Below are 115,343 nucleotides of genomic sequence, written 5' to 3' on the forward strand. Positions count from 1 at the left end.
CTTTGAAAATGTAATTCCTGATTTACAAACACGCTTGAACGTAAACTAATTCTATTATTGTCTTTAACGAATTATGAAAGCTTTTTATAAGGTTAGTATTGTAGCCGTTTTGTCGTGCCTTAGTGTTTTTGCCTATGGTCAGCAATTTAATGAATCTGATTTTGGTAAATTTTACATAAGGCTAGGTGTAAGTCTTCCCCAAGGTCATTTTAAAAATGCCTTTGATCCTACAATTCCACTTTATGAGAATATCGATCAAAATGGAGGTATGTCGGCTGAAACAGGTTTCAACATTGAGTTTGGAAAGTACTATTTCCTGCATGAAGATCCAATTCAGGAGTTGTTTAAGGTTGGCTTGGATGCTACTTTTTTTTCCTTTAATTATCTCCCTATCGCGTGGCCTGTAGAGGTGGGGGATGACAATTATAACCTCCTTACCTTTTCTGCGAAACTTGGTCCGGTGGTATCTTTTAACGTTGCAGAAAATTTGTATGCTGATTTCTTTGTTAAAGCAGCACCTACTTTTATAGCTTCTTCTTCTGATATTCTCTATACAAAAGGAGAAGAAGACGGATATGAAAGTATATCTCTTTTTAATGAATCGTCCAGTGCTTTTGCAATCAGAAGTGATATTGGCATAAATTTGCGATATAGCAAAGGCAGCCTTACGTTAAGCTATGAATCAGGAAAAGTGAAAACCAATAGTTGGTATTATAATGGCGAAGATATAGATTATCAAGGAAAGATGCCTATGGGGATTTTTCAGGCAAAGTTAGGTTTCCAAGTTTTTTAATATAAAATATGATCGCAAAAATTTATGTGAAATCAATACCCTTTAAAGATTGCATGAAAATTACGTCCCTTTGAACTCAATCTAAAAGGAATGAGCCCGATATTATCGGGCTCATCGCATATAAGTATAATGAATTGTTTGGCTTTGGCCACAGAATCAATACTTTAAAAATTATTTTTTAAAGTTGTTTCTCTTAGAAATGGAATTGGATTCCGATGCTAGGAGAAAAGAAGTCGGTTCCGATTGAGAATGCTTCTGAGCCTTCTCCTTTAATTTTATCCCCATCTGCGTTTTCCAAAGTATAGTGGTTGTAAGATGCACCGTTTAATGTAAATTCAATTCCTATTTTCTTGCTTGGGTAGTATGCAAATCCAGGAGATAGAGCTACTCCGATAGAAGTAGATGATCCTGTTTTGTCACCAACTTCTAAGTCTGCATCAGTCGATTTTGTAGTTCCAAATGCCATTGGCACAGAAAGTTGTCCGAAGAACTGAAATTTATCAGCAACAGGAATGTAGTAACGACCGAAAGGTGAAATTACGAAAGCTTCACTTTTGCCGAAATTTCCTGGAGTTGATGATTTTGCTGATTGATATCCTATGCCGGTACCCACTGCTATGTTGTTATCAACGAAATAACCAACATTAGGAACAATTGAGAAACTGTGTGATGCTTTTGCGTTATCTGCATCTGATTTAGAAGTGCTGTAATGAACATTTCCACCTACAATAAACTGACCTTTGTCTGTTTGTGCTTGAGATGTAAAAACAATACCTCCTAATAGTGCAATTGATAAGAAAATCTTTTTCATTTTGTGTTGTTGTTAAATATGTTTTTAAAATTGTAATTATTTCGGCAATACATTTTGCCTTTTTGTTTGAACAAATATCCTGCTAAATGGGAGGGTATACAAGGGTGGATTATCGGTTAGATTGGTCAATATGTCCGATTGCCATAAGTTGAGAATTAAATGACAATTCGCTATTTAAAAAGAATAGGCCTAACTTTCTTATTAAAAGCAAGTTAGGCCTATTCTTAAATTAAAGTCATTTTTTGGCTTAAAAGTCCAATTTGAAGCGGGCTCTTACTCCCCATTCAGAAACTCCTGGATTGTCCAGGTAAGAGAATCTTTTTACCAGATCTACACGGAAAAGTTTGAAGATATTTGCGATACCCACACTGCCTTCTATATAAGGCTCTCTATTAAGTGTATATGAGATTGGCACACCGTTTTCATCCAATGGGAATTGAAATAAATTATTATTCGTATTATAGTTAGGATTATTCTCGTCTCTTAAACTACCCCATAGTGATTTGAAACTAAATACTTCTCTAAGTTTTAGTTTTTTAACTAATGGAATTTTGTTGAATAAAAAGCCATTCATATAGTACTGTACATCGATAGCGGCATATCGATCACTCATAAATTCCATGAAATTCATTAAGTTATATGAATTTAGTTGATATGCATACGTTTGGTTCGCACGGTGTATAGTTAATAAAGGGAACGGAATGTTATTTCCAAAAATGTAGCCTCCTTCCGTAGTGACATCTGCATAACCCAATTGCGATAAGTATACACGTTTGAAGATACTTGCACTTAATTTATGGTAATTATGCTCACCATCCAAAAATCCTTTCAAACCCATATCGTAATTCAATGTAAAGATTGGGTATTTATTAAAGATAGGGGTGCGGTAAAGTTTTCCCTGATAGTATTGCTCATTTGGAGCATACCGCACCTGGAAGTTTAATTCACTTGTGTTTAGCGATTCAACATTAACCGGATCTCCGGCAGTATTTAATCGCTGATACTTTAAGATTCCAGCAGGGCTTTGTTTCCATTTGGTAAAGCCTGCATTGAAAGATAGATGGTTTTCAAACTCCCGAACGTATTCCAGACGATAGATATCGTTATAGAGCCAACGCTGGTTGTCGCCACGTTTAAAGGACAGTAAGAAGTTATCTTCCTGAACGAATCGCAATTCTTGTCCGGGTATTTTTGTATCTCGTTGAAAGCTTGCTCTTAAATAGTTGCCCGGAAATTTATAGATCGACCTTTTGTTGAATGAATAGGTACCGCTTAAAAAGTATTTCCATTTTTCATCTTTAAAACCATAGGCTGCATATGTTTCTGCATAAAAGCGTTTGTTGAATTCTGGGGTAGTTCTTCCACCTAGTCGTAATCTGAATCCTTCTACGGGATTAAAGCTATAAAAAGTATTTGCTGGTCCCATTTCAAATTTTCCGAAATTTTTATACCCTGCAATAATCAACGTGCTGATATCCATAAATCTTTTGAAAGACTTGATGGTTTGAAGGGTGTCTACATTTCTATAAATAGTAACTTCATCGGCATTTAATGGAATTGGACGGATATCTTCCCAGTAAGCATCATCCTTCTTTTCTTCTGTATTGTATACTAATACTTCACCCGGGCCTGAGTAAACACTATCGGGTTGTGGTTTGTTGAAAATATAGTTTTCGTAGTCAACCGTACGCTGCCCAAAGATTCCTCCACCTTTTTCTGTGATAGCAAATTCCATTGCAAGCGTACTTTTGCTTAGGAAGTAACGACCGTCTTCTTTATTTTTATCGAATTCGAGGTTGGCCTCCAGGCCGCGCATAAAGTTAAGGTTGATATCATTATTAACAGTTAGATAAGCACCTTCTACCGCATAATTGCCTTCCAATGTGATGTATAATTTCCCTTCAAATAGCAGATCCGATTTATTTCGTGGAATGAAACTTAGTTCTACGAGCCATGGGTCATTGGTCTTAATCGTATCGGTAATAAAGAACTTATAGAAGGTAGGCGAATTATTTGCTATCGGACTTAATAACAGGTTGGTCGCAATAGAAATATTGTTATCGTAGATGTTTATATCTTCGTATAGACGGTTGAAGTAAGCAGACAGTCCATCGTTATCAATAAATCTGGGGTCAAACTGAGCTTTCTTATTAGCTAATACATATTGTTTTTTCTTTTCCGGGTCACCTCTATAGTATACATTCGATACTTTCTCTTCCATATAGGCAGGAAGTGTGATGCTTCCTCCCATTTCGGTTGAGTCCTGTTCGTTGAAAAGAAACTGGTAGTTATTAAAGATCTTTTTGTTCTTAAACTTTTCGCTTAAATTACTTAAGGCAAAGGTTATTTTTTCGTATTGTTCGAACTGAACATATTCATGAGCTCCCATTTGGTTCTCGTCTTTATGTTCGATTACTTTTTTGATTAGTTCAACAGCCGGATTATCACGGTTACGATATCTTCCTCTTTTTCCGGTAATTACTACTTCGTCAAGCATATCTTCATTAACATCCATTTGAATATTAATGGTTTGATCTATGCCTGGTTTGAGGTCAACTTCGACAGGAAGATATCCAATGAAGTTGAATTTTAATTTAGTTTGCCCTCCGGATAGTTTAATTGTATATCGCCCGTCGTCATCAGCTGAAGTTCCTATAGTTGAACCGGGAACTGTTATTGTAACGTAAGGAAGTGTTTCACCTGTTACGAGATCTGTTATGACACCTCGTACGCTTGTGCTTTGTCCGAATACGAAACCAGTTTGGAAAAGAACGAACCAGATGAAAGTAGTGAATTTTATTATGGACTTTGTCATTGCATGTTTATGCTTAACCTTGCTTAAAAATTTTGCAAGTATATTGATTTATTATCATATGGGGATTGAAAGAAGTGGAATCTCACTTTGAGATGCCATAACCCGAGTTTTACTTTTGTGGATAAGTGATTGCCAAAAGCCATATCGCTGTGGAACCATAATCAGTAAATCAGCCTGAGTGTGCTTTATCTCTTCTTTTATCGCTTCAATTATCATTTCTGACTGAATGTTTTTATAGGAGTAGGAGATTCCTTCTAAACCTTCACTTATTTGAGACGATTTCGCGAGTTCTGTTACATTATTTTCAAGTTTTCTTATGTTATTCTGAACGTGAAATACTTGAACCTCAGCGTTCGAGAGTTTTGCATACTCTTTAATTGTATTCAAGATGTGAACATTTACCCCTCTCAATACATCACAGGCGTATAATATTTTCTTGATGACCTTAAATTTAACACCCATTGGTATTGCAAGTACAGGAAACTTCTGTTTCATAATTGCAGCTGTTGTCGAGTTGCCGAAAAGTTCCTGCTCTAAAGAATAGGCTGCAGTACCCATAATGACCATTTCTGCATCGTATTTTTGAAATAGATTCTCTAATTCGTCATTTAGTTCTAAGAAGCTTGAATCAAAGTCGACTTCTATTGCGTATTTTTCAGAAAGTTCTACCGCTCTCTTCTTTAACATTAAACTATTGTTATCAAGAAGTTCTTTGAATGCCGTTGCCGGTAATCGAGCGTTGGACGCATGCAAAGGAATGCTAAATGAATTAAATAAAACAATGTTTGTCTGCGCATATTGTGCAGCTGCTCCAGCAAATTCCACTGCATTTTCTGCTTCTTTTGAAAAATCTGTCGCAACAATTAAAGTTTTCATAGATATAAATTAATGTAACATGTCTTTATGGTCTTCAGGATTGTAATTTGCCTGAAGCTCGGCAAGTTTTTTCTTGCCATATGCAATTCTGGTTATTACTACGAACAGAACCGGTACTACGAATATTGCTAATATGGTGGCTACAGTCATACCAGAAGCTACTGTCCAACCGATAGTTTGACGTGAAATTGCACTGGCACCTGATGAGAAGATTAAAGGAATAACACCTAGTATGAATGCAAGAGATGTCATTACAATAGGTCTTAGCCTAAGTTTTACAGCTTCAATGGTTGCCGCAATTATTTCCATTCCCATATCAACACGCTCTTTGGCAAACTCAACGATTAGGATCGCATTTTTTGCTGAGAGTCCAATCAGAGTAATTAGGCCCACTTGCGCATAAATGTTATTATCGAGATAGGGTAGGAACGTGAGTGCAAGTATAGCTCCAAATAGTCCCAATGGAACACTTAATAAAATAGAGAACGGTACCGACCAGCTTTCATAGAGAGCAACCAATAATAAAAATACTACTACAATAATCAACGTAAAGATACTTGCAGTGGCATCTCCAGATTCTTTTTCCTGGTTACTCAGACCAGAGAAAGTATAGCTATAGCCCTCAGGTAATACTTGTGCGGCTGTTTCTTCTAAAGCCGTTAGGGCATCGCCACTACTGTAGCCAGTCATCGCCGAGCCACCTACTTGTATGGACCTGAATAAGTTAAAGTGATTGATAATAGCCGGATTTTCTTCTTTGTTATAAGAAACCATGGTATTTAAAGGTACTTGGGTACCTGCCATATTCGGAACATACAAGTTGTTTAAACTTTCAATAGAACTTCTGTAATTTGTATCGGCTTGTGCTACAACCCTAAAGTTACGTCCGTATCTGGTAAAGTCATTGATATAGCTACTTCCAAAATTAGAAGCGATGGTGCTATAGACACTACCGATCGATACACCCATTTTCTTAACCTGATCGCGGTTAACGCTTACCTTATAACTAGGTGTTCTGGGATTGAATAGTGTGTAAGCCATACCAAGTTCAGGTCTCTGGTTGGCAGCTCCAAGGAACTGTCCTACAACCCCAGAAAAGTTATTAATATCTCCTGCTTGGTGTTCTTGAATTTCAAGTGTGAAACCACCGCTTATACCCAATCCAGGAATGGGTGGAGGTTGTACAGCCTGAACGGTTCCGTCTTTATCGTTTGCGAATTCCTGTGAGACGTTAGCTATTATGTCTGTAACTCCTCTTTCTCTTTCCTCCCATGGTTTTAACTGAACGAAGAAGGTTGCTGCGTTTGATACAAATGCACCACTTAATAGATTGATGCCCGTAATGGAGGTTACACTGGCTATTTCTGAGTTCTTTTCCCGAATGGTTTCAGATACACGATCAACAAAGTCTTGTGTACGAACAGTTGATGAGTTTTCAGGAAGTGAAGCTCCAATTATAAAAATACCTGCATCTTCAGAAGGAATGAATCCGGAAGGTTTTGCTGAAAACAAAGCAAGCGTTCCTACATAGATACAGATTAAAAATACAATTACTAATGGAGATCTTTTTAAACACCATCTTACATTTTCTGAATATTTAGAGGTAATTCTGGCAAACCAGGCGTTGAATTTATAGAATACTCCGCTTAATCCCTTTGATTCTTTATTTAAGCTGGTTGGTTTTAATAAAAGAGCACAAAGTGCAGGTGTTAAAGATAGAGCCACAAATGCAGAGATCAATACTGAGATTGCGATTGTGATTGCAAACTGCTGATATAACTGGCCTACCATTCCAGGGATAAATCCTACCGGTATAAATACTGCTGCCAATATTAGTGCAATAGCGATTACAGGCGCAGAGATGTCTTTCATGGCTTTTTTAGTTGCCTTTTTTGGTGAGAATCCTTGATCAATGTAATGCTGGACGGCCTCCACGACGACGATGGCATCATCAACCACGATACCAATTGCGAGCACGAAACCGAACATGGTTAAAACGTTTATTGAGAAGCCCAGTAAGGTAAAGAAGATAAACGTACCAATAATAGATACCGGAATAGCTAAGACCGGAATCAGTGTTGCCCTCCAACTTTGAAGGAAGATAAATACCACCAGGGTAACCAAAAGAATGGCTTCAATCAAGGTCTTAACAACCGAGTTGATGGAAGCATTTACGACCGATACAGTTTCGTAACCAATTACATAATCTATATCATTTGGAAATGAAGCTTTTAATTCGTCAAGTGCTTTGTAAATACCATCGGCAGTTTGAACGGCATTACCTCCCGGGGTTTGATAGATACCCATCATCGCAGATGTTTTTCCGTTTACTTTTGCACTGATATTATAAGCGAATTGACCTAGTTCTACACGGGCAATGTCTTTTAAATAAACGGCTGATCCATTCGGATTAGTTTTTACGATGATATCTCTGAATTCTTCTTCTGTTGTTAGGGCACCATCTAAGATTACTGAATATTCAAAAGTTTGGTTGCTTTGTTGTGGAGCACCACCTACACTACCGCCTGGTATACGTGTGTTTTGTTCTTGTACGGCTGCTGTTACCTGAGCTGGTGTGATTCCCAAACTTGCCATTTTGGTTGCATCCATCCAGATACGCATACTAAAAGGCTGTCCGAATGCCATTACGTCTCCAACTCCGGGAACACGAAGCATCGCATCTTTTACGTATATATTAACATAGTTTGCCAGGAATTGCTCGTCGTAGGTTCCATTTGGAGAAATCAAACCCAACACCATGAGCATATCTGTATTAGCTTTCTTTGTTGTAACACCTAAACGTCTTACAGGCTCAGGAAGGGAAGGTTCCGCTATTCCTACTCTGTTTTGAACATCCAATGCTGCAATATCGATATCGGTTCCTACTTCGAACGTTACTGTAATGGTTGAACGACCGTCAGCAGTACTTGAGGAACTGATGTATTTCATCCCCGGTGTACCGTTAATCTGACTTTCTATTGGTGTAGTAACTGTTTGCTCTACGGTTTGTGCGTCAGCACCTGTATAGGTTGCTGATACTGTTACTGTTGGAGGTGCGATGGTAGGGTATTGGCTGATTGGTAGACCTGTTAAAACAATGGTACCAACCAAGACAATTAGTATAGAGATAACGATGGCCATGGCCGGTCGTCTGATAAAAATTTCTGATATCATATCCTTTGTGAATTAAATAAGTTCTAGTTTGTTGTTTCAGCAGCGGTATCAGGTGTAACTTGAATGGTTGCACCAGGACGAAGTTTCATGGTTCCTTCAGAAACAATTACTTCACCTTCTTTTAAACCGTCTGTAACTACAATTTGGTCTTGAACTGTACTTCCTGTTTGTATAATTCGCTGAGCCACTTTACTACTGTCACCAACTACGAATACGGAGTAATTTCCTAATTGTTCGGTTACAGCTTTATGTGGTATGATTAATTGAGGGACACTTGATTTGTTTAAAACTTTTACATTGCAGGTCATGCCTGATACTAAAACGCCTGCAGGATTTGGATAGCTAATCCTTACTTTTATAGTTCCTGTTCCTGGGTCAACAGCTCTGTCGATTGCTACAATGCTTCCATTTAATGAATATTGAATTCCATTTTGCTCAATGCTGAAAATGGAATCGCTGATGCTTTGAGAAGGATTCTTCTGTAAGTCAAGGAATCTTTGTATATCTTTTTGATTAACGGAAATATCAACTGCCATTGGATCGTTTGTTGATACGGTGTTTAATAAAGTAGAACCCGGACTAACCAATGCACCTAGTTTAACCTGCGAAATACCAATTGTTCCTGTTAGAGGAGATGTAATTACCGAACGGTTCAAATTAGCCTGTGCTGTTGCGAGATTGGCTTGAGCAGCTGCTACTTGTGAAGAAGCATTTGCTAAATCTGTTAAGGCATAATCTACGCGTTGTGTGGCAATTGCTTCTTTTTCTGCCAAGGCTGTATAGCGTTGTGCATCTTTTTCTGCTTTTGTTTTATTAGCTTGAGCAACTTCTAAATTGGCTTTGGCCGAGTTGTAAGCTGCTATATAATTGGTACGATCAATCTCATATAGTTTTTGACCCTTTGTTACTTTCTGTCCGTCACTTACATAAATAGCAGTAATGTAACCACCCACTTCCGCACGAAGCTCAACCTCATTGAGAGCAACAACAACTCCCGGATATGTGTCGGTTGTTGTAATATTTTTCTTTTCAACGGTATAGGTAGAGACGGCTGTTGGAGGTGGGGCAGTTTGTTGTGCCTGTTGTTCTGTACCTCCGCAAGCAGCAAGAAGTATAGAACCTGTTAATATTGTTAAACCTGATTTTATTGAGTCGAAATTCATTGCTATTTGTTATTGATTTAAGGAAATGGTGCCTAATGCTTGTTGTACGTCTAGTTTAGCTGAAAGTAAACTGTAGAGTGTATTGAGATAATTGAGCTGGGCCGTTCTAAGGTCGGTTTCGGAAGTCATGAGATCTAAATATGCTTTTATACCTTCATCGTATTGTAATTTGATCGTATTGTAGACCTCTTCTGAAATCTCAACATTTTCTTTTGCTGTTCTCCAGTCATTTAAGTTTGCTTTATAGGAAGCCATCGCTTGTTCATATTGACTGTTGATTTGATTTTTGGTATTGATTAAATCCAAGTCGATACGGTCTTCGAGAAGTTGCGACTTTTTAATTTCTTGAATTCGTTTTGTTCCTTGAAAAATCGGGATGGATAATCGTAAACCAACGATAGATCCAGGGTAAGATTGATCGTATAGGTTTCCAAAATCGTTATTGTTAAAGGCCCAATTATAATTAATAAAGCCTGATAGACTTGGTAAGAACTGGAGTTTGCTATAGCTGGTATTAATTTGTTGAAGCTGTCTTTGAGTTTGAAGCTCGCGGAATTCGACGCGATTTTGATAGTTTAATATAGCGCTTGTGTCAAGCAATACGCTTTGTTCCATCTCTTCTCCGTTAAAGGATAGGCTTAAGTCCTTTTCTGCATTATAACCAATCAAAGCTTTTAAATAAGCATACTTATATTTCAATAGCTCTTCTGTTCTTCTCAAGTCAGCTTTAGAATTACTTAAGCTGATTTGAGCACGTTGAAAATCAGTTTTATCAACTAAACCAACTTCATATTGTGCTTTAGCATCTTGAAACTGTTTCTCTAAGCGATTAATATTTTCTGAAATGATTTTTAGCTGTTCCTGACTTGTTAGAATATCGTAATATGCTTTGCTTACATCAACAATTGTATTGATACCTTGTCTTTCAGTATTTAAATCATATTGCTGACGATAGTATTTAACTGATTTAGAGGCTTGTATTAATCCCGCATCCAAGATTTTCTGATCTGCTTGCAAAGTGATATTAGATGAGTTTTTAGAACCCATACTTATATAGGAGGTCTCTCCTCCGATAGTAAGCGGACTAACTTGTTGTTTTAAAGTGTGATTAAGGTCGGCATTTGCAGTAATTTGTGGTAACCAACCAGAAAGTGCGGAATTGATGTCTCTTTCTCCAATTTCTTCATCGATTAAAGCCTGTTTAATTTCAGGCTTGTTTTTTAAGGCATATTCAACAAGTTGTGGTAGTGTTGCATTTTGAAGTGTGGGATCATTGACTTGCTGAGCTTGGGAAAAGTTGGGTAAGAAAATGGCTATCAGACCAATATAAAGGAAGATTCTTTTACAATTTTTCATCAATATGATTTGTTTCTTTAGATGTAATGAGCGAATTAAAATAATTAAAAAGCTCTCTGTTTTCTATTGCTAAAAATAAAGCGCAAAGAAAGCGATAAATCAAAATCTAAAAAAGGCTTGCTTGTCGGTTGTTTTGGTCTAAATGGCGTATTTTACTTAAAAGTAGTTTCAGGTGACATAAAGGAATTGTGACAGACTTTGGTGAGGTACTATATTGACCAATTTAAACGAATAATCAACCTTTTGTGAGGAAAGTTTTCAGATATTATTATCGAAATAATAATATATACACGAGTTATTTGCAATAATTATTTTGTAAAAGTAGATAAAATTAATAATTTGTCAAAAAAAATCGAGCAAATGTTGTATTTCTTTTTTCCATATTAATGGAATAAATGGCCAATTTGTTGGAACTTATTTTGTGAATGCAGTGTAATTTTCTATTTGAAGTGCTCATTTATATCAATATTGAAGAAGATTAAACTATTTTTGCAGGATTAAATCGTGGTCTAATTGCGATATGTAATTAGGTGATAGATAGATTGTTTTTATTATTGAAAAGTAAATAGTTGATGGGAGTGGATAGTATTAGTAAGGTTTCGAGTCAAATATATCAGAAAGCGGACCTAGACCATAGTAAGGTTAAGTTTGGACATACCGTTTTGAATGGTTTTTCGGTTATTGAAGAATTTAATGTCTGTAAGCGAGCTGACTTTGGATGTAATTTTCGCGCAGATTTTATGTCTATTTTTATAGTAACCGGGGGGCAGGGAGTGATTAGCCTTAATATGGAAGACATACAAATTAAAGAGAATAGTTTGATTCATATAGCTCCTAATATGTTGTTAGGTCCTTTACCTGAAAATCAATCGCTATCTATTTCTGGACTTAGCTTTACAACTGATTTTATTGCAGAGATTGGTTTGCCAGAAGGTACTTCTGAGATATTTAGCTATTTTTCTTCTAAATTCTTTCCAGTTTGGAACTTGATACCTGAAGATGCAGTGCTTGTTAAGCGACAAATCAGGTTATTGGTTGAGCATATTAAGGAATATGCTATTCATCCTTATGGGAAAGAAATACTCATTCATGGTTTCTATATTTTTATGTTTGAGATAGGTGCTTTAGCACGGAAGTATACACAGATGACCCGTTTAAATTTCTCTCGTCAAGAAAGTTTGGTTATCAAATTCAGCAACCTTGCACAACAGCAGTTTAGAGAAGTTCGTACGGTTAAAACCTATGCAGATCAATTAAATATCTCTGCCAAATACTTAACAGAGGTAGTAAAAGAATATTCCGGAAAAAATGCTAGTGAAATTATAAATGATCTTGTTATATTGGAGGCGAAGTTTTTATTGAGTAAGTCTCAATTAAGTATTGGTGAAATAGCTGAAAGGCTAAACTTTAGTGATCAATCCTTTTTTGGGAAGTATTTTAAGAGACAAACGGGACTTTCTCCCAAAGCTTTTCGAGAAGCTGATTATAAATAATATGATGAAGTATACAAGACTGTTTTCAATTTTATTTTTACTTAGTATTTTATGGCTTCCTGCATTTTCCCAACAGGATAGCATTCCGGTAACCACCATTGTTGAAAAGGTTAATAAACAGATAACAGATATTCCTTTAGAGAAAGTGTATCTCCACATGGATAAACCCTATTATGCTGTTGGTGATACTATTTGGTTTAAGGCTTATCTTACATCTGTTCAGAATGTTCCATCAGAGTTAAGTAAAATTGTTTATGTAGATGTTCTAAGCAGTAAGGATTCAATTGTTGAAAGTATTAAGATTCCAGTAATAAACGGTGTTGCGCCTGGAAGCATTCCAATTTCCGTTGATTCGTATAAACAAGGAAATTATCATGTTAGGGCTTATACGAGATGGATGCTAAACTTTAGTTCGAAGTATTTCTATTCAAAAAATCTGCTCATTGGAAATGCAATAAATAAAGACATCAGTACAAATATAACTTTTAATAGTACTTCTACAGATAAGAATGTAAAGGTAACTGCTCAGGTTTTATTTCAAAACGAAAACAATATGCCTTTAAGTAACCAAAGAGTAAACTGGGAAGTTATAGTTGATTATGAACGAATTGCCAGGGGAAGAGGAGATACAGATGCGAATGGTTTATTGAATATTGATTTTAGCAGTTCGAAAGATGTTGATTTAAGGAGTGGCGAACTCTTGGCAACAATTGATATAGGAAAGGCGAAGCCTATTAATGTCAGCTTTCCTTTGAATAAGGCTGCGTCAGAAAATGATCTTCAGTTTTTCCCTGAAGGGGGAGATTTAGTTGCTGGCCTACCTTCGGTGGTTGCTTTTAAAGCTTTGCGTTCAGATGGTTTGGGTGTTGAGCTAAAGGGTACTGTTGTAGATGCTGAAGGTACTATTGTGTCAGAAATAACTTCACAACATCTGGGTATGGGTAAGTTCTCATTTACTCCAGAAAGTAATAAGATATATTTTGCAAATGTTGAATTTGCGGATGGAAGTAAAGGGACTTTTAAATTGCCAGGTGTAAAATCGGAAGGAATCACTGTTTCTGTCGATAACAGCGATTTGAATAATCTGAAGTTTGTTATGCGTGCTAATGCTCCTTATGTTGAGAAAAACTTTAATTCAGGTTTCTATGTCATAGGTCGCAATGGCGGTGTTGTTTATTATGCGGCTCAGAGTGTTTTGCGCAATCAAGAATATATAGCATCTATTCCTAAGAAAAATTTTCCAACAGGTATTGCCCAATTAAGTATTTTATCGTCTTCAGGAAATATTCTTAGCGAACGTATTGTTTTTATTAAACAGGCCGATTCTCTTAAGATGGATTTAACATCTGATCTTCCAAAATATACCCAAAGACAGAAGGTTCAAATGAAATTGAATGCAAGTTCGGGAGGGGAACCTTCTTTAGGAAGTTTCTCTGTGGCTGTTATTGATGAAAGTAAGGTGCCGGTTAATGAAGATAAGGAGACAACCATATTAAGTAGTTTGCTTTTAACTTCTGATATTGAGGGTTATATAGAAGAACCTAATTATTATTTTTATCAAGTAGATAGTAAGAAGTTATCTGATCTGGATCTTTTAATGTTGACACAGGGTTATCGCAGGTATACGTATAAAGATATATTAGCTAATAAGCCACCAGCAATCTCTTATTTGCCCGAAAGAAGTTTAGCGGTATCTGGAACGATCAGAAGAAAGGATGGCATGCCTTTGGCGAATGGACGTTTACTATTGCAAATCCCTGAAAGATCATTTTATAAGGATGGTAAAACGGATGATAAAGGACGCTTTAGTTTTACTGACCTTGCATTTCAAGATTCAGTTGAAGTGGTTATAAATGCTCGCAATAATCTGAATTCTGAGAATTTAATGATTATGACCGATGGAGAGCCTTTTCCTGAACCGGATATAAGTGCCAGTGCACCAGATGAAGTTATAAATATTGACAATGCCTTGAAAACATATCTTCAGAATAGTAAGCTGGAAAATAGTTCTGGCTTTTTGTTAAGAGAAGTTGAAATTGAGGTGAGAGCTCCGAAAGCTCCGAGTCATGCAGATTATGGTGCGCTTTCTGGTTTGAGCATGCAGGCAGATTACCTTTATAAAGGTGATCAACTTGCTGGTTGTAATAACTTAATAAGTTGTTTGACGGGAAGTATGGGACTGACGTATGTGGATAGAATACTGTATTTAAGTCGTTCTTATAATACAGGTAATCGACTGCCAATAGAGATTTATGCTAATGGTTTGCAAGTAGACGTTAATTATCTTATGGGAATACAGGTGGAGGGAATTGAATCTATTGAAGTGTTTAATGATGATGGGGTAAGCGGAATTAATGCTAGAAACAGAACAAAAGGAGTATTAGTAATTAATATGAAAGAGGTTAAGAAGACGAAAGTAAGTGCACAGGATATTGCTGATCTTTTTGCTCCAACCAACGTAATGACCTTTATGCCTAATGGATACAGTGCTGAAAGGCAGTTTTATGTGCCGAAATATAGTGGCCCTCAAACTACTATGCAATCCAAAGATAATAGAACCACTGTATATTGGAATCCATACCTCTTAACGGATGAGAAAGGAGATTTGAATTTTGAATACTTTAATTCTGATGGTAAGGGAACCTTTAGAGTGGTAGTTGAAGGTATTGATGCAAACGGCCATATTGGAAGATCTGTATATCGCTATCAGGTTCAATAAGTAAGAGAAGAGAATAATAAAAGTCCCAAAATTGGAATAATCTATTCTAATTTTGGGACTTTTTAAATTAAAGTATCTTTAAAAACTTTAAGGCATATTCTTCTTTTCAACTGTCCAGTTGGCATCTTTTGCTAGTCCGGGAGGGTTGCCGGTAAACATTTTACCTGCTTCTTTATCACCTTTTAATTGCCACAAGTACCATGCGGTAGCTACTTTGGCAAATTCGCCACCATGCGGCTGACCATAAGTTCCCCCGTGTCCAACATCCATATTGGCAACAAAAACAGGAACATGATTAATCCGTTTAAAATCGTCCATACCATTGCCATAAGCAATATCTTTTTCACCTCCTAGAACGTAAAGTGTTGGTGTATGTAGCTTTTCTAATTGATCTTTGGTAAGAGCTGGCATGCCAGGCATACCACCACCTGGTGTTCCAATAATACCACTGTTGTATATAACGGCTGTAGTAACACGTTTATCAGGAGCAGTTTCAAGTGTCTGCAAACCTCCGCATGACATGCCACTAACAGCTATTTTTGTAATATCTATTTTATTGTATAACGGACTTGTTTTGTCGCTGTTCTGTGCTATAGCCCAATTAATAGCATCAGTCATTTGCGAAGAAGTTGATCTGCCACTGCCTTTCTCACCTTCGAGAGGCATAGGACCAATTGCTACTACAAGGAAACCATGCGAAGCTACTTCTGATAGAAAGTTTACATGTTCCCAAGGAGAATTTGCACATGCTCCATTGCCCCAAGCTATAATAGGTAATTTGTTATTGCTGTTGAATGGGGTAAGGTTGTCAGGTCTAAAAACTGTATGTGTTGGCAATGAGCTTTCCTGTAATGCTATAGCTTTATACAAGCCTGTGCCTCCATCCTCTATAACTCTGGATGTTGGTCTTGGAGAAGATGTATTTACCTGTGCATTAACGGTATGAAATAAGCCGGAAACTGCAAAAATAAAACAAATTAGTAATGCATTTTTTTTCATAAATTTAGGTTCTTGATTAAGATATTTAGGTTTTTGATTAAAATTATAATATAAACATAGGCTTTTTGAAATAATTAAGTATAAATTAATTGTATTTTCTTGCATGAATTTACGTGTTGTTCATAGTCAGAAACATGCAATTTATTTTTGAGTGTAAGGATAATTATGATAATATGTTGAAATTATAGGTGTGAATTTTATTTGAAAATAGAAGAATATGCTGGTCGAAATTAATCCAAAAATACCGATGCGGAATAAAACTGCAACAAGAGAATTTTACTTGAATAAATTAGGTTTTAAGGAACTTGGGAATGTTGACTATGATGGTTATTTAATGGTGCAAAAGGATCATATCCAAATACATTTTTTTGAATTCAAAGAGCTTGACCCAAAAGAGAATTACGGACAGGTATACATACGAACAGATGATATTGAAACATTATATCGGTCGTTTTTAGATAGGGAATTAAATATTCACCCGGCGGGACATTTACAGTTAAAACCTTGGGGGCAAAAGGAGTTTTCTATGCTTGACCATGATAATAATTTATTGACATTCGGGCAAGGCTAGTGATATTTCCTACCTTTGAATTTTGCAAACCAAAAGCTTACAATGAAAAATATTGGAAATACATCGCTCGATGAGTTTTATAAGCAAGCGGTTGACTTTTTAGGTAAAGATGTTCAAACACTTTTGCCTCCTGGTATTCATAAAGAGATTGGGCATTTTAATGTGTTTGATATTTTCGAAACTATCAGGCAGGTGAAGCAAAAACAAGTAATGCCTTATAACCGCAGATCTTACTATAAAATAAGTTTAATAAGAGGGAAGAATCGGGCAGAATATGCAGATAAGGTTATTGATATAGAGCATAATGCATTGTTGTTTGCATCACCTAAAGTGCCTTACCACTGGTTTCCGTTAGATGAGAATCAATCCGGATCTTTTTGCGTATTTACAGATGCTTTCCTCATTAAAAATAAATCTGGAGTTATGCTTGATGAGCTTCCGATTTTTAAATCGGGTGGATATCCAGTCTTTGAGATAACAGATAAGCAGGCAGAAGAAGTTGGGTTTCTATTCAGGAAAATGCAAGAGGAAATAGCATCGAACTATGAATTTAAGTACGATTTGCTTCGGAATTATGTATTGGAGCTTATACATTATGGTCAGAAGTTACAACCTCCCAGAACTTTGCACCCCAACCAGAATGCAGCTTCTCGCATTCTTTCACTGTTTGTTGAGTTGCAGGAAAGGCAGTTCCCAATGGAATCTCCAAATCAAAGGCTGCAATTACGGACCGCAAAAGAATATGCAGATCGACTTGCGATCCATGTCAATCATCTCAATAAAGTTTTAAAGGAAAATACCGGAAAGACGACCACAGAAATCATCAGTGGGCGAATTATACAGGAAGCGAAGATTTTGCTGAAACAAACAGACTGGAATATTTCTGAAATATCATATAGTCTGGGTTTTGAAGAAGTTGCGCATTTTTCTAATTTTTTCAAGAAGCAAACCGCTGTAACACCGCTTAGCTTTCGATCATAAATTATAATTATTTGAATTTTGCAAACATGAGATTGATGCTTGCAAACATTATGCTGCCTATCATTCGATCTTTGTTGTATCAAATAAAAAATATAAAAGATGATAACAGCAAAAAATAAAACTGCACTTGTAACTGGTGGAAGTCGAGGTTTGGGTAGAAACATGACTATCAGCTTGGCTAAAAAAGGAATTGATGTTGTAATAACATACCAAAGTAATCAACAGAAAGCTGAAGAGGTGGTAGCCGAAATACAGGCGCTTGGTCAAAAAGCCACAGCCTTCCAGTTGGATGCTGCTAATATTCAATTGTTTGATGAGTTCTATACTATGTTAGGTGAATATTTAAAGGAGCAGACAGGCATTTCTAAATTTGATTTTCTTATTAACAATGCTGGCACAGCTTTGTATGCACCGTTCGCTGAAACTACGGAAAATCAGTTTGATGATGCAATGAATATCCATTACAAAGGTGTATTTTTCTTTACGCAGAAAGCTTTGCCATTTCTTAACGATGGTGGACGAATTATTAATATCTCCTCGGGACTTACCCGTTTTTCTTTTCCAGGCTCTTCAGCTTATGGATCTATGAAAGGTGCGGTCGAAGTTTTGACAAAATACCTTGCAAAAGAATTGGGTACGAGGCATATTGCTGTAAACGTAGTAGCTCCCGGAGCGATTGAAACAGATTTTGGTGGCGGCCGGATAAGAGATGACAAGGAGAGGAATGCAAATGTTGCAAGTTATACTGCGTTGGGCCGTGTAGGTTTGCCAGATGATATTGGAGGTGTTGTATCTTTTTTATGTACTGAGGATGCAGGTTGGATTAATGGACAACGTATCGAAGTATCTGGAGGAATGGTTCTTTAATTAGTACTCTCCTAATCATTCTTTGCATTATAAATTGTACATTGTATTATAAGGCATGAATATACATGGTATTTGAATTCACTACTTCCTTCGATTTTGATTTTATTACAGACTTTTCAAAAAAATACAATCTAACTCTTAAAGATAATTACATCTCTATTCCACCTTCGATGGGAAAAGGATATGTAAGAAAGATAGAATTTGAACCAGATTTTAGACTGTTAATTCACAAGTATAAACTTAAGGAAGATTTTGTCATCAAAAGAAACCCTTCAACACGGGCAAATGACCTATTGAGCATTTTCTTTTATAGTAATGAACAGCCAGTTGATTTAGTATATAATCGTGAACAGCCTATAAAATTTTCACAGAAAAGCGGATCGGCAATACAGATTACTACAAATGATTTAAAATCAGTTATCCGGTTTCCTGCAAATACAGAAACACAATATGTAGTGGTTGGTATTACACCGTCTAAATTAAATTCGTTATTAACTATTGAAAAAACTACTGGTGTTTTACAAGCAATTACAAAAGGATCAGCATCCTTTATGTATTTTGAAAGTATGAACTCAGAGACACAGCAGATTTTGAAAAATATTTCTGCAATCAATATGAATGATAACTTAAGCCATTTTCTTGTTCAAATTAAAGTGCAGGAACTGTTATATCATTTGCTTTATAAGCTATCTCAGAGAGAGAATACTTCCCAGAAAGCTGTCAATAATTCAGATATTGAAAAACTAACGGGTGTGCGTAATATTATTTTAGAAAATATAAGTAATCTTCCTTCAATTCACACACTTGCTGTTACAGTCGGTATGAGTGAAACTAAGCTGAAGCTTTTATTCAAACAGATTTATGGTGATACAATTTACAATTACTATCAAAAAGTAAGAATGGAAGAAGCAGCTTTTCTCTTAAATCATGCTGGAATTTCTGTTTCAGAGGTGGGCTATCAACTTGGTTTTTCAAACCTCAGTCACTTTAGCCGCCTATTTAAAAGACATTATGGGATGGCACCTAAAAAATATAGTCAGCAACCGCTCTAATTGAATGCAAGTCTTTATTTTCTTCAAAATCTTTATCTTCTTCATAGTCGAAATATGCGTAACCGATTTTTTTCAAATCTCCGTAAATTTCACATAATTGACTTCCAGCATAATAACAAGAGCCGGCAAACTTTTTTTCGTTTGCGTTAAAGATACTATTGGTAAGCAAAAAATAAGATTTACTATTAATGGAATTTTTCAATAGTTGATGTGCTTCAATTATTGCCTTCCCATAAAGTTTTTCAAAATCGCTAATTTTATAGGTTGATATTTCTCCATAATGAGCAATAAGTTTTAAGGTTAAATCAATTTTAAAACCGTTTTTGTCGCTTAACTCTTTCACTTTTTTTTGAAAGCTGCTGAGCATGATTTCATATTGGTCTTTTATCTGTACTGGAGTTAAGCTATCCTTAATATAAAAGAGAATTGCGTCTCCTTCTATTTCAGAAATTTTGAGATCTAGAACGTTATTATTTATGATAACCTGAAGAAGCTGTCTTGTTATTTCACGACCTGTTGTGAATTCCGTTTCATTGACAAACTTTGTAAATCCACTAATGTCCGGAATTAAGATTGTACCCTTAAATGAATTATCTGATGTATGGAATTTGGTGCTGCTTGATGGTTTTTCTAATACTAATGTACTCATATTATGAATTTCTGTTCTTTTCAATCAATGAAATAAACTCATCTTTTATACCGTCACATATAACGACCGAGTTGTATGTACAATTTTCTCTAACTACGGGATCAAAGCTATGTATCTTTATTTTTGAAGGCTTGAATTCTTTGCATTGTAATTGTGTAAACATATTCAAAGCAGCCTTTGAAGTAGCATAAGCCGTTAAATAATAGTTCGAATAACAGAACCCTTCTTCCTTCATCTTAGTTATGTCACCTAAAGCACTTGTAATGTTAATAATAGTGGGATTTTCGCTCGCTTCCATAAGTGGCTTTAGTACTTGAATAACTCTTATTACTGCAAATAGATTTATTTCGTAAAGCTTTTTTACGTCCTCTATGTTTATCTGATCTATCTTTTGTCCAAAGCCATTCACAACCTCGGCGTTATTAATTAGTAGATCCAGTTTTCCCCAAGAAGACTTTACCCTGGTATACAATCGAGTCAAATTACTCTCAGACGTAAAATCTACTTCAATTAACTCATAACCTCGTATATTGTCACCTTCCTCAGATAGAAGCTTATAACTTTCGCCACAGGCCGCAAGTATCACTTTGTAATTATGTTCTAATAGAATATTGGCAAGTGTTTTTCCAAAACCATTTCCGGCCTCGGTAACTAGTGCTATATTATCCTCTTTCATCTTCATCTTTTTTAATTTAAAAATGCTTATGTCTTCCTAAATTCATTTGGAGTTGTTCCACTCTGTTTTTTAAAGAACCTCGTAAAATGAGTCGGTTCTTGAAAGTTTAAACGATAGGCAATCTCTGCAATGTCTAATCCTGAGTATTTGAGTAAACTTTTACTCTCAAGAAGTAGTCTTTCATGTATAATATCTTTAGCACTCTTGCCAGTATGTTTTTTTACCGTTGTAGTTAAGTAATTGGGCGTGATATTAAGTTTCTCCGCATAATCACTTACATTCTTGGTGTCTACATACATTTTATCTACCAGCCCTTCAAACCGGTTGGTTATTATCTGCGATCTTGATAAATGGTTTTCCGTTGTCTTGTTTCTTTCGAAAATAGCTTTACAGAAATAAAGAAAGGAGCCTAGCATTCCTTCTAACATCCTTTCCTGATAGGGGTGAGGGTTTTTGAATACAGAATTCATTCTCTCTATATCATAAAACAGTGTCTTATGTTCATCTTTTGTCAACACAAATGAGTAGTTCTCAGTAATTTTTAAAAAAGGAAAATCGCCTACTAAATCGGGAAACGACTTCGCAAGAAATTCCTTTTTAAACATAATAAAGAACCCAGTCATATTCTTATCCCTCACCCAAGAAAATATCTGTCCGGGAATGACGAACAGTAAAGGATAACCTTCCAGTTTTACGGTATCTGCATTCAGATTAAATTCTGTACTCCCATAGTCGCTCAACAATCCTATTTGATAGAAGTCCTGCCGATAAGGTGCCATACACCTTCTTGCAGATGGTTCTAAGCTTTCAGCATGAAAAATATCAAAGTCAGGAATATTGCTTCTATGTGGAAAATCAATAGCTTCGTAAAATTCATCAAAAGTTTCAAAAACCGGTATATCAGCCTTTTTCATCAAATATCTATTATCTCGGTTAACTACGGTACAACAATACCATTACTTACAAATATCATAAATTAATTATCATTCCGGTTTTCTGAAAGTTTCATTTCTTCAAATTTTTGATTTACCTCATCTTCAGTAATAATTTCCCACCCACCTCCTAAGGCTTTATATATAGCAATTAGTGACGTTGCGGAAGATATTTCGCTAAGTGCCAGAGAATTCTCTGCCACAAGTAATGCATTATCTGCACTTAAATAATCAATGAAATTATCAAGCCCCGCATTAAACCTTTGTTTTGCAAACTCTGCAGCCTCTGCACTAGCACGTGAAGATGTACGTAAAATCTCCCTTCTTTTCAGTTCATGAGTATAATTACTTAAAGAGGTTTTAATTTCTTCCAGTCCCTCTAAAACAGTCTTTTCATATTGGTTAACCGCAGCTAGTGTTAATGCGTCGTCTCTTCTAATTTGTTGCTTTACACGTCCTAAATTAAAAGCTGCCCAACTGATGCTTGGAAAAATGCTCCATGTAAATGACTCACGACTTCCAAAGTTTGAAAAATCCACAGCAGAAAAACCTATCGAACCGCCAAATTGAATCTTTGGATAAAGGTCAGCGACGGAAATATTGTATTGTGCAATCCTCTCCTGCAAAATGGCCTCTGCTAGTCTGACATCTGGTCTACGACGTAGCATCTCCTGCACATTTCCAATTGTAATGGATTCTGGTAAGCTTGGTAGCGGTTGTTTTTTAACAATTGATGAACTTAAATTTCCAGGAACTTCACCGACTAAAACACTTAAGCTGTTTTTTAAGGCTTCAATCCTCGCATCCAACCGCGGCATACTTGCACGCGTTGTTTCTAACTGTGCAAGTGCTCTAGATACATCCAACTTATTGCTTGTACCAGCTTCTGATAGCTTCACCGTTAAATTATAGGTTTCTTCCTGGCCTGTTAAATTCCGTTTTGCTATATCGTACAAATATTGAGTGCCTCTTAATTCAAGGTAATTGTTTGCTACTTCAGCAAAAATACTGATGTAAACACCATTCATATCTGCCAATGCTTGTTGGTTATTGGCATAAGCACCTCTAATTCTATTGGAGACTCTTCCAAAAACATCTACCTCCCAAAATGCATCAAAACTTGTATTGTAAGTACTATAGGTTGGATTTTCACCTGGCGCAAATACATTTTCACCTGTTCGGGTTCTCGTATAATCACCATTTGCTGTGATCGTAGGTAATCTGTCTAATTTTGTACCCTTTAACATGGCTCGAGAGGCTTGAAAATTTGCAACTGCTGAGTTTATGTCCAGGTTGTGTTTCCTTGCCTTTTCAATAAGAGTATCCAATACAGGATCATTGAATTCTGACCACCATTCCATCGTTATGGCTGTAGTCTTAAAAACTGAATCTGCTAGTTCTTGTTTCAGGAAGCTGTCTTTTATTGAAACATTTGATACTGTATTATAATCTCGCTTTCTAATACCACAAGAAACAAACACCAGTAATAAAAGGGTTATTAATAATGAACTTTTCATTTTGTATTTTTTTATTTGTTCAATTCATTGTTTGTTGATTCTATTTCCTTCTTTTTAGGCTTAGTCGTCCATTTCCTGCCTAGGTAATAGAATAGTGGTGTAAGAAAAACTCCAAAAATTGTCACTCCAAGCATTCCACTGAATACCGCAATCCCAAGTGAAACTCGTAGTTCAGCGCCTGCACCAGTAGAGAGTGCCAAGGGCAATACCCCCAAAATAAAGGCCATTGCTGTCATCAAAATAGGACGTAACCTTAACCTTGAAGCTTCTATAACAGCTTTTTTTAATTCTATTCCCTGTTCTTCCAGTTGTTTAGCAAATTCGACGATTAATATGGCATTCTTACTTGCAAGACCGACCAGAACGACCAAGCCTATTTGCACCATTATATTATTGTCTAATCCTGCAATATCTACACCTATCATTGCAAATAGAAGTACCATAGGCACAATAAAAATGACAGCTAGTGGTAAAACTAAACTTTCAAATTGAGCAGCTAATAGAAGGAAAACGAAGACTACAGCCAAAAGAAATGCTATACTTGCTGTATTCCCTGTCTGTTTCTCCTGATAGGCAATCTCTGTCCATTCGTAAGAAATACCCTGCGGTAGAACTTGTTCTGCCAATTCCTCCATTCTATCCAATGCTTGTCCTGAGCTATATCCCGGTGAAAAAGATCCATTTAAAGAAGCAGAAGGATACATGTTGAATCTTGGTATTATGGATGCTCCAGCTATGTTTTCTTGCTTGGCAATCGTGCCTAGCGGAACCATTCCTCCTTCATTATTCCGTACCTTAATCTTTAATATATCTTCCGGTGTTAAGCGGTTTGGCGCGTCTGCCTGAGCAATAACCTGAAATGTTCTTCCCAGATAGTTAAATTCATTCACAAACGCAGATCCCATATAGACTTCAAGGGACTGAAAGATATCTTGAACATTTAGATTCAGTTTTTCTGCTTTTACACGATCTATGTCCAGATATAATTGTGGAGTTTGATTATTTAAAAAGGTAAATACATTACTTAGCACCGGGTCTTGGTTCGCTGCCAAAGCAAGTGCATTAGTAGCTTCCAGTAATTTATCTGTTCCTAAGTTTCCTCTATCCTGAACCATCATTTTAAAACCACCGGCATTACCAATACCACTAACCGATGGGGGAGGGATTACCAAAACTGTAGCCTCATCAATTTGAGCCATTGTTCCTTGAATCGTTCCCATTAAATCCTCGTATTTAATACCCTTGTCATCTCTGTCATCAAAATCGTCAAGTACTAGAAATGCTACAGCCGAGTTGGACGCATTTGTAGACGATATTGGGTCGTATCCCGTAAACGATATGGCATCTGCCACCCCGTCAATTTTCAAGGAAGCATCTAAAACCTTTTTTACCACATTATCTGTACGAGATAAAGAAGATCCAGGTGGCAATTGAATTACAGTAATAAAATATTGCTGATCCATCGCCGGGATAAATCCTTTAGGAACTCTGTTAAACTCAAATCCGGTAAGTAAAATCAGTCCGAAATAAACGAACAGAACCATAATTGATGACCGTACAAGTTTTCGAACGCCATTTCCATACCTGTTAGAGATATTCTCCATAAACAAGTTGAACTTGTCTCCGATATAAATAAAAGGCTTAAGAATTATAAAAGGCTTACTTTCATTTTCTTTTTCCTCATGGCGCATTAGTAGAGCAGCCATTGCCGGACTTAAGGTAAGCGAAACAAATACCGAAATAGTGGTAGCTACGGCAATCGTCAATCCGAATTGTTTATAAAACTGACCAGATATACCTTCTAAAAAAGCAGTGGGAATGAATACTGCAATTAGCACTAAACCGATAGCCACCAATGCACCACCAACTTCATCCATGGTTTTAACAGCAGCTTCTTTTGGCGATAAGCCTTTTCTCAAGTATCGCTCCATATTTTCCACCACGACGATGGCGTCATCTACAACTATACCAATGGCTAGTACAAGTCCAAACAGGGTTAGTGTATTCAAAGAAAATCCCAGAGCTTGCATGATAGCAAAAGTTCCTATTAAAGAAACCGGTATGGCTAATATTGGAATGATAGCAGCCCTCCATGATTGTAAAAACAAGAGAATTACAAAAATAACCAACAGTACCGCCTCAAAAATTGTATGGTAAACCTCATCTATTGATTTTTGAATGAATCTGGTAGGGTTGTATGCAATCTTATATTTAAGATCTGATGGAAAGCTCTTTGAAAGTTCCTCCATTTTACTCTGAATTTCTGCAGCCGTCTCAAGTGCATTACCCCCTGGTTGTTGAAAAATAGGCATTGCAACCGACTGTTGTTTCCCTAAATAACCACGTGTTGTATAATTTTGAGCACCTAATTCTACTCTGGCAACATCTTTAAGCCTTACTATACGCCCGTCTTCTCCAGATTTTATAATAACATTTTCGAATTGTTCAATTGAAGCAAGTTTATCTTGTGTCTGTATATTTACTTCAAAAGCCGTTTGGCCTCCAGAAGGCGAAGTATTCAGCGTACCACCTGCAATCTGAACATTCTGTGCTCGTAGAGCTTCCACTACTTCCGCAGCATTGATATCTAAGTTTGCTATTTTATCTGGATCCATCCAAATACGCATAGCATATTCAGCAGCTCCAAATAGTTGTATATTCCCAATACCTTTAATTCTGGCCAGTTCATCCTTTAATTGGAGAACGGCATAGTTACCCATATAGGTCTGATCATAAGTTTTATTAGGAGAATACAGATTTATTACCATAAGGATATCCGGTGACACTTTTTTTGTCGTAATACCCAATCTTCTCACGGATTCCGGTAAACGAGGTTCTGCAATGGCAACACGGTTTTGTACTTGTACCTGTGCCTTATCTAAATCGGTACCAAGCTCAAAGGCTACCTGCAAGGTTACCCGACCATCTGCTGCAGATTGAGAAGTCATGTAAATAAGTCCCTCTACACCGTTAATTTCCTTTTCTAATGGTCCAGCTACCGTACTAGAAAGTGTTTTTGCATTTGCTCCTGGATATATAGCTACCACCTCTATCGTAGGAGGAGCAACATCCGGAAACTGAGATGTGGGAAGTGATACATAAGCCAATCCTCCCACGATAAGAATAAGTACACTTAGTACTGCGGAAAAGATCGGTCTTTCTATAAAAAATTGACTAAATTTCATGTTCTGATTATTTAACTATTTTGGTGATGAAGTCCTCATCTTCTTTAAAGTTTACCACCATTCCCGGCGCTATTTTCTGAAGGTTATTGGTAATTATTCTATCATTTGATGTTAGCCCTTCTCTAATGATTCTCAAACCATTTGAGTGCAAAGGTCCCAAGGTTACGTTCTTGATTACTACCTCTTGGTTTTCTCCAAGTACATACACGTAACGTAAAGATTGATTAGTACCAATAATGTCGTCTGGAATCATGATTGCTTCGTGTTTTGCACTACCCAAAATCCTCACCTTACCGAACATTCCAGGCTCTAGTAAATTGTTTTCATTTTGAAGCACTGCGCGGAATTCTATAGTTCCCGAATGGTTATCAATTTCGTTATCTACAAAATCAAGTTTCCCTTCGTGTATAAAATCATCCTCATCTGCCAGTTCAATCTGTACTTGAACTCCTTCAGATCTAACTGCTCCTCGTTTCCCATCTCTTGCTAGTCTTACATATTTTAGATAATCAGATTCACTGCCTGAGAAATAAAAGTGAATCGGACTGGTTGCTACGATCGTTGTTAGCAAGGTTGAATTAGCACTACCTCCATCTATCAAGTTTCCCTCGTTAATTTTGTTCCTGCTCACTAAACCTGAAATGGGCGCTTTAACTTCTGTAAACTCTAAATTCAGTTTAGCATTATCAACTTTGGCCTGCGCTAATTGTATGCTAGCTTCTGAATGTGCTAAAGCCTGTTTCCTTCGGTCGTATTCTTCAGCAGATAGAGCTCCTGTTTCCCTCAATGACTCAACCCTCTTAAAATCATCTTGAGCAGCTTTTAAAGCAGCCTTTACCTGAGCGTAATTTGCTTTTGCTTCATCCAACTCAATTTTGAAAGGTCTTTGATCTATTACAAATAAAGTTTGTCCCTTCTCTACGTGCTGCCCATCAGTAAAGCTCACTTTTTTTAGAAACCCACTTACTCTTGCTCGAACTTCTACACGATTGTTTGCTTCAAACCTACCGGTATATTCATCCCACTCGGTGATCTTTTCATAAACCGGTAAAGAAGTTTCCACTGTCAAAGGTGCTACTTCAGGTATTGATACATCTTCTCCGTCTTTAGTCGCAAATGCAAAAACACCTATTGATATAATCCCTAAACCAGCTAGCATAAGGATACTTTTTCTTTTTGTATTGAATTTAAATTTCATCTTAACTCTCTATTTGATTTTAATTTCTAAGACAAAATTACGGTGAGGCAGGGCATGCGATGTAACCATAATATTCGTAAGAATGACCAAAATCTAATGTGTATTGAAATTTCCAAACAAAAATTAGGGGGGAGGACGTAAAACAAAAAGCCTGCAAAGTATTATTTTGCAGGCTTTTTGAATGTTCAATTTGCTAGATCTTGTCGACTTACGACAAAACTGATTTATTAGTGCGAATTTTGTTTAATGATCATCTAACCCTTTGTTATCGAGTATTTTGGCGATGCATTTTTCAACTCTTGCTTTCCTTGTTTTGGATTGTTTTGCTTGATTGAAGTAAAGAAGATACGCCTTCTGTCGTCCCGTTGTTAGGGAATAAAATGCTTTGTTCAATGCAGTGTTGTCGTCCAACATCTTTTGAAACTCTTCTGGAATAGGGTATTCACTCACGTTCTTTATTTCTACTTTCTTTCCCAATTTTTCATTTTCAATAGCTTCTTTGATGTAGGATTTGATAAAATCTCTCAATCTTATGATTTGCTCAATATTGGTGAATCTGATTTGTCTTGCAGACTGTACATTCTCAGATTGCTTTATCAAAATGTTTTTCGGATCTTTTAATAAAGCACCTTTATGAAACAGCAGAGCACAATATTCTTTAAAGCCATGAATGAGTACGATGTTTTTTCCTTGAAAAGTATAACAAGGGTGCATCCATTTGTAATCTTCTTCAAGAGATTTGTTTTCACAAACGATTTCACGCAATAAATGAAATTCGTCTTTCCATTTTTTCTCGTCTTTGAAAAATGTTTCTGCCTGTTCATTCATAAGCATTGGTTTATTTTTTATCAAAGATAATTTTTCTATCAGCTGGTCTGAAATACCAAGATACAACTGTTATCGATAATAATATTAGTGATGGAACAGCTTCGGTAAATGCTTGTCCAACTACTAGATGTGAAATAAAAGCTCCCGACATTGCAAAGAAAAAGCCTGCGTAGGCCCATTCTTTCAATAAGGGAAATTTCGGGATAAGAATAGTAACAACCCCTAGTAATTTCCATGCACCAAGTATACTTAAAAGATATAGTGGATAGCCTAACGAACTTACTATTTCATTATAACCCCCAATTTGTAATAGTTGTTGTATACCGCCTGCGGTCATTCCAAATGACAGAAACACCGTTGTAGCCCAATAGATAATTTTGTTTCTTTTTGTCATATTTCGTTATTTTAATTTACTTATCATTTCTTGAAGTCTGTTGTGAGCCATATTAAGACCTTGTGCGAATGGCATTTGCATTAATTGGTTTCTGAACTCAATAGATTTAAACAGGATATGCATAGTAAGCTTGCTTGTGCCCTCTGTTAGTTTTTCAAACTCCAAATATTCAAGCTGAACAGGAAATGGTGTGTTCTCCATCTCAAATGTTCTTGTGATTTTTTGATTGGGAATAAATTCGTGGATTGTACCATTTGCCCGAAAAACGATATTTCCATTATGCGAAGTTTCAAACGCATAATAACCATGTTTTCTGTTTTCCATTTTTAGCACTTTCGTATTCATCCATTGTTCAAGAAGTGCAGGTTCCTGATATGCCTTAAACAGCAATTCCAGAGGCAAATCAAACTCTCTTGTGATTATGATTTCCTGTTTGCCATCTTCGGCATTTATTTTTGTTTTTTGTTCCATTTTTACTTTTCTTTTGATTGATAGTTTTTCATAACAGCTTCCAATTTATTAAATCTATCATCCCACATTTTGCGGAACGGTTCAATAAATTCTGCCACATCTTTCATTTTTTTTGCATTTATATAATAATGTATTTCTCTGCCGCTTTGCTCTTGTTTCAGGAGTTCACACTCAGTAAGAATCTGTAGATGTTTTGAAACGGTTGGTCGTGCTGTGTTAAAGTTTGAAGCTATTGCACCTGCAGTCATTGATTGCGTAGCAACTAACATAAGTATTGCTCGTCTAGTCGGATCGGCAATAGCTTGAAATACATCTCGTCTTAGATTCATTATGAAGTCATTTGGCTACAAATATAAATGTAGACATTTAACTACGCAAATTTTTTAAAAAAAATGTTGATCTAGTATTTTTTTCTTATTGGTATTGTTTGTTGCCTAAAAGGTTCGTCTCAGATGTTTTTGATTAATAGTTCTTTGAAGGTATCTATGTAGCTTCATAATTATTGAATAAAGAGCTGTTTTGTTTAAATAAATGCCCATCATGATATAAATTGAATAGTTTTTGAATCAAAATAAAGGCTGTTTTTTTATTTATTTGAAGCGTTTTTAGTAATTAACAAATACCAAAAATGAAAACAGTGAATTTATTTAATTGAATTGAAAAAAAAGATATGCGTAAAACAATACACTTGTTTCTAGTAATGATTATCGCTTTCAGTGTTAGTTGTAGCAGCAAGAAAAAGCTAAGTAATTCTGAGAATGTTGCAGACATAGGGTTGCAAAATGAAGATTTAGTAATACCTCGAAGAGCAGAGGTGTTATTTTTAGGAAATGAAAGCCAGCATCATGATTCTCAGAAATATGCTCCTTGGCTTTCCATTAAATTGTTTAAAAGTGGGATAAACCTAACCTATACCAATAGTTTATCTGACTTAAATCAGGAAACTCTGGCAAAATTTGATGGTCTCATTATTTATGCAAATTACGATAGTATTTCACCAGAACAAGAGACCGCACTTCGCAATTTCGTTCAAAGTGGCAAAGGTTTGATTGCTTTACATTCGGCTGCCGGTTGTTTTAAAAACTCAGAGTGGTATATCAAAGCAATAGGTGGTCAATTCGCTTCTCATAGTGAAGGTAGTTTTAAAGCATCCATTGTAAATGCTGAACATCCTGTTATGAAAGATATCCCAGAGTTTACTACTTGGGATGAAACGTATGTACATAAAAACTTAAATTCTGATATTACCGTTTTATCAGAAAGAGTAGAAGGCAACGTGCGAGAGCCTTATACTTGGGTACGGAACGAGGGAAAGGGTCGTGTGTTTTATACTGCGTATGGGCATGAAGATAAAACTTGGACCAATTTAGGTTTCCTGGATTTGGTACGTAATGGTACTCTCTGGGCCATGGGGGATTTGGTAAGTAAGCAAATACAAGCCTTAAAAATTCCCAATGCCGATATTTATAATTCTGATACCATTGCAAACTATACCAAGCGGCATTTGGTACCTAAAATGCAAGAAGCATTAAGTCCATCGGAATCTAATAAGCTTACACAAATACCTGTTGATTTTGATATTAAAGTATTTGCATCAGAGCCTGATATTCAGAATCCTATTGCAATGGCATGGGATGAAAAGGGGCGTTTATGGATTGTTGAATCTGTTGACTACCCGAATACATTTGTTGAAACCGATGGATTAGCAAATGATAGAATTAAAATATTAGAAGATACGGACGGAGATGGTGTAGCGGATAAGTTTACTGTTTTTGCAGAAGATTTAAACATTCCAACCAGCATAACTTTCTCCAATGGGGGAGTATTGGTTACCATGGCGCCAGATATTGTATTTTTAAAAGATACAGATGGAGACGACATAGCTGATGTTAGACGGGTATTGATACACGGCTGGGGAAAAGGCGACACGCATGCTGGCCCTTCTAATCTGGTGTATGGATTTGATAATAAGATTTGGGGTGTCACCGGTTATTCTGGATTTAATGGAATGATAAATGGGAAGAAACAAGAGTTTTCTCAAGGGGTTTATCATTTTGATCCCAATGGTGAGAATTTTGAATATTTAGCATCTTCTAGTAATAATACGTGGGGTTTAGGGTTTACTGAGGATAACAATGTGTTCCTTTCGACGGCCAACAATACACATAGTGCTTTCTATTCAATGCCTGAAAGGTTTTTGCAGCGGAAGTTACCTAAAGTGAAGGATGTCCCATTTATTCAGGCTGTTCAAAAAATTGATGGCCATTATGATTTACATGCTCTAACTCCAAACTTGAGACAAGTGGATGTTGTGGGTGGTTTTACTGCTGCAGCTGGCCATCACTTTTATACAGCACGTAATTATCCTAAGGAATATTGGAATCGGATAGCGTTCGTATCTGAACCAACCGTTCGATTAATTCACAATGCTATTATCGAACCAGATGGAGCTGGTTTTACAGAAAAAGATGGTTGGAATCTAACGGCTAGCTCTGATGAATGGTATGGCCCTGTACAAGCTGAAGTAGGACCGGATGGAGCAGTATGGATCGCCGATTGGTATAATTTTATTATTCAACATAATGTTTTTGTGCCAGCACAGGCACCGTCAGATATGGTGCTTCCTGTTTCAACCAAGCAGCCTCATGGTCAAGGAAATGCATTTTCGAGTCCGCTGCGAGATATTAATCATGGAAGAATCTACAGAGTCGTATATAAAAATGCAAAAGAAAATAAACCTCTGCATTTAAGTAAATCTGATTTACCGGGGTTGCTGTCGGCCTTGCAAAATGATAATAAGTTTTGGCGTACTACCGCACAACGTTTATTAGTTGAATCAAAGAATAAAGCAGCTGCAACAGGTCTTTATGCAATTATCAACAATAGAAATGTTGATGAGATCGGGCTAAATAGTCCGGCGGTACATGCACTATGGACTCTTCAAGGCTTGGGTTTATTAGATGGTTCGAATGAAGAAGCACAACAGGTTGTGATTTCTGCTATGTCTCATCCTGCTGCCGGAGTAAGAAAGGCAGCTGCCGAGGTGGCGTTGAAATCTGCCTCAAGCTTAGAAGCTTATAGAAGTAATAACTTGATGCAAGATCCTAATTTAAATACTCGATTAGCTGTGTTTGTTTCATTAGCTAGTTTTCCAATCTCTGATGAAGCCGGTGAGTTAATTTACAAAGCAAGTTTAGTTAAGGAAAATGAGGATGATAAATGGCTTTCTCAAGCCTTGTTTGCTGCAGCTGTTCAACATGAACAAAGTTTTCGTAAGGCAATAAAGGAAGAAAGTGTATTTACTAAGAGGATATTGCAAGCACTTGATAAAGAAGTGTATATCTTGGGGAGAAGAAATCGTTTACAATTTTCGCCGAACATAAGCGGTAAAGAATTAACAGTCACAACTTCAATAACTAAGAATGATGATAAAGTATTAGAAGGAGTGATTTTTGCTCAAGGCGGACATGAGGATGGTTATGCTATTTTTATTGAAGCAGGAAAACTAATAATGCAAGTGAACCAAGAAGGAAAAGAGTACCGTGCAACTTCAACAGGAGCTTTGCCAACAGGGAAATTTGATGTCTTAGCGACCTTGGCTCAAAATGGAGACATTTTTTTAAGCATAAACGGGAAGCAGGTTGCAAAAAGTAAAGCGAAGGGATTGTTTAATGATGCGAAAGATTTTTATTATGCACGTTCTGGAGAAGATAGTGATAATGAATCCTTCAAGATTGGTAGCTACAATGGAAGATTTGAGTTTACAGGAAATATTCAGCAAGTAAAATTAGAGTTGAATAAACCTGATTTGGATATTAAAAAGTCAGAGCTTAAGACTGTTGAGAAAACTGAATCCAATAATGAAACTGTTAAATCAACCACTATTGTATTGAAAGTAGTGAAAGATATTATGCAGTTTGATAAAAAGCTAATCTCATTAAAAGCAGGACAAAAGGTAACTTTAATATTTGAGAATCCAGATGGGATGCTTCACAATCTGTTGATAATTAAACCTGGTAGCCTGCAGAAAGTAGGAGCTGCCGCTGACGAGTTATTGAGAAATCCCAAAGCAGCTGAGATGCAATATATCCCTAGAATCCCAGAAGTTCTTTATTCGACCAAGTTATTAGCAAGTGGAGAAAGCGATGTAATTGAGTTTACAGTTCCGACAACAACTGGAGATTATCCATTTGTATGTACATTTCCCGGACATTGGCGGGGCATGAATGGAATTATTCGAGTTGTAAAATAAATTTATTATTTTAATTATTTAATATTTAAAGATGAGTTTTATTAAAATAAGATTATTCATTATCAGTTTGCTTAGTTCAACTGTAATTCTATTTTCTTCCTGTTCTGGATTGAAAAATAGCAATGTAAAAACTAAGGCTTCAAATGATATTTTAGTTTTACTAGTTGGGGGAGGATCTTCTCATGATTTTGATAAATGGTATAAGCAAGTTGATGTCCAAACGTTGATGAATGCTTCAAATATAAAAATGGATTACGTTGATGATGTAAGTCAAATTCTACACTATTTACCCAACATAGATGTTTTGTTTTTGACCAATAATCAACCCATAAGTGATGCAGCTACTCGAGAAGCCATTTTAAGTTTTGTAGACTCAGGGAAAGGGCTTGTATTGGGCCATGCTGCACTTTGGTATAATTGGGAAGATTGGCCTGAATACAACAAGCTTTTGGTAAGTGGTGGTTCTAGAGGGCATGATGCCTATGGTGGTTTCGATGTGAAGGTTTTAGAAAAGAATCATCCCGTAACAGAAGGTGTACCTGAAAGTTTTCATTTAAAAGATGAACTATATTATTTTAAAGAGGATTCAGCAGGTCCAGGAATAGAGGTTTTAGCAACGGCCAATCGAGCAGGCTCGACAGAAGTTTTCCCTTCTGTGTTTGTTGTTAAAAACCCAAATGCACGTATTGTTGGGATTGCACTCGGGCATGATGCTGAATCACATGAGTTAAAAGCATATCAGTCTTTATTAATCAATGCTATTAAGTGGGTGGCGCGTAAGTAGCACTTCGTTTATTACTAAATTTATTTAAAAACAACATTAATTATGAATCAGAAAAAAATTTCAGTTGTCATTGTAGGTATGGGTTTTGGTAAAGAATTTATTTCCATTTATCAATCTCACCCTCATATTAAAACTGTAGGAATATGTACACGAAATGAAAAAACGTTGAACGAGCTGAAGGCCCAATTTAACTTGGATAATGATTTATGCTTTACAAATTTTGAGGATGTTTTAAAACGAGACGATGTTGATGCCATTCATATTGTAACCCCTGTTCCAGAACATGCTAAAATGACTCTAGCTTCTTTAAGATCAAATAAGCATACTGCTTGTACCATTCCGATGGCAATGACAGTAGAAGATTGTAAAGAAATTGTAGATGCCAAAAGGAAAGCAAATAAGGTATATATGATGATGGAAACCGCTTTGTATACCCGGGAGTTCTTATATGGATTGAAGTTGGCAGAAACCGGAAAGTTAGGTAGAATTCAATTTGTTAGAGGTTCGCATATTCAAGACATGAGTATGGAAGGATGGGCCGAATATTGGAAAGGCTTTCCACCAATGTTAAATGGAACTCATGCAATTTCACCTTTATTAAAAATTAATAATACAAAAGCTGAATCAGTAGTGTGTCATGGGTCTGGTAAATTATCGGACGATTTAGCCTCTCGTTATGGTTCACCTTTCGCTGTTGAAACAGCTACGTTTAAATTGAAAGACTCCGATGTTGTAGCAGAAGCGACTCGTTCTCTTTTTGATGTTGTTCGTCAATACCGAGAGAGTTATGACGTTTATGGTGATAAAATGTCCTTTGAATGGGAGCAATTAGAAGACGAGAATCATGTGATTTTTGATGGTGGAGAAAATGCTGAGCGTATCAGTGTTCCTGATACAGATGAATTATTGATTAATGAAATTGCCCACTTTACGAAGCGTGAGAAGATAAGCGATCAAAACCATGTTTCTTTTTTACAAGGAGCTGGACATGGTGGGTCACATCCTCATTTAGTTCAAGAATTTATAGCTGCAATTATTGAAGGAAGAGATTCTGCGGTAGATGCAGAACTTGCGGCCAATTATACATGTGCTGGTATTTGTGCGCATGAGTCTGCCATGAAAGGTGGAGAAAGAATAAGTATTCCTGACTTTGAATTATAATATGAAGTTTGGTGTAAGTACGTTTGTTTGGGTATCTCCATTTAGCACTGAATACTTTGACCTTCTTTACAAGGTAAAAACGATGGGCTTTGATATTATTGAAGTAGCCGTTGAAGATAAAGATATCATTGACTGGAAAAAATTAAAGACAATCGCTAAGAAATTAGAACTGGAGATTACTGTAAGCGGAGCTTTCGGTGCAAGTCGGGATATTTCGAGCGAAGATCAGAGTGTTAGGGCAGAGGGGCTTCAATACATCATTGATTGTATTGAAATTGCTAATTACTTAGAGAGTCCGGTTTTTGGTGGTCCCGTTTATTCGGCTGTCGGTAAATCTAGGTTAATAAGTTCAGAGGAAAAGTTAATCGAAAGAAATTGGTGTATTGAGAACCTTATTAAAGCGACAAAAGTAGCGGAAGAAAAGGGTGTTGTTATTGGCTTTGAACCATTAAATCGATTTGAAAGCGATATGGTAAATACAGCAGATCAAGCCTTGTCTTTTATAGAAGAAGTGAATAGCCCTTTTCTGAAAATTCAACTGGATACCTTTCATAACAATATTGAAGAAAAGGATATACCAAGTACAATTCGTAACATTGGAAAGAACCTATGTCATGTTCAAGGGAATGAAAGTGATCGAGGGACCCCTGGAACAGGAAACTTAGACTGGATAGGTATAAAGGATGCATTAAACGACATTAATTATACCGGTGCAGTTGTAATTGAAACCTTTGGATCTCCGTCAAAAGAATTAGCCAGAGCTGCCAGTATTTGGCGACCATTAGCCAACAGTGCGGACGAATTAGCATCTGAAGGACTAGCTTTTTATAAAAAGCTTTTTTCTTAATAGATACCAAAAGAAATGCCCCCAAAAAGTTTCTGACTTTTTGGGGGCATTTCTTTTGTGTTGTTTTTAATATTAACTAGAACTCTAGCTTCTTTAAGGGGGAAAAGATCATATCTTCCACACCCTGAATTTTAAGTCCAACTCTCGCATAAACATAGTTCTGACTTGGGGTTAAAGTTGGGATATCAACACTTAATTCAAGATTTGATAGTCCTGAAAGTTCGTCTCCAGATAATGAAGATTGTGCGATATTAGAATTAGAGTTTCCACTTACAAATTGGGTTTTATTGATGTATAAGTAAACTCGTTCCACATTTTTTCCTTCAGCACCAGTTATCACTTTCTCCAAATCAAAAACAGCAGAAACATTTTCTCCATTTGTCGATAAAGTTGTGTTTTTTATCAAATAAAATGGGATGACTTCTATATCCCAGGATTTGTTGCCATTTAATTCAATTAAAAGTGAATCTGCATTGCCGTTTGCGTTCATATTCCATTTAAAAGGTCCTTGTCCCATAGGGATAACAAACTTATAGGTTCCGTTGAATAATGTTGTTGAATACTCCCCCTCTTGATTGAAGGAGCTTTTTATTGGTGCGTACTTTCCGAAGCCAGATTGCCATAATTCAAATGAGACTTGATCTTGCTCTAGATAGATCTTTTCTCCTTGATAGACCAAGCGGCCGTTGAACATTATTTCTGGAGCTTTGAAGTTGTCCTTTTCACAAGCTGTAAAACCGGTGATAATTAAAAGAACAACCAATATATTTTTAATTTTAGTTTTCATGCTTTGCTGTTTTATTGATTAGGATTTTTTACAATTTTTGGATTATTTGAGAGAATTGTATTGTTGATCTCAGAATAATAGTTTCCTAATTGGAAGCGGTCGGCTCCAGTTACACGATCAGGAAGAACAACTTTGTATATCCATTTTCCATCGTTTGGCGTTCCTGGGGCATAGATTTTATATGGCCAAATACCATAGGGTTGTGTGCTAATTTTAGTAGAACTGCCAATATTTTTTACGATTTCGGTTTTGCTAATATTAGCACCATTAAACACTTCGTGGGCAATCCTCCAACGTTTCAAATCGAAATAATAGTGACCTTCAAAAGCCAGTTCTGCTCTACGTTCATGTACAATTCTGTCAAATGTTATTTGAGATGAATTTAATGGTGTTGTTAATCCTGCTCTTGCACGTACTTCATTCATATAAGTAGCTGCGGTATTTGCATCACCTAATTCAAAAGCTGCTTCTGCTGCATTTAGTAAAACTTCAGCATAGCGATAGCGTAAAAACGGAACTTCACTTTGCACTCCCCGTTGGCCCGAACCTGCTGCGGGATCCAGGTATTTCCGGATATAGAATCCTGTTTGAGCAGTAAACTCATATCCATTGATAGGACCATCCAAGCCTACAACTTGTTCTGGAAGAGACTTTCCTGGAAGTGTCTTTTGCTGACCACGATCGTCGCCAGTGATGATACTTCCATCAGCCAATTGATAACCTGCCCAAATATCAACAGTACGGCCTTTAAAAGTAGTTCCTGGCAATATAATGGTACCAGCTAATCGAGCATCTCTACCTGCGAATATATCGGTTTGGTTATCATAATATACATATTCTCCTGTTGAGGTGTTTGTCTCAAAGGGAGCGAATGTATTATCTAGTTTTTCGAAAGATTGAGCTAAATTCAGTGAAGGGTTAATTCGGCCACCTTCTTCTTCTTCCGCACCATATCGAGGTTGGTTTGAAATGGTAAATCCATGTACTTTGCCACTCTGCAATTTATAATCTTCAATAAAGATCGATTCATTATTCCCATTTTTATCATAAAAAAGGCTAGCGAAGTTTTCAGACAAATTATCAGGTTTTTTTAGATAGAGAGCATAGCTTCCAACTGAGCCACTAATAATTTCCTGTGCAGATTTTAAAGCAATTGCATAATATTCATTTGATAAAGCTGCATCAATCCCTACTTCACCACCACTCAAGCTTACTTGTGGAGTTTTATATCCATATTTTGCAATAGATGCAGCATACAATGCAGCCCTAGATTGCATGGCAAGAGCAGCAGCAGCAGTTGCTCTCGATTTTGTGTTCACATCTTTTGGAAGCAAGGGTTTTATTTCTTCCGCCTCCTTAATGATAAAGTCATAAATGGCACTCTCTTTTTCCCGTGGATTCTGTAAGTAAGTTGCATCACCACTAAAATCATACGTTAGAGGTTCGAGGATAAGAGGAACACCACCCATACGTTTCACTAATTCGAAATAATAAGATGCTCTGATGAAGCGTGCTTCAGCTTGCATTCTTTTCATTAACTCAGCATCTAAAGTTGTGTTTTTTGCTGCTTTGTCTATAAATAAGTTTAGTTCACGAATATATCCATAATCCCAAATCGCCCAGTTCCCGTATCCCCAGCCGCTGTTTTGGAAATCACCATAACGACCTGCTTCAGACCAAAATGCTTCGTTAAAGTCACTCATGGACGACCAGTTTTCAGGAGTAGCAAAGTCTACATAACGATTGTATAGATCAGCCAAAAGAGACAATACTTGTTTCTCATCGCCAAAGACCTGCTCTTCGGTTAATACTTGTTTGGGTTTTCTATCTAAAAACTCAGAGTCTTTCTTACATGCCCAGTTTAAACTCAGCATTAAGAGTATACATATATAAATTCTTTTCATCTTGTTATCGCTTATAGATTATAAAGTAAGGTTGATACCCACATTATAAAATTTGTTTTGTGGATATTGAAGGCCGTTGTCATCATTGATTTCCGGATCTACACCGAATTTTTTTAGATTGTCAAATGAGAACAGGTTATATCCATTAATATAGAATCGAGCCTTTTTTATTTTTATTTTTTCCAATAATGACTGAGGTAATGAATATCCTAATTCAATGGTACGGGCTCGTAAGTAGGTCACGTTATGCAGCCAATAGGTAGAGTTCTTATTGTAATTACTATGCCCACCATTGTTAAATCTAAAGGCAGGGTATTCACCAGCTACCCATGGACTGTTTAGGTCAAAGATATCTTCTCGATGCCATCTGTCTGTTAATCGTTTATTTAATGCTCCTTCATTCTGATAAGGAAGCCTTTGCTCCCAGTTTTGATTCCAGGAATACATCGATCCACCTGAGAAATCCATATTGAAATCAAAACCTTTCATGGATAAATAAATATTTAAGCCAAAGTTTACCGAAGGTTGAACACCTGCTCCATAACCGATTGGTCTTTCATCATAACCATTTATCTTTCCATCATTATTGACGTCTTTGTAAATTAAATCACCCGGAAGGAGTGTTCGATTACCTTCCCCATCAATATTTACTGTGTAATTGTTTATCTCTTCCTGAGTTTTGAATTGACCTATGGTTTCATAGCCCCAGAAGATGTTATTATACCTGCCCTCGCCAGAGTTTCTATATTGATCCCATGAGTTTTCAAAAAGTGGTTTATAAGAAGAAATGAATTTTCCTCTTGCATAAGATACATTCCCGCCAATACTAAATACTAAATCTCCAGCAGTTCCATTATAAGCTAATGCAGCTTCTCCTCCTTGGTGGGCATCGCTGTTAACGTTTTCGTCCGGTAAAGAATATCCAAGTTCGCTCGGTACAACAATGTCATATTTTCTGCCTCTTAGACCTGTACGTAACCGGTAGAAATAATCAGCACTACCTGTTAGTTTATTGTTGAATAATGAGAAATCAACTCCAATATCGGTGATTTTACTTTTGAACCAAGAAATATTAGTTATTGGATTTCCTTTGTCACGTGTACCAACAACCGGTACGCCATCGATGATCGTTATACTGGTATTATAGTTATAACCTATTAGATAATCGTATGGCCCAATGCCAATATCGTCATCTCCAAGTATTCCATAAGAAGCTCTTAACTTAATATCATTTACGACAGAATTTGTTCCTAATAGCGATTTAATAAATGACTCTTCAGTAATTCTCCAACCGATAGATGCTGAAGGGAAATAACCCACTCGTTTATCTGGTGCGAATTTCCAAGAGGCATCTCTTCTTGCCGAAACTTCCAGGTAGTACCGTCTTGCATAATTGTAGTTCAGCCTTCCGATATAGCCAATGCGTGCTTCTTCATTATCATTATCATTATATGTATCAAGAGTGCTAAAATAGATAAGCGGAAGAACATTTGTTTCTGGGACAGCATGTACCCATTGTTCCTGATCAAAGCGCTCTTGACGGTCAAATGCCAACACGCCTCCAATAGTGTGTTTGCCAAAAGTGTTGTCATAATTTAACCTGGCTTGATAGTTATTGCTGATTATTTTACGAGTTCTTCGTTCCCTCCAAGGATTTGTACTCCCTCCAGTTACAGAATAGGTGTCATCTTGTGGATTATAGGTGTAGGCTTCATAAGTATATTCATGTCCATTCATTACGTTATCAGCAATGTAATAAGAGTACATCCCATTTAGAGCTAATCCTTCTATTCCAGGGATCTTGTAGTCCAGTGTGAAGTTACTTTGCAAAACTCTCCACTTGTCATTTGAATACCCCCCAAGTTTCTTATTGTTATATGCCCAATTTGTTTCATTATGCTTAATATCATTAAGATAGGCTGGATTATCATTCGCATAGGGACGCTCCATGGGTCTATTTCTCATAATGGCGAAACGAGGTAACCAGTAGTCATCTCCTCCAGGTATACCTGGGTTATCTCTTTCTTCTATTCTTCCATTAATTTGAACACCCACCTTTAAGTTATCAGTGATTTGGGCATCCACATTACTTTGAATATTACTACGGTCAAAAGTGAATTCTCTGCCTAATACAGAATTTTGATGGAGACGCGTTGCCGATAAATAATAGTTTATTTTATCTGACCCTCCAGTTGCATTTACATTTAAACTATTAAGAGGTGAATTATCTTGGATGATAAAATCTTTCCAGTTGAAAGATTGGTACCCCATCTCTGTTCCTAACTTATATTTATCCAATTCAGATTGAGTAATATTAGTAGATCCAAACTGATTCATTTCTGCTTCTGCTTTTCCACTCATCCATTGATAGGAGTCATTTACTACTTCGGGAAACCTTGCCCAATTTTGCCAACCCATATATGAGTCAACACTTATTTGGTTGGCTGTGCCTCTACGGCCTCTTTTAGTAGTAACCACAACAACACCATTGGCTGCTTTGACACCATATATTGCCGCCGAAGCATCCTTTAAGATAGTTATACTTTCAATATCATTTGGAGAAAGGTTATTAAATTGGCCTCCATCTTGTTGAATTCCATCAATGACATATAATGGGTTTCCCATATTCCTGATTTGAATATTGGCACTTGCACCAGGTCTTCCATCAGGCATTTTAAAAGAAACTCCAGGTAGTTTACCTGCAAGACTGGAACTTACAGTTGAGCCTCCATGTACTCTTTCCAAATCCTTGCTAGTTACTGTTGATACTGCGCCTGTTAGGGACTCTCGTTTTTGTGATCCAAATCCCGTTACCACAACCTCGTTAAGTTGCTGGTCATCGGTCTCTAAAACTACCGAGATTTCAGAAGGAATTTTAACGGCTACTTCTTTTGCCATAAAACCAATATTGGAGAAGACTAATGTTGCAGATCCCGCGGGGAGATTCAAGGAAAAAACTCCATCTTCGTTGGTTTGAGTGACTTGACTTCCGTTTTTTAAACCAACAGTTACTCCAGGTAAGAGCTTTCCTTCTGTAGAAAGGACCTTTCCTTTGACTGCCATATCTTGGGCCAGAGTATGGTTGGTATAAAGTATACACACACTTATTGTGAGTATATACATTAGTTTTTTGAAGGTTCGACAAAGGCCACCGCCTTTATCTCCTTCTTCAACATTTTTTTCGTAATAATTTCTCATAGATCATAATTAAATAGTGAAATGGTTAATTTTAATGAACTCAAAGAAGATTAAATACATTCTATTAAATTGATCATTCTTTATTCAAAATGTCTCATTCAAGAAAAAGGGGCTATTTCAAGTGTCTGGTGGAGTATCTTTTTATTAGTTTAGATAAAATTTTAATACTTAGTGTATGCTGAAGACGATTACCTCATTCATGTTTTTATGTTTATCGATAAACTACGTTTATGCTCAGCCTTATTATTTCCGAAATTATCAAGTTGAGGACGGATTGACCTATAACTCAGTTATTTCATCCTTGCAGGATAGTCGTGGATTTCTTTGGTTCGGCACAAAAGATGGACTGAATCGCTTTGATGGATATTCTTTTAAAAATTTCCAATATAACCCAACAGTGAAGGATGGTATTGGTAGTAATTATATCTTTTCGCTTGATGAAGATCGCTTTCAAAATATTTGGGTAGCAACCTCTAGTGGATTGTATCGATATGATCCAATCGATGAAACATTTACACTATTAGAAGAAACTAGGGGAGAAACCGTAACAGTGGTAAAGGTTGATAATAAAGGTGAAATCTGGTATATTTTAAATCAAACGCTGTTCTGTTACAATGCAAAAATTAAGACAATTCGAAATTATCAAGATGAGATGAGTTTTGTTACCTCTGTAGCTATAACTGAGGATGATGGTATGTGGGTAGCGAGTGGCGAAGGATACATAGCAAAATACATTCCTTCCTCAGACTCTTTTGTGCGTTATGATGTCTATAAGCATTCTGCACCGACCTTAATGAGGTGGATACCTGTGATAAAATCGGGGGGTAAAAATATTATTCTTGTAGGAACCCAAAGGCAGGGACTAAAAGTTTTTCATACAGAAGATTTTTCCTACAAAGATGTTCTTTCTTTAAATCCAGATAAGACACCTATCTATATTCGAGACATTATGCATTATCAAAAGGATGAGTATTGGTTGGCTACCGAGTCTGGTATATTTATATATGATCTAAAAAAAGGTTTAAAGCAGCAATTGAGGAAAGATCGAAATGATCCTTTTTCCTTGACTGACAATGCAGTTTACACCCTTACAAGAGATAAAGAGGGAGGTATATGGGCAGGCACATATTTCGGAGGTGTAAATTATTTTGCCAAAGAGAATTCATTTTTTCAAAAAATATTTTCAAGAGAGGCAGGTAATATTTTGAAAAACAATGCGGTGCGAGAATTAAGTGTTGATCAATATGGTTCAATGTGGATCGGGACAGAAGATGCAGGGTTAGTGAAATATGAACCAAAATCAGATAAATTCACCTCATTTGCATCAGACGGAAGAAAAGGGAGTATCTCCCATAATAATATTCATGGTTTGCTAGCAATTAAAGATGAATTGTGGATCGGTACATATGAGCAAGGACTGGATGTTATGAATATAAAAACAGGCAAGGTTGTCCGGAATTATAGAGCAGGGAATAGTACTCTAGAAAGTAATTTTATCGAATCGCTCTGTTTAACAAAGAACAAAACACTCTATGTTGGATCTTCTGGAGGATTGTATTGGTATCAAAAAAAGCAAGATGATTTTATCAAGATTGAAGGAATTCCAAATGTTCACCTACACAGCATTGTTGAAGATAAAGAGGGAATATTATGGTTAGCTGCTTCAAATAACGGTGTGTATTTTTATAATCCTAAAAATGGGTTTGTTGGAGATTTAAAACACGATGGGTCAAATCCTAATAGTTTACTAAGCAATTACATCAACGACTTAACACTAGATAGCGAGGGGAACTTGTGGATCACTTCCGAAAATGGTTTGAGTAAATATGATATTAAAAATAAAAAATTTACACATTTATCATCTTTAAATAATTTTCCGAGCAATGTTTTTTATAAAGTGTTAGAGGATGAGAATAAGGGATTATGGATCAGTACTGCTAAGGGACTGATTTTTATGGATCCATCGCTCGATCATTGGAGGCTTTTTACCAAAAATAATGGTTTGTTAAATGATCAGTTTAACTATAAATCGGGTTATAAAGCGGTAGATGGAAGTCTTTATTTTGGAAGCGTAAAAGGACTTATTCGATTTAATCCAATCCATAATACTTCTATCAATCATACGCCAGCGGTTTATTTTACAGGCTTCCAGGTTTCAAACCGTGAGTTGGGAATTAATGTGCCAGGATCACCTTTAAAAAAGTCAATCTTATTAACCAATTCTATTGTTTTAGGGCCCAAGCAATCTACCTTTAGTATTGACTTTGCAGCTTTAAGTTACGTTTCTCCTAAAATGACAAAATATGCTTATCGCATGAAAGGAATTGAAAATGATTGGGTTTATCTAGAAACAAACCGTAAAGTATATTTTACAAATATTTCGCCGGGAGATTATTTGTTTGAAGTGAAAGCGGCCACTAATTCAGAATGGGGAGATGAAGTGAGCACATTGAAAATTACAGTGAAGCCTCCATTTATGGCGAGTAACTTAGCTTTTGGTATATATTTCATCATCTTAGTTTCAGGAGCTTATCTGATTCATAGGTTTAATTTAAAACGATTACATGAACGAAATAAACGAAAGTTTGCCTTATTTGAGACTAAAAAGGAAAGTGAAATATACCGAGCCAAATTGCAATTCTTTACCAATATCACTCATGAAATAAGGACTCCTCTAACCTTGATTAAAGGACCACTAGAAGCCGTAATAAAAGATCTAGATTACAATAGTACCCTTAATCCTAGTCTGATGATTATGCGAAAGAACACAGATCGTTTGATTCATTTAACAGATCAGTTGCTTAATTTCAGAAAAGCTGAAGCCGATAATATTACCTTGAGTTTTGTTAAGACAGATGTTTGCGAATTAGTTAATGAAGTTTATAATAGATTTATTCATCTCGCAGAAAGTAAACAATGCGTATTTGAAATAAGTTTTCCTGAAAACGGATTAGTTGCTGATCTTGATGACGAAGCCGTTCGGAAAATCATTAGCAATTTGTTTAGCAATGCGATTAAATATTCGAATGGTACTATTATGGTTGATTTAGAGATTGATCACGAAGAGAATTTTTTCACTTTCAAAGTGAAGACTGATGGAAAACTTATCCCTTTGTCGTTTGGTAATAAGATCTTCGAGCCATTTTTTAGACTCGATGAGTCGGGGAGTCAATCTGGAACAGGAATTGGACTTGCTTTAGCACGGTCATTAGCAGAGTTACATGGAGGTAAATTGCAGCTTTTAGCTCCGGAGGATAATATGAATGTCTTTGCTTTAGAATTACCTATTCATCAAAACAATGGATATCAATTGTTTGATGAGATTTTGCAACCACAGGCTGAAAAGAAACTTCTCTCGGCTTCCGAAGACGAGGACCGAAAAATACCTGATACTTTAGAGTTAAAATTAGACAGCTCTCAAAATAATCAACATGGAAATCATTTGTCAGTTTTAATTGTTGAAGATAATGTGGAGATTATTGAGTTTGTTTCAAATATCTTAGCAGATCAGTATCATGTTATCAAAGCTAAAAATGGAGAGGAAGCCATTTCAGTGCTCAAAACAGATATGGTAAATTTAATTATAAGTGATATTATGATGCCTATTATGGATGGGTATGATCTATGTAAACATTTGAAAAACGATCTTGACTATAGCCATATTCCGATTATCCTTTTATCTGCAAAGGGCTCTATGGAATCAAAGGTTGACGGGCTTGGAGCAGGGGCAGATTCATATATTGAAAAACCATTTTCACCTCAATATTTATTAGCTCAAATAGATAGTTTATTGACTAATCGAGAAAAAATACGAAAGTATTTTGCTAATTCTCCATTAGTTCATATTAAAACGATGGCTTATTCGGTCGCCGATTATACATTTCTAGAAAATTTAAATGAGGTCATCAATAAGAATATTAATAATACCAATTTAGATGTTGAGCAATTAGCTTGGTTAATGAACATGAGCCGACCGACTTTATATCGAAAGATTAAAGCAATCTGTGAATTGTCGCCTTTAGAATTGATTACCCTAACCCGTCTAAAGAAAGCTGCAGAGCTTTTGGCTGAAAGTGATTATGCAATCAAGAAAATTGCCCTGTCTGTAGGTTTTAGTTCTCAAACTCAATTTACTAGAAATTTTATGAAACAGTTCGATATAAGCCCGTCAAAATACCGTATGAGTAAATGTGAAGTAAAAATAGATGAGTAAATTTAAACAAAATCAAAAAGCCGTTTTTCTATTTAGGAAAACGGCTTTTTAATTTGTGTGTGACCCCGGAGAGGATCGAACTCTCGACCCACTGATTAAGAGTCAGTTGCTCTACCAGCTGAGCTACGAAGTCTAACGAGGTGCAATATTAAGCATAAAATGCGAAATGAAAAGATATTTTACCGATTTTTTTCTAGTCTTTTTTGGCAAATATTACAATTAGAAAATAGAAATATAGGATGTTATTCTATTGAGAAATCTGCATTAACAACAGCAGTTATTTCCTTTCTGATTGAAGAAACATCATTTATCCCCATATCAGAAACCATATTGGAGTTTTCGGGAGTAATCTGAATAACACCCATTCTTGCACGTCTCAATGTGCCTAGTTTACGACCGGTAGCATCTGCAATTCTTTCTCCTCTGGTCATAGCATCTTTTGCTGCTTCTGCTTGTATTTCTATTTTTATATCTCCTAATTTGGTGTAATAATATTCAGGTTGATTTACCGTAAAGCTTACACCTTGCTCAACCAACGAACTAATCTCTAAAGACACATCCTTGATTTTATTGACATCTGTTGAGGAAACGCCGATCATTTGTGAAGTGGTATAAGAAGATATTCCTATTTGTCGGCCGTTCTGGTCGTATTGATAATTAGCATAGCTGTTAATAGTCTGAAACTCTATGCTATCTTCTTTAAAACCTTTGTCCTTTAAATAAGATATAACGATAGGTTTTTGAGTTTGCAGCTTTTGATAAGCATCTTTAGGAGATGCAGCTTCAACGCTTAGCATCCCGCGAAGTATTCCTAGGTCAGATACGATTACTTTTTTAGCAGAACCCGTTGTATTGATACTTTGATCTTCACTTTTTATATTCTTTACAGTAATAGCAAGAATAACTGTAGCAACAATTGCTGCAATTGATATAATAAGGGCCGGAATTATAAAATGATTTCGAGTCATATCCTTAAACGTTGAATCTGAAGTGCATAATATCGCCATCTTCAACGATATACGTTTTACCTTCAACACTTAGTTTTCCAGCTTCTTTACAAGCATTTTCTGATCCTAAAGCAACGAAGTCCTTATATTTTATAACTTCTGCACGGATAAAGCCCTTCTCAAAGTCGGTGTGGATAACCCCAGCTGCTTGAGGTGCAGTAAAACCTTGAGTAATGGTCCAGGCTCTAACCTCTTGTACACCCGCTGTAAAGTAAGTAGAAAGGTTTAATAGTTTATAGGCTGCCTGAATTAACTTGGTTACTCCTGATTCTGACAGACCCATATCTTCTAAGAATACTTGTCTCTCTTCGTAACTTTCGAGTTCAGCAATTTCAGATTCTATCTTAGCAGAAATGATTAACACTTCTGCATTCTCGTCTTTTACAGCTTCTTTAACCAGGTCAACATATTTGTTGCCTTCAACTACTGATGCTTCATCAACATTACAAACATATAGAACAGGTTTTTGAGTTAATAAACCCAAGTCACTGATGTATTCAAAATCTTCTTCTGAAAGGGGAGCTATACGAACAGATTTTCCGCTTTCAAGCGTGGTTTTTATTACTGATAAGATTTCATACGTTTTTTTCGCATCTTTATCGCCACCGGTTTTAGCCATCTTTTCAACCTTCTGGATACGTTTAACTACAGTATCCAAATCTTTTAGTTGAAGCTCGGTGTCAATAATTTCTTTATCGCGAATTGGATCTACAGAACCATCAACGTGGATAACGTTGCCATCATCAAAACAACGCAAAACGTGTATGATAGCATTCGTAGTACGAATATTACCAAGGAACTGATTCCCTAAACCTTCTCCTTTACTGGCTCCTTTAACCAATCCAGCTATATCAACAATCTCAATGGTATTAGGAACAATGCGTTGGGGTTTAACCAGCTCACTTAGTTTATTTAACCTACTATCGGGTACAGTAATTACGCCGACATTGGGTTCGATTGTGCAAAAAGGAAAGTTAGCTGCTTGTGCTTTTGCATTAGATAAACAATTAAACAAAGTTGATTTTCCAACATTTGGTAATCCGACAATTCCGCATTGTAATGCCATTGGTATTTTAGTTTAGATGATAGGATTTAACCTACTGTAAATTGTCGCAAAGATAAAAATTTTAACCTTTTAATGGTATTAATTTGTCATATCATATTTTTCATCCTACTTTTATACATAAAACAAAAAAATCAATATACAAATAAATATGGCTACGATAGACCCTCAAATACAACAAAGAGCTCAGTTATGGTTAAATGCACCATACGATATTGAGACCATCGAAGCTGTTCAGGCGATGATCGATAAAAACGAGGTTAGTGAACTAACCGATTCTTTTTATAAAGATTTGGAATTTGGAACAGGTGGCTTGCGTGGAACCATGGGAGTAGGCACTAATCGGATTAACAAATATACCTTAGGTAAGGCAACACAAGGTTTTAGCAATTACCTGAAGGGACTTTATCCGTCAGAAGAAATCCGGGTAGTTGTTTCATACGATAGTCGTAATAACTCTCGCGAATTTGCTAAAATTGTAGCGGATGTGTTTTCGGGAAATGGACTGATAGTTTATTTCTTTGATGAGCTAAGACCAACTCCGGAATTATCCTTTGCTATCCGTGAATTAAACTGCCATGGTGGTGTTATGCTAACGGCTTCTCATAATCCCAAAGAATACAATGGCTATAAGGCTTATGGAAGAGATGGTGGACAGCTTGTTGCTCCGCATGATAATAATGTAATAGAAGAGGTTAATAAAATTGCTGATTTAAGTAAGATAAAATTCGAAGCAAAAGAAGAGAATATTAAACACTTAGGTCTTGAAATGGATGATACTTATATTCAAGGACTAAAAGCTCTTTCACTGAATCCATCGATTGTTGAAGCGCAAAAAGATCTTAAGATTGTGTATTCTTCCATCCATGGAACTGGAATTACTGTAGTGCCAAAGACGCTGGAAGCTTGGGGCTTTCGCAATGTGCATTTAGTTGAAGAACAGGCTAAGCCCGATGGGAATTTTCCTACAGTAGTATATCCCAATCCAGAAGAGCAAGACGCTATGATGCTTGCAACCAATAAAGGAAAAGAGCTGGATGCAGATGTTGTGATGGCAACAGATCCGGATGCAGATCGAGTTGGAGTAGCTGTTAAGGATACGGATGGTGTTTTTCAACTACTAAATGGTAATCAGATCTTTAGCTTATTGGCTGAATATGTACTTGGTTCTTATCAAGAAAGCGGTCAGTCTTTTAACAATCGTTATATCGTTAAAACCATTGTAACCAGTAACCTGATATTGGAAATCGCTAAAAAATACGGCGTACGCTGTTATGATGTATTAACGGGTTTCAAATTTATTGGTGAGCTAATGACTTTAAAACTTGGCGAGGAGGAGTTTATTCTTGGTGGGGAGGAAAGCTATGGTTTTCTAATCGGAGATTTGGTGCGTGATAAGGATGCGGTCGTTTCTTGTGCTTTTATTGCAGAAATGACTGCCTATTTCAAAAGTAAGGGTAAAACTCTTTTTGAAGCTTTATTGGATATCTATTCACAATACGGTTATTTTAAAGAGAAGCAAGTATCACTTACTAAAAAAGGAAAGGCCGGTGCTGAAGAAATTAAAGAAATGATGGATCAGTTTAGAGCTACACCACCAAAATACCTGGGAGGTATAGAGATTGTGAGTATCAAAGATTATAAAACATCCCGTTCTTTAACAGTTTCTACACAACAAGAAGAAGTTATTGATCTTCCAAAATCAGATGTATTGCAGTTCATAACATCCGAAGGTGATGTAATATCAATCAGACCTTCTGGTACAGAACCTAAGATAAAATTCTACTGTAATGTTAAACTAGCCAAAGGCTCAAATATTGACTATCAGGAATCGCAAAGGATTTTAGATGAAAAAGTTGACTTAATTATGAAGGACCTTATATAACTATGCCGTTATCCTTTGTTAAAAACGCATCCGTTTTTGTACATTTGTCATAAACGAATATGGGTATGGATGCTGAAAGCAAAATCAAATTTTTACTGGAGAACGAACGTTTAGATTCAGGTTTAAAGGCCATTGCTGCTAAAGTGCTTGAAGGGGAACGAATTAGTTTTGACGAAGGCGTTCTGCTATTTGAAAGAGGAGAATTGGGGTATTTAGGTGTTTTAGCTAATTATATTCGAGAGAAAAGACATGGTGATTATACCTATTTTAATAGGAACTTTCATATAGAACCTACCAATGTCTGCGTTTACGATTGTAAATTCTGTTCTTATTCCCGCCTTATAAAGAATAGAGACGATGGTTGGGAAATGGATGTAGACGCCATGATGGATATCGTACGTAAGTACGATAATGAAGCTGTTACCGAAGTTCACATTACCGGAGGAGTCGTACCAAAACAAGATCTTGATTTTTATGCTTCATTCTTCCGTAGATCGAAAGCTCATCGCCCCGAACTGCATATCAAGGCGTTAACTCCTGTGGAATATTATTATATTTTCAAGAAGGCAAAGCTAAGCCATTATGAAGGTATGAAATATATGAAAGAAGCAGGACTGGATTCTATGCCGGGAGGAGGAGCAGAGATATTCCATCCGGAAATAAGAGAGCAAATTGCAGCAGATAAATGTAATGCAGAGCAATGGCTTGATATTCATGAACAAGCACACAAATTAGGTATGCGCAGCAACGCAACCATGCTATACGGACATATCGAAAAGTATCATCATCGGATTGACCATATGGAAAGGTTACGTCAGTTACAAGATAAAACCGGAGGCTTTCAAGCATTTATTCCATTGAAGTTCAGAAATAAAGACAATCAAATGTCTCATGTACCTGAAGTTTCTGTTATTGAAGATCTTCGTAACTATGCAATCAGTCGTATTTACCTTGATAATTTTGACCATATTAAGTCGTATTGGGCTATGATTGGTCGAGATACCGCACAACTTTCTTTAAGTTTTGGTGTAGATGACATCGATGGAACAATTGATGATACAACTAAAATTTATTCTATGGCAGGCTCGGAAGAACAAGCCCCTAAAATGAGTACTCAGCAACTCGTTGAGCTGATACGGCACGTAGGTCGGCATCCCATTGAACGCAGTACTTTATACGATGTGATTACAGATTATAAAGATGTGGTATTTGAAGATGAGAACGAAAAGAAAGCACGTTATTATCCGCTTCCTGTAATTGGAGAGAAAGCATAGACTTCTGAGAGCTTTAAAGCAAAATAGTAAAATTTGAAAAGATCACTGTATATTATAAGACACGGGCAAACCGACCTAAACAAAATGGGTATCGTACAAGGCCGTGGTGTTAATTCTCCGCTCAATGACCATGGAATATTACAAGCGAAAGCTTTTTATGAAAGCTATCGGCATATTCCTTTTGATCATGTAATTACCTCAACCTTATTAAGAACTCATCAAACCGTGGAAGCTTTTATTCAAGATGGTATCCCTTGGGTTCAACATGCTGGTTTAGATGAGATTAGTTGGGGAATCTACGAAGGAAAACATCAAGATGAAGAAATTGCAGCAGGATTTAACAAGTTAGTAGAGAGTTGGATTGGTGGAGATTTAGATGTCTGTGTAGATGAGGGAGAGACTCCTAATCAGATGAAAATACGCCAGCAAACAGCTATTAAAGATATTCTGGAAATTACGGAAGGGGATAAAAATGTTTTGATCTGTATGCATGGCCGCGCAATGCGAATGCTGCTTTGCTTACTTACCAACCAATCGTATTCGCTTATGGATACCTTTCCGCATACCAATACAGCCTTGTATAAAGTGGATTATAATGAGGGTGATTTTGATATTGATATATTCTACAATATAGATCACCTGGAAAATTTAGAAGAGTAAAATGAATAAAATAAAAATATCTGCCGTATCTTATATCAATACAAGTCCATTTATGTACGGTATTAACCGGAGTGAGGAGCTGTTGGCAAATAGTGATATCAGCTTAGATATTCCGTCTGTCTGTGCAGAAAAATTAATAGAAAATAAAGTTGATATCGGATTAGTGCCTGTTGCTGCTTTATTGGATATTCCTGACTATAAAATCATATCAGATTATTGCATTGGTTCTGTTGGAGCAGTTACTTCTGTTTTTATCTTTAGTAAAAAGCCCATTGAAGAAATTCAAACACTGCGTTTAGATTCACATTCACGCACATCCAATAATCTTGCCCGTGTCTTATTAAAAAACTATTGGAAGAAATCAATTACATTAAGTACAGATGAGGATGCAGATGCCTATGTTTTAATAGGTGACCGTACTTTTGGAAAAGTAGGTTCAGAGCCTTACGCCTATGATCTAGGAGAAGCATGGATGGATTTTACTGGCTTGCCATTCGCCTATGCTGTATGGGCAGCTAATAAGGCCATACCAGAATCTTTTCTTCAGGTCTTTAACACAGCATTAAAATACGGACTAGATCACCGTGATAAATTGTTCGATGAATTACCTGAGATTGAGAATTTCGATTTGAGAGAATATTTAATGAAGTCGATCGACTTCGACTTAACCTTGGAGAAAAGAAATGCTATTCAACTATTTCACCACTACATTAATGAATTAAATCTAGTGGTGAAATAATAATATTATTACCACGCACTTTCTTGATCTAGAAAATCAACATCTTCTTTGCTTAAGTCTAAGCTCGCCGCTTTTAATAATTCAAATAGTTGATCCTTATTAGTAGCACTTGCTATGGGGGCAGTAATTCCAGGTTTATGCAATAGCCATGCAATGGCAATTCTGGCCTGTGTGGCATTGTATTTTAAGGCAAGGGTATCCAGTGCACTTAAGATATTAAAGCCACGTTCTCCTAAGTATTTCTTTACTCCCGGACCGCGTTTACTTAAGTTCAGATCATTTTCACTGCGGTATTTGCCACTTAAAAATCCGCTTGCTAAGGCATAATAGTTAAGAACACCTAAATCATATTTTTCTACAAGAGAAGCATACTCGGTTTCGAACTTTTCGCGGTCGTATAAATTATAAAGGGGTTGTATCGATACGTAAGAAGCCCAATTATTTTCTTCACTTACCTTTAATGAATTTTCAATACGTTCTGCACTGAGGTTGGAAGCTCCAACAAATCTCACTTTGCCTTCTTTAACCAATTGATTAAAGGCCTCCATTGTTTCTTCTACCGGAGTTACTAAGTCGTCGTAATGAGATTGGTATAGGTCAATATAGTCTGTTTGGAGACGCCTAAGAGATTTCTCGACAGCTTCTCTCATGTATTTCGCACTTAGGTCTTTTTTACCTTGACCCATATCGCCACCAAATTTAGTAGCCAGAATAATGCGATCACGCTTATTTCCTTGCTTTAGCCAGTTGCCAATTATGATTTCCGATTCACCACCTTCGTTTCCGGGAACCCATGTGGAATACGTATCAGCCGTATCAACCAGGTTAAAACCATTGTCTACAAATTCGTCCAAAATGTAAAAGGACTCCTTTTCATTGAGAGTCCATCCGAAAACATTTGCCCCGAAAGCAATGGGTGCAACAGATAAAGTAGATTTTCCTATCGTTCTATTTTTCATTATCGTATTATTTAAATGGAATCAAAAATATGTTCCCTATAAAATTAAGCAATAATGATGCGGTAGACGAAATTAAGATTAAAAAATGATATGACTCTTACTTTTGAAGAGCCATACCTTTTTTGAAGAAGTGTATGTTAGATATCTTAGCTTCTTTTTTAGCAGAGCTTACTTTCACTTTAGCGGTTCTGCTCTGCATGATGATAACCCATGCTACAACAGCACCGGTTAACGCCATTAATGAACCAACTAACGATGGAGAAGTATAATTATATCCAGCTGCTAATGGCAATCCACCTAAGAAAGCACCTAAAGCATTTCCGATGTTAAAACTTGCCTGACTGGTTGCTGCTGCAAGCATTTCAGATCCTTTGGCTGTATTAATCATGAGCATTTGTATAGAAGGAGCTAAAGAGAATGCTACTGCGCCTGTTATAAAGGTCATAATAAGAGAAAGGATGGGGTTGAAAGAGACAAAATATACAATTACCAAAGTAACAGCCATGGTAGAAAGTAATATTAAGGATGCCTTAGCTGGTGAAACGATATCAGCCAATCTGCCGCCTATAAAGTTACCAAGTAACATTCCTAAGCCTGCTAGCATTAATACATAGGTAATGGAGTTTGCTGAAAAACCAGATACTTCGGTCATTAATGGAGCAATATAGCTATACCATGCAAATAAACCTCCAGTACCAATGGCAATCATAAGAATCATTAACCAAGACTTTGAGCTTTTGAAGAAGTTCAACTGAGTTTTAAGGCTGCTTTCCTTGCTTGCAGGAAGATTTGGCATCCAGTATTTTAAGCTTGCAATGGTGATAAGGCCTACCAAAACAATGACAGCGAATGAAAGACGCCATGAATAATGATGACCAATATAAGTTCCCAATGGAACACCGCCAATATTTGCGATCGTTAAACCAGCAAACATAATGGCAATCGATTGTGCTTCTTTTCCTTTAGGAGCTAAGCGGCTTGCTACTACTGAACCTACACCAAAGAAAGCTCCATGAGGTAGTCCGGCTAGTAAACGGCTGATAAATAGACTCGTATAGCCAGAAGCAAATGCAGATAATCCATTGAAAATGGTAAACATAACCATCAGGAAAATCAAGATATTCTTTGGTGGATATTTCCCGGCAATAAGCACCAATAAGGGAGCACCAATCACTACTCCTAATGCATAAGCAGAAATTAAGTGCCCTGCTTGTGGAATGCTAATAGCTAAGTCCTTTGCAATATCGGGCAACAAACCCATCATCACAAACTCAGTAATACCAATTCCTAAACCACCGAGCAATAAAGCGTATAATCCTTTTTTCATAATAAATTACTTAGTGTAACTAATACACTATGCAAAAGTAAGAAAAAGATATTTGTAATCAATACAATTAGATGTAAAGAAATAATTAATTTTTATTGGTAAGATTTGTTACGCAATAAATGGTCGGCTATAACCAAGGCTGCCATCGCCTCTACAATGATTACCGCACGCGGAACTACACAAGGATCATGTCTTCCTTTTCCGGTAATTTCTACGTCGTTTCCTTCCTGATCAATTGTGTTTTGAGCACGCATAATGGTGGCTACAGGTTTAAAAGCTACGTTGAAGTTTATATCCATTCCGTTAGAAATGCCTCCTTGAATACCACCTGAAAAATTTGTTAGGGTTTTTAAAGCCTTATTTGAATGGTCCGGATTGATAAACAAATCATTATGTTCAGAACCACGCATGCTTGACCCCTCAAAGCCAGATCCGTACTCAAAACCATGAACTGCGTTAATGCTTAACATGGCTTTTCCCAAATCGGCATGAAGCTTATCAAATACTGGTTCACCTAAACCTACCGGAACGTTTTGGATAACAGTGGCAACCTTACCTCCAACTGTATCGCCTTCTTTTTTAATCATCCCGATAAAGTCTTCCATTTCTTTAGCGGTTGCCGGATCGGCACAGCGCACGATATTTTTCTCACGTATATCCAGCAATTCTTTGATATCATTGCTGCCTAAGTTAGGCGCCTGTATATTTCCTACAGCAGAAACATGCGAGAAGATCTCAATGCTATATTGTTTTAAGAATAGTTTGGCTATAGCCCCTGCTGCAACTCTTGCTGCAGTTTCTCTTGCTGAAGAGCGCCCGCCACCACGATAATCACGGATGCCATATTTAACCTGATAGGTATAATCTGCATGAGAAGGTCGGTATTTATCTTGGATATGAGAATAATCTTTTGAACGCTGATCTTCGTTTGGTATCAAAAGCATAATAGGTGTTCCGGTGGTTTTGCCTTCAAATATTCCTGAAAGAATAGAACAGGTGTCGCTTTCTTTTCTTTGAGTAGTAATTTTCGACTGACCGGGCTTACGTTTATCAAGCTCTTGTTGGATAAACTCCAGATCAACCTCCACATTTGGAGGGCAACCATCTATAATTACGCCAATTGCTTTGCCGTGTGATTCACCAAAGGTGGTAATCTTAAAAGCCTTACCAAAAGAATTTCCTGCCATTTTCTTATTTGATTATTCTCGATTAATTGATTTTAAAACCCACTTGTTCCAGGTGTTTCCAGAATAAAGGGTATGATTTTTCTACTACTTCCGGTTCTTCAATGATTAATTCTTTAAAAATCAAGGCAAGAGGAGCAAAGGCCATGGCCATGCGGTGGTCTTCATAGGTTTTTATAGTAATGGTATCCGGATTAGATCTTTTGCTGCAATCTAATCGATACGTCTCTTTCTCTGCTTCATAAAGCCTTACACCAAATTTAGCCAATTCATTCTGTAAAGCGAGTATGCGATCGGTCTCTTTTATTTTTAGGGTTTCCAATCCGGTAAACGAAACTTCATAACCCAGAGCAGCACAGCAAACTATGACAGTTTGGGCTAAATCCGGACAAGAGATCAGATTATAGCTATCTTTAACTTTTCTCCCCTTTATTTTGGTAAGCTTTAATCCCTCAGCTGTAAATACAGAAAGAACTCCAAAATCCAGCATGATGTCCTTTATCTCCTGATCTCCCTGTAAGCTTGAAGGTTTTAAACCAGGCAACAGAATGTCTGCTTCTTCAGCCAAAGCAACCATCGAGTACCAATAGGAAGCAGCACTCCAATCCGGTTCTATAAAGAGTGTAGACGGACTCGGTGTTTGTGGAGCAATATGAATTTGATTTCCTTGCCAGCTATGCTCAATCCCTGTTTCCTTCAACATATCTAATGTCATTTCAACATAGGGACGCGAAGTTAGATCTCCTTCAATAGTTAGCTTTAGTCCTTGAGGGAGTGAGCTGGATATTAAAAGTAAGGCTGATAAATACTGGCTGCTGATATTTCCCTTTACAGAAACCTCTGCAGATTCTTGTTCGAATGGGCCGGTTATTTTCAATGGCGGAAAGCCTTCATTCTCCAGGAATTCAATATTTGCACCCAGAGATTTCATCGCATCTGAAAGGATACCGATAGGCCTTTGTTTCATTCGTTCACTTCCTGTAAGTATGAACGTTCCTGCATTTAAAGGAAGAAAAGCACTTAGAAAACGCATCGCTGTACCTGCCGGGCCAATATCAACGGTGACTTCAGCATCACCTGCATTCTTAGCTTGTAGCAGTGCGTTTTCTAAGGCAACTGTATCTGCTGCTTCTGATAGGTTTTTAATCTCAACTATCCCTTTGCTTAAAGCCTTAATAATCAAAGCACGGTTGCTTTCACTTTTAGATCCCGTAAGCTGGATTGTATCTTTAATAGCCTTCGAAGAAGCTGTTAAACGGATATTATTTGTTTCCATTTACGCCTCTACAGATGGTTTTTTATTCATAATCTCGTTTTGTTTACGAATTGATTCATTATGAACTAATTCTAAAAACTTAACAGTAAAGTCCTTATCCAAGCTTAAGGCACTTGCCATTCCAGTTCTTTTTTCAACGATCTCGTCCCAACGACTCACTTGTAAAATAGTAACGTTATTATCGCGTTTAAACTCACCGATTTTTTCAACGATTTTCATGCGTTCTCCAATCTTCTGGATAATTGCTGTATCTAATTTGTCTATTTCTGAACGAAGGGTAGCTAATTGATCATCAAAAACAGGGTTGTCAGAATCTGCTTTACGGAGCGTTAATCTTTCAACTAATTCAGCAAGAGCTGCAGGAGTTAATTGCTGTTTAGCATCTGTCCAGGCAACCGAAGGATCAATATGAGATTCAATCATTAAACCTTGCATATCTAGATCCAACGCTTTTTGCGAGATGTAAGGAATTAGTTCGCGGTTACCGCAAATATGACTTGGATCGTTAACGATTGGCAAATCAGGAGCAATGGTTTTCAATTGGATAGCAAGATCCCACATTGGCTCATTACGGAAAGAAGTTTTTTCGTAAGAAGAGAAACCACGGTGAATAGCACCTAATTTTGTTATTCCGGCATTATTAATACGCTCAAGAGCCCCAATCCATAAAGCAAGATCCGGATTGATTGGATTTTTAACCAAAACAGGGATATCTACACCTTTTAAAGCATCTGCTATTTCCTGAACAGTGAAAGGATTAGCTGTACTTCTTGCACCTACCCATAGGATATCAACACCACCTGCTAAAGCTTCTTCAACGTGTTTCGCTGTAGCAACCTCAACTGCAGTAGGCAATCCGGTTTCTTCTTTTGCACGCTTTAACCACTCTAGTCCAATGCTGCCAATTCCTTCGAACTCACCCGGACGAGTACGTGGTTTCCAAATCCCGGCACGTAAAACAGATACTTTACCTGTTGCTGCCAATAAATGTGCAGTAGCCAACAGTTGTTCTTCTGTTTCTGCACTACAAGGTCCTGAGATAATTAAAGGTTCTTTACCTGTATTTAACCAAGAGCTTAGAGGTACGATGTTTAAATTAAGTTTCATTTTTTTTATTGTTAAATTCTTGTTGATTATTCTTATTAGTCTGTTTTACACTTTTTCATTTTTCTGATATTCACCCATAATATTGAAATTTACGGTGTGCTTAAGAGTCTTCCGGATCGCAGCTTCATAGTCTGAAAGCTTCTTCCATTCGAAATCAACGTGGAAGATGTATTCATTTCTTTTTCCCAGTACAGGCATCGATTGAATCTTACTCATATTGATTTGATGTTCAGCAAAATAATTCAGGACTTTCGCTAAAGATCCGATTGAATTATCTGTTTGGAAAGAAATGGATGCTTTATTTGCATTCGGATTTTCTTCTGGTTTGCCCGCAAGAATTAAAAAGCGCGTATAGTTCTTCTTGTTGGTCTCAATTCTGCGATCAAGAATTTCCAATCCGTATGTTTTAGCAGCCAATGTATTAGCTACTGCTGCTGTATCCATTAATTTATTTTCACTGATCTTCTTTGCGCAAGCAGCTGTATCCATGCCTTCGCTTACTTTAATATCCGGATGCTCTTCAAAAAAATCTGAACATTGACGCAAAGCGATGGGGTGTGATTCTACAAATTTTATTTGGTCCAATGTAACCCCAGGCAGAGCCATTAAATGAAGCTGTATGCTTAAGTAAACCTCACCCACAATAGGGAAGCGGTATTCTTGCAATAAATTATAGTTAGGCAAAAGACTTCCGGCTATGGAATTTTCGATCGCCATAACCACATAATCTGCTTTTTTTTGCTTTAACGCATCGCAGGTCGCTTTAAAAGAATCGCATTCTATGGTTTCAATATTTTCTCCAAAATATTTAAAAGCGGCTTCTTCATGAAAGGAGGCTTTCGTTCCTTGTATAGCTATGCGTTTTTTATCCATTGTTTTTTTGTCAAAAAAAAAGCCCCGGGGTTTACCGAGACTTTTTATACATTTTATCTTTTATATATGCATATCAATCCCGGCTGTTACTGCTAAAGTAAAAGAAACCAAAATACCAATATGCTGTTGTTTGCTTCATTGTATTGCCAAAAATACAAAAGAAATTCATTTTATCAATAAAAAATGTAAAAAAAATTCAATCAACTCCTTATCAATTAATATTTAGAGCTCAATGATTTATCGAAGGAGCCTTTAGCATTGAAATTTGAAGCTTATTTCGTGGAATGACGCTCATAAAATTCTATTTGTTTTAAAATACGCTCAAGTATTAGATAAATCAACCCTTTTTGATTATATAATTTGCTTAATTAGTCCTGATTATAAATTTATTCCATATTATATATGTAATTATGCTTGTAATTTATTAATTATTAAGTTAAATATAGAATAAGTGTATCAATTATTGTTGTTTATTGTATTTTATTAATAGATATATAGTAAATGATGGTCAAAATATAGTTGTATATCAATATATTTAACATTATTTTCTGAATTTTATAAATAATATTAGTTTTTAATTGGAAATTTTTAATATTTTTACATTATTATTAAGAAATAGTATGAAATATATTAATGATTAACCTTTAAAAATAGAAAAAATGAAAAAACAACTCCTCTTAATCCTTATTTCTTTACTTGTTGGCAGTGTTTATGCGCAAGATGATGAGAAACTACAAATTTCCGGTTCTGTAGATACCTATTACAAATATGATTTCTCTAAGTATAAAACAGAAGATGGCTCTTCTAATATCCCAACCTACTTTGCAAATGAACAAAACTCGATTTCATTGGGGATGATTAACCTGATCGCAAAAAAGAAAGTAGGAAAGGCTTCTTTTGTGGGCGACCTATCCTTTGGTCCCAGGGGACAAAATGCAAGTTTATTAAGCGGCTCTATTCCCAACAGTTCAGATGGCAATAGTTTTCATATTCAGAACCTATATGTGAATTATCAGTTTACCGATCAGTTTTCAATGACTGCTGGTTATATGGGAACCTTTATAGGTTATGAGATTATCTCACCAACCGGTAATTTTAACTATTCAACCTCGTATCTCTTCTCTTCAGGACCTTTTCAAAATGCGGGTATCAAAGCTAATTATGCTTTCTCTGATAAAGTAGGCCTAATGGTAGGTTTGTTTAATGACTGGAATGTATATCAGGACTTTAACGGAGTTTCTGATTTCGGAGCCCAGCTTTCCTTGGCTCCGGTGGAGGGTTGGAGTGCTTATCTTAATTTCCTGACAGGGTATCCTTCCGGAACGATTTACGATCTAACTACTTCCTATGAATTAGGCAGCGGATTAAAATTGGGTTTAAACGCAGCTGATTATAGCGCATCTAATGATGCCGGAGGTTATTCTGGCGGAGCACTATATGTTCAACAAGCATTTTCTGAAACTGTATCATTGGGGGTTAGGGGAGAATATTTTAAGCGGAAAGATATTATCGAAGATGCTGTTAATATTGAAGGAGCAAAGATATTAGCTTTTACCTTATCTGCTAATGTTCATGCCGGACCATTAACACTGATCCCGGAAGTACGGTTCGATAATAATTCGGATGCCGTCTTTTTCGATTCTTCAAATGCTGCTACAAAAGATGCATCTCAATTTTCAATAGCCGCGGTTTACGCCTTTTAACCTTTGAAATAACTGCCTGAATCTTCATCCTAGATAAACAGGGGTTAAGCAAGGGTTAAACAGGGGTCAAACAAGGGTAATTTGCGAGTCTTGCCCCTGTTTGGTCCCTGTTTGACCCCTGTTTAACCCCTGTTTGAGTAAAGCGAAATAAATGGCAGTTATAACTGTCATAGTGACTGATTTATAACTTTTAATAGCTATATATTACAATTGGAACATTCCTTGATTAATTGGATATAGACTAAAATTTATAAGATTCAATATGAAAGAAAAAGGTAATATTTCTATCCATACCGAGAATATCTTCCCGGTAATTAAAAAGTTTCTGTACTCAGATAATGAGATTTTCTTGAGAGAGTTGGTTTCTAACGCAGTTGATGCTACTCAAAAATTAAAACGCTTATCTTCTTTGGGTAAAATAGGCGGAGAGGTAGGCGATATCACTGTAAGCGTTTCATTGGATGAAAAGGCTAAGACCATTACTATTTCGGATAAGGGAATTGGAATGACGGCCGAAGAGGTTAAAAAATATATCAATCAGATTGCTTTTTCGGGCGCTGAAGAATTTGTTGAGAAGTTTAAAGAAGCAAAAGATGCTAATGAGATTATAGGACGTTTCGGACTTGGTTTCTATTCTGCATTTATGGTTGCCGACTTGGTAGAAATTCAATCTTTATCATATCAGGATGGTGCAGAGCCGGTAAGATGGGAATGTGATGGAAGTACTTCATTTGAAATATCAGAGGGAAATAGGACAGAAAGAGGTACCGATATTATTTTACATATCAATGCTGATTCTGAAGAGTTTTTGGGTAAATCACGTTTGCAAGAAATTCTAACAAAATACGGTAAGTTTTTACCAGTGCCAATCAAATTTGGTACAAAAACAACTTCTGAACCTGATGGAGAAGATGAAGAGGGTAAACCAAAATATAAGAGTGTAGAAGTTGATAATATAATTAACAACACTTCACCAGCATGGATCAAGACTCCTTCTGAATTGAAGGATGAAGATTACCTTGCTTTTTACCGTGAACTATATCCATTTGCGGAAGATCCGTTGTTTTGGATCCATTTAAATGTAGACTATCCGTTTAACTTAACAGGGATCTTATACTTCCCGAAAATTAAGAATGAGCTGGATATTCAGAAAAACAAGATTAAACTTTATTCTCGCCAGGTATTTATTACCGATGAGATAAAGGACATCGTTCCGGAATTCCTGATGTTATTGCATGGTGTGATTGATTCGCCGGATATTCCATTGAACGTATCTCGTAGTTTCTTACAGGCTGATAGCAATGTAAAGAAAATCAACACCTATATTACTAGAAAGGTAGCTGATAAACTAAGTGAGCTGTTTAAAACAGACCGCAAAGGTTTTGAAGAAAAATGGAATGACATTGGTGTGTTTGTAAAATACGGCATGCTGACCGATGATAAGTTTGCTGAAAAGGCAACTGATTTCTGCTTGGTTAAGAATACAGAAAATGAATACTTTACATTAAAAGAATATGCTGCGAAAGTGAAGGATATTCAAAATGATAAAGATGGTCAGGTAGTATATTTATACAGTACCGATACAGCCAATCAGGATAGTTTTATTGCATCTGCTAAGGAAAAAGGTTATGATGTGCTTGTTTTTGATTCGCCAATAGATAGTCACTTTGTTGGTTTCTTAGAATCGAAAGTAGAAAAGACCTCATTGAAAAGAGTTGACTCAGATGTTATCGACCAGTTAATTAAGAAGGAAGATAATGATCAAAAATTAGCATTAACTGAAGAAGAAAGTGCTTCTGTTAAATCCATCTTTGAGAAAACCATTCATAAAGATACCTATCAGGTAGAAATTACTGCATTAAAAGAAGATGCAATGCCGGTTACTGTGACCATGGATGAATTTATGCGCCGTATGAAAGAGATGGCTCAGAACGGTGGAGGAGGAATGGGTTTTTACGGAAGTCTGCCTGATAATTATAAGGTAACTGTTAATGGTAATCATCCTTTGATTAAGCGTATTTTAGCGGAAGAAGATGAAGCAAATAAAGAGAAGTTGGCGAAACAAGCTTTTGATTTAGCTTTGTTGAGCAGAGGCTTGCTTACTGGTTCTGAATTAACAGACTTCGTTAAACGCAGTGTTAGTCTGATCTAGAATAAGCACTTCTATAAACATAAAAAAAGCTTGGACAATTTGTCCAAGCTTTTTTTATGTGATATTAAATAAATCTGAGTATTAACCCAGGTAAGTTTTTAATATTTTGCTTCTTGATGTGTGGCGTAAACGCTGTAAAGCTTTGTCTTTAATTTGACGCACACGTTCTCTTGTTAAGTTAAATTGTTCGCCAATTTCTTCAAGAGAAAGTGGGTGGTTAGAGCTTAATCCAAAGAACAATACAATGATTTCACGTTCTCTATCTGTTAATGTAGCCAATGATCTTCTGATTTCTTCTGAAAGGGATTCGTCAATTAGACTGTTATCCGTGTTAGGATCATGGTTTTCAAGAACATCAAGAAGTGTGTTTTCTTCACCCTGAACGAATGGAGCATCCATTGAAACATGTCGTCCGGAGTTACTTAATGTATCCGAGATTTTCTCAACAGTTGTTTCAAGTTGATCCGCTAATTCTTCTGGCGAAGGCTCACGTTCATAATCTTGTTCTAATTTTGAAAATGCTTTACTGATTTTGCTTAACGAACCTACTTGGTTTAAAGGTAAACGTACAATACGTGATTGCTCAGCGATGGCCTGTAGAATTGATTGTCTAATCCACCATACGGCATAAGAAATGAATTTAAATCCTTTTGTTTCGTCAAATCTTTTTGCGGCTTTAATTAAGCCTAAATTTCCCTCGTTTATTAGGTCACCTAGGGTTAGACCTTGATTTTGATACTGTTTCGCTACTGATACCACGAAACGTAAATTCGTTTTTGTCAAACGTTCTAATGCGGCTTGATCGCCTTCTCTAATTTTTTGAGCAAGAATTACTTCTTCCTCTGCAGTAATAAGATCGACCTTTCCAATTTCATGTAAATACTTGTCTAATGACTGTGATTCACGATTGGTAATCGATTGTGTAATTTTAAGCTGTCTCATTAAGTAATGTTAAGTTGCTCCTATGATGCAAAAGTGTGCAAAAATAGATAAAATATAATCATTTAACGATTAAAATGGCGAAAAGTTCTCTGATAAAGAGGGATTTATCAAACTCTTCTAATTAAAAGCTTTGCGCAAAAACTGTTCCAATTAAGAGTGTAATTCCTGCAATTAATGAAAGATCTTTTATTGTGATTTTCAAATGAGAAATTAGGCATATAATTTGTGTTATAAAGGTTAGATTTTTAAATATAACAACATATTTCGTATTTTTTATAAAATATCGCTTATCTAATTTTCACGTAAAATAAAATTAATTATGAAATGGCAAGGACGCAGACAAAGTTCTAACATGGATGACCGCAGAGGTATGTCGGGTGGTAAAATGTTACTGGGTGGTGGAGTAATTGGTGTAATTGTTTTGTTGGTACAGATGTTTACCGGGACCGATCTTTCTCAGGTTATCCCTTCAGAATTGACACAGCCTCAACAAGGTACTGAAAGAACTGTTGAGTTAAGTGAGGCTGATAAGCAGATGGGAGAGTTTGTATCTGTTGTGTTGGCCGATACAGAAGATATTTGGGGAAAGATTTTCCAGGAGAATAATCTGACCTATGAGAATCCTAGATTAGTTTTATTCTCAGATGCTGTACAAACAGGATGTGGTGGTGCAAGTTCTGCTTCCGGGCCTTTTTATTGTCCGGCTGATCGAACTGTTTATATGGACCTCGTGTTTTTCAATGAGTTAAAAACTCGTTTCGGTGCAAAAGGCGGTGATTTTGCAATCGCCTATGTTATAGCACATGAAGTTGGGCATCATGTTCAGAACTTATTAGGAACTAGTGGTCGGACACAACAAGCCATGCAAAGTTCAAATGAAACAAGGGCTAATCAGTTATCGGTTGCTTTGGAGTTGCAAGCTGATTTTTATGCCGGTGTTTGGTCTCATTATAATCAGGATCAATTAGAGGCAGGAGATATCGAAGAAGCTTTAAGTGCAGCAAATGCCGTAGGCGACGACACCATTCAAGAGAAAATGCAAGGTCATGCCAATCAGGAAACTTTTACGCATGGTACTTCGGCGCAACGTATGTATTGGTTTAAAAAGGGTTACCAGGGAGGTGATGTAAACCAAGGTGATACGTTTACTGAATTGGGACTGCAATAGTTTAGATATTGTAGGGCCTTTCGTGGTTTTTATTTGCCTCAGTACTATAAAATAGAAGAAAGTGTGAAGGTGTCTTTTAATCGGACACCTTTTTCTGTGTGTTGTAAAGTGCAGCACTCGTTTACCGGATCATGTTCCAGAAATAAAATATAGTCATTATCTGCAATTTCTTTCCAGTAATGAGTTCTTTCTTCCAGCGTTTTTAAAGGAAACATATCATAAGCCATTACGTATGGAAGAGGAATATGTCCGACGGAAGGAAGCAGATCAGCTATATATAAGATTGTTTTTCCTTTATAATTTATTTGGGGAAGCATCATCGCATCTGTGTGACCGAAAGCAAATCGGATGCTGATATCCGGATGAAGTATTCCTGATTCTTTATCTTCTACGAACTTTAATTTCCCACTTTCCTGAATAGGAAGAATGTTTTCCTTTAGAAAAGATGCCTTTTCTCGCTGATTAGGTTCTGTGGCCCATTGCCAATGCTTTTTATTGCTCCAGAAATTCGCATTTTTAAAGGCGGGTACCAGTTTATCACCTTCTCTTTTAATCGCACCACCAACATGATCGAAGTGGAGATGCGTTAAGAAAACATCGGTTATGTCATCTCTATTGAAACCATGTTTCTGGAGTGATTTATCCAAGGTATCGTCACCGTGTAAATAATAATGGCTAAAAAACTTTTCAGATTGTTTATCACCAAGACCAGTGTCGATTAAAATAAGCTGATTTCCATCTTCGATTAACAATAGGCGTGCTGCCCAGGTACAAAGGTTGTTTTCATCGGCAGGATTTGTTCTGCTCCATATTGATTTAGGAACCACTCCAAACATGGCACCACCATCTAACTTAAAGAAACCAGTATCAATGCTGTATAAATTCATAAAAGTTTTTTACGAAGGTACAATTTTCAGAATACATTGATATAGTTCTATCTTTGTGGATATGAATAATGTGCAAACAATTGTTGCTTTATCAACACCAACCGGAAGCGGGGCACTGGGCGTTATCCGATTATCGGGACCTGATGCGATTTCTATTATTAATTCAGTTTTTAAAGGTAAAGACTTAACGAAACAGGCGTCCCATACCCTTCATTTTGGGTTGATTATGGATAAAGATGCAATTTTGGATGAAGTTGTTGTAGGGCTGTTTCTTGCACCAAAATCTTATACCAAGGAAAATGTAGTAGAGATATCTTGTCATGGATCCAGCTATATTATTCAACGCATTATCAATCTGCTGATAGAGAATGGTGCGCGTGCTGCAAAACCAGGAGAGTTTACACTTCAAGCCTTTGTAAATGGCGCATTTGATTTAAGCAAAGCCGAAGCGGTCGCTGACCTAATTGCTTCTAATTCAAAAGCTTCGCATGATATTGCTATGCAGCAAATGCGTGGAGGTTTTGCCAATGAGTTGCAGGGCTTACGTGAGAAGCTGATTCATTTTGCTTCTATGATTGAGCTTGAACTTGATTTTGCTGAAGAGGATGTTGAGTTTGCTAATCGTGAAGAATTGAAGGAGCTGGTTTTGCAGATCAATAAAGTTATTGCCCGTTTAATTACCTCCTTTGAATTAGGAAATGTAATTAAGAATGGTATTCCCATTGTGATTGCCGGAAAACCCAATGTAGGGAAATCGACCCTGTTGAATGCCTTATTAAACGAAGAGCGAGCTATCGTATCTGATATTGCCGGAACTACACGCGATACGATTGAAGATGAGATCAACATCGACGGTGTTATATTTAGATTCATCGATACGGCAGGTATTCGTGAGACAGCGGATTTAATTGAAGCAAAAGGAGTGGAGCGTACTTTGGAAAAAATGAAGCAAGCCAAGCTTATTATTTATATGGCAGATGCTCTCCAGGATTTTGATGATATTGCTAATCAGATTGCTGGTTTGGAAAAACAAGATATACCTTATTTGCTATTGATCAATAAATCGGATTTGTTGAGTGATGTTCAGAAAGTGCAATTGCAAGAGCTTCCTGTTCATTTTATCTCTGCCAGATCTAATGTGGGTGTAGATGAACTTAAAGATAGTTTGCTCGAAACTGTTAATATTAAGAACCTGAATACCAATGAGACTATTTTGACGAATATTCGTCATGTAGAAGCCTTAAAAAACACCGAAACGGCATTGAATCGTGTTTTAGAGAATGTAGATAATCCGATTACTTCTGATTTCTTAGCAATGGATATTAAGCAAGCATTGCATTATTTGGGTGAGATTGTGGGAGAGGTGACTACGGATGATTTGCTGGATAATATTTTCTCTAAGTTTTGTATTGGGAAGTAACTAACAGTAAACAACGATAACAGAATCGTAATAAATCGTATTAAAACCCTTATAGTCATGTGCTATAAGGGTTTTTTGTTTTCATTTATTTTCTGATGTTATTAGTTTGTTTCGTATCTTTTTGTACGTTCCCTTTTTAGGCATGAAAGTAAATGTGATGTCGTACCGCTCGATATTATTGGTTTGGTCTACCACAGGCATATTTACCAAGCCGACATCTTCAAGGTATTGAGCAACGCTTTTTAGTTGAATTCCTTCTCCGCTAAGCTTAAAATTAAGTAATATAAATTTTATAAAAATCTCTACATACATAGAACTTCTATGTATATTTGTTTATGATAGAATTGAATAAGGAATTTATGGCTAGCTCTTTAACCCCTTTAGTACTTCTGATTTTAAGAAGACAGGAAAGTTATGGCTATCAAATCATACAAGAACTAAAAAATAAAACTGGCGGAGAACTCAAAATTGCAGAAGGAACACTTTATCCTATACTTAAAAAGATGGAATCAAAGGATTGGATTGAAGGCACCTGGAAGAAGGCAGAATCTGGCCGAGAACGCAAATATTATATTTTAACAAAGAACGGTGAAAAAGAATTAGAAGAACAGTATTCACAATTAAACTTTATTAACGACCTAATCAATAAACTATGGAATCTTCCAACTTCAATCTTACCAACGAAATCGACAATTACGTCAGCTTAATAGAAGAGCAGGGTAGCTTAACTGAATCAGATAGGAATGAATTAATAAGTCACCTCAATGACTCAACAGAAGTATTGATGGAAAAGGGCTTAACTGATGAAGAATCTTTTATTATAGCTAAAAAACGAATTGGAAATCCTGACCTTTTAACAGAAGAATATAGCAAGATTAATTTTTCACTTAAAACGAGTAAGGTTTGGGCTTACCTTTTAGTGGGTTTCAACATTATTTACGGTATCCCATCCCTGTTAATACTTTTGTTAGCGGCACTTTATTATATCGTTTTCAGAGAGTTTAGTACGTCATCAACAGCCATAATAATCATTACCACTGTTAATGTGCTTATTATCATAGGACTTTGGACTTTGGCTAAATATAGAATGCATATTTCATCATATATTGAAACGCAGGTTGCACAAAAACCTAGTAGATTTATCATTTTAACTAGTATTCCCGTTTTAATTAAAATGCTTTACTTACCTGCATTTTCAAAGCTAATGCCGGGAATGTCTATAAACTATGCAATTTATAATTTTAATAGTGGTTTAACTGAATTTAGCTTATATCTATTGATTATAAGTGTTGTAGGTGTTTTTCTAACTTTAGTATTTAGTATTAACAATAATAGCGAACATACCTTAAAGACATTATTCGCGCAGCCTTCGATGTGGTTTCTTATTTCTTTTGGGATGTTAATTGAAATTCTTGCAGCATCTACCAGAGCCCTTCGTCTTGATAATATAGTTGTGGAATCGCTATTGTTTGCTGGTGTTTATGCTTGTGCTAGTTTTTTAATTGCTTTTTATAATAAATCCACTAGTATAAATAAATACATAATAGCTGCAACTTTACTTGGACTTATCTTAGAAGTTTCCGTTGGAATAAGTGCGGATCTAGGTAGAGGAAATACTTATTACACAGCATATTTCACTGTAGCTTTAATTGGTGGTGTTGCTTTTGGCCGATATATAGGATTAAAAACCTCTTTAAGTCAAGAATTATCTAAGGTATGATGTAAAGTTTTGCAAGACAGAAGAGTCAGAATGTTATTCTTAAACTGAAACATCGTTTCGAAATGTATAATTTCATTGATACCATGAATAGGCTCCGCTATATAGGCTTTGTTTCTATTGAAAATAAGGTTAGATAATGTACTTGCTATCAAAAAGCGATCTTTTTTAATACTCTTTTAAGAAAATTGTTGTGTTTAAAACAGGAAATACCGATCGTTATGGTAAACCCATAAGGTGCAGCATCTATAAGAGAAATCGAGAAAAGATTTAAAAATTAATATTATGAGGCATTTTATTTTTGAAACCAAGGCAAAGTCGCATTGATTCCCGAACCATTTATCTAAAAGCAGTAGAACTAGCCGATCAGCATGAATACCAACCGCTTTTGCTTTGCGCGATATTGATGTACAGATTTGATTCATAGATCAATAATAGCGTTTATTGCCTTTTAATACTATATTTACTTCTTTAGACACTATAATTCCCAATATGACTATAGGCATTTACCTGTCCAATATTAATAAAAGATTTATTTTAGGAAACGCTACCGAGCACCAAGCACCATTAAGTTAGCTTTAATGTATTGTTCGTTATTTCGAACATATTTGTTATTTTTGTCTGAAATAACAATCTTGAATGATGAAGAAGCAAATTGTATTACCAAAATTCGCGAGTTTACTCGAACAAATGGGAGAGAATATCAAACTGGCTCGTAAACGACGAAAGTTGACTGCCGTACAGGTTGCAGAGCGAGCAGGTATTGCACGTTCTACTTTGTATCTGGTCGAAAAAGGGGATACTAGTGTCGCCATGGGAGCGTACTTCAATGTATTACGTGTCTTAGGTCTGCAAGATGATTTTTTAAAGTTGGCTGCAGATGATGTTCTCGGACGTAAACTTCAAGATTTAGATTTATTGTAAGATGGTTAATAAAACAGATATATACGTATATGCGGCTTGGGTAGGTTTACCTCAGCCGACATTAGTAGGTGTTTTGTCCGCTCATCAGGCAAAAGGACGCAAAGCTTTTAGTTTTGAATACAATAAACAATGGTTAAAAACGGATACTCAAAGATTAATTGATCCCGATATTCAGTTCTATTCGGGGCAACAATTCTCCAATAATAAAGAGAATTTCGGTGTTTTTCTAGATAGCATGCCTGATAACAGGCCGTTGTTCAATATGAGAATGATGTAGAAAATGAAGCTATCAATAAGTGGCTGAAATTGCTCATTGCTCCAGGCTTATCTTTAGGTGGTGCTAGACCAAAAGCAAATAATTTGGATGAAAATAATGAATTATGGATAGCGAAGTTTCCTTCAAAAAATGATACAGTCGATAAAGCTGCGTGGGAATTCTTGACGTATAAATTAGCTACCAATGCAGGTATTGAAATGGCTGAATGCCGTTTAGAAAAGTTAGCGGTCATTATCATACATTTTTTACCAAACGATTTGATAGAATTGGAACGGGTAGAATTCATTTTTCATCAGCAATGACTATGACTGGAAATAACGAAGATATTATAAGGGATAACCCTGCTGGCTATCTTGATATCGTTGTGTTTATACAAGATTATGGTCATAATGTGAATGAAAATTTAGAGCAATTGTGGCGGAGAATTATTTTTAATATAGCTGTATCTAATACTGATGATCATCTTCGGAATCATGGTTTTATTTTGAGTACAGATGGATGGAAACTATCTCCGGCTTATGATCTTCATCCTTCAGTTGATAAAGATGGGCTAGCCTTAAATATCGATATGAATAATAATGATTTAGATTTTGAACTAGCTAAGAGTGTGGGTGAGTATTTTAGACTTAATAATGCTAAAATGAACATTATAATTGATGAAGTTATAAGTTCAGTAAAAGATTGGGAATCCATTTCTAAAGGAATTGGAATTTCCAGGGCGGACCAAGAACTAATGAGATCTGCATTCAAAACAGGAACGGTTAATTCTGTAGATTGATTTATGAGACAATAATTTGTTACTGTATATTAGTGCATAATTAAAGAATCCCGTACCATGAATATTATAATCAGGATCGCTAATAGTTCTGATACTATTTACGCAGAAATTATTTCTATTATGCTTATTGAGTCTGCTAAAGCGAGACGAACTGGTATAGCTCCTCGTACTCCGGAGTATCTTGCTAAAAAGATGGAAGAAGGGAAGGCGGTCGTGGCATTAGATGGTGAAAAGATAGTAGGTTTTTGTTATATGGAAACATGGGAACATGAGAGGTATATAGCAAATTCAGGTTTAATCGTACATGAAGATTATAGGCAACATGGTATTGGGAAGAAGATAAAGGAGGCTATATTTAATCTTTCTCGGTTAAAATATCCCCACTCGAAGATTTTTGGCATAACAACAAACCCGGTTACAATAAAGTTAAATACAGCTCTGGGTTATAAACAAGTAGGTTTTTACGAATTAACAACAGACCAAGAGTTCTGGAAAGGTTGCATGAGTTGTGCAAATTATGAGTTACTAACTAAAACTGGCAACAGAAGTTGTTTGTGTATTGGTATGTTATATGAACCTCCCGAAGATTGAAGTATTCTTTTAGATTAATTCTTTTTAAGTTTTTTATTTTTATACCCTTTAGGGTATGAAGAGACTGTTGTGGTTAAATATTATACCCGAAGGGGTATTATTTTCTCTACCTTTGGCCTTATGTCTCTAGATAAATTAAAGCTTAGTAAGGCCCTTCACTCTTCAATGAATAAATTGGGTTATAACACACCTACTGAGTTTCAGTTGAAAGTTATGTCTCGCATCGTTGGCGGACAAAGTTTTATAGGTATTGCTCCTGAAGGTTCGGGTAAAACGACTGCCTATGTGTTGGGAGTATTGATGCGTTTGAAGGAATCGTTGGATGAGGCTCCAAAGTTTTTGATTTTGACTCCAAATGAAGATAGAGGAGCTGAAATCGTAGAGCAGTTCATAAAGATCAGTCAGAATAAGGATCTTCATGTGGTTATGCTGTCCACGAGTAGAAGCATGAAAGATGAGGTGGATGGTTTATTCCTGGGGACGGATATTGTAGTTGCTACTCCAAAGTGTGCTCGAGAGGTATACCTGAAATTAGGTCTTAATCTGAATCGCATTCAAACTTTTGTCATCGATGATGCCGAGGAAATTATCAGGTTAGGTATGCAGAACCCTGTTAAGGAATTGGCCCGAAGCTGTGGCAAAGTTCAGTATCTGACATTTAGCACCGTGGAGGATAAAAAACTACATTTTATGGTGGATGAGTTTATGCCCTTTGTGCAAGTAGTAGAGGTTGGGTAAATCTGATTATACCGTTCCCTTTATTAGAGTAATGGCGCTGTTTAATGCAGCTAATAATGAATCTCTGTATTTAGCAAAGTTATCTTCCCGATCAGCTTCTTCACCCACTTTTAACGCACGTTTAAGAAGTTTTACCTCTTCTAGTTCGTTTTTGTATTGATCCATAAATATTTCAGGAGATTTGTTCTTTAATATTCTAATGGAATGAGAATATTGCTCAAATATATCTGTAATACTCGTTAGACTTTTGTCATCGTAATTTGTTAAAGCACTAACTTTTGTCGATAGCTTTTCAAGCTTTACTCTTTCTTTTGCGTAACCCATATGCCCGCAAATATACAGTATTTAGGTATTATTTAATCCCGTGTCTGTAAAATCGAATGCTGGTACATTATCTTGGTTCAAAACACAGAAACTTATCTTGCTCTTATTTTATTTTAATTTGTTCACTATCAATTATTTCTACTTCCTTTCCCATTTTCTTCTGGATTACTCCAAAATGATCAAGTTCGCTCGGACTTACCAGAGAAATAGCATCGCCAGGTGAGTCTGCACGTCCAGTTCTGCCAATGCGGTGGATATAATCTTTTGGTGAGCGAGGTAATTCATAATTAATAACGAAGGGCAAGAAATTAATGTCAATTCCCCTGGCCATCAAATCGGTTGCAACCAATACTCTAAGTTTACCAGATTTGAAATTTGCTAAAGATTCTGTTCTGGAACCCTGACTTTTTTTACTGTGAATTGCTTTAGCATCGATGTTGTTTTTACGAAGTTTATTTACAATTGCATCAACTTGATACACGGAAGATGCAAATATCAACACCTGTTTCATTTCATGGTTGTTGATCAGGTAGCGCAAGAATGGACCTTTCTTTTCGTTCGAAACAATATAAGCCACTTGTTTTATCAAGTCAAGAGAGTATTCCTCAGCTCCAATTTCAATAACAGTGGGTTCTTTTAGCAGAAGCTGATGGATATTTTGTAAATCCTTGCTTAGTGTTGCTGAAAATAAAATATTTTGACGTTTTTGAGGGAGAAGACTTATGATTTTATCCATGTCTTCTTTAAACCCCAAATTCAACATTTTATCAGCCTCATCTAATATTAAAGTTTCAATGGCAGAAAGATGAACTGCATTTGAACTGAGTAGTTCTAATAGTCTTCCTGGAGTGGCAACAAGTACATTGACCCCTTGAAGAGCCATCATTTGTGGATTAATGGACACGCCGCCATATACCGCTAAAGTTTTAACTGGCTGCAAAAGGTTTTTGCTGAAAGTCTTAAAAACATCTTTCACCTGTTCTGCCAGTTCACGTGTGGGTACTAGAACCAATACATTTGCATGTCGATTTTTAACTAATGCAGTTTGTTGTAAGTTCATTAAAATTGGCAAAACATAACCTGCAGTTTTCCCCGAACCAGTTTGGGCAATACCCAAAACATCGTGTTTATTTAAGATTGCAGGGATACACTTCTCTTGGATAGGGGTAGGTACAGTAAAATTCTGATCAGCCAAGGTTTTTAATAAAACGCTAGAAAGACCTAATGAACTAAAAGACATATTGTTTTTTCTGTAAAAGTAGGTAAAAATTGGTTTGAAATGGGTTTTGGATGTTTAGCGCATTTAAATATATCTTTGAATTTATCTATAGAGACTTATTTCTAAAGACAACCACGAATAATTATTGCCAAGCGCTAAATGTAATGATACAGAAATATTCACTTGCCATTCAACCAACCGAGCCTATTCTTTCAAGAGTAAAAGAAATGAAACAACAGTTAAGACATGCAATTGGACATTATGGTAGTGCAAATTCTGAAGCTCATATTAGTTTATTTGAATTTGAGTTAGATGAGAAGAAATATTCTATTGCTTTATCTTATTTTAAGAAGGTTATGGCTGGTTTTGCACCCTTTCATATTGCCTATGAAGGGCTTAGCCATTTTAAGCATTTACCATATTTTGCATTTTATGTGAAGTTGGATGGGAGTTCCTCTCAAACTATAGTTAATTACTGTAAACAGATTAAAAAAGCATCGCCTTATTCACTTATCAATAAATATAATTCACCTCATATGTCTGTAGGTAGAAAATTATCAAAAGAGGGTTTGGATATAGCGAGTGAATTATTCACCGAATTTAATGCGATAGATTTATGCGAAGCATTTGTTATTCGTAAGTTTAATAGTCAGAGACGACAATACGATATTGTAGAAATAATTCCTTTGCTGAATGACATGTATGCAGCTGATACGCAGTTGAGTCTGTTTTGATTAATTAGGAATCAATGTAATAATCAACATCACGGAAAACAATACTAAAAACAACGTGTTTTTAATATTTACCTAATCACAAAAAGCAATGTCAAAATTAAAAGATAAAAGAGTAGCTGTGTTGTCGGAATCTGGATTTGAGGAATCAGAATTGACCAGTCCAAAGTCTGCACTTGAAGAAGCGGGTGCGATTGTGTATATTATTTCTCCCCAAAAAGAAACTATTCGTAGTTGGGATAAGGATAACTGGGGAATAGAATTGAAAGTAGATAAGAATATTAGCGAAGCTTCAATAGATGATTATGATGCCTTATTATTACCGGGTGGAGTTATGAACCCGGATAAGCTTCGCAAAAATGAAGATGCTGTTGCATTTACCAAAGCATTCTTAGAAAGCGGAAAACCCATTGCCGCAATTTGTCATGGTCCACAAACTTTGATTGAAACGGGTATGTTATCCGGAAAGGAAATGACCTCATATTCATCTATCAAAACGGATTTAATCAATGCCGGTGTAAATTGGGTCGATAAAGAAGTGGTAGTTGATAACGGATTAGTAACAAGTCGCTCTCCAAAAGATTTGGATGCCTTTAATAGAAAAATGATTGAAGAATTCGCTGAGGGAGTTCATTAATTCTAAGCCTATAATTTATTTTAATAGTAATATTGATTGTGAGTCGATTATTAAATTAATCGACTCATTTTTTTAGTTGATAGTACCTAATTATCTTAAAATAATTTTTGTACAATAAATAATTTTTGATATCATTGTGATATCATTTTAAATCATTTGTTATGCAAGAAGAAAAAAACACAACCGCACTATCAGGCTATGCAGCTATTGTTTGTCTATTGATCTCCCTTATTACCGTATTTATAGGTGCTTTATATAATATTCCACCCTTTATTATAGTGGGTATCATTGTTTCTGGGATTATTATTAAAGGTCTTACTATTATAAACCCGAATGATTCTAAGGTTTTAATTCTTTTTGGAAAATATATAGGGACTATAAAGAAGGATGGCTTTTTCTGGGTTAATCCCTTAGCTGTTAGACGCAAGGTTTCATTAAAAGCTAGAAATTTGAATGGACATAAGATGAAGGTGAACGATAAGTTGGGTAATCCGATTGAAATTGCAGCAGTAACCGTTTGGAAGGTGAAAGATACAGCAAAAGCACTCTTTGAAGTTGATGATTATATTCAATATGTAGAAGTTCAGAGCGAAGCTGCTGTAAGGCATTTGGCAAATCTATTTGCTTATGATAGCTTTGAGGATGAGGAAGCTTCCATTACTTTGAAAGATGGTGCACAACAAGTAAGTGCGATGCTTGAAAAAGAGCTTAACGAGCGTTTAGAAAGAGCAGGAATAGATATAATAGAAGCAAGAATTACTCATTTGGCTTATGCACAAGAAATTGCAAGTGCTATGTTGCAAAGGCAACAGGCTACTGCTGTTGTTGCAGCACGAAAACAAATTGTTGAGGGTGCGGTTGGTATGGTAGAAATGGCCTTGGAGAGGTTGTCTGAGAAGGAAATCGTGCATTTGGATGAAGAACGTAAGGCTGCTATGGTCAGTAATTTACTGGTAGTACTTTGTGGTGAGAAAAGTGTTTCGCCAATAGTTAATGCTGGTACATTGTATAATTAAGTAGGACAATAAGTAGCCATGGTGTTCTGTGTAATGCCATGGCTACTCAACAGAATAAGGATGGGAGAAAAAAAAGCGTTTGCTTTAAGGATAAATCAGGAGATGTTAAAGGAATTAGAAGAATGGGCTGCTGACGAATTTAGAAGCACGAATGGTCAGATTGAATATTTGCTCAATGAGGCTTTGCGTACACGTAGAAAAAACATTAAGAAAAATGATATTGCCGGTAAAAACGATAAGTAAAGGATTGGTACACTAAAACCTAATGTATTTATAGTCGATCAGAGTATTTTATTATCTTAGCCCCAATCGCCCAATATTATTTGATGTGAGTAAAGCATGAAGCATTTTTTTCAGATGAACCGCTATTTGGTTATTATTATAGCTGTTGTTTTCGGTATTAATTCTAATGCTTCGGCACAGCGTACCATTGCTGTACCTCAAATTATAAATTATTCCAATGAAGTTTATAAAGGTGGACTGCAGAACTGGAGCGTTGCTCAGGATTCTCAGGGTATCATGTATTTTGGGAATAATGAAGGTTTAATGACCTTTGATGGTTATAAATGGTCGGTGTTACCTTTGCCAAATAATACAGTTATACGCTCGGTAGCTGTCGACAAAGCTAATCGGATTTATGTTGGAGGACAAGATGAATTGGGTTATTTTGAGGCAGATGAAACTGGAACCTTACGCTATCATTCTCTTATATCGTTAATTGCTAAGACTGAACGTGAATTTGCAGATGTATGGCGTATTAATATTGTGGATGATGGTGTTTTCTTTATGACAAACTACCGCATCTTTCGATATAAGGGGGGACGTATTACAGTTGATAAGCCGAAAACCACTTGGCAATTTATGAGCGAGATTGATGGTAAGTTATATGCACAGTCTCAAGATCAGGGTTTGATGAGGTTTGATGAAGGGTTCTGGAAGCCCTTAGCTAATCATGCAGATCTGGATGCTTCTACCGTGACGCGTATGCTTCCTTATAGTCAGGATACCTTGCTTGTCACAACCCTAAAAAAGGGACTTTTCTATCTTGTTGATAACAAACTAATTCCAAAGCACACAGAAGTTGATGATATACTGTTTACTAACAGGATTTTTTGTGGTGAGAGAATTTCTGATGATTTATTTGCCTTTGGAACCACTTCGTCGGGTTTATTGGTGATGGATAAAAGAGGAAAGATCGTGCAGAAGTATATGTATGGTGAGGGACTGCAGAAAAATAATATTCGAGATGTTTTTATTGATCGTGATAAGAATATTTGGCTTGCACTGGATGATGGAATAGACTTTATTGCTATTAATAGTCCCATAAAATATATCAATCCGGATAAGGACAATCCCATCAGTACCTATGCAATGTACCTATTTGATAAAAAATTATATGTGGGTACATCTAATGGGTTATATGCAACTACCATTCAAAATAAAGATTTGAAGAATATAGGGATGGCGGATTCGAGATTTGTTAAAATAGCAGGTACCGATGGTCAGGTGTGGGTATTGAATGAGGTTAATGGTAATTTGTTGATGGGGCATGAGGATGGAGCCTTTAATGTTAATGGGTTTGATGCAAGAAAAATTTATACATCACCGGGAACCTGGTTATTTACACCAGTATCGAGGGTGTATCCGTCGCAGAACATTATTGCCGGAACCTATTGGGGACTTAAACTTATCTCGTTTGAGAACGGTCAGTTTTATGATCCAAAAGAAATAGAAGGGTCAAACGAATCTTTACGTTTCATTCATTATGACGAAAGAGAAAATGCAGTGTGGGTCTCACATCCTTATCGCGGAGTTTTCAAATTGCTTTTGTCAAAAGATTTGAAAAGTGTTGTAAAACAAAAAGAGTATGGCGTAAATGAGGGGTTGAGCTCGTCGTTGTTTAATTATCTATTTTATATTAGAAATAATATTCTGGTTTCGACTAGGGATGGTATTCTTGAATACGATATATCACAGGATAAGTTTGTTCAATCAAGCGTATTTGAATCTTTAAAAGATGTCTCTCCCGAATATATGTATGAAGATAAATCAGGAAATATTTGGTTTGTTAGCCAAAAGAAACTTGGGCTGTTAGATTTTTCAAGGCCAAACGGTGAGGTTCCATATACTTTGGTTTATTTTCCTGAGCTGGATGGGAAGGTATTAGGAGGGTTTGAATCGGTTTATGCCTTAGATAATGATCATGTATTTGTTGGAGCAAACAAAGGTGGCATTCTTCTCAATTACAATAAATACAAAGAACGAATATCGCGGCCTAATATATTACTAAGAATCGTAAAAGCAATTGATGCTGAAAAAAATGAGATAATATTATTCGGTGGGCATGGCTCGTTTCCACAAGAATTGGCTGAATTGAATTATAAACAGAATTCATTCCAATTTGAGTTTTCAAGTACCCCCTACGATCAATTGAGGAATGTTGAGTTCAGCTATTTAATGGAAGGCTTTGACAAAAATTGGTCAGCTTGGAATGGCAAAAGTGATAAAGAGTATACTAATTTGTCGCCTGGCAAATATACCTTCAATATTAAATCACGAAATAGTAATGGAAGTGAATCGGAAGTCCTTTCATATTCTTTTTATGTATTACCCGCATGGTATGCAAACACGCTAAGTTATATTATATATGTGCTGGTATTTTTAGCGCTTCTATATTATTATATAAAAAGACAGAAGCGCAAGTTAATGCTGAAACATGAAAATGAGCTGTACCTTCGACAGCTTGAATTAGACCATCGTGAAAAACAAGTAGTCAGACTTAGGAACGAGAAATTAAAAGCTGATCTGGACTTTAAGAATAGGGAGTTAGTGAGTTTGACAATGCATTTGGTGCAACGGGGTGAGGTTCTATCAAAAATCAAAGACAAAATCCACGAAATCTTAAAGAAACAAGATTCTGATCAGGGGTCCATCAGTTTTAGACAATTGATGCGATTGGTTAAATCAGGAGAACGTACCAATGAAGATTGGGAGAAATTCAGCATACATTTTAATAATGCAAATGAGGGATTCTTTTCTAATTTAAAAGAGAGACACCCTGATTTAACATCAAACGAGTTGAAGCTATGCGCATATTTGCGTATGAATTTATCCTCAAAAGAAATAGCTCAACTAATGAATATTACCATAAAAGGAGTTGAAGTTGGCCGCTATAGGCTACGTAAAAAGCTAAATATTAGCCCAGAAGTTAACTTACACACTTACTTATTGCAGTTTACAGCAGAATAATTTTTTTCAATATTTAAATCATTGATATATAGCTATATATAAAGTATATGTAGTGGTAATGTAGTGCCATTAGTATGCTTGAAAAATTCAATGTAGGGGTATTGTAGCCAGTCGATAATTTCTTTTCTTTCTTTATCTATCTACTTTCATCCTCGTACTTCCACTAACCTAAGGAAGCCCTATAACTAAATTTTTAAACCATGTTAATTTAATTTCATTTTATGAAACAGAGAATTCTACAAGTATTCATGTTATTATGTATGCTTATGTCTGTTCTGGAGCTATCTGCCCAGAACTTACAAGTAAGCGGTAGAGTTATCGGAGCCGCCGATAACAATCCCATACCGGGGGTCACAGTTTCTGTAAAGGGAGGTACATCCTCAACCAGTACAGATATTGATGGCCGATACAGTTTGACACTTTCTATGACTAGTGCTACACTAGAATTTCGACAATTAGGAATGGCGACTGAAGAAGTTTTGGTAAACTCGTCAGGTGTTTACAACGTATCATTACGCGAAGACTTGACTGAACTTGAACAAGTAGTTGTGGTAGGATACGGTACTCAAAAAAAGAGTGTTGTTACAGGAGCTATCAGTAGCGTGAAAGGAAGTGACCTTGAAACAATGCCGGTAACTCGAATCGAGCAGTCATTGCAAGGAAGAACTTCAGGATTGACTATTGCAAGTAATTCGGGTCAGCCTGGGTCTTCTGCAACAATCCGCGTTCGTGGTATTACTACTTTCGGAAATAATAATCCATTGTGGGTTGTTGATGGAGTAGTGGTTGACGCTGGTGGAATCAGTTACCTTAACCAATCAGATATTGAGTCGATTGAAGTTTTGAAAGATGCTTCATCTCAAGCGATTTATGGTGCCAGAGCCGCTGCAGGGGTTATACTTGTAACTACCAAGAAAGGTGTTGCTGGAGCAATGCGTATTAATTACAATGCCTATTATGGAACGTCGGCTCCTGCCCGTAAACTAAGTTTATTAAATGCTACGGAATATGCAACGCTGAGAAATGAATCAGCATTAGCTGCCGGAAATGCTATGCCTTTTGCTAATCCTCAGGAATTTGGTGAAGGAACTGATTGGCAGGAACAGATTTTCAATAACAGTGCTCAGCGTCATAACCATGAGCTAAGTATAAGTGGTGGAAATGACAAATCAACTTTCTATGGTTCTTTTGGATACCTGTCACAAGATGGTATAGTTGCAAGTGAGATTTCTAATTATAACCGAATTAACATACGTCTTAACTCAGAACATAAAATAAGACCTTGGTTAAAATTCGGACAGAATCTTGGTTATTCTCATGAGAAGAGTCAAGGATTAGGAAATACAAACAGTGAATTTGGTGGCCCTCTTTCAGCAGCTATTAACCTAGATCCAATAACACCTGTTGTTGAGACTGATCCTGATATCATTAATTCTCCAAACAGACCTTATAGTACAAATGCAGTAGTGCGTGATGCAAATGGAAATCCGTATGGAATTTCGCAATATGTAACTCAGGAGATGACCAACCCGTTGGCATATATGCAAACACGTCTTGGAAATTATGGATGGTCAGACAACATTGTTGGAAATGTGTATGCTGAAGTTTCTCCTATCGAAGGTCTAACGTTCCGTTCTACTTTAGGGTCTAAACTATCATATTGGGGTAACGAGAGTTTCACACCTGTATTCTATTTAAATGCGACTAATCAGAACGCACAGAATAGCTTTACAAGAAACAGAAGTAAAGGATTTGATTGGAATCTTGAAAATACGGTATCTTATTCACGCTTAGTTGGTGATCATAGTTTTAGTGCTTTGATAGGCCAGGGAGCTTATTATGATAATCGATCAACAGGTTTGAATGTAACGTATTATAATATTCCGGTTGATAATTTTGACGATGCTTCATTAAATTATAATATACCTACAGATCAGCGAAATTCATCTGGATACGAAAATGCAGGACATACTGTATCATCACTTTTCGCACGTTTAAATTATAACTATCAAGAAAAATATCTTGCAGAAGGATTAATACGTCGTGATGGATCTTCACGTTTTGGATCAAATAATAAATATGGTGTGTTCCCTTCATTTTCTTTGGGTTGGGTAGCATCTAAGGAAGATTTCTTAGCTGATGTTGATGCCATTAATATCTTGAAATTACGTGGAGGTTATGGTGTTGTAGGTAATGATAATATTGGAGATTTTGCTTACATCGCCACAGTTGGTGGAGGTAGAAATTATACAATTGGTATGACTGACATGTACACGGTTGGTTATAGCCCAAATGCACCCTCAAACCCAGATTTAAGATGGGAAGAAACAAGCCAGACTAATATTGGTTTTGATCTGACTTTCCTTAATAAGATGAATGTTACATTCGACTGGTATAATAAGGTAACAAAAGGAATATTGCAGAATCCGCGTATACCCTATTACGTAGGGGCAATTGGTAATCCTGCTGCGAATGTTGCGGACATGAAAAACTCCGGAGTTGAGTTAGAGTTGGGTTACAATAATAAATTTGGTGAGGTTGATTTCTCTATTAATGGTAATGCTTCGTATGTACGCAACGAGGTGACCAATATTGGTGCAGGAGTTAGCTTTATTAATGGTGCTGGTTTCCAGTCTTCTAGCTACAATATCACACGTACCATGGTTGGTCATTCTTATAACTCCTTCTATGGCTTCGAAAACTTGGGTATTTTTCAGAATCAATCAGAGATTAATGCTTATACCAATGCAGATGGCGGGTTAATTCAGCCAAATGCTAAACCAGGTGATTTTAAATGGGCAGACATAAATAAGGATGGAAATATTGACGGTGATGATAGAACATTTATTGGCGATCCGACTCCTACCTGGGCATTTGGATTTACTTTGAATGTAGCATATAAAGGTTTTGATGCACTTGTTTTTGGACAAGGTGTTGCCGGAAACAAGATTTTCCAAGGCTTGAGAAGATTGGATATCAATAATGCAAATTATTCAAGTAAAGCTTTAGGAAGATGGACAGGTGCAGGTTCTTCAAATTCGTTCCCTAGACTAAGCGATAACGACCCAAATAACAATTTCGCTAATCCTTCTGATTTCTATTTAGAAGATGGTGATTTCTTCCGTTTGAAAACTCTTCAATTAGGATACACAATCCCATCTCCAGTGACAAAGCAAATTGGTCTTCAAAAAGCCAGGATTTATGTGATGTCAGAAAACTTATTTACGCTTACCAAATATTCTGGATTTGATCCTGAAATAGGTGGTGGTATTTTAAGTATCGATAGAGGGATATATCCACAAGCCAGATCATTTATGGTGGGTCTTAACGTAACATTTTAATAATGACAACAATGAAAAATAAAATATTCACAGCAATAATAGCATGCTTAATTCTTTTTAGTTTGCAGGCATGTAAGGATAGTTTTCTAGAGTTAAAACCGAAGGGAACAGATCTTGAAGATAATTATTACCGCAATAGACAAGAAGCATATAATGGATTGATAGCTACTTATGATATGGTTGGTTATCAAAGCAATTCGTATACAAGTAAGATTTTAGCAACTTCAGCAGCTTCCGACGATCATTATGCAGGTGGTGGTGGTTCATCAGATTTGCCAAATCTTCAGGCATGGTCTGATTATTCGGTAGATCCGGCTGTTGGTCCTCAGGAAGATTTATGGCGCAGAAACTACATGGGTATTAATAGAGCAAATATTTTGCTGTCAAAATTACCTGATGTTTCAATGGATGATAAGGAAAAATCACGTTTTGAAGCAGAAGCAAAATTTCTGCGTGCCTATTTCTATTTTGATCTGATACGTTATTTCCGTAATATTCCTTTAATAGATCACCCATTAGCAGGAGATGAGCTATATGAAGTGTTACAGGTTGCACCCGCAGAAATATATGCATTTATTGAAAGTGACTTAACGAGCGCAATGCCAAATCTTCCTATGCAGGTTGTTAAATCTACAGAAGCTGGTAGAGTATCGCAGGGAACAGCCAAAGCTTTATTAGGAAAGGTATATTTGCAACAGGAGAAATTTGATTTAGCCGCACAGCAACTTGCTGCAGTAAATGGTGAGCCAGGACAAACCAGTCAATACGGTTATCGTTTATTAGATAATTTCGCAGATCTATTTAAAGTGGATAACAAATTCAATAGTGAATCTATTTTCGAGATATCTTTTACAAATACTTCTGTTGGAGATTGGGGTTGTATTACTTGTAGTGAGGGGAATGTAATGAATATCTTAACAGGACCACGTGGCTATAGTGTTGGTGCTGGTGGACCCGATTATGTATCTGGATGGGGTTTTCTTCCTGTTACTACAGAATTGGCTGATCTAATGAAGAATGATCCGCGGTATCCTTATACAATCATTGATATGCAGAAATTAGCTGATGAAGGAAAAGGATCATATACGCCTGGATATATGGATACAGGTTATTTCCTGGAGAAATTTGCCGGAAGAGAATCTAACCGTTGGACCGGTGCAGGATCGTTCGAATTAAATTTTCCACAAAACATGTATGATATCCGATTAGCAGACACTTATTTATTGGAAGCTGAAGCAATTGTTAGAGGTGGTGGAAATGCAGGTCGGGCAGCAGCTCTTTTGAATGCTGTTCGAGACAGAGTAGATTTGGCTCCTGTAGCTGCAACGCTAGACAACATTAAGAGAGAGCGTCGAGTTGAATTGGCAGGTGAAGGACACCGTTGGTTTGACCTTGTTCGCTGGGGAGATGCAGCTGCAGCCTTAAGTGATCGTGGTTTTGTAGCAGGCAAAAGTGAAATATTGCCTATCCCATTGCTTGAGTTAGATAATTCAAAGCTAGAGCAGAGTAAAGAATATGGTGGCACCAAATAAGTAAGAAAATTATGAAAATCAATTATAGAAAAATATATTCCTTGATCTGGGGTTTGATAGGAATTATGGTTTTGAATGCATGTAAGATTGAAGGTGATAACTTGCATTTAGAAAAGATTGCCCAACCTGATTTCGAAGTTGTTGACCTGTCAAAAGGTAAAGTAAGATTAATTAATACAACTAATTCACCCTCTATTGCACAATGGACGGTAGTTAGTACGGGTCAAAAAGTTACTGGAGATACCGTAGATTTGAACCTAATCTTTGCAGGTCAGTATGATGTTGAATTAAATATTGTAGCACAGGGTGGTATGGCAAGCGTGATAAAACCGGTTACTGTAAATGAGAATGACCCGGAAGCTTGTGCAGATACCAGAGCACTTGGTTTTATTGCAGGTTGCGATGTGAAAACTTGGAAGCTTAATCCGGAAGCAGGAACATTAAAAGTGGGTCCCGGTGCAGATAACGGTGATTGGTGGGCAAGCGGTTTGGGCGACGTTGAAGGTCGTAGTTGCGAATTCAATGATGAGTTTAGTTTTGCATTTAATGCAGAAGGAACCTATAACTATGACAATAAAGGTGATTTCTTTGCAGATGGATACCTGGGAAATAAAACTTCAGGTTGTGAGCCTGCGGCAAATTTATCTGGAGCGCAAAAACTATGGGATTCAGGACAGTTTAGTTTTTCAGTAACCGAAGGTACAGGGGTTAAGAAACTAGGACAATTGAGACTAGTAGGTAAAGGCGCTCATATTGGTGTAAAGAAAGCACACAATGGAGGTGAAACCGCAGAGGGCCCTGTAAATGACTTTGTATTGTATGACATTTTGGAAATGAAGAAAAATGTTGACGGTAAAGGATATGATATTTTAAAAGTGGGTGTTGATATTGGTGGAGGTGCATGGTGGACTTTTACTTTACGTTCGTCTTAATACTTCACACGATTATTTAAACTATGAAACCGATATTATCTATGTTAAAAATAATTCCAATTCTGTTGCTTTCCGTTGCATGTGCTGAGAATGAGAATATAAAACCTCATATACCACAGCCAGAACCGGTTGGTCCGAAAGAGTATTCATTTTCAACAACGCCTTCTTGGGTAGATGAGTTTGATTATGAAGGTCTTCCGGATGTGAAAAAGTGGGGCTACGATGTGGGTTCGCAAAATAACGGCTGGGGAAATAATGAACTCCAATACTATACTGAAGCAGACTTAGAAAATGCTAGTGTAGGGGGTGGGGTGTTGACCATCACAGCTAAAAAGGAAGACTTTGAAGGCTTTGGGTATACCTCTGCCCGTCTCGTAAGTAAGGGAAAAGGTGATTTCCTATATGGCCGTTTTGAGGTAAGAGCGAAAGTTCCTCCAGGAAAAGGAACTTGGGCTGCAGCTTGGATGTTGCCTACCGATTGGGCATATGGTGGCTGGCCAGCTTCTGGAGAGATTGATATTTTGGAACATGTTGGTTATGATCAAGATGTAGTACATATCAGTATGCATACTGAAGCGTATAATCATGGTATTAATACGCAAAAAACAGCAACAAAAAAGATTCAGAATGCTACAACAGAATTTCATGTTTACAGAGTTGACTGGACCCCTGATTATATAAAGGGTTTTGTTGATGATGTCGAAATGTTTCATTTTGTGAATGAAAAAAAAGGATACGCTGTTTGGCCTTTTGATAAAAGGTTTCATTGGTTATTGAACTTAGCTGTAGGTGGTGACTGGGGAGGACAGATGGGTGTTGACGAAGGAGCATTCCCGGCAAAAATGGAGGTAGATTATGTACGAGTATATGATTTACAGTAAAGTTAAATAACTCAATTCCTCGATTTCACCAAAGCGAGGGATGATTTTAATAGGCGATCAATATCATTTTAATGTATTGATCGCCTATTGTTGTTTTGAACACTTAAATGGGTTTATAAATCGTTGGATGAACTCCCTTTATTTTTTTAAAAGTATGACTGAAAGCTGCTAAATCGCTGAAGTTTAATAAGGTAGCTATTTCGGTCCATGATAGATTAAGCTTTTTCAACTCCAGACTTTTCTCAATCTTTCTTCTTAATAAATAATGATAAGGACTACTATTGAATGCTTGTTTGAAAAGTCTGTAAAAACGATACTCAGACATACAGCATTCTTGCGCAACTTTTTTGATTTCAATTGGCATGAAAATATGATCGTCCAAATAGGATTTGCCAAATAACAATCGACGATAAAGTTCTTTTCGTGTAGAAATTTTAGCAGTTCTGATTTGATAATAAGATCGGATAGAAGATAAGTTTTCTTCTATCATCAATTGAACTATATCATAGATGGTTTCCTGGGGTGACGTTATAAATACATCATTCTCCATTCCATAATGTAAAGACTCTAACCGTTTACAGAGTATTGTTCCTGCATGACATTCCTGAATAAATAAATCCGGACTGATAAAGAAATTACCTATTTCTGAGATTGAATCGATCTCATCAGGCTGGGTTATACCTTGAATCATTTCTTTAATAAGTAGTGTATCAATATCTAAGCATACACTTTTATTATTTCCATTGGCAATCATGACATCGCCTTTTGGATAATGTTCATTCACTAATATATATTGACCATTAGTAATTTCGAGGTTTCTTCCATCAAATTGATAGTTTTCTTGACCAGAAATCACATATTTCAAACTTAAGCCTTTATGAAAAACATTCTTTTCAAGTGAATAAAACTTTGAGCTTATTATAATGCTTTGATGCACAGGTAGCACAGAATACCAAAAATTATTGCCAATTAAATGCTGTACACCGGTTTTGGTGATATGATGAGATACTTTTTCTCGGTCAAGACTATTCTTTAATAGGTGCTCAGCCATATTAACAAAATATTATTACACTAAAATGCCAACAAATTTTCACTTTTTATAAAATAGGCAGAAAATTACAAGTTGTGAGCGTGTTTCCAATCTTATAATTGTGAAAAAAACTTATTATCATATGAGACATATTATTTTGAAATGCACAGGGTTGTTGGTTTTCCTATTAACAGCGAACCAGGTTTTCGCAAGAACAAACCATTTATATGAGTTATATCTTAAAAGAGATTTCGTTTCTCTTGAATATCAGCTGAAAGATAAGCGGTTGAACAAAGAGAACAAGGATACTTATGAAGTCTTCAATGCAATGCTCCTAAACGCATATGGAAAAAGCACCGAAGCTGGACAAATTTTGCAAGAAGCTGGTGAGAGCTTAAAGAATGATACCTTGAGCTATCTGGCGTTAAAAACATTAAATATAATCGCATTTAATAATTTTAATTATTCTGAAGCATCAAAAAGTGGAAAAATTCTTCTTGATAAATATAAGGAGATGTACAGTCCGCAAGAGTATCAGGAGTTTTCTCAAAATGTGAAAATAGCCACTATCTTGCACGATAGCCCGGCTCAACAAACTATAAAAACTGCTAATACCACGATTGATTTACATAAAGATACTGTTGGATTATTGAATATTCCTGTATCAGTTGCAGGCAAGACGCTTTCTTTGATATTTGATTCAGGTGCTGGAATGTCTGTAATTTCAGAAAGTGTGGCGAAAATGTTGAATTTAAACATTGTTAGCGACTCAACTGTTGAAATTGGCGGCAGTACAGGTACATATATTGACGCAAAACTGGCCATTGCAAACAATATTCAAATTGGCAATATATCCGTTTCAAATGTAGCTTTCCTTGTGTTTCCTGATCGTGCACTTTCCTTTGGAGACGGCTCTTATAAGATGGATGGTATTATAGGTTTCCCAGTTATAAAGGAATTCGGTTCTCTAACTTTGACCAGGCAAAATCAACTTTTTGTTCCAAATGAAATAAAGAAAGAGAGAGTTAAACCAAATATGATGCTTGATGAGTTGCAGCCAATACTTATCCTAAGCTATAATAGTAATAACAATGATACGAAGCTTCCTTTTACATTTGATACAGGAGCAAATAAAACCACCATTAGTGAAAACTTTTATCAGAGATTTCCATACGATGTGAAGACAAATGGGAAAGAGAATACCAGAACTTTTGAAGGTGTAGGAGGGAAAAAAGAATTTGAAGGGTTCGATATTAAAGAATTGACTTTTAAAGCTGGAAGACAGCCTTTAAAATTAAAAAATATTTTTGTTTTTAGAGAGCCCTTTATCGCCAATGGTGATAGTTATTATGGAAATATTGGTCAGGACGTAATTAAACAATTTGAAAGCATAACAATTAATTTTAAAGATTCATTTATCAAATTTGGTAAGCCTATTTAATCATACTCCATTGAATGTGTGTCAATGAGCCGATTTCTTCTCCTAATCGGCTCATAGCAATATGATAAGTTATTTTAATTGTTAAAATAGATTTATTTTGTACTTTTAACGATATGTTTTTATAAATAAAGAAAATATTAACGTTAAACTTTAACATTATGAAAAAAACGACAAACCGTGTATTCAGTTTTTTAACATTCACAGTCTGTATTGCCGTTCTTGTTTCTTGTAACAACGCGAATCAAAATGAAGATAATGCTGAAGCTGTACAGGATACTGTAGCTAGCCTTACTCAAGTATGGAAAACTGATTCTACTTTTACAGGCTCAGAATCTACATTATACAACCCAGACAACCAGACTATTTATGTTTCTTGTGGAAATACAGATGCAAGTGCAAAAGATGGCGATGGTTTTATTGCTTTACTTAACACAGATGGATCTGTTAAAAACATGGAATGGGTAACAGGATTGAATGCACCCAAAGGCATGGCCATTTTAAATGGAAAACTTTATGTAACGGATATTGATGAAGTAAAAATCATCGATCTGGAGACTGCAAGCATAGAAAAAACAATCCCTGTTGAAGGAGCAAAGTTTTTAAATGACCTTGCCAGCGATGGTACAAATGTTTATTTCTCAGATTCTCAATCAGGAATCGTTTATTCATTAAACCAAGCCGGAAGTATAAATGCGGTTATCAATGATGCAGAAGGTATTAACGGACTTGAGTTCTACCAAGAAAACTTATATACTCTTGATAACGCAGGATTGAAAAAATACGATACTACAGAGTTTAAATCAAGTCTTCTTAATTCAGAAGTTACTGGAGGCGATGGACTTGTTATACTTAATGATAGTACTTTCATCGCAAGTCGTTGGGCTGGAGAAATCTATTTGATTAAAGGTAGCGGAAGCACTTTATTAGTTGATACAAAAGCTGAGAAATCAAACACTGCTGATATTGGTTATATTGCAGATCAGAATTTGGTAATTGTGCCAACTTTTATGAAGAATGAAGTAGCTGCATATAAATTAAGTGGGGAATAATTGCAGTAAAGATAGTTTACCTATAGGTAGATTAAGAAACAAAAGGAGGAGAGCCTTTATTAAAGGCTCTCCTCTTTTTGTTTCTTATATAATGCTCATTTATAGCTTGGTGGTTTTTATATCCTAGATAGATTGTTGAAGTAAAAAGGATTTTAAATTTAGACCAAGACAGTACAGGATGGTATTTCTATTCATAATTTATCTCTTTATGTAACAAAATTATTCGTTTATTTATATTACTAAACGAGAGTGTGAACCACACGAAGAGCATTAGATCAAATATTATAATCCTCTAACCAACCATGAAAAGAAATATATTATTAAAAGAAATCTTTCTGTTCTTAGGAGCATTATTAGTTTTTTTTAGTCTGAGCCAGTGTACAAGTTCAAATAAAAATCTTGTCCAATTAAAGAAGGGATCCCGTATCGTTTTAATTGGAAATAATTTAGGATCAAGGATGATGAATTATGGTCATTTCGAAACTGAAATGCATTTACGCTATCCGGACAGCTTGTTATTCATACGAAACATGAGTGATGGAGGGAATACTCCCGGCTTTAGGCCTCATTCTGCAAGAAAATCGCCATGGGCCTTTCCCGGTGCGGAAAAGTTTCATCCTGAATTAGCAGATTATGCTGATAGCGAAGGTCATTTTCCAACAGAAGATGAATGGCTTTTCAGCCTTAAACCTGATATTATTATCGCATTTTTCGGGTATAATGAGTCATTTGATGGTGAAGCAGGATTGTCGAATTATAAAGCAGAATTAGACGCTTTCATAAAACATACCCTATCACAAAAGTATAACGGCGATACTACTCTACAGTTGGCTATAGTATCACCCATTGCTTTTGAAGATCTCTCTGATAAAATGGATCTTCCTAATGGTAAAAAAGAGAATGTAAATCTTGAATTGTATAGTAATGCAATGCAAGAGGTAGCTGCTCAGAATAACGTTCTTTTTGTAGATGCCTTTCATCCTTCAAAACAATGGTACGACTCAAGCAGTGAGGATTTGACTATAGATGGTTTTCAGCTAACTGCAGATGCCTATGAAAGGTTTTCAAAGCTTCTGGTAAATGAAATTTTTGGAAAGACTTCATTAAAAGCCGAACGGTACAAAGAATTAGTACACAATGCGGTACTTGAGAAGAACTGGATGTGGCACAATGATATTAAAATTCCAAATGGTGTTCATGCTTATGGACGGAGGTATGATCCTTTCGGATCAGATAATTATCCGGCAGAGATTGCTAAGATAAGAGAAATGACAGCTATAAGGGATGAAGCTATATGGAAAGCTGCAAAGGGAGAGAAAATGGATTTGCAACTTGCAGATTCAAAAACATCCGTACTTCCGCCTGTGAAAACTAATTATGATCCGAAAGTAAATGGCGATCCGAACTATTTGTACGGACAGGATGCGCTTGATAAATTCCACATCGCTCCGGGTTATAAGGTTGAATTATTTGCTTCAGAAAGAGAATTCCCTGATTTAGAAAACCCTGTTCAACTGTCTTTTGATAATAAAGGTCGCCTTTGGGTTGCTACCATGCCAACCTACCCCCATTGGAGACCAGGAGACCCAAAGCCAAATGATAAGCTTATCATTTATGAAGATACGGATGGCGATGGAAAGGCAGATAAACAAACTATTTTTGCAGATAGTTTACACCTCCCGATAGGTTTTGAGGTAACTGAAGAAGGTGTATATCTTTCTCAGGGAACTAATCTGGTGATATTAAAAGATCTTGACGGTGATGATAAGGCGGATAGTAAAGAAATTCTTTTAAGCGGTTTCGATGATCACGACACCCACCATGCTCATAGTGCATATACGGTCGATCCAGCAGGTGGAATCTATATGGGCGAAGGTGTTTTTTTGCATACAAATGTTGAAACACCTTACGGGCCTGTTCGTGCAACGAACGGCGGATTCTATAGATATGATCCTAAACGACATAAGCTGGATCGTGTAGCACAATTGTCAATTCCCAATCCCTGGGGAATCGCATTTGATAAATGGGGAGAGAACTTCTTTACTGAAACATCAAATCCACCTATGCGATGGATGAGACCAGGCTCCATTAAACCTAGATTTGGACAATCAAACCCCAATTCCAGAGATTTAATTGAACCGGATTTCCGTATTCGACCTACCTCAGGTTTAGAGTTTATCTACAGCAGGCATTTTCCTGACGAAGTTCAAGGAGATTTTCTGTTGAATAATACCATCGGGTTTTTAGGTACCATGCAGCATACTTTGAATGATGACGGAACCGGCTATGTAAGCAAACATAGGCAAGATTTACTTTGGTCTGATGATAGAAATTATAGGCCGGTAGACCTTGAGTTTGCACCTGATGGTTCTTTGTATATTGTAGATTGGCATAATGTTCTGATTGGTCATATGCAACACAATGCGCGTGATCCACTTCGCGATCATGTTCATGGAAGAATTTACAGAGTTACCTATCCATCTCGACCTTTGGTTAAACCAGCGAAAGTTGCAGGTGCTACCATAGATGAACTTTTGGAGAATTTAAAACTGCCGGAAGCCCGAACCCGTGCCCGTTCCAGAAATGAGCTAAGAGGGCGTAAGGTTTCAGAAGTTTTGTCAGCTACTAAGGCATGGGTAGCAAAGCTTGATCAGGGTGATCCAAGCTTTGAACATAATTTGTTAGAGGCACTGTGGGTAACCTGGGGTATGGATCAGGTAGATCAGGACTTGTTAAAGCGTTTATTAAATTCTAAAGATTACCATGCAAGAAGTGCAGCAGTTCAAGTATTAGGATATTCAGGTCATCAGGTAGCCAATCAGGCAGATTTACTAATGAAAGCTGCTCAGGATGAGCATGGTCGTGTTCGTTTAGAGGCAATTGTTGCAGCATCATGGTTAGAAAAAGATACAGGTTTGGCAATTGTAAATGAGGCCGGAAAGATGCCTCTTGATGATTGGATGATGGCTTCTTTCCAGACTGCGCTGGCTTCGCTTCGAGGAGAAACATTAAAAGAAGAAGAAACAACGGTAACCACTGATCTGGAAGGTGCTGAAAAAGATCTTTATATCAAAGGAAGTGCAATTTTTGCTCGTGATGGATTTTGTGTTACTTGTCATCAGGCTGATGGAATGGGACTTGAAGCATCCGGTTTTCCACCACTTAAAGGAAGTGAGTGGGTATTAGGTAATGAAGATCGTTTAATTAAATTAACGTTAAAAGGATTGCAGGGACCAATTGAAGTATTGGGTAAGGGATATCCCGGTCAGGTTCCCATGACACCATTTGGTGGTATGTTGAATGATGAAGAGATTGCTTCAGTATTAACCTATGTTAGAAACTCCTTCGGCAATGTCGCATCAGCTGTTACTCCTGAAAAAGTTAAAGCAATAAGAGCTTCTGTTGAAAGTAAAACAGGTTTTTATTCACCGGAAGAATTGCTTAAACTGCATCCATTAGAAAAGTAAGAAACGTAAGATTTATTAGCCCAATCAAGAATAATGGTGAAGAATAAAATTGGATTTAATGTATTAGTATGGTCTGCTGTAATGTCAGAAGACCTTTTTCCTATAGTAGATCGATTAAAGAACATTGGTTACGATGGAGTAGAATGTTTTATTGGAGAGGAGGATACTCCTGCGTATAAACGATTCGGCGATTATACTCGAAGTTTAGATCTTGGGGTTACGGCAGTTATGGTAGGTACGAAAGAGGAAAACCCCATAGATAAGTCAGCTATCGTGAGAAAGAAAGCTATCGACCGGATTAGGCGAGCTATTGATAAAGCTCATGATATGAATGCGTCTATTATCTGCGGTCCATTTCATTCTGCACATTCAAGTTTTTCTCATATGCCCCCTCAAGAAGAAGAATATGCCTGGGGAGCTGAGGTATTATATGTTGCTGGCAATTATGCCGCAGAGGCAAATATTACATTGGCATTGGAAGCATTAAACAGGTTTGAATGCTATTTGTGTAATACGATGGAACACTTATCCAAATTGATTAATATGGCAGATCATCCAAATGTTAGAGCAATGTATGATACACATCATGCAAATATTGAGGAGAAGAAAATCCCACAGTCCATTTATACAATTGCTCCGGTTTTAGCGCATGTTCACATTAGTGAAAACGACCGGGGAACACCTGGTGACGGGCATGTACGGTGGGATGAAACCTTTTCAACCCTGGCTGAAATTAACTATGATGGTTGGCTCACCATTGAGGCGTTCTCTAGAAATGACCCCGCTTTTGCCAATTCTATTGGAGTTTGGAGAGATTATTCAGAACCTTGGGCAATTGCTGAACAAGGCTATAAATTTATAAAAGAAATGCTTGATAAGTATGAAAACAAAAGCCCTATTCTATAAAACGAATGAGCACAGACTAATTTTAATGAGCTTGTCATTAATCATATTTCTCTTTGTTCAACTATCTTGTGCAAATGCACAAAATAACCAATGGTTGCAATTTCAAGCAGCTCAGCCTAATGGGAAACACATTGTTTTGATATCGGGCGATGAAGAATATCATTCTGAAGAATCTCTGCCTATGCTAGCAAAAATACTCACTACGCATCATGGATTTAAGACAACCGTCTTGTTTTCAATCGATCCGAAAACAGGAACTATTGATCCTACTTATCAGAACAATATCCCTGGGTTAAACAATCTTACTTCAGCTGATCTGATTATCATTGCCACCCGTTTTAGAGAACTCCCAGATGAGCAAATGAAGTATATCGATGATTACCTAAAGGCCGGTAAACCTGTAATTGGTTTAAGAACAGCTACGCATGCTTTTAATGCTGAAAATAAAATGAAAGATAGTCCCTATGCAAAATATGGCTATTTAAGTAAAGAAGCAGGCTGGGAAGATGGGTTTGGAAAGCAAGTTCTAGGAGAAACTTGGATTGACCATCATGGTCAACATGGAAAAGAAGGAACCCGAGGGCTCATCAACGGTTTGTTTAAAGAGAACCCGATGCTTAACGGCGTGTCTGATATTTGGGTGCCAACCGATGTGTATACTATTAAGGATTTAGTAGCAGATGCAAAAGTTTTAGTCTGGGGACAGGTAACCAAAGGTATGACGGCTGAAAGTTTGGGCAGCTGGGAAAAAACAATTATGCCGGTTGCGTGGACAAAAAGCTACTCCATTGAATCGGGAACGAAAGGAAAGGCTTTTGCAACAACAATGGGCTCTTCAATCGATTTCTTAAATGAAGATTTGAGAAGGCTTATTGTCAATGCGTGTTATTGGGCTGTGGATTTAACCGATAAAATACCTGAAAAAAGTAACGTTGATTTTGTTGGTAATTATGAACCGTTAATGTTTGGATTTGGCACCTTTAAAAAAGGTTTGAAGCCCAATGATTATAGGTAAGCTGTATTTCGTATTGGAGGTCTAGCTAATCTTTTATAATAAAAGGGAATCAATTCTATGTGCGTGAACCATGTTGAGTTCATCTGACCAGATAAAAACAGTAAAGAGGCCATCTTGCGATGCCACCATTGCCATGGCATCTCTTTGATCGTGAACAAACTGTGCAGCAGCCAAATGTCTTGTTCCGCCAATTTTGGTACTGTCTAGCAATTCTGGCTTTCCATTTTTAATTGGTTCGGACAGCAGAATCTGTGCTACCGGAAGACCAACATCTGAGCGTGCGACTTTTGCTCCGAAGGCTAGTAGTTTATGGTCGCGAGTTATTATTGTAGCGCCATCGACAGCAGAGAACCCGCCAATAGAATTGATTGCCCGATGTAATTGAGCTTCATATTCTTCATAAAGATCGGGTTCCTCATCCATACTTTCAGGTAGTAAATCATAAGCAGGATTTAGTCGATAACTAATGGGTTGAACAATGGACTTTAGCCAGCTACTGGTGTTGGAAGGAGTGATCAGCATCAATGCGCCGCGGCCATGTCGGCGCATAGCTAAGGCTAATTCTACTAAAATATTGACTGATTTACCTGCAAAGGTAGGAATTGGTATACCTAAGAGAGAAGATAAGATATCTGGACATTTGCTAAGCCCCCATTGGCGTTCATCGATCATCTTTATCTGATTGCCTTTTAACACGGCCAGATTAATAAACTTACGGCCAACAGCCTCGTGTTTCTGCTTAATTACAAGTAAACCGGCTTCAATTACTTCCAATACTAAACAAGATGCAGGAACGTTGTGTGTGGTTCCCCAGATACATAAATTCTCATCATCGTGCCAAACTCCTAAATGAATTCCTGGTTCAATTACAGCAGGTGATAATTTAACAAGATGATGCGGAGTCAATCTTTGATGGTGTTTTAGAATTAAATTATTCTGACCGGTCTGGGGTGGTAAATATGCAATGGATATTTTAGGTGTATAACCTTCTTCATGACGCAAGCTTGCCCAAAACGCAGTATCAATGATAGCCTCAATTACATACGTTTCAGGTACTAAAAAATCTTTTTGTTGATTGGATTCCTGCTGCCTGATGAAGTATTCCTTGATCTCAGATGAGACAATCTTAGCTGGTAAGTAGGTAGGTTCTGAAATCATGCTTCCTAATATGTCTTAATTGCACCGTTTAATTTTAAACAAGCGAAGGGAGCAAATTACGAAAAAGCGAATTAATTAATTCAGAATTCTCTGATTTTAATAAAGTGGGATGTGTGCTATACTAAATTGATTATATTATTTAACTTAATTATTAAAATTTTTAGTATTGAATCGTTTTTATAATAAAAAACCCTAAATTAGAAACACCATTAAATTTCCTAATAATAAATCCTTTCTGATAACCCGTATAAATTACTAATTATTTTAATTACAAATGGATAAACAAAAACATTCTAGACGTGGATTCTTAAAGAATGCGGCTATTGCAACAGCTGCGTTTACAATTGTACCTCGCTTTGTTTTAGGTGGGCAAGGCTATTTAGCGCCTAGCGATCATTTAACAAAAGCTGTTATTGGAGTTGGCGGTATGGGCCGCGGTCATTTTGCTTACGCCGGAACGAAGACTATTGCGATTTGTGATGTAGATAAAAGACATCTCGCGTTAGCTGCTAATATGCTTGAAAGCGGTGTGAAACAGTTTGCTGATTATCGTGATTTAATTCAATTGCCAGACCTAGATATTGTTCATATTGCTACACCGCCTCATTGGCATGGTATTATGGCTGCAGAAGCTGCCAAAGCCGGAAAAGATATCTGGTGCGAAAAGCCAATGACAAGAACCATTGGTGAGGGGAAGAGAGTAAGAGAAGCTGTTCAACAACATGGCCGTATTTTTAGATTAAATACCTGGTTTAGATTTGAGAGTAATTTTTACGGAATGGATGTCCCCGTTAAAAAGATTAAAAAATTAGTGGATTCTAAAATGTTAGGTTGGCCTTTAACTGTTACGATTGGCCGACATACCGGTTTTGACTGGAAGTTTTATTGGGTTGGTAAAGAGAACCTGCCTGTGGAGCCGGTTCCAGCTGAACTTGATTATGATATGTGGTTGGGGCCTGCACCATTTAAACCATATAGTGAACACCGAGTACATACTACTTTTAGAGGATATTGGGATTATGATGGCGGAGGGTTAGGAGATATGGGGCAACATTACATGGATCCGGTTCAATATTTTCTTGGAAAAGATAATGAAAGTCCGATTTCTGTAGAGGTTGATGCTCCACAGCAACACAGTGATGCTGTAGGTATCTGGCGTAAAATTACTTATACCTATGCAGATGGATGTAAGATTATATTAGATGGTGAAGGAGCGATTGAGAATGTGCCGTATATTGATGGTCCGGATGGGAAGTTATTCCGCGGGTTTGTGTCTGATATTCCTAATATGGAACAAAAACTAGCATCTTTTCCAGAGCCCGAAGCACAGGTTACTGATTTTGTGGAAGCCGTAAAAACGCGTAAAAAGTTTGCTTTAAATGAAGAGAACGGACATCGTTCTTGTACATTGGTCAATATGGGTCTTGCAGCTTTAAGACTTGGAAGAGCACTTAAGTATGATCCGGCTAAGGAAGAATTTATTAATGACGAAGCTGCAAATCGCTTGATAAATCAACCAATGCGGGGACCATGGACTATCTAATATATTATTCAAAGCCAAAAAAAAGACTCATGAACAAATTATTATACTTGGTGTTATTTGCGATTTTTATTCAACAATCACCGATTTATGCCCAGCAGGTTGATCAACGTACCACAACGACTAAAATTGCTGACCTTCTCGCTCAACAGCCATCGCCTAATGAGCTGAAACTGAATGAAGCGATGAGACAAATGGATGCATTTCAAGCATCAGACTTTACAGCTTTGTTAAAGACTTTGACCCCACCCGCACAGGGTAATAATTCAAAGCTTGAATATGCGACGAATAGTTATGCTTTTTACGTACAGCAGCCAGGAAGGGAAACTCAACGTGCAAAATATGTGCAAGGCTTGAATGCTGCATTAAATGAAGTTGCTGATAAAGATAATAAGGGATATGTTATTTCTTTATTGCACAAAGCAGGAAAAGACGATGCGGTTGCAGCGTTAACTCCGTTTTTGACCGATGAGTATCTATCTGAAAAGGCATCGCGGGCATTAGCGAGTATTGGTTCTGAACAAGCTTCTAAAGCTCTTTTAAGTGCTGTGCCTTCTGCAAAAGGCAATGCGTTAATTTCAGTTATTGAAGCTTTGGGAGATATTCGCTATGAAGGTGCAGAATCGACACTGTTATCAATGCTTGGGAATAGTGACCAGAATGTACAAAAGGTTTTGCTGTACTCACTTTCTAATATAGCTGGTGCGGCATCTGCAGATGCACTAAAAAATGCGGCTGCTAGTGTGGATTATGTTTATGATGTAACCAACGCTACGGGTTCTTTTATTCATTATATTTCTCAGTTAGTTGGAAAAAATAATGAACTTGCTGAAGGTTTAGCTGAAGATTTACTTAAAAATACCACTAAGGATTTGCAGGTAGATTCTCGTATTGCTGCATTGAGTATTTTGACAAAAATACATGGTGAAGATTATACCAAGAGCTTGATTAAAGCTGCAAATGATAAAAACTTAGAATATCGTATTGCTGCATTAAAATTAGCCTCACCGTTTTTGAACGAAGCTAATATCAATGACTGGATGAAAGGTTTGAAGAAAGCTAATGTTGATGCCAAGCCGGATTTTATTGCATTTTTAGCTGCAAGCAATAATAGCTTAGCTGCTTCTGCTATCCAAAAGTCCTTAAAGAGCAAATCTGATGCGGAGCGTGCCAGTGCAATTATTGCTTTATCAAAACTTGAAGGAGATAAAGCCTTGCCGCTTCTATTGGATTTGATGGAAAATGGGAATGCGGCTGACAGGCCAGCTTTAGAAGAAGCCTTTTTAACAATGAAAGGAGAGCAGGTTCAACCATTATTGCTCGCAGCTCTACCAGCGGCTAACTCGGCAAATAAGGTAGTTCTGCTTGATGTACTTTCACATCGTGCCTATAATGGTAGCTTTTCTGCTATTAAAGATTTATTAGTTAGGGGTGATACCTCTGTGCAAAAGGCAGCATTTAGAGCTCTTCCTCAAATAGCCCGTTCTTCTGATCTAGCTGATTTGCTGATATTAATGAATACTTACGGTAGAGATAAGAATGTTCATCAAGCTATAATAAATAGTGTTGAATACAGTGCGAACAAAGAGCAAGATATTTCGACTATCCTTAATCAATATAATCAACAGGATGCTCAGCAAAAAACTAATTATTTAACTCTTCTTTCAGGTATAGGAGGCAAAGATGCTTTGGAAGCTGTTATTGAAACGGGCGAAACGAATGATGTGAATTTAAAGAATGCAGTAGTGCTATCATTAGCAAACTGGAAAGATCAGAGCGCACTTCAGACGCTGATTGATTTAAGTAAAACTTCGTTAAATTCCGCTCAGTTAGATGCAGTTGTAAAAGGTGTAGTTCGTCTTACTGCTAGTTCAGATCTTACAGGTGAAAGGCAGCTATTGATCTATCGTGACTTGATGGAAGTAGCTCATACTACTAGTCAAAAGCAAGCTATATTGAGAAATATTGAAGCAACGAATACTTATAATGCATTGATGTATGCGGGAAGCTTTCTAGATGATAAAGATTTGGGAGGAGCTGCTGCGAATACGGTTATGAATATTGCATTGCTAAATCCTACTTACAATGGAGAGGATGTTAAGGGCTTGCTTAATAAAGTTATTGATAAGTTGAGTGGTAGTGAAAGTGGGTATTTAAGAGAAGCCGTAATTAAACATATTGCTGAATTACCAAAAGGCACAAGTTATGTTTCTTTATTTAATGGTAAAGATTTAAGTGGTTGGAAAGGATTGGTTGGAGATCCTATTAAACGAAGTAAAATGAGTGCTGCAGAATTAGCCAGTGCACAAGTGAAGGCTGATGAAGAAATGCGCGAGGGCTGGATCGTTAAGGATGGAATATTGGCTTTTACAGGAAAGGGAAATAATATTGCGACGGTAAAGCAATATGGTGATTTTGAAATGTTGGTTGATTGGAAGCTTGATAAGGATGGAGAAGATGGTGATGCTGGTGTTTATCTTCGCGGAACTCCTCAAGTACAGATGTGGGATATTTCTCGTACAGATGTAGGGGCAGAAGTCGGGTCTGGTGGTTTATATAATAATCAGAAGAATGAAAGCAAGCCATTGAAGGTTGCAGATAATCCTTTGGGTGACTGGAATACCATGAAGATTAAAATGGTAGGTGAGAAGGTAACTGTTCATTTAAATGGAGAGTTGGTTGTGGATAATGTTACATTAGAAAACTACTGGGATAGAAACCAATCTATTTTTCCTGTTGAGCAAATTGAACTTCAGGCGCATGGTACTTTAGTTTACTATCGAGATATCTTTATAAAAGAGCTTCCAAGAAAGGAGATATTTCAATTGAGCGAACAGGAGAAAAAGGAAGGGTTTAAGGTTTTGTTTGATGGAACAAACCTGGATTCATGGCAGGGAAATAAGTCTGCTTATATGGTAAGCGATGAAGGAACCTTGGCAATTTATCCTACAGAAGATTCAGGTGGTAATTTATATACAAAGGAAGAATTTGGTGATTTTGTGTATCGTTTTGAGTTTCGTTTAACTCCCGGAGCGAATAATGGAATTGGAATTCGTAGTCCTTTAACCGGAGATGCTGCTTATGTGGGCATGGAAATTCAGGTATTAGATGATGATGCAGATATGTACAAGGATTTGGAAGTTTATCAATATCATGGTTCAGTATATGGTGTTATGTCAGCAAAAAGAGGTTTCCTAAAACCAATGGGAGAGTGGAACCAAGAAGAAATTTATATTAAAGGAAATGATATTAAAGTAACTTTAAATGGAACTGTGATCTTGGAAGGGAATTTAAGTGAAGCCGTTAAGAATGGTACACTGGATAAAAAAGATCACCCTGGTTTACAAAGAAGTAGTGGTCATATTGCCTTCTTAGGACATGGATCTGAAGTCCATTTCAAAAATATACGGATTAAGGAGTTATAATAGTCTTAATTGGTTTGCTGGAGCGTCCTTGTTAAAAGGACGCTCATTTTTTCTTTCATTATCTCGATAAGCTCAATTAGATCTTGGGCGTTAGGATCTGATGAACTTATTGATTCGGCAGATATCAGGTTAGCGATTTGTGTATCAGTAGTATATTTATCCACATCACTAGTTTCACTGCATTTTACCAAATTGGTTAGTTGAATTAATAGCTCATTATGAAGACTGTATAATACTGCTACAGTTTTTAATAAGTTTTTATTGTAATCTTTTTCAACTGATTGTTCAAGTGTTTCCATCTCTTAGGTTTATATTTCAAAATACCGCTATTAAAGTTTAATAAAACTGACATTTTTATTAACAATACTGACAATATCAAACGTTTGCGTAAGTGTTTTTTTAATATTTTTGCCTATGTTTAGGTATCAGACTCTTATATAATAATGAATAATACATCTCCAGCCAACAAAGCGATAATTGATACATCTGATTCTAAGAAGTCTTTTGATTTAGAACAATTTTTTGAATTATCACCTGATTTATTATGTATTGCAGGTTATGACGGTTACTTTAAAAAAATTAATGCAGCTGTTTCAAAGACTCTTGGTTATACAAAAGAAGAGTTATTTGAAAGGTTGATAATTGATTTTGTTCATGTTGATGATAGAGAAGAAACTCTAAGAACGCGTGGTCTTATAAAAAACAATTATCCTCTTTTGCGTTATGAAAACAGATATATAACAAAGAAAAATGAGATTGTATGGTTGACCTGGACTTCCATGACAATCGAAAGTGAGAAAGTTATTTTTGCAATTGCTAAGGACATTACGTACAGAAAGAAACTGGAAGAATACAAGAGAATTGCAGATATTTTAGGTAATTCTTCTCAAGAGGGGATTGGAGATGAATATTCGGCTGCAGACCAGGTTTGGCTTTCTGAGTTTGAAGCACTCATTAAAAAATATATTGGTAAAATCGACCTGAATATTAATATGTTGAGTAACGAAATGGCCATGAGTGAAAGACAACTGTTTAGGCGGACAAAAGCCATTATGGGTGTTACTCCCAATCAATATATCCGAATTATACGTTTGCAGATAGCTATGGAAGCCATAAAAACAGGTAAATATCGTACGGTTTCTGAGATTGCATATTTGGCTGGATTCGAAACACCATCTTATTTTAATAAGTTGTTTAAGGAGATCTATTCGCTAGATGTTAGCGATCTTCTTTAAGAATACCCTATTCTTGATAGCAATTATAGATTAAAAATAAATTTTAGTATAGTCATTCTTCCTCTTAGTTCATATTTACTATAGATTGAACTGTTTGCAGAAATACTATAGGTTTCATAGGAGGTTATGTTTGCTAAGTTTGTTAAATTAAGCTCTATGTCTGTCTGCCATTTGACAAGCTTATAACTGGCATTTATGTCTACAAAGAAGTAGTTGATATTTTTGATTCCCGATTGTTTAGTGAGTTGATGCCTGCCGCTTACTCTTAAAAAAGTATTTTTATAGGGAGCGTATGTTATTCCCATGGATTGATTAAGGTTTTGGATTTGACGATCCGGGAGAGTGCTTGTATTGTTAGTTCCTGATTTACTGGTAATCCAAGTGGCTGTACTTCCATAGTTTAAACTAATACGATTCAATAGTCTTGCTTCCAGGCTCGGGTTGAGCATAAAGGAAATATTATTGATTGGTATAAGATTTTCATTAAGAAGTTGATCAAAGTGGGTGTATTCCCAAGATGTCTTTAAATCAGCTGTAGCTCCCAAACTGAAAATGTATTTACTGATACCTCCATGAATTTTATAGCTATTTATATGATTTAGAAAAGGTAATAGAATTGTTTGAGAGATATTATCTGATATAATATTGGAGACAATGGTAGTTGATTTTGAATTTTTATAGCATATTCCTGTGTTCATAAATAACATGTTTATTGAACGTCTGAAATTAAAGGTCAGGTCAAGATTGTGATTGTATTGTTTCTGTAAGTCTGCATCATTGGCTTGCAGGCTTCGATAATTAGTGAGTATAGCTCCGCGGAATACGTTGTTAATATTTCCTGTTTGGTTGCTGAATTTATAATTGAAAGAAAGGTAATTCTCTGACCCGGTCATGTATTTTATCCTTAAAGCCGGTGTGATAAGTAATTGTGTTTCCGACTTATCTAAATTAAAACCTTCGTCGCTATAAGAAGTCCGTTGTAAGATTATAGGAATCGAAAGAGCGGACTCAAAAGCACCCTTTTTGTATTCATAAGAACCATTAACGAAGAATTGATTGCGATTCCATTTTAAATTATTGTCATTATCTGATTGATATGATGTTTGAGTGCCATCTAATTGTTTAAATCTAAGTTGGGAATTAAGCCTTTGGAGTTCATTGACAATTCCTACCTGATAATCTTGCTTTATTCTTCCCTTGGTAAGTTGATAGGCAAGTGAGATACGGTTAAGCCAATTAGGGCTTTCAGCAAATTGGCTGGTAGACTCAAAGGGAATTCCGTCATTAAAAATCTGGGCATTAACGCCTGGTTGAACATACAAATTTTGAGGCTGATTAAAGTAGCTGAGATACCAATTAAAACGCAGGATATTTTTATTTTTTAACTCTGGGACATATTCCAGATTATTGGAAAAACTGTGAACCTGATTCTTTAATCGCTGCTTCATATCTATTTCATTGTTGAGCAGGAGAGAAGAGTTTGTCTCTTTCGAGTAAGCGAATTTTAGCGCATTGTTGAAATAGTATTTCTCTTTATTTAATTGTGCATTGATACTCAGATTCGTTAATAGAGGGTGGTTGTTTATATTTTGCTGTTCACTATATTGAATGGTGTCGTTTAAAGAATATAAATCGGTCGTAGTCTTATATTCCATTTTGTTTTGATCTAATAGCATTTTGATTCCAGCCTTTAATTGCAAGCCATTTTTGTAATTGATCAGATTATTGGCATTGGCAGAGATCGAATTATTTAAGAAATATCTGCTTTTATCGAGGCCAGGACTACCTATAGTGCCAGAAGATAATAGTTTAGGAGAGTTTGATTCATCGAAATTTAAAGAGAGATCATCTCCAATATTATTAACTTCCAGTATATTGAGCATTTTGTACTTCTTGTTGAAAAGAATGCTGTTTAGTTCACCGTCATACTGTTCTGGAAGTCCCAGGCCTAATTTAGCTTGGCCTGTAAGTTTTAATTTGGCTTCTTCTTTAATAACAAGGTTTATTGCAACCTTATCACTGAGGGTTTTGTTTTTTAAGACTTTTAGCGGTTGGTGGTTTTGCAATACTTCTAATTCTTTTACCATACTATAAGGAATAGTTTTGGTTCCTATAGCATATTTCTCATCCAGTAAATCATCACCATCAATATATAGATTGGAGATACTTTGACCGTTAAATTTTATTTGCCCGCTTTCGTTTACCTCAATGCCTGGCAAGCGTTTAATTACATCGTTTATTGAACGGTCTTCGTTTTTAGCAAAAGAATCAATGTTATATGACAAGGTATCGCCTATATTACGAATGATAGGTTTGCTTCGTACTTGCACTTCCGACAAGTTAATGGCCTGCCTTTCCATTATAATATTGTAATTCAGCTTTCCTTCTTTTATATCCTGTCGAACTTTCTTATAACCTAGATGATTGATTTCAATTACCAACGTTTCTTCTTCTATAGTTTTTGGAATGGTCAATGTAAATGCTCCGTCTGAGTCACTTGCTTTAAATGCAAGAACTTTGTTTTCTGAGTTTTTAATTAATATGGTAGTGAAAGAAACGGCTTCGCCATCGATGGTTTTAAGTGTTCCGAAATATTCTTGAGCATAAGAATATTCAATAGAAAGAAATAAAATAAATAGCAAGATAGTTCTCATTGAATATGCTTTAGTATCTTTCTATTAATCGATAAGCTCAATTGGATTATTCGTAATGGGCGACTTTGCAGCTCCTTCTTTTATTACGGAGATACTCTTAATCTGAGAAGGATCTATTATTGAATTCAAAGGCGAACTAGAGTTGCTTCCACCACCTTGTGAACGGGCTTTTGCTGCTGCCATTGGATTTTTCTGAACTGCTTCTACTAATTTAGCTAAGGCTTTTTTGTTTGTTTTAATCGTGTTTTCAGGTATTCCTACAGTCAACCCACTTGTTTCTATTTTATCGAAACCTGCGTATTCGAATCGAACTTCATTTTTGCTGTCTGCTGCTTCTAATATTAACCCAGGTAAGCCTTGTAATTTCCATGGACCTGCCTGGAAAGGGATATCTGTAGTAAACCAGGCTATGTAATCACGACCTTTGAAATGGGTTTCAGCCTTTTGACAAGTATATCCTCCTATTATTTTAGTTTCTTGCTCTATTTTCCAATTCAACGCTGGAAATTCCTCATTTACTAAGTAGTTTTCACCATTAAGACTATATACTTGTATGATTAAGTTTTTAGCTGGAGCAATATAATAGGATTCGTGTGTTCCTGAGCCACTGCCCTTAATGGTAAGATTGCCATCGAAACTAGGACTCTCAACTTGTTTTCTTAGACTTTCTTCCATACGTTTATTAGCATACGAAGTATAGAAAGAAGAATACTGACCTAAGTATAATACCATTTCATCGTGATGATTTTTCTCAAGCTGAGTTGTATCGTTGATATGTACAAAGTTGTAATGTGTTTTGGCTAAAGCTATTTCGCTTTCCTGTGCCTTCAAATTTTGACAAAATAGTAGTGTTATTGCTAATAATAGCAGATTCGCTCTTTTCATAATGTATTTAATTTCTATAATTGGTTTTTATTTACTACGAATATATCATATTGTTACGATATATTCGTAGTAAATAATTAAATTTAATGAAAAGATTTTTGTTTGAGATTTGTATTTTAAATTTATTAAAGTGAAAGGTCGTATAATTACAAAGAAATTTATAGATTTAGAACCGAATTGATTGTGCTAAATTTTTACGACAATAAGAATTAGGAATAGTTCTTTGTATTATATTTAATCTAATCAATATAAACCTAAAATAAAAAGAGCCGGTCATAATGACTGGCTCTTTTTATTTTTAAGAATGGGTGTTCTTATTTATTATTATATAGCATAGCTTCGATCTCTAAAGCATCCTCTTCAGTATCTTTTAAGCCTTTTACCCAAATAGTATATATTTTTCCAGCTTTTATGTCTGCATTTTCTAAAGTAAAGAGTACAGCTTTGCTTGCTTGATCAACTACGTTAAAGGATTGTTTTTTTGCATCAATTTCTTTGAATTCGGTAGCTGATTTGAACTCCTTCTCTGTAAATAGATCTGCACCACCAGCTATAGCTAAATTAAGTTTTCCAGCATCTGGAGAAACATTCACGAATCGTATCTTAGCTTTTCCTTCAGCAGGATTGGTTAGGTCATCGCTAATTTGTACATATTCTGCATCATCTTTATCTTTTTCGTTGGTAATAAATAAAGAGTATGCTTTATCTTTTTCAAGTTTGATTGATTTTTGGAAGATTGATTTACCGTCTTTTCCTTTAATCTCCGCAACACGGTCACCAATAAATGCTTCTATATAATTAATACTATCTCCAAGACCGACAAGTTTTGCATTTACTTTTTTAGCATCTAAATAAAAGCTTAATGAATCTGTACTAGGTGAAGCATGAAATACTGAAACAATTGCAGTTTCTGGATTCGGCATAATATTGTCGTCATCGCTACAAGATGAATAAGTAACAGCTAAAGCCAGGCAAAGCAAAGGCAATTTCATTGTTTTTAAAGACATTGTTTTTAGGTTTTGATAAAAATTCATAATGATTGTTTTTTGTTAATTAATAAATACTGTTTGATGCCAAAACACAGTAAGAATCTAAACTGCTACAAATGATTTCAAAAACTTTATTTGTGAAAATATAATAGCAAAAAAATATCTTTTGTAGCACTTCGGCCAAAAATGGGTTTTGTATTGATAAGAGCAAATGATGCTTGATTCTATCATTAAAACTTTGTTAAGCAGTAGGGTTGAATACTGAGGCCGATTTAATACAAGATATTTTGAAAGGCTTGAAGGAAGCTGATGAGCGCCTTCAGGAACGGATATATAAACACTATTGGGGATATCTTATGGGGGTCTCATTGAGGTATATTACTAATCGGGATATAGCAAAGGAAGTAGTCAATGATAGTTTTATGAAAGCATTTACCCATATGGGAGTTTTCTCGTGTGATGATGAAACTAACTTCAATAAAGTCTTTAAAGCCTGGTTAGCAAAAATTACGGTTCGGACAGCTTTAAATGAGATTCGTAAAAGAAAGTCAACGCTTTATTATGAAGAATTATCGGATGCGCATGAAAAATCTTATAGTCAAAGTTATGAGGATAATTTGAATGTGGCAGATATTATGGGTTTGTTGGATAAACTTCTACCCATACATAAAACAGTATTCAACCTCTATGAAATTGAAGGCTTTAATCACGAAGAAATTGCAGAAATGCTGGAAATTCCATCCAGTTCGAGTAGGGTTTACTTAACAAGAGCTAAAGAGAAGTTAAGAAGCTTATATCTAAAGTCAGTAGTAGGATAGATATGGAAAACAAAAGAGATAGAATAGTTGAAGAGATCAGAGAGTCTCTTATAAATTATGAGCTTCCGTATGAGGAGGGAGCATGGGAAAGGTTTCGTGAAAAACAATACAATGCAGAGTTGGTACCTGTAAGAAAAATTAAAGACGTGCCTTTCATACCTATTGGGAGAATAATGACGGTAGCTGCATCCTTGATTTTTATAATTTCAATTGTATCTGTTTTTAGAGCGTATTACTCAGATAGTCAGTCAAGAGTAGCAAAGGTTATAAAGATAGATTCCGTTAACTTAGAAAGAGAAAAAAGACAGGAACTCGTTTTGTCTAGAGGTCAAGATGAAAGAACCAACGAGCAAGTGAAGCCTAATAGTATAGTTAGAACTAGGGAGAACCAAATAGTAAATGCGAAAATTAATAACGATCTTAAAGTTGAAGAAAAGAATATAAACATAGTCTCTTTACCAGAACCGAAAGAACCTGTGCAGGAAGATAAGAAACAGGTAATTTTGACTGAAAATAGAAAACCTAGTAGCGACATAAAGGATGTTAAATCACTAAATCCTTTTGAAAACATCGACGAGGTTCTTTTGTCTGAGAACTTGAAAATTAATAGAGCTATTGATGATGATAATTGGAAATTTGGAATAGAACTTTCTTCTTCCTTTATTTCAGATAAAATGAATTACGGTGGTGGTGTTTTTGCTGAACGTAAGCTTTCAGATAAAATTTCTTTAACAAGTGGGGTAGCTTTTACCAAGATCAATGCCGCCAATGAGATCGGCCCGGTTGGGATTTCTTCTTCAACACGAAAAGTTGGTGTTGAAGCTTCTATGCAGGCTCTTGATATTCCTTTATCTATAGTTTATCAGGTGAATGATGGTTTTTACGCATCTATGGGCGTATCTCTTTTAACCGTGTTGGATGGAAACAAATCCTATCAATATGAAACAGATGTCGTTTCAACGAGTTTGGTCAAAGATCCAAAAACAGGTGTGGAGTCTACCGTATACTCTACTGTAACAAGACAATATACTGAACCTGTTCAAGAATTAGACTCTAAAGGAAATGATAATATTGGTTATCTTAATCTCTCTATAGGTAGGAAGCAAAACTTTTATGGTAAGACAAAGCTCCTTCTCGAGCCTTTTCTGAAGCTGCCAATTAGTAAACTGTCTGATGAAGAAGTTAAGTTGATGAATGCAGGATTGAAGATAAAAGTGATGTTTTAAGGCTATTAATGGAAGTTAGAACGCCCTAGATTTGTATCTTTGCATTTATTATCAATTTAGAGATTAAAACAGATTAAATGAAAAGAGTTGTTGTAACAGGAATAGGCGCTTTAACACCGATAGGAAACGATATTAAGACTTTTTGGGATAGTTTAACGAATGGTAAGAGTGGCGCAGGAAGAATTACAAAATTTGATCCAAGTGCTTTTCGCACACAGATAGCATGCGAATTAAAAGGTTTTGATCCTTCATTATTCCTTGATCGGGCTGAATTAAAAAGAACTGATCCTTTTACACAATATGCCCTTGCAGCAGCAAAAGAAGCTATTGATGACTCTGGATTGGATTTTGGAGGTATGGATCCATATGATACTGGAGTTATTTGGGGTTCTGGTCAAGGGGGGATGCTTACATTTGAAGAGCAAGTTAGAGATTACGCAGACAACGATTACAAACCTCGTTTCAGTCCGTTTTTTATTCCGAAATTGATTTCAAATATGGCATCCGGAATGATTTCCATTAAATACGGATTAATGGGTATCAATTATACAACCGTTACAGCTTGTTCATCGGCGAATACTGCTATTATGGATGCATTTAACTATATTCGATGGGGTAAAGCTAAGGTAATTGTTACCGGTGGATCAGAAGCTCCTATAACAGAAGCTTCTGTAGGTGGATTTAGCTCCATGAAAGCTATGACTACAAGAAACGATGATCCTCAAGCAGCTTGCAGACCTTTTGATATTGGAAGAGATGGTTTCCTTATGGGAGAGGGAGCAGGCGCTCTTATATTAGAGGAATATGAACATGCAATAGCAAGAAATGCAACCATTTATGCTGAAGTAGGTGGTGCAGCGATGACGGCTGATGCTTATCATATGACTTCTACTCATCCCGAAGGAGAAGGTGCAGGAGCTGCTATGCGCTTTGCATTGGAAGATGCAAACTTGAATCCTGAAGATGTCGATTACCTAAATGCTCATGCAACTTCTACCCCAGTAGGTGATATCAGTGAAACAAAAGCAGTAGCCAAGTTATTTAAAAACAACACAAATAACTTACATATTAGTGCCACTAAATCGATAACAGGCCACTTAATGGGTGCTGCTGGAGCTATTGAAGCGATCACCAGTGTTTTAGCTATTAAACATTCTGTTATACCACCTACAATAAATTTAATTGATTTAGATCCGGAAATTCCTGCTGGCTTGAATATTGTTAAGAATGAAGCCCTTGAAAAGGATATCAATGTAACCATGAGTAACACATTCGGCTTTGGTGGACATAATGGTATTATTGTATTTAAAAAATTAAAATAGGTAATTAGAACATTAACAGGCGATTAGCTGTCACAGAACTTTTACATTTTTCGTTCATTTCTAGAGTGTTATGATTATATTTGATTGTAGCAATGTGCTAGTAATTAATCAATATAGACCTCTAATTCTATTCAAATGAAACGGAATACACGTTTAAGTATTTGGGCTGTAGTTATATTCGCTCTGGTTGGTATCCAATTTATTAAAAAGGACCCACGTAACGTTCAGACGACAAAGCTTCCTACTGATATATCCAACCTTTATACTGTTCCGGATGATGTAGAAAGTGTCTTACAAAGATCTTGTTACGACTGTCATAGTAATAATACCGATTATCCATGGTATATAAATGTTCAACCAGCAGCCATGTTTTTAGAGGGTCATATTAATGATGGTAAAAGACACTTGAATTTCAGTGATTTTGGATCATATGATAAAAAAAGACAACTAAAAAAAGCTGAAGATATCAAGGAAGAAATGGAGCGAGACGGTATGCCTCTTAAATCATACACAATCCTCCATAAGGGTACAAAATTAAATGCTCACGAAAGAGCCTTGTTAACTGGATGGGCTAACGATTTAATAAGTGAAATTAATTTAGCTCAAATTAATTAAAGCATAACATTTAATGATATGTTCATTATATAATTGAGGATCATTAAATGGAAATTAACAGTCAAATATTTAAAGATGCTGTTTATATACAGTGCCTTGATGCCATCAAAAGTCGTATAGATCATGCAGAGCATGCTTTATTACAAGCGCGTGAAGCTAGCCAAGACGATACGAAAAGTAGCGCGGGTGATAAGTATGAAACTACGCGAGAGATGATGCAGCAAGATATAGACAGGAATAATAGCCAGCTTTACGAAGCTAAAAAGATTTTATTTCAATTAGAGCAATGTAAGGATGTGAAAATTGAAGGACGGGTTGGTGCTGGTTCTTTGGTTAAAACTTCTAAAGCATTGCTTTATATTGCTGTCAGCATCGGACAAATTCAAGTACAAGGACAATCACTGTATGCCATTTCCCCCGCTTCTCCATTAGGTCAGCTTCTTATTGGAAAAGAATGTGGCGACAACTTTACCTTTAACGGCATCTCTCAAACGGTAGAAGAAATCTATTAATTTATTCTAGCGAGATTTGTTTATTTATTAAATTATAGTTTATTTAGGTGAATTACTGCTAACCGATTTGGTATAAGAAGCGATTGACACTTATATCAGAAACTAAATATTGTTAAATAAATGAAAAGAAACGAATTTTTGCAAAAAGGGCTTTTAGCAACAGGAGTCTTAATGACCAGTAGCAGTTTGGCTGTAGGTGCTACAAACACACAAAAGGCTGCCGATGGACAACCGTTTAATTTAAAATATGGTCCTCATGATGGAATGTTTAGAAATTTAGCAGGGAACAATGTGCTGGATCAAATACAATTTATGTATGACCAGGGTTTTCGTGGTATTGAAGATAATGGTATGCCGGGCAGGTCACCTGAAGATCAGAAGAAAATTGGCGACCTTCTGGCTAAATTAGGAATGGAAATGGGTGTATTCGTACTGGATAAGGGTGGTAACGGGGCAAATACATTAGCCGCTGGAAAACAGGAATACGTTGATATTTTTTTAAAAGGCTGTCAACAGGCTATAGAGGTTTCAAAACGTTGCGGTGGTAAATTAACTACAGTAGTTCCAGGAGATTTTTTTCGTAATCATTCGATAGAAATTCAAACAGCAAATGTGATTGAAGCACTTAGAAGAGGGGCTGAAATATTAGAACCTCATGGTATTGTTATGGTACTTGAGCCATTAAGTGATTCTCCGAATTTATTTTTAAGGACGTCTAATCAAACTTATCTGATCTGTAAAGCAGTAAATAGTCCTTCTTGCAAAATATTATACGATGCCTATCATATGCAGCGCAATGAGGGAGATTTGATAGCTAACATGGAAAGAACGTGGAGTGAAATTGAATATATACAAGTAGGTGATAATCCTGGAAGAAAAGAACCGACTACCGGCGAAATAAACTATAAGAATATATTCAAATACTTACATGATAAAGGATATAAAGGAGTTGTTGGTATGGAACACGGCATCTCGGGTAGAGGTAAAGAGGGTGAACAACGCCTTATCGACGCATATCGCGAAGTAGATACTTTTATGTAATTAGAAACGATTAATAAAAAGAAAAAGGGGTGCATTGTATGTACCCCTTTTTCTTTTATTAAATTGTTTGCTTTATCCAACCTTTTATTGATTTATTGTTTACCAAATAAAAGCCATTGTATTCTCCTATTACTGTTAGTTTAGTTCCTGATGGATATTTTATAATGCGGGCAGACAATGAATCTGGTTCTGAATACAATGTTTCAGCCTTATTTAAACTAATAATTTTTATTTGGTTATTCAATGTTGTAATTTGTTTTTGCGAGACAAAAGTTTTGCTTTTATCTGGTAGTATTACTCGATAGTTATCCATCGCGGCACCTTCAATTATTAAAGGTGTATTAATCATATTATTGCTGTTAGAAGCGCGAACTGTGTCTCCAATCCGTCTTGTATCTACACTGATTTTTGACGGATTTGATTTACCCGGCCTAATAAATGGGATTGGGTCAACAGCACCTTGACGAGTATATATTCCAAAATGAAGATGCGGTGGTGTTGTGCGTGCATTGCCTGTATTACCGATTAATCCTAAGGTATCTCCCAAAGATACTGTTTGCCCCGTCTCTACTAATTGGCTATCTAAATGTGCATAATATAAATTGATTGCTAGGCCTTCAGGTTTTAAGAAAACAATTTTACCGCCTAGGTTATTTAATCCCACCCTGCTTATTATGCCATTTGCAGCAGCTACGGCCGGAGTTGATCGATTAGCGAAAATATCAATTCCTTCATGTTTTCTTGAGCCGGCATCTCGGCCATCACCAAAGAAACTGCCAATATTCTGTTTAGCAGTCGCTTCAACCGGATTCCCTAAAGAAGGTTCTGCAGTAATTTGAAGTTCATAGGAAATATCAGATAATAATTCAGGTTGTATGCGAAGAATGTATTTATCATTATCCTCAATAACATAAGATAAGGATGAATCACGCGTGTCGGCTGAGTATATAGCCACTTGTTGTTCAGTAGTATCTTCAATCATTTTAAATAAATCAATAAATAATTGTGTGCTATCCAAGGTTTGTAATTCTAAGTTTATTTGAAGTTTTTCTCCTATTCTAGCATCAAAAATAAAGGCTACTGCATTTGGATTATTGGCTGCAAAGTAGGCCTCCTCCTGATAAGGTACAGTAATGGAAATTGGCTGAAGAATACTTTGTTTTGATGCATTTTTCCATTGTTTGAATAAACTACTACCATTCAAACCGGCAGCTATTAACTGTTGCTCATATTGCTGATGTGGAGATCTGCCTTTGAATAAGGTATTGGAAAATTTGTTATTACAGGAAAAGAAAATTGTAATAGCAATAATTGATATACACCATATAGAAAAGGAACATTTATTAGTCATATTATATAGAACAAGATATTTGATAAAATGTTGATAATATAAGGATGGCTTTTAAAGGATAGCATTATAAAACAATGTTTGTAGCGTCCTAAATCCTTTTACTTAATGACTTAAACTTTGTATTTATAAAATTATTTAAGTAGATTGCTGTATGTAACACATTTCTTACAAAGCGAGCCTATGAAAGTATTTTTATTGGTTTTGGTTTTTGAAATATTGAATTGTATTAGAGATCCCCCCATCTCTGTCTGTTTCATCATGTTCGTACAATCTTTGAAAAACATTAACCATTTTAATCAAAATTTTATGATCTTATCTACCAATAATCCAAATTTTCGAATATTTATGCAAATAGGAACGTGTGTTTTGCTGATCCTGTTTTTAAATATTCCATTGTATGCATCTAGTGCTGCATTTCCAATTCGCGGTACAGTTCTCGACATAAACGGAGAACCTCTGATAGGTGTAAGCGTTACTGAAAAAGG

The 115,343-nt window shown here is 36.3% G+C and carries 93 protein-coding genes and 1 tRNA gene (2 of these 94 cut by a window edge); 53 read left to right on the forward strand and 41 right to left on the reverse strand.

What is annotated here, in order from left to right; all coding sequences use genetic code 11:
- Positions 1–49 carry the end of a hypothetical protein gene (locus VL047_RS03225; RefSeq protein ID WP_325358456.1) on the forward strand. Its footprint begins 635 nt before the window's first position, so 49 of the gene's 684 nt are visible here — the last part of the coding sequence; the start codon falls outside the window, past its left edge; it ends in the stop codon at positions 47–49.
- A 24-nt stretch (positions 50–73) separates the two neighbouring features.
- Positions 74–793 carry a hypothetical protein gene (locus VL047_RS03230; RefSeq protein WP_325358458.1) on the forward strand — a complete coding sequence of 240 codons (720 nt, stop codon included), beginning with the start codon at positions 74–76 and terminating at the stop codon, positions 791–793.
- A 193-nt stretch (positions 794–986) separates the two neighbouring features.
- On the opposite strand, the gene VL047_RS03235 is transcribed toward VL047_RS03230, so the two are convergent.
- From VL047_RS03235 to VL047_RS03260, 6 genes are all read right to left on the reverse strand, one after another.
- Positions 987–1,604 carry an outer membrane beta-barrel protein gene (locus VL047_RS03235; protein ID WP_325358460.1) on the reverse strand — a complete coding sequence of 206 codons (618 nt, stop codon included), beginning with the start codon at positions 1,602–1,604 and terminating at the stop codon, positions 987–989.
- A 247-nt stretch (positions 1,605–1,851) separates the two neighbouring features.
- On the reverse strand, positions 1,852–4,419 hold the full coding sequence (locus VL047_RS03240) for a DUF5686 and carboxypeptidase-like regulatory domain-containing protein (protein ID WP_325358462.1): 2,568 nt from the start codon (positions 4,417–4,419) through the stop codon (positions 1,852–1,854).
- 54 nt (positions 4,420–4,473) lie between these two features.
- Positions 4,474–5,295, reverse strand: coding sequence for a universal stress protein (locus VL047_RS03245; RefSeq protein ID WP_325358464.1), 822 nt, complete (start codon positions 5,293–5,295; stop codon positions 4,474–4,476).
- A 9-nt stretch (positions 5,296–5,304) separates the two neighbouring features.
- The gene (locus VL047_RS03250) at positions 5,305–8,469 is read right to left on the reverse strand and encodes a multidrug efflux RND transporter permease subunit (RefSeq protein WP_325358466.1); all 3,165 of its coding nucleotides are present in this window, start codon (positions 8,467–8,469) and stop codon (positions 5,305–5,307) included.
- Positions 8,470–8,492: 23 nt separating this feature from the next.
- On the reverse strand, positions 8,493–9,632 hold the full coding sequence (locus tag VL047_RS03255; protein ID WP_325358468.1) for an efflux RND transporter periplasmic adaptor subunit: 1,140 nt from the start codon (positions 9,630–9,632) through the stop codon (positions 8,493–8,495).
- A gap of 9 nt (positions 9,633–9,641) precedes the next feature.
- Positions 9,642–10,988 carry a TolC family protein gene (locus tag VL047_RS03260; protein WP_325358470.1) on the reverse strand — a complete coding sequence of 449 codons (1,347 nt, stop codon included), beginning with the start codon at positions 10,986–10,988 and terminating at the stop codon, positions 9,642–9,644.
- A gap of 572 nt (positions 10,989–11,560) precedes the next feature.
- Here VL047_RS03260 and VL047_RS03265 point away from each other — a divergent pair.
- Entirely contained in the window at positions 11,561–12,481 is a 921-nt protein-coding gene (locus VL047_RS03265; RefSeq protein WP_325358472.1) for a helix-turn-helix domain-containing protein, read from the forward strand.
- Between the two features lies 1 nt (position 12,482).
- Positions 12,483–15,200 (forward strand): carboxypeptidase-like regulatory domain-containing protein, encoded by a 2,718-nt coding sequence (locus tag VL047_RS03270; protein ID WP_325358474.1) that lies wholly within the window; start codon positions 12,483–12,485, stop codon positions 15,198–15,200.
- Between the two features lie 87 nt (positions 15,201–15,287).
- On the opposite strand, the gene VL047_RS03275 is transcribed toward VL047_RS03270, so the two are convergent.
- A complete protein-coding gene (locus VL047_RS03275; RefSeq protein ID WP_325358476.1) occupies positions 15,288–16,199 on the reverse strand; it encodes an alpha/beta hydrolase in 912 nt (303 codons plus the stop codon).
- A 217-nt stretch (positions 16,200–16,416) separates the two neighbouring features.
- Between VL047_RS03275 and VL047_RS03280 the strand changes: the two genes are divergently transcribed.
- The 4 genes from VL047_RS03280 to VL047_RS03295 all read left to right on the forward strand — a co-directional run bounded on the left by VL047_RS03280 (position 16,417) and on the right by VL047_RS03295 (position 19,670).
- A complete protein-coding gene (locus VL047_RS03280) occupies positions 16,417–16,770 on the forward strand; it encodes a VOC family protein (RefSeq protein WP_325358478.1) in 354 nt (117 codons plus the stop codon).
- Between the two features lie 42 nt (positions 16,771–16,812).
- A complete protein-coding gene (locus VL047_RS03285) occupies positions 16,813–17,751 on the forward strand; it encodes a helix-turn-helix transcriptional regulator (RefSeq protein WP_325358480.1) in 939 nt (312 codons plus the stop codon).
- 102 nt (positions 17,752–17,853) lie between these two features.
- On the forward strand, positions 17,854–18,618 hold the full coding sequence (locus VL047_RS03290) for an SDR family NAD(P)-dependent oxidoreductase (protein ID WP_325358671.1): 765 nt from the start codon (positions 17,854–17,856) through the stop codon (positions 18,616–18,618).
- A 65-nt stretch (positions 18,619–18,683) separates the two neighbouring features.
- Positions 18,684–19,670: an AraC family transcriptional regulator gene (locus VL047_RS03295; RefSeq protein ID WP_325358482.1), complete on the forward strand. Its 987-nt coding sequence runs from the start codon at positions 18,684–18,686 to the stop codon at positions 19,668–19,670.
- Here the strand turns inward: VL047_RS03295 and VL047_RS03300 are convergent.
- The 10 genes from VL047_RS03300 to VL047_RS03345 form a co-directional block, all read right to left on the reverse strand.
- Positions 19,642–20,319, reverse strand: coding sequence for a DUF2652 domain-containing protein (locus tag VL047_RS03300; RefSeq protein ID WP_325358484.1), 678 nt, complete (start codon positions 20,317–20,319; stop codon positions 19,642–19,644). The genes VL047_RS03295 and VL047_RS03300 overlap by 29 nt on opposite strands.
- 1 nt (position 20,320) lies before the next feature.
- A complete protein-coding gene (locus tag VL047_RS03305; RefSeq protein WP_325358486.1) occupies positions 20,321–21,001 on the reverse strand; it encodes an SDR family NAD(P)-dependent oxidoreductase in 681 nt (226 codons plus the stop codon).
- Between the two features lie 20 nt (positions 21,002–21,021).
- Positions 21,022–21,909, reverse strand: a complete 888-nt coding sequence (locus tag VL047_RS03310; protein WP_325358488.1) for a helix-turn-helix domain-containing protein — start codon at positions 21,907–21,909, stop codon at positions 21,022–21,024.
- Positions 21,910–21,971: 62 nt separating this feature from the next.
- A complete protein-coding gene (locus VL047_RS03315; RefSeq protein ID WP_325358490.1) occupies positions 21,972–23,444 on the reverse strand; it encodes a TolC family protein in 1,473 nt (490 codons plus the stop codon).
- An 11-nt stretch (positions 23,445–23,455) separates the two neighbouring features.
- Positions 23,456–26,629: a multidrug efflux RND transporter permease subunit gene (locus tag VL047_RS03320; protein WP_325358493.1), complete on the reverse strand. Its 3,174-nt coding sequence runs from the start codon at positions 26,627–26,629 to the stop codon at positions 23,456–23,458.
- A gap of 7 nt (positions 26,630–26,636) precedes the next feature.
- Positions 26,637–27,827, reverse strand: coding sequence for an efflux RND transporter periplasmic adaptor subunit (locus VL047_RS03325; RefSeq protein WP_325358495.1), 1,191 nt, complete (start codon positions 27,825–27,827; stop codon positions 26,637–26,639).
- A 243-nt stretch (positions 27,828–28,070) separates the two neighbouring features.
- The gene (locus tag VL047_RS03330) at positions 28,071–28,661 is read right to left on the reverse strand and encodes a YdeI/OmpD-associated family protein (protein WP_325358497.1); all 591 of its coding nucleotides are present in this window, start codon (positions 28,659–28,661) and stop codon (positions 28,071–28,073) included.
- A 4-nt stretch (positions 28,662–28,665) separates the two neighbouring features.
- On the reverse strand, positions 28,666–29,049 hold the full coding sequence (locus VL047_RS03335; protein ID WP_325358499.1) for a DoxX family protein: 384 nt from the start codon (positions 29,047–29,049) through the stop codon (positions 28,666–28,668).
- A 6-nt stretch (positions 29,050–29,055) separates the two neighbouring features.
- Positions 29,056–29,520, reverse strand: coding sequence for an SRPBCC family protein (locus tag VL047_RS03340; RefSeq protein WP_325358501.1), 465 nt, complete (start codon positions 29,518–29,520; stop codon positions 29,056–29,058).
- A 2-nt stretch (positions 29,521–29,522) separates the two neighbouring features.
- Complete coding sequence (locus VL047_RS03345; protein WP_325358503.1) at positions 29,523–29,849, reverse strand: metalloregulator ArsR/SmtB family transcription factor; 327 nt, start codon at positions 29,847–29,849, stop codon at positions 29,523–29,525.
- 341 nt (positions 29,850–30,190) lie between these two features.
- Between VL047_RS03345 and VL047_RS03350 the strand changes: the two genes are divergently transcribed.
- The 4 genes from VL047_RS03350 to VL047_RS03365 are packed head-to-tail and all read left to right on the forward strand — an operon-like array spanning position 30,191 to position 36,564.
- Positions 30,191–33,772 (forward strand): PVC-type heme-binding CxxCH protein, encoded by a 3,582-nt coding sequence (locus tag VL047_RS03350; RefSeq protein ID WP_325358505.1) that lies wholly within the window; start codon positions 30,191–30,193, stop codon positions 33,770–33,772.
- A 31-nt stretch (positions 33,773–33,803) separates the two neighbouring features.
- Positions 33,804–34,556 (forward strand): ThuA domain-containing protein, encoded by a 753-nt coding sequence (locus VL047_RS03355; RefSeq protein ID WP_325358507.1) that lies wholly within the window; start codon positions 33,804–33,806, stop codon positions 34,554–34,556.
- Between the two features lie 42 nt (positions 34,557–34,598).
- A complete protein-coding gene (locus tag VL047_RS03360; protein ID WP_325358509.1) occupies positions 34,599–35,717 on the forward strand; it encodes a Gfo/Idh/MocA family oxidoreductase in 1,119 nt (372 codons plus the stop codon).
- Between the two features lies 1 nt (position 35,718).
- Positions 35,719–36,564, forward strand: coding sequence for a sugar phosphate isomerase/epimerase family protein (locus tag VL047_RS03365; RefSeq protein ID WP_325358511.1), 846 nt, complete (start codon positions 35,719–35,721; stop codon positions 36,562–36,564).
- A 76-nt stretch (positions 36,565–36,640) separates the two neighbouring features.
- On the opposite strand, the gene VL047_RS03370 is transcribed toward VL047_RS03365, so the two are convergent.
- Genes VL047_RS03370 through VL047_RS03380 form a run of 3 tightly spaced genes read right to left on the reverse strand, consistent with a single transcriptional unit; the run spans position 36,641 to position 42,453 of the window.
- Positions 36,641–37,351 carry a DUF3823 domain-containing protein gene (locus VL047_RS03370; RefSeq protein WP_325358513.1) on the reverse strand — a complete coding sequence of 237 codons (711 nt, stop codon included), beginning with the start codon at positions 37,349–37,351 and terminating at the stop codon, positions 36,641–36,643.
- 11 nt (positions 37,352–37,362) lie between these two features.
- Positions 37,363–39,255, reverse strand: a complete 1,893-nt coding sequence (locus VL047_RS03375; protein WP_325358515.1) for a RagB/SusD family nutrient uptake outer membrane protein — start codon at positions 39,253–39,255, stop codon at positions 37,363–37,365.
- Between the two features lie 18 nt (positions 39,256–39,273).
- On the reverse strand, positions 39,274–42,453 hold the full coding sequence (locus VL047_RS03380) for a TonB-dependent receptor (protein ID WP_325358517.1): 3,180 nt from the start codon (positions 42,451–42,453) through the stop codon (positions 39,274–39,276).
- 175 nt (positions 42,454–42,628) lie between these two features.
- On the opposite strand from VL047_RS03380, the gene VL047_RS03385 reads away from it, so the two are divergent.
- Entirely contained in the window at positions 42,629–46,666 is a 4,038-nt protein-coding gene (locus VL047_RS03385; protein ID WP_325358519.1) for a hybrid sensor histidine kinase/response regulator transcription factor, read from the forward strand.
- Between the two features lie 60 nt (positions 46,667–46,726).
- On the opposite strand, the gene VL047_RS03390 is transcribed toward VL047_RS03385, so the two are convergent.
- The 3 genes from VL047_RS03390 to ychF all read right to left on the reverse strand — a co-directional run bounded on the left by VL047_RS03390 (position 46,727) and on the right by ychF (position 48,739).
- Positions 46,727–46,799: transfer RNA gene (locus tag VL047_RS03390), tRNA-Lys, on the reverse strand.
- Between the two features lie 109 nt (positions 46,800–46,908).
- The gene (locus VL047_RS03395; RefSeq protein ID WP_325358521.1) at positions 46,909–47,634 is read right to left on the reverse strand and encodes an SIMPL domain-containing protein; all 726 of its coding nucleotides are present in this window, start codon (positions 47,632–47,634) and stop codon (positions 46,909–46,911) included.
- Between the two features lie 4 nt (positions 47,635–47,638).
- Positions 47,639–48,739, reverse strand: a complete 1,101-nt coding sequence (gene ychF, locus VL047_RS03400; protein WP_325358523.1) for a redox-regulated ATPase YchF — start codon at positions 48,737–48,739, stop codon at positions 47,639–47,641.
- A gap of 148 nt (positions 48,740–48,887) precedes the next feature.
- Here ychF and VL047_RS03405 point away from each other — a divergent pair, with 148 nt between their 5' ends.
- The 4 genes from VL047_RS03405 to VL047_RS03420 all read left to right on the forward strand — a co-directional run bounded on the left by VL047_RS03405 (position 48,888) and on the right by VL047_RS03420 (position 53,294).
- Positions 48,888–50,621 (forward strand): phospho-sugar mutase, encoded by a 1,734-nt coding sequence (locus VL047_RS03405; RefSeq protein ID WP_325358525.1) that lies wholly within the window; start codon positions 48,888–48,890, stop codon positions 50,619–50,621.
- A gap of 65 nt (positions 50,622–50,686) precedes the next feature.
- Complete coding sequence (gene mqnE / locus VL047_RS03410; RefSeq protein WP_325358527.1) at positions 50,687–51,895, forward strand: aminofutalosine synthase MqnE; 1,209 nt, start codon at positions 50,687–50,689, stop codon at positions 51,893–51,895.
- Positions 51,896–51,928: 33 nt separating this feature from the next.
- Complete coding sequence (locus VL047_RS03415; RefSeq protein WP_325358529.1) at positions 51,929–52,555, forward strand: histidine phosphatase family protein; 627 nt, start codon at positions 51,929–51,931, stop codon at positions 52,553–52,555.
- A gap of 1 nt (position 52,556) precedes the next feature.
- On the forward strand, positions 52,557–53,294 hold the full coding sequence (locus VL047_RS03420; protein WP_325358531.1) for a menaquinone biosynthesis protein: 738 nt from the start codon (positions 52,557–52,559) through the stop codon (positions 53,292–53,294).
- 8 nt (positions 53,295–53,302) lie between these two features.
- Here the strand turns inward: VL047_RS03420 and VL047_RS03425 are convergent, their stop codons facing one another.
- From VL047_RS03425 to VL047_RS03450, 6 genes are all read right to left on the reverse strand, one after another.
- Positions 53,303–54,253 (reverse strand): aldo/keto reductase, encoded by a 951-nt coding sequence (locus VL047_RS03425; RefSeq protein ID WP_325358533.1) that lies wholly within the window; start codon positions 54,251–54,253, stop codon positions 53,303–53,305.
- Positions 54,254–54,350: 97 nt separating this feature from the next.
- Positions 54,351–55,580, reverse strand: a complete 1,230-nt coding sequence (locus tag VL047_RS03430) for an MFS transporter (RefSeq protein ID WP_325358535.1) — start codon at positions 55,578–55,580, stop codon at positions 54,351–54,353.
- A 92-nt stretch (positions 55,581–55,672) separates the two neighbouring features.
- Positions 55,673–56,767 carry a chorismate synthase gene (aroC, locus tag VL047_RS03435; protein WP_325358537.1) on the reverse strand — a complete coding sequence of 365 codons (1,095 nt, stop codon included), beginning with the start codon at positions 56,765–56,767 and terminating at the stop codon, positions 55,673–55,675.
- 22 nt (positions 56,768–56,789) lie between these two features.
- Positions 56,790–58,040, reverse strand: coding sequence for a 3-phosphoshikimate 1-carboxyvinyltransferase (locus VL047_RS03440; protein ID WP_325358539.1), 1,251 nt, complete (start codon positions 58,038–58,040; stop codon positions 56,790–56,792).
- Positions 58,041–59,147, reverse strand: coding sequence for a chorismate mutase (locus VL047_RS03445; RefSeq protein ID WP_325358541.1), 1,107 nt, complete (start codon positions 59,145–59,147; stop codon positions 58,041–58,043).
- A 45-nt stretch (positions 59,148–59,192) separates the two neighbouring features.
- Positions 59,193–60,020: a prephenate dehydratase gene (locus tag VL047_RS03450; protein WP_325358543.1), complete on the reverse strand. Its 828-nt coding sequence runs from the start codon at positions 60,018–60,020 to the stop codon at positions 59,193–59,195.
- A 659-nt stretch (positions 60,021–60,679) separates the two neighbouring features.
- Here VL047_RS03450 and VL047_RS03455 point away from each other — a divergent pair.
- Together VL047_RS03455 and htpG are read left to right on the forward strand one after the other, a co-directional pair.
- Positions 60,680–61,723: a porin gene (locus tag VL047_RS03455; protein WP_325358545.1), complete on the forward strand. Its 1,044-nt coding sequence runs from the start codon at positions 60,680–60,682 to the stop codon at positions 61,721–61,723.
- Positions 61,724–61,985: 262 nt separating this feature from the next.
- On the forward strand, positions 61,986–63,875 hold the full coding sequence (gene htpG, locus VL047_RS03460) for a molecular chaperone HtpG (RefSeq protein ID WP_325358547.1): 1,890 nt from the start codon (positions 61,986–61,988) through the stop codon (positions 63,873–63,875).
- 81 nt (positions 63,876–63,956) lie between these two features.
- Here the strand turns inward: htpG and VL047_RS03465 are convergent, their stop codons facing one another.
- Complete coding sequence (locus VL047_RS03465) at positions 63,957–64,817, reverse strand: RNA polymerase sigma factor RpoD/SigA (protein WP_325358549.1); 861 nt, start codon at positions 64,815–64,817, stop codon at positions 63,957–63,959.
- A gap of 319 nt (positions 64,818–65,136) precedes the next feature.
- Between VL047_RS03465 and ypfJ the strand changes: the two genes are divergently transcribed.
- Positions 65,137–65,985 carry a neutral zinc metallopeptidase gene (gene ypfJ / locus VL047_RS03470; protein WP_325358551.1) on the forward strand — a complete coding sequence of 283 codons (849 nt, stop codon included), beginning with the start codon at positions 65,137–65,139 and terminating at the stop codon, positions 65,983–65,985.
- Positions 65,986–66,029: 44 nt separating this feature from the next.
- Here the strand turns inward: ypfJ and VL047_RS03475 are convergent, their stop codons facing one another.
- Positions 66,030–66,872 (reverse strand): MBL fold metallo-hydrolase, encoded by an 843-nt coding sequence (locus VL047_RS03475; RefSeq protein WP_325358553.1) that lies wholly within the window; start codon positions 66,870–66,872, stop codon positions 66,030–66,032.
- Positions 66,873–66,933: 61 nt separating this feature from the next.
- Between VL047_RS03475 and mnmE the strand changes: the two genes are divergently transcribed.
- Positions 66,934–68,292 carry a tRNA uridine-5-carboxymethylaminomethyl(34) synthesis GTPase MnmE gene (gene mnmE / locus VL047_RS03480; RefSeq protein ID WP_325358555.1) on the forward strand — a complete coding sequence of 453 codons (1,359 nt, stop codon included), beginning with the start codon at positions 66,934–66,936 and terminating at the stop codon, positions 68,290–68,292.
- 81 nt (positions 68,293–68,373) lie between these two features.
- Here mnmE and VL047_RS13555 read toward each other — a convergent pair whose 3' ends face one another.
- Entirely contained in the window at positions 68,374–68,604 is a 231-nt protein-coding gene (locus tag VL047_RS13555) for a DUF3738 domain-containing protein (RefSeq protein WP_414635303.1), read from the reverse strand.
- 47 nt (positions 68,605–68,651) lie between these two features.
- On the opposite strand from VL047_RS13555, the gene VL047_RS03485 reads away from it, so the two are divergent.
- The 8 genes from VL047_RS03485 (at position 68,652) to VL047_RS03520 (ending at position 73,317) form a co-directional block, all read left to right on the forward strand.
- Positions 68,652–68,999 (forward strand): PadR family transcriptional regulator, encoded by a 348-nt coding sequence (locus VL047_RS03485; RefSeq protein WP_325358557.1) that lies wholly within the window; start codon positions 68,652–68,654, stop codon positions 68,997–68,999.
- Positions 68,945–70,012 (forward strand): permease prefix domain 1-containing protein, encoded by a 1,068-nt coding sequence (locus tag VL047_RS03490; protein WP_325358559.1) that lies wholly within the window; start codon positions 68,945–68,947, stop codon positions 70,010–70,012. The genes VL047_RS03485 and VL047_RS03490 overlap by 55 nt, the downstream gene beginning before the upstream one ends.
- A gap of 636 nt (positions 70,013–70,648) precedes the next feature.
- On the forward strand, positions 70,649–70,933 hold the full coding sequence (locus tag VL047_RS03495) for a helix-turn-helix transcriptional regulator (protein ID WP_325358560.1): 285 nt from the start codon (positions 70,649–70,651) through the stop codon (positions 70,931–70,933).
- Position 70,934: 1 nt separating this feature from the next.
- Positions 70,935–71,210 carry a hypothetical protein gene (locus VL047_RS03500; RefSeq protein WP_325358562.1) on the forward strand — a complete coding sequence of 92 codons (276 nt, stop codon included), beginning with the start codon at positions 70,935–70,937 and terminating at the stop codon, positions 71,208–71,210.
- 29 nt (positions 71,211–71,239) lie between these two features.
- A complete protein-coding gene (locus VL047_RS03505; RefSeq protein ID WP_325358564.1) occupies positions 71,240–71,512 on the forward strand; it encodes a HipA domain-containing protein in 273 nt (90 codons plus the stop codon).
- Positions 71,416–71,988: a HipA domain-containing protein gene (locus tag VL047_RS03510; protein ID WP_325358566.1), complete on the forward strand. Its 573-nt coding sequence runs from the start codon at positions 71,416–71,418 to the stop codon at positions 71,986–71,988. Before VL047_RS03505 ends, VL047_RS03510 begins: the two co-directional genes overlap by 97 nt.
- A gap of 57 nt (positions 71,989–72,045) precedes the next feature.
- The gene (locus VL047_RS03515; protein WP_325358568.1) at positions 72,046–72,579 is read left to right on the forward strand and encodes a GNAT family N-acetyltransferase; all 534 of its coding nucleotides are present in this window, start codon (positions 72,046–72,048) and stop codon (positions 72,577–72,579) included.
- A gap of 120 nt (positions 72,580–72,699) precedes the next feature.
- Entirely contained in the window at positions 72,700–73,317 is a 618-nt protein-coding gene (locus VL047_RS03520) for a DEAD/DEAH box helicase (protein ID WP_325358570.1), read from the forward strand.
- Positions 73,318–73,323: 6 nt separating this feature from the next.
- Here VL047_RS03520 and VL047_RS03525 read toward each other — a convergent pair whose 3' ends face one another.
- The gene (locus tag VL047_RS03525) at positions 73,324–73,641 is read right to left on the reverse strand and encodes a hypothetical protein (RefSeq protein WP_325358572.1); all 318 of its coding nucleotides are present in this window, start codon (positions 73,639–73,641) and stop codon (positions 73,324–73,326) included.
- Positions 73,642–73,744: 103 nt separating this feature from the next.
- Positions 73,745–74,881, reverse strand: a complete 1,137-nt coding sequence (locus VL047_RS03530) for a DEAD/DEAH box helicase (RefSeq protein WP_325358574.1) — start codon at positions 74,879–74,881, stop codon at positions 73,745–73,747.
- A gap of 143 nt (positions 74,882–75,024) precedes the next feature.
- Between VL047_RS03530 and VL047_RS03535 the strand changes: the two genes are divergently transcribed.
- The 9 genes from VL047_RS03535 to VL047_RS03575 all read left to right on the forward strand — a co-directional run bounded on the left by VL047_RS03535 (position 75,025) and on the right by VL047_RS03575 (position 87,179).
- Entirely contained in the window at positions 75,025–75,594 is a 570-nt protein-coding gene (locus tag VL047_RS03535; RefSeq protein WP_325358576.1) for a 2'-5' RNA ligase family protein, read from the forward strand.
- 88 nt (positions 75,595–75,682) lie between these two features.
- The gene (locus tag VL047_RS03540; protein WP_325358578.1) at positions 75,683–76,228 is read left to right on the forward strand and encodes a type 1 glutamine amidotransferase domain-containing protein; all 546 of its coding nucleotides are present in this window, start codon (positions 75,683–75,685) and stop codon (positions 76,226–76,228) included.
- Positions 76,229–76,389: 161 nt separating this feature from the next.
- Entirely contained in the window at positions 76,390–77,244 is an 855-nt protein-coding gene (locus VL047_RS03545) for an SPFH domain-containing protein (protein WP_325358580.1), read from the forward strand.
- Between the two features lie 60 nt (positions 77,245–77,304).
- A complete protein-coding gene (locus tag VL047_RS03550; protein ID WP_325358582.1) occupies positions 77,305–77,487 on the forward strand; it encodes an Arc family DNA binding domain-containing protein in 183 nt (60 codons plus the stop codon).
- 96 nt (positions 77,488–77,583) lie between these two features.
- Positions 77,584–80,493 carry a triple tyrosine motif-containing protein gene (locus tag VL047_RS03555; RefSeq protein WP_325358584.1) on the forward strand — a complete coding sequence of 970 codons (2,910 nt, stop codon included), beginning with the start codon at positions 77,584–77,586 and terminating at the stop codon, positions 80,491–80,493.
- A gap of 221 nt (positions 80,494–80,714) precedes the next feature.
- Positions 80,715–83,834, forward strand: coding sequence for a TonB-dependent receptor (locus VL047_RS03560; RefSeq protein WP_325358586.1), 3,120 nt, complete (start codon positions 80,715–80,717; stop codon positions 83,832–83,834).
- Positions 83,835–83,845: 11 nt separating this feature from the next.
- Entirely contained in the window at positions 83,846–85,366 is a 1,521-nt protein-coding gene (locus VL047_RS03565) for a RagB/SusD family nutrient uptake outer membrane protein (protein WP_325358588.1), read from the forward strand.
- Between the two features lie 11 nt (positions 85,367–85,377).
- Positions 85,378–86,298: a hypothetical protein gene (locus tag VL047_RS03570; RefSeq protein WP_325358590.1), complete on the forward strand. Its 921-nt coding sequence runs from the start codon at positions 85,378–85,380 to the stop codon at positions 86,296–86,298.
- Between the two features lie 23 nt (positions 86,299–86,321).
- The gene (locus VL047_RS03575) at positions 86,322–87,179 is read left to right on the forward strand and encodes a glycoside hydrolase family 16 protein (RefSeq protein WP_325358592.1); all 858 of its coding nucleotides are present in this window, start codon (positions 86,322–86,324) and stop codon (positions 87,177–87,179) included.
- Between the two features lie 103 nt (positions 87,180–87,282).
- On the opposite strand, the gene VL047_RS03580 is transcribed toward VL047_RS03575, so the two are convergent.
- The gene (locus VL047_RS03580) at positions 87,283–88,230 is read right to left on the reverse strand and encodes an AraC family transcriptional regulator (protein ID WP_325358594.1); all 948 of its coding nucleotides are present in this window, start codon (positions 88,228–88,230) and stop codon (positions 87,283–87,285) included.
- 121 nt (positions 88,231–88,351) lie between these two features.
- On the opposite strand from VL047_RS03580, the gene VL047_RS03585 reads away from it, so the two are divergent.
- The 5 genes from VL047_RS03585 to VL047_RS03605 all read left to right on the forward strand — a co-directional run bounded on the left by VL047_RS03585 (position 88,352) and on the right by VL047_RS03605 (position 96,087).
- Complete coding sequence (locus VL047_RS03585; RefSeq protein WP_325358596.1) at positions 88,352–89,650, forward strand: pepsin/retropepsin-like aspartic protease family protein; 1,299 nt, start codon at positions 88,352–88,354, stop codon at positions 89,648–89,650.
- Between the two features lie 158 nt (positions 89,651–89,808).
- Positions 89,809–90,699, forward strand: a complete 891-nt coding sequence (locus VL047_RS03590) for a hypothetical protein (protein WP_325358598.1) — start codon at positions 89,809–89,811, stop codon at positions 90,697–90,699.
- Positions 90,700–91,001: 302 nt separating this feature from the next.
- A complete protein-coding gene (locus tag VL047_RS03595; RefSeq protein WP_325358600.1) occupies positions 91,002–94,166 on the forward strand; it encodes a PVC-type heme-binding CxxCH protein in 3,165 nt (1,054 codons plus the stop codon).
- A 33-nt stretch (positions 94,167–94,199) separates the two neighbouring features.
- A complete protein-coding gene (locus VL047_RS03600; protein WP_325358602.1) occupies positions 94,200–95,072 on the forward strand; it encodes a sugar phosphate isomerase/epimerase family protein in 873 nt (290 codons plus the stop codon).
- Positions 95,047–96,087 (forward strand): ThuA domain-containing protein, encoded by a 1,041-nt coding sequence (locus VL047_RS03605; protein WP_325358604.1) that lies wholly within the window; start codon positions 95,047–95,049, stop codon positions 96,085–96,087. Before VL047_RS03600 ends, VL047_RS03605 begins: the two co-directional genes overlap by 26 nt.
- A gap of 33 nt (positions 96,088–96,120) precedes the next feature.
- Here the strand turns inward: VL047_RS03605 and VL047_RS03610 are convergent, their stop codons facing one another.
- On the reverse strand, positions 96,121–97,245 hold the full coding sequence (locus VL047_RS03610; protein WP_325358606.1) for a putative sensor domain DACNV-containing protein: 1,125 nt from the start codon (positions 97,243–97,245) through the stop codon (positions 96,121–96,123).
- Between the two features lie 274 nt (positions 97,246–97,519).
- Between VL047_RS03610 and VL047_RS03615 the strand changes: the two genes are divergently transcribed.
- Together VL047_RS03615 and VL047_RS03620 are read left to right on the forward strand one after the other, a co-directional pair.
- The gene (locus VL047_RS03615; protein ID WP_325358608.1) at positions 97,520–98,788 is read left to right on the forward strand and encodes a Gfo/Idh/MocA family oxidoreductase; all 1,269 of its coding nucleotides are present in this window, start codon (positions 97,520–97,522) and stop codon (positions 98,786–98,788) included.
- Positions 98,789–98,817: 29 nt separating this feature from the next.
- Positions 98,818–102,210 carry a DUF1080 domain-containing protein gene (locus tag VL047_RS03620; RefSeq protein ID WP_325358610.1) on the forward strand — a complete coding sequence of 1,131 codons (3,393 nt, stop codon included), beginning with the start codon at positions 98,818–98,820 and terminating at the stop codon, positions 102,208–102,210.
- Positions 102,211–102,215: 5 nt separating this feature from the next.
- Here VL047_RS03620 and VL047_RS03625 read toward each other — a convergent pair whose 3' ends face one another.
- Entirely contained in the window at positions 102,216–102,509 is a 294-nt protein-coding gene (locus VL047_RS03625; protein WP_325358612.1) for a hypothetical protein, read from the reverse strand.
- A gap of 144 nt (positions 102,510–102,653) precedes the next feature.
- Here VL047_RS03625 and VL047_RS03630 point away from each other — a divergent pair, with 144 nt between their 5' ends.
- Entirely contained in the window at positions 102,654–103,445 is a 792-nt protein-coding gene (locus VL047_RS03630; protein WP_325358613.1) for a helix-turn-helix domain-containing protein, read from the forward strand.
- Between the two features lie 23 nt (positions 103,446–103,468).
- Here the strand turns inward: VL047_RS03630 and VL047_RS03635 are convergent, their stop codons facing one another.
- The 3 genes from VL047_RS03635 to VL047_RS03645 form a co-directional block, all read right to left on the reverse strand.
- Positions 103,469–106,099 (reverse strand): hypothetical protein, encoded by a 2,631-nt coding sequence (locus VL047_RS03635; RefSeq protein ID WP_325358614.1) that lies wholly within the window; start codon positions 106,097–106,099, stop codon positions 103,469–103,471.
- Between the two features lie 24 nt (positions 106,100–106,123).
- Complete coding sequence (locus VL047_RS03640; protein ID WP_325358616.1) at positions 106,124–106,984, reverse strand: GLPGLI family protein; 861 nt, start codon at positions 106,982–106,984, stop codon at positions 106,124–106,126.
- A 314-nt stretch (positions 106,985–107,298) separates the two neighbouring features.
- A complete protein-coding gene (locus tag VL047_RS03645; RefSeq protein ID WP_325358618.1) occupies positions 107,299–108,018 on the reverse strand; it encodes a DUF4397 domain-containing protein in 720 nt (239 codons plus the stop codon).
- A 209-nt stretch (positions 108,019–108,227) separates the two neighbouring features.
- Between VL047_RS03645 and VL047_RS03650 the strand changes: the two genes are divergently transcribed.
- The 6 genes from VL047_RS03650 to VL047_RS03675 all read left to right on the forward strand — a co-directional run bounded on the left by VL047_RS03650 (position 108,228) and on the right by VL047_RS03675 (position 113,507).
- Entirely contained in the window at positions 108,228–108,791 is a 564-nt protein-coding gene (locus tag VL047_RS03650; protein ID WP_325358620.1) for an RNA polymerase sigma factor, read from the forward strand.
- A 2-nt stretch (positions 108,792–108,793) separates the two neighbouring features.
- The gene (locus tag VL047_RS03655; protein ID WP_325358622.1) at positions 108,794–110,017 is read left to right on the forward strand and encodes a hypothetical protein; all 1,224 of its coding nucleotides are present in this window, start codon (positions 108,794–108,796) and stop codon (positions 110,015–110,017) included.
- Between the two features lie 77 nt (positions 110,018–110,094).
- Positions 110,095–111,339 carry a beta-ketoacyl-ACP synthase II gene (fabF, locus tag VL047_RS03660; RefSeq protein WP_325358624.1) on the forward strand — a complete coding sequence of 415 codons (1,245 nt, stop codon included), beginning with the start codon at positions 110,095–110,097 and terminating at the stop codon, positions 111,337–111,339.
- Positions 111,340–111,474: 135 nt separating this feature from the next.
- Complete coding sequence (locus VL047_RS03665; protein WP_325358626.1) at positions 111,475–111,954, forward strand: heme-binding domain-containing protein; 480 nt, start codon at positions 111,475–111,477, stop codon at positions 111,952–111,954.
- Between the two features lie 47 nt (positions 111,955–112,001).
- Complete coding sequence (locus VL047_RS03670) at positions 112,002–112,466, forward strand: 3-oxoacyl-ACP synthase (protein ID WP_325358628.1); 465 nt, start codon at positions 112,002–112,004, stop codon at positions 112,464–112,466.
- A gap of 120 nt (positions 112,467–112,586) precedes the next feature.
- Complete coding sequence (locus VL047_RS03675; RefSeq protein ID WP_325358630.1) at positions 112,587–113,507, forward strand: hydroxypyruvate isomerase family protein; 921 nt, start codon at positions 112,587–112,589, stop codon at positions 113,505–113,507.
- Between the two features lie 58 nt (positions 113,508–113,565).
- On the opposite strand, the gene VL047_RS03680 is transcribed toward VL047_RS03675, so the two are convergent.
- On the reverse strand, positions 113,566–114,858 hold the full coding sequence (locus VL047_RS03680; protein WP_325358632.1) for a M23 family metallopeptidase: 1,293 nt from the start codon (positions 114,856–114,858) through the stop codon (positions 113,566–113,568).
- A 306-nt stretch (positions 114,859–115,164) separates the two neighbouring features.
- Between VL047_RS03680 and VL047_RS03685 the strand changes: the two genes are divergently transcribed.
- Positions 115,165–115,343, forward strand: partial view of a TonB-dependent receptor gene (locus VL047_RS03685; protein WP_325358634.1) — the start only. 2,764 nt of this gene lie beyond the right edge of the window; only the first 179 of its 2,943 coding nucleotides appear in the window; it begins with the start codon at positions 115,165–115,167; its stop codon lies beyond the right edge, outside the window.

It is taken from the genome of Albibacterium sp. (assembly GCF_035514885.1).
GTDB lineage: Bacteria > Bacteroidota > Bacteroidia > Sphingobacteriales > Sphingobacteriaceae > Albibacterium.

Excerpts from the sequence above, each read along its gene's own strand:
- VL047_RS03260 (WP_325358470.1), bottom strand. The coding sequence starts at position 10,988 with ATGAAAAATTGTAAAAGAATCTTCCTTTATATTGGTCTGATAGCCATT.
- VL047_RS03680 (WP_325358632.1), bottom strand. The coding sequence starts at position 114,858 with ATGACTAATAAATGTTCCTTTTCTATATGGTGTATATCAATTATTGCT.
- VL047_RS03535 (WP_325358576.1), top strand. The coding sequence starts at position 75,025 with ATGATACAGAAATATTCACTTGCCATTCAACCAACCGAGCCTATTCTT.
- VL047_RS03475 (WP_325358553.1), bottom strand. The coding sequence starts at position 66,872 with ATGAATTTATACAGCATTGATACTGGTTTCTTTAAGTTAGATGGTGGT.
- VL047_RS03555 (WP_325358584.1), top strand. The coding sequence starts at position 77,584 with ATGAAGCATTTTTTTCAGATGAACCGCTATTTGGTTATTATTATAGCT.
- VL047_RS03300 (WP_325358484.1), bottom strand. The coding sequence starts at position 20,319 with ATGAGTACATTAGTATTAGAAAAACCATCAAGCAGCACCAAATTCCAT.
- VL047_RS03620 (WP_325358610.1), top strand. The coding sequence starts at position 98,818 with ATGAACAAATTATTATACTTGGTGTTATTTGCGATTTTTATTCAACAA.
- VL047_RS03355 (WP_325358507.1), top strand. The coding sequence starts at position 33,804 with ATGAGTTTTATTAAAATAAGATTATTCATTATCAGTTTGCTTAGTTCA.
- VL047_RS03665 (WP_325358626.1), top strand. The coding sequence starts at position 111,475 with ATGAAACGGAATACACGTTTAAGTATTTGGGCTGTAGTTATATTCGCT.
- VL047_RS03425 (WP_325358533.1), bottom strand. The coding sequence starts at position 54,253 with ATGAAAAATAGAACGATAGGAAAATCTACTTTATCTGTTGCACCCATT.
- VL047_RS03255 (WP_325358468.1), bottom strand. The coding sequence starts at position 9,632 with ATGAATTTCGACTCAATAAAATCAGGTTTAACAATATTAACAGGTTCT.
- VL047_RS03380 (WP_325358517.1), bottom strand. The coding sequence starts at position 42,453 with ATGAGAAATTATTACGAAAAAAATGTTGAAGAAGGAGATAAAGGCGGT.
- VL047_RS03510 (WP_325358566.1), top strand. The coding sequence starts at position 71,416 with ATGCCGTTTAGAAAAGTTAGCGGTCATTATCATACATTTTTTACCAAA.
- mnmE (WP_325358555.1), top strand. The coding sequence starts at position 66,934 with ATGAATAATGTGCAAACAATTGTTGCTTTATCAACACCAACCGGAAGC.
- aroC (WP_325358537.1), bottom strand. The coding sequence starts at position 56,767 with ATGGCAGGAAATTCTTTTGGTAAGGCTTTTAAGATTACCACCTTTGGT.
- VL047_RS03375 (WP_325358515.1), bottom strand. The coding sequence starts at position 39,255 with ATGAAAAGAATTTATATATGTATACTCTTAATGCTGAGTTTAAACTGG.
- VL047_RS03655 (WP_325358622.1), top strand. The coding sequence starts at position 108,794 with ATGGAAAACAAAAGAGATAGAATAGTTGAAGAGATCAGAGAGTCTCTT.
- VL047_RS03325 (WP_325358495.1), bottom strand. The coding sequence starts at position 27,827 with ATGAAATTTAAATTCAATACAAAAAGAAAAAGTATCCTTATGCTAGCT.
- VL047_RS03265 (WP_325358472.1), top strand. The coding sequence starts at position 11,561 with ATGGGAGTGGATAGTATTAGTAAGGTTTCGAGTCAAATATATCAGAAA.
- VL047_RS03490 (WP_325358559.1), top strand. The coding sequence starts at position 68,945 with ATGGAATCTTCCAACTTCAATCTTACCAACGAAATCGACAATTACGTC.
- VL047_RS03560 (WP_325358586.1), top strand. The coding sequence starts at position 80,715 with ATGAAACAGAGAATTCTACAAGTATTCATGTTATTATGTATGCTTATG.
- mqnE (WP_325358527.1), top strand. The coding sequence starts at position 50,687 with ATGGATGCTGAAAGCAAAATCAAATTTTTACTGGAGAACGAACGTTTA.
- VL047_RS03345 (WP_325358503.1), bottom strand. The coding sequence starts at position 29,849 with ATGAATCTAAGACGAGATGTATTTCAAGCTATTGCCGATCCGACTAGA.
- VL047_RS03635 (WP_325358614.1), bottom strand. The coding sequence starts at position 106,099 with ATGAGAACTATCTTGCTATTTATTTTATTTCTTTCTATTGAATATTCT.
- VL047_RS03485 (WP_325358557.1), top strand. The coding sequence starts at position 68,652 with ATGGCTAGCTCTTTAACCCCTTTAGTACTTCTGATTTTAAGAAGACAG.
- VL047_RS03305 (WP_325358486.1), bottom strand. The coding sequence starts at position 21,001 with ATGAAGATGAAAGAGGATAATATAGCACTAGTTACCGAGGCCGGAAAT.
- VL047_RS03235 (WP_325358460.1), bottom strand. The coding sequence starts at position 1,604 with ATGAAAAAGATTTTCTTATCAATTGCACTATTAGGAGGTATTGTTTTT.
- VL047_RS03600 (WP_325358602.1), top strand. The coding sequence starts at position 94,200 with ATGGTGAAGAATAAAATTGGATTTAATGTATTAGTATGGTCTGCTGTA.
- VL047_RS03370 (WP_325358513.1), bottom strand. The coding sequence starts at position 37,351 with ATGAAAACTAAAATTAAAAATATATTGGTTGTTCTTTTAATTATCACC.
- ypfJ (WP_325358551.1), top strand. The coding sequence starts at position 65,137 with ATGAAATGGCAAGGACGCAGACAAAGTTCTAACATGGATGACCGCAGA.
- VL047_RS03515 (WP_325358568.1), top strand. The coding sequence starts at position 72,046 with ATGAATATTATAATCAGGATCGCTAATAGTTCTGATACTATTTACGCA.
- VL047_RS03500 (WP_325358562.1), top strand. The coding sequence starts at position 70,935 with ATGGTTAATAAAACAGATATATACGTATATGCGGCTTGGGTAGGTTTA.
- VL047_RS03295 (WP_325358482.1), top strand. The coding sequence starts at position 18,684 with ATGGTATTTGAATTCACTACTTCCTTCGATTTTGATTTTATTACAGAC.
- VL047_RS03520 (WP_325358570.1), top strand. The coding sequence starts at position 72,700 with ATGTCTCTAGATAAATTAAAGCTTAGTAAGGCCCTTCACTCTTCAATG.
- VL047_RS03230 (WP_325358458.1), top strand. The coding sequence starts at position 74 with ATGAAAGCTTTTTATAAGGTTAGTATTGTAGCCGTTTTGTCGTGCCTT.
- VL047_RS03280 (WP_325358478.1), top strand. The coding sequence starts at position 16,417 with ATGCTGGTCGAAATTAATCCAAAAATACCGATGCGGAATAAAACTGCA.
- VL047_RS03575 (WP_325358592.1), top strand. The coding sequence starts at position 86,322 with ATGAAACCGATATTATCTATGTTAAAAATAATTCCAATTCTGTTGCTT.
- VL047_RS03275 (WP_325358476.1), bottom strand. The coding sequence starts at position 16,199 with ATGAAAAAAAATGCATTACTAATTTGTTTTATTTTTGCAGTTTCCGGC.
- VL047_RS03270 (WP_325358474.1), top strand. The coding sequence starts at position 12,483 with ATGATGAAGTATACAAGACTGTTTTCAATTTTATTTTTACTTAGTATT.
- VL047_RS03580 (WP_325358594.1), bottom strand. The coding sequence starts at position 88,230 with ATGGCTGAGCACCTATTAAAGAATAGTCTTGACCGAGAAAAAGTATCT.
- VL047_RS03330 (WP_325358497.1), bottom strand. The coding sequence starts at position 28,661 with ATGCTTATGAATGAACAGGCAGAAACATTTTTCAAAGACGAGAAAAAA.
- VL047_RS03550 (WP_325358582.1), top strand. The coding sequence starts at position 77,305 with ATGGGAGAAAAAAAAGCGTTTGCTTTAAGGATAAATCAGGAGATGTTA.
- VL047_RS03615 (WP_325358608.1), top strand. The coding sequence starts at position 97,520 with ATGGATAAACAAAAACATTCTAGACGTGGATTCTTAAAGAATGCGGCT.
- ychF (WP_325358523.1), bottom strand. The coding sequence starts at position 48,739 with ATGGCATTACAATGCGGAATTGTCGGATTACCAAATGTTGGAAAATCA.
- VL047_RS03360 (WP_325358509.1), top strand. The coding sequence starts at position 34,599 with ATGAATCAGAAAAAAATTTCAGTTGTCATTGTAGGTATGGGTTTTGGT.
- VL047_RS03675 (WP_325358630.1), top strand. The coding sequence starts at position 112,587 with ATGAAAAGAAACGAATTTTTGCAAAAAGGGCTTTTAGCAACAGGAGTC.
- VL047_RS03385 (WP_325358519.1), top strand. The coding sequence starts at position 42,629 with ATGCTGAAGACGATTACCTCATTCATGTTTTTATGTTTATCGATAAAC.
- VL047_RS03625 (WP_325358612.1), bottom strand. The coding sequence starts at position 102,509 with ATGGAAACACTTGAACAATCAGTTGAAAAAGATTACAATAAAAACTTA.
- VL047_RS13555 (WP_414635303.1), bottom strand. The coding sequence starts at position 68,604 with ATGTATGTAGAGATTTTTATAAAATTTATATTACTTAATTTTAAGCTT.
- VL047_RS03525 (WP_325358572.1), bottom strand. The coding sequence starts at position 73,641 with ATGGGTTACGCAAAAGAAAGAGTAAAGCTTGAAAAGCTATCGACAAAA.
- VL047_RS03570 (WP_325358590.1), top strand. The coding sequence starts at position 85,378 with ATGAAAATCAATTATAGAAAAATATATTCCTTGATCTGGGGTTTGATA.
- VL047_RS03540 (WP_325358578.1), top strand. The coding sequence starts at position 75,683 with ATGTCAAAATTAAAAGATAAAAGAGTAGCTGTGTTGTCGGAATCTGGA.
- VL047_RS03630 (WP_325358613.1), top strand. The coding sequence starts at position 102,654 with ATGAATAATACATCTCCAGCCAACAAAGCGATAATTGATACATCTGAT.
- VL047_RS03335 (WP_325358499.1), bottom strand. The coding sequence starts at position 29,049 with ATGACAAAAAGAAACAAAATTATCTATTGGGCTACAACGGTGTTTCTG.
- VL047_RS03245 (WP_325358464.1), bottom strand. The coding sequence starts at position 5,295 with ATGAAAACTTTAATTGTTGCGACAGATTTTTCAAAAGAAGCAGAAAAT.
- VL047_RS03310 (WP_325358488.1), bottom strand. The coding sequence starts at position 21,909 with ATGAAAAAGGCTGATATACCGGTTTTTGAAACTTTTGATGAATTTTAC.
- VL047_RS03605 (WP_325358604.1), top strand. The coding sequence starts at position 95,047 with ATGAAAACAAAAGCCCTATTCTATAAAACGAATGAGCACAGACTAATT.
- VL047_RS03645 (WP_325358618.1), bottom strand. The coding sequence starts at position 108,018 with ATGAATTTTTATCAAAACCTAAAAACAATGTCTTTAAAAACAATGAAA.
- VL047_RS03450 (WP_325358543.1), bottom strand. The coding sequence starts at position 60,020 with ATGGATAAAAAACGCATAGCTATACAAGGAACGAAAGCCTCCTTTCAT.
- VL047_RS03365 (WP_325358511.1), top strand. The coding sequence starts at position 35,719 with ATGAAGTTTGGTGTAAGTACGTTTGTTTGGGTATCTCCATTTAGCACT.
- VL047_RS03495 (WP_325358560.1), top strand. The coding sequence starts at position 70,649 with ATGATGAAGAAGCAAATTGTATTACCAAAATTCGCGAGTTTACTCGAA.
- VL047_RS03240 (WP_325358462.1), bottom strand. The coding sequence starts at position 4,419 with ATGACAAAGTCCATAATAAAATTCACTACTTTCATCTGGTTCGTTCTT.
- VL047_RS03610 (WP_325358606.1), bottom strand. The coding sequence starts at position 97,245 with ATGATTTCAGAACCTACCTACTTACCAGCTAAGATTGTCTCATCTGAG.
- VL047_RS03590 (WP_325358598.1), top strand. The coding sequence starts at position 89,809 with ATGAAAAAAACGACAAACCGTGTATTCAGTTTTTTAACATTCACAGTC.
- VL047_RS03640 (WP_325358616.1), bottom strand. The coding sequence starts at position 106,984 with ATGAAAAGAGCGAATCTGCTATTATTAGCAATAACACTACTATTTTGT.
- htpG (WP_325358547.1), top strand. The coding sequence starts at position 61,986 with ATGAAAGAAAAAGGTAATATTTCTATCCATACCGAGAATATCTTCCCG.
- VL047_RS03530 (WP_325358574.1), bottom strand. The coding sequence starts at position 74,881 with ATGTCTTTTAGTTCATTAGGTCTTTCTAGCGTTTTATTAAAAACCTTG.
- VL047_RS03445 (WP_325358541.1), bottom strand. The coding sequence starts at position 59,147 with ATGAAACTTAATTTAAACATCGTACCTCTAAGCTCTTGGTTAAATACA.
- fabF (WP_325358624.1), top strand. The coding sequence starts at position 110,095 with ATGAAAAGAGTTGTTGTAACAGGAATAGGCGCTTTAACACCGATAGGA.
- VL047_RS03320 (WP_325358493.1), bottom strand. The coding sequence starts at position 26,629 with ATGAAATTTAGTCAATTTTTTATAGAAAGACCGATCTTTTCCGCAGTA.
- VL047_RS03455 (WP_325358545.1), top strand. The coding sequence starts at position 60,680 with ATGAAAAAACAACTCCTCTTAATCCTTATTTCTTTACTTGTTGGCAGT.
- VL047_RS03430 (WP_325358535.1), bottom strand. The coding sequence starts at position 55,580 with ATGAAAAAAGGATTATACGCTTTATTGCTCGGTGGTTTAGGAATTGGT.
- VL047_RS03545 (WP_325358580.1), top strand. The coding sequence starts at position 76,390 with ATGCAAGAAGAAAAAAACACAACCGCACTATCAGGCTATGCAGCTATT.
- VL047_RS03350 (WP_325358505.1), top strand. The coding sequence starts at position 30,191 with ATGCGTAAAACAATACACTTGTTTCTAGTAATGATTATCGCTTTCAGT.
- VL047_RS03250 (WP_325358466.1), bottom strand. The coding sequence starts at position 8,469 with ATGATATCAGAAATTTTTATCAGACGACCGGCCATGGCCATCGTTATC.
- VL047_RS03465 (WP_325358549.1), bottom strand. The coding sequence starts at position 64,817 with ATGAGACAGCTTAAAATTACACAATCGATTACCAATCGTGAATCACAG.
- VL047_RS03405 (WP_325358525.1), top strand. The coding sequence starts at position 48,888 with ATGGCTACGATAGACCCTCAAATACAACAAAGAGCTCAGTTATGGTTA.
- VL047_RS03595 (WP_325358600.1), top strand. The coding sequence starts at position 91,002 with ATGAAAAGAAATATATTATTAAAAGAAATCTTTCTGTTCTTAGGAGCA.
- VL047_RS03585 (WP_325358596.1), top strand. The coding sequence starts at position 88,352 with ATGAGACATATTATTTTGAAATGCACAGGGTTGTTGGTTTTCCTATTA.
- VL047_RS03670 (WP_325358628.1), top strand. The coding sequence starts at position 112,002 with ATGGAAATTAACAGTCAAATATTTAAAGATGCTGTTTATATACAGTGC.
- VL047_RS03440 (WP_325358539.1), bottom strand. The coding sequence starts at position 58,040 with ATGGAAACAAATAATATCCGTTTAACAGCTTCTTCGAAGGCTATTAAA.
- VL047_RS03420 (WP_325358531.1), top strand. The coding sequence starts at position 52,557 with ATGAATAAAATAAAAATATCTGCCGTATCTTATATCAATACAAGTCCA.
- VL047_RS03285 (WP_325358480.1), top strand. The coding sequence starts at position 16,813 with ATGAAAAATATTGGAAATACATCGCTCGATGAGTTTTATAAGCAAGCG.
- VL047_RS03315 (WP_325358490.1), bottom strand. The coding sequence starts at position 23,444 with ATGAAAAGTTCATTATTAATAACCCTTTTATTACTGGTGTTTGTTTCT.
- VL047_RS03565 (WP_325358588.1), top strand. The coding sequence starts at position 83,846 with ATGAAAAATAAAATATTCACAGCAATAATAGCATGCTTAATTCTTTTT.
- VL047_RS03395 (WP_325358521.1), bottom strand. The coding sequence starts at position 47,634 with ATGACTCGAAATCATTTTATAATTCCGGCCCTTATTATATCAATTGCA.
- VL047_RS03340 (WP_325358501.1), bottom strand. The coding sequence starts at position 29,520 with ATGGAACAAAAAACAAAAATAAATGCCGAAGATGGCAAACAGGAAATC.